We start from the raw sequence: 115343 nt of genomic DNA, 5'->3' as shown, positions 1-115343 counted from the left end.
TAACCCCTTTGAAATTATCGGTGACGGGTCGACGGTGCGTTTTGAAAAAAAAGGCATCATCCGTTTTGATTTGTCCCCGGACAGTCCGATTCGCCGTTTAATTTCTTGGCCGAATCGCTGTACGAATGCTAAAGGACCGGTTATCTTAATTAATGCCCGTTCGGAACAGTCTGTACTTCGTTTGGAATACTATGCCTTCCGCGATGAGGTGGAGACCTATAATATTCCGGAAGTGCCCGTGAAAACCAGCTGGGTTCGTTCCATTGACTTGGCAGCAGCGTTGTTATTGCCGATTGGTGTGTGGATCAGTTTTATCATCCTTCACCACTATTTGCCGGCGGAGACGATTGAATTCTCCTTTTCCACATATTTCCTTATTTCTTTGGGGATTTTGTGTATCAGTTTTATCGTCATGAACATTCCGCGCTATATTTACATGTATTTTGATTCCCGTAAAAAATGGCAAAGTGTCTTTGTCCATAATAATATTAAGATTCAAATGCGTAAATTGCAGCGCCGTATTCAGATTCAACAGGTAGCGCTCAAGGGGAACGGGAAGGAAACCGATGCGGAAAGTCAGGCGAATATTCGCGACTTACTCTTGCAGATTCGTGATAAACGCTTTTTGGCACAGCGTCTTAAAATCGCTGATGAAGACCGCGACCGTAAACAGAAAATTAAGTTTATTATTGCCTATATCGTATGTACCTTGTTGGAATGGATTTTGTTGATTCACTAGGCCGTCGAATTGTGATATATTGAAATAAGAAGATTTACTAAAAAATATAAAGAAAGGGTGCTCTATATGTCGAAAAGAAATATTCAAGAGGAAAATCAAGATAAAATTATTATTACATCAAAAACATCTGAAGATTTGGCTAAAAGAATGAAAGCTTTATCGGCAGAAATTCTTAAACGAAACCAAAATTTGTATAAAAGATTGGAAAATAGATGAATAAGATTATACATTTATTAATCGATGATATTATACAGTTTCATAAGGATTTAGAAGCATCTTCCGTTATGAAATCGGGAATCCATTATTTAAACTTATTGGAATCGGCGGTTAATACCCCGTTTCAAACATTTGGTGGAGAAGACTTATATCCTACAACTTATGATAAAGCAGCACAACTTTGTTATGGTTTAGCTAAAAACCATGCTTTTACTGATGGAAATAAGCGAATAGCATTTCACTCTATGCAAATATATCTAGCGTTAGAAGAAATTAATTTAACTTATACCGATGATGAAGCTGAGGCATTAATTATTGGTGTTGCTGATAATTCTGTATCAGTAGACATGCTAAAAGAGTGGCTCATTCAACATTCAGCTTAATATTTATGTAAATAAAGAAATATTATAAAAATATTTGGAACCTCCTTGTCGATATATTTTAAATTGAATGTATTTCAATAAGGAGGTGTTTTTATGGAAGAAATTCTAACAGCGACGGCTAATTACGGATTCCCCATGGTGGTTGCGGCGTATTTATTGATACGTCTGGAACACAAAATGGATTCACTGAGTGCGTCGATTAATGAATTGGTTTTTACCTTAAAAACCTATGACCATAAATAAAAAAATACGTACAGAAGTAAGAAGAACACGTTGCAGCGAATAGGCACTGTAGCGTGTTCTTTTATATATTTACAAATTGATTTCGCAGAGTGAGATTACTATATAAAAAATAGACACTAAAAGTACCTGTAAATAGAATACTCTTTAGTGTCTAAAGTAAATTATAGGGTTTGATGTTTATCGTTGCTGCTCGTGATTCAGTGGACTTGCCACTCTCGTTCGTTGCGGGCGGGCTACTCGTTTCTGCGGCCAGATAGCCGGTAAGCCGTATTTGTTCGGTTTTGACGAACCGGGGATGACGAGTAGGATTAAGTTTACAATCCAAATGAGTACTGCGAAGGCGGCACTGGTAGATTTAATCGGCAAGTACGGGTAGGTAAAAGCGATGAATATACACCATAAAATACCTATAACGCCGTGGAATGAAAAGTCTTGGAAGCGCCTTGCATAGAGTACGAAATAGAAGGACAAGAGGACCGAGTGGCCCAAAAAACTTAATATACGGACACCCCAATAGGCAATGAGGATAACTACACTATCCATCATTGTGGCAATCATGGTGTTGAACAGTCCGACTACGATGGTCATGCCGATGAGGCCGATTAAGAATTGTAATCGGTTCAAGCGCCCTTGCAGATATAATATTTTTATTTGCTTGACATAACCCCAACGGGTAATGGTAAAGGCGATAAGCCCCATTACAAACGCCTGGCCTATGTTAAATAGAATATCCATAAAATCTTCCTTTACTAGTAATAGAACTTCATTATTATATCATATTTAAATATTTGACGCCATATAGGGCGTTTTTTTAACAAATTGCATAATAATAAGTTAAAAAATATGTAAAGAATGGGAAAAGTTCTTCACCGTAAATAGTAAGGGGAAACGATTAAAATTAAGTTAAAAGGGGATACATAAAAAGACGCAACAGGGAGAAACTGCTGCGCCTTTTAGAGAGAAAGGATTAATGAGATGTATATCCAAGAGGTAATGGTGTGTAGGACATTACCTCTGAGGACATCGTGTTAATAATTTAACATTAATTTTTTATAAGAATGATGTATGCCATACTAGCGAATTATGTTACGAAGGCCTTTTACAAGGAAGAGGGCCACTACGATACCGATACCGCTGGTTAAGAAGGAAGCCGGTAAATTACCTACGGCTACCATAAAGCTGTCCAATACGTATGCCCAAGCTACCAAATAGCCAAGGGCTGTCCAAACGGCACCGACCAGCATGGCGCTCAAAAGACGGGCAAAGGTTGCTTCCCGAGCTTTTAACGGATTAGGACGAAAACCGACAATCATGTAGCCTACAACGAGGCCGGAAATACCCTTGATTACGATGGAGAACAGGGTATACGCTGAATGGCCCATGACTAAGTCGAATAGACCTGAGCCGATGGCACCGGCAAGTCCGCCGTAGAGTCCGCCAAAGAGGGCTGAAATAGTAAACAGCGCAGCGGAACCGAGGTGAACCATGCCGCCACCGGGTAATGGAATAAGAAACGTGGTAGCTAAGGCACAGATGGCGGATAGCATACCGATATAAATAATATCTCGAACTGTTAAATTCACAACAAAGACCTCCCAAGACAGTCCCTTTAGTGACTGTCTATTTTTTATTTCAAATTTATTTAATTAACGCGGTCAAACGTCCCAAGAGGCGTTCAAACAACAAGCCGTCACGCATGGAGCCGATGGTTTCGTGCGTATATTTTACGGCATCGGTGGTAAAGTTGGCGGCGATTTCGGCACTCTTTAAGGTGTCGTAGCCCTGCATCAAAGCGCCGGTTAAGACAGCGGTGAAAATGTCGCCCGTGCCGTGAGCTTTTACCGGTACAAGGCTGGTGCTTACCAATTGTAATTCATCGGTTTCGCCGTCGTAAACAGCTACGATGGCTTCTGTCTGATGAGGTACACCGGACATGATGACATGACGGGGACCTAATTCGTGAAGTTCTTTACAAAGCTGACGAATTTTAGCTTCATCCACTGTTTCCGGTTCATATTTATGACCCAAGAGGAAGCTTGCTTCCGTGTAATTTGGTTTAATAATATCCGCATGAGCAATGAGTTTGCGCATTTCCTGTACCATCGTGTCGTTATAAACGGAGTATAATTTGCCGTCATCCGCCATGGCCGGATCGACGATGATTGGTTTATCTTGGCCAAAGCGTTCAATCGCTTCGATTACGATGTGGATTTGTTCCGGGGAAGCGAGGAAACCGCTCTGAATGGCATCAAAGGTGATGCCGTTTTTTTCCCAGCAATCCATGAACGGACGAAGATGTTCGGAGAAGTCGACCATTTCATAGTTTGGGTATTCCAAGTGGTTGCACAGTAAAGCCGTTGGGAACGGTACCGCTTGGGAGCCGAAGGCGCTGAGGAGCGGCATGGCTACCGTAAGGGAACAACGACCAATGGAGCTCATATCTTGAATGGAAAGGACTACCGGAACTGGATTCATAAACATACCTCTTTTCTAAAAATAGGCTTACCAAAGGGCAAGCACGTTTGATTTCGTTTGTATGAATAACATTTTAAAAAAATATGTGTCATATGTAAATATACAGAATTTATATTTTTGATAGGACAGATGGAAAGATGTATACAGAACACATGTACTAAATTGAGAATTACTGCATCGCAAATGACCACGACTCGTGTATAATATATATATAAAAATTATCAACTAAGGAGTGTGATGATTGGTGGGTACCTATTTATTTAAACGTCTCATCGGAGCCGTGGTTGTTATGTGGGCCATAATTACGATTACCTTTATGCTCATGCATGCCATCCCGGGCGGACCGTTTACGGAAGAAAAGAAATTGCCGCCTCAGATTAAGGCGACCATTGAAGCAACCTATCATTTGAATGATCCGGTTTGGGTTCAGTACACAGATTATATGAAGCATGTGGTGCAGTTTGATTTGGGACCGTCCTATAAGTACTTGGGCCGTTCCGTCAATGATATTATTGGCGAGTCGTTCCCCGTGTCGGCACAGCTGGGCCTTGGCGCCTTGGTGTTTGCCGTAATTGGCGGCGTGGCGGCCGGTATCGGCAGTGCGTTGAAGCCGAACACATGGCTGGACTATATCATAACCTTCGGATCTACCTTGGGAATTTCCGTGCCTACCTTTATCATCGGGGCACTTCTGGTATATTGGTTGGGCTTTGTGTGGCCGATTTTTCCGGTGGCGCTGTGGAAGGGACCGGCCTATATGGTGTTGCCGATTTTGACCTTGGGGGCACAGCCGATGGCGTTTATTGCCCGACTTACCCGCTCCACCATGCTCGACGTCATGCAGCAGGAGTACATTAAAACGGCACGGGCCAAAGGCTTAGCCAATTGGGATGTTATTATGAAACATGCCATAGGAAATGCTATCTTACCTGTTTTGACTTATTTGGGGCCGCTGGCGGCGGCGCTGCTTACGGGTAGTTTTATCGTAGAAACAATTTTCGCCATTCCGGGGCTTGGGAAGTATTTCGTAACATCCATCTATAATCGCGACTATACGGTTATTTTAGGGGTTACCATTTTCTACAGTGCTCTCGTAGTAGGTTTTAACCTGTTGGTGGATTTATTGTATCCATTCGTAGATCCGCGCGTTACTATGGAAGAGGAGGATGAGTCATGAAGCTGACCGACGATTTCTTGCCGTTGCGTGCTCATGGCACGACGGCCGATGTGACCGCCGAAGTGGTGTATCGTCCGCGTCCCAATGCGTGGCATCGCTTAAAAGAAAATAAATTGGCTCTCTTTGGGCTGTTCATTATTATATGCATGTTGTTACTGGCTATCGTAGGGCCGTGGTTATCGCCGTATACCTATGCGGATCAGAATCTGGCGGAAGCCAATCAGGCACCGTCAGCGGCGCATTGGTTCGGTACCGATACGCTGGGCCGTGATTTATATGTGCGCGTTGTGTATGGCGCTCGTATTTCCTTGGCTGTCGGTTTTGTGGCAGCCGCTATTAACCTCGCTATCGGCGTTATTTACGGCGGCGTAGCGGGCTTCTTCGGCGGCAAAGTAGACAGACTCATGATGAGTTTTGTAGATATTTTGTACGGTATTCCGCTGTTATTATATGTAATTTTGCTCATGGTGGTCTTATCGCCGGGTTTAACCTCCATATTTATCGCCCTTGGTATCGCGTATTGGCTCACTATGGCGCGTATTGTGCGCAGCCGCATTGTGACGCTAAAGAATGAAGAATATGTGCTCGCAGCGCGTTCTATGGGCGTGCCGGCGTCGCGTATTTTATTCCGTCATATGTTGCCGAACTGTGTGGGACCGATCATCATTACTATGACCTTGGCCATTCCGGAAGCCATTTTTACGGAAGCCTTTTTAAGCTTTATCGGTCTCGGTGTCAGTGCCCCTATGGCGAGCTGGGGGGTGCTTGCGGCGGAAGGGATTAACTCCATTCGTTCCTATCCGTTCCAATTGGTGGCGCCGGCCTTGGCCATTGCCATTACCATGCTTGGCTTTACATTCTTTGGGGACGGCCTTCGTAATGCCTTGGATCCGAAAGGAGAGGTGAAACGATGAGTTTAGTTACTATGGAAAATTTACGCGTAACCTTTCATACCTTTGCCGGTGATGTAGAGGTTGTACGCGATGTATCGCTTAAGTTAGAGGCCGGGGAAGTGCTGGGCATCGTAGGTGAATCGGGGTGCGGTAAGTCTGTTACGGTACAGGCTTTAATGGGCTTATTGCCGCGAGATATTACTACGGTGAAGGCCGAGGCGCTTCAAGTGGCCGATACGGATTGTAAAGATTTCGGTGAAGCGTCATGGCGCCATTTGCGTGGCTCTTCTGTAGCTATGGTGTTTCAAGATCCTATGACGGCGCTGAATCCTATTTTATCTGTCGGCACGCAGCTGATTGAATCTATTAAGTTACGGGCCAAACGAAGCGGGGAAACTTTGGGCGATGTGAAGGCGGAAGCGGCAGCATTACTCCAAAAAGTAGGCATTTCCGATCCGGACCGCCGTTTAGCACAGTATCCCCATGAACTTAGTGGCGGCATGCGGCAACGTGTGGTCATTGCCATGGCCTTAGCGGGCAAGCCGCGCCTATTACTGGCCGATGAGCCGACGACGGCCCTCGATGTGACGACGGAGGCACAAATTTTATTGCTTCTAAAAGAGTTAATAAAAACGGAACACATGGGGCTTATTATTATTTCCCATAATTTGCGGGTCATTGCTCAAATGTGTGACCGTATGGCCGTTATGTATGCCGGTCAGATTGTGGAAGAAGGTACAGTGGAAGCTTTATTGGGAAATCCGCGTCATCCGTATTTACAAGGCCTTTTACAATCACTGCCGACTATGGCCACGACTAAATTGCAGGCTATCGGCGGTCAGCCGCCGGATTTATACAGTTTGCCGATGGGGTGTTCTTTCCATCCCCGTTGTCCTAAAGCAATGCGAATTTGCGCCCGGGAAATGCCACGATTGGAAAATAATTTACGCTGTTGGCTGGCTAAGGCTAAAATTACGCCGTGTCCTACGGTGTCGGGCGAATTACTGGAGAAATGTGATGCTTATTGTAATCGCTTAGCCGCTGCGAATGATGCCGAAGGGCAATCAGTTGAGGGCGAGCCGGCGACTGCAACGGCGCCTCTTGGGGCGACAAATAATACCAACGCAGAAGGGACGGTGAAGTCATGAATATTTGGGAAACCCATGATTTAACGAAGCATTTTACCGTTCGACGCGGTTTTTTAAAACAAAATAGTCAATTGGTGCGCGCGTTGGAAGGTGTGTCGCTGTCACAGGCTGAAGGCGAAACATTAGGCCTGGTAGGGGAATCGGGCTGCGGTAAATCCACTTTCGGGCGTACGCTCATGGGCCTCTATCCGAAAACATCGGGCCGCATTGTTGTGGCGGGCCGTGAAATTGAGAGTCCCGCCGATCAAGAACATGTATTGCAGCATATTCAAATGGTGTTCCAGGATCCCTATGCGTCCTTGAATCCGCGTATGACGGTGCGGCAAAGCCTCTTGGAACCGTTAACGGTGCGGACTACCGGTCATGTGTCGCTCAGTGAAGCCGACAAATTAGCGAAAGTGGATGCCGTCTTGGAACAGGTGGGACTCACAAAGGCGCAGGGCGAACGATATCCGCACGAATTCAGTGGCGGCCAGCGTCAGCGTATCGGCATCGGTCGAGCCCTTATCAGTGAGCCGCAGTGTATAATCTGCGATGAACCGATTTCCGCCTTGGACGTGTCTATTCAGGTACAAATTGTGTCGCTTCTGGAGCACTTGCAGGCGGAGCGCCGTATCAGTTACGTATTCATTTCCCATGATTTGAACATGGTTCGTTATATCAGTCAGCGGATTGCGGTTATGTATTTGGGCGCTGTGGTGGAAGAAGGGCCGACGAAGGCCGTTTATGAAAACCCGCTCCACCCGTATACACAGGCCTTGATTCAGTTAAATGCGCCGTTGGCGCCGCATATGAGTATCGGACCGGTGCTGGCCGGTGAAGTACCGAGCCCGCTGGCTAATATTACAGGCTGTCCTTTTGCATCGCGTTGCCCGGAAGTGACAAGTCAATGCAAGGAAGCCAAACCGCCGCTCGTTATGCGTGAAGGGCGCAAGGTAGCCTGTTGGCGGCGTTAGGAGGTTTTTAGTATGGAAAAAATTCTTGCCGGCAAAGGGCTTGGCATAGAGTTGGATGAATTAATTCAGGACATGGCACCGGACGGGGAAATTTCCTATTTGGTGGCCCGTCTTGATGATGAAAAAGATATGGCTGAAATTGCCGGTCGCGGTATTACGATGGTTCATGCCAGCGCCAGTATGATTAAAGTGCTTATTATGGCCGCTTTGTTTAAAAAAGTGGCAGACGGCGATTTAGCTTTGGATATGACCATGAGTCTTAAAGAGTCGCCACGCGTTTTGGGTGGCGGGGCCCTGCAGGAACTCGATTTAAACCATCGTTTTTCCTATTTGGAACTGTGCCGACTCATGATGGTACTTAGCGATAATTGGGCGACCAATTTGTTGATTAAAAAACTCGGCATGGCGACGGTTAACGAATTCGCTGAGTCTATAGGCCTACAGGCTACGCGTCTTAAGCGCTATATGATGGACAGCAAGGCACGAGCGGAGGGCCGTGAAAATGTTATGACCGTCTTGGACCTCATGACTTTATATGAGTACATTTACGTTCAGCGTGAATCGGGGCCTTTAGGTCACGAAATGTGGCAACTACTGGGCCGTCAGCAGTTTCGCGATAAGCTGCCGTTTTACTGGGGAGAAGACGTGGTGTTTCACCATAAAACGGGCGTTCTCGACGATGTGGAACATGATGGCGGTTTGTTGCCCCTCGTTAAAGGTACCTTCGGTATCATTGTGTTTATTTCGAAGGTGCCCAACACGGAAGGCATACTGTTGGGGGCACGAATGGGCCGCTGTATTAAAGAGTTTTTAGAAAATAAATTGCCTTAATCGGCACATAAGGAGTCGCGTATGAAACGATATGTGATGTACAGTGTATTGCTTATACTAATAATGGGGCTGGTACTCATGACGGGGTGCAGTCGCAGCGGCGAGGCGATTCCGCCGGACACCTTGCGCTATGCCTTGGAGCAGGAACCGTCCACTTTGGACCCGGCTAAATCGTCAACCTTGCCGGAGTCTTCCGTGGAGCTGGCCGTGTTTGAAGGCCTTACCCGATTAAATGCTAAAGATGTACCGGAACCGGCGGTGGCCAAGTCGTGGACAATTTCACCGGATGGGTTGACCTATATTTTCTATCTTCGTCCCGAAGCTACCTGGTCCGATGGCAAGCCCGTAACGGCTCATGATTTTGAGTATGCGTGGAAACGGGCGTTAAATCCCGAAGTAGCGGCTAACAATGCGTTTATGCTCTATGTTTTGAAAAACGGCGAAGCTTATAATACGGAAAAAGCGAAGGCCGAAGATGTAGGCGTTAAGGCTGTTGACGATCATACCTTGTTGGTGACCTTGGAATCGCCGACACCGTATTTCTTGGGGTTGACGGCTTTTCACGCGTACTATCCGGTACGTGAAGACATCGTATCGCAGGCACCTGATACTTGGGCTACGTCGGCGGCTACGCTTATCGGCAACGGACCGTTTAAACTGGTGAAATGGCAACACAGTGCAGAATTGCAGTTTGTTAAAAACGATAAATATTGGGATGCTGCTTCCGTTAAGTTAAAAGGCATGGAATGGCCTATCAGTGAATCTCAAAGCACACGTCTTACCCTTGCTGAAGGGGGCGCTGTAGATATCATGGTAGAGCCGCCCGTGGCCGACCAGGAGCGTTTGACGAAGCTGGGCCTTTTCAAAGTGGCGCCATCCTTGGGGACCTATTATTATGTGTTTAATGTAACGGCCCCGCCGTTTGATAATCCATTGGTGCGCAAAGCGTTTTCCATGGTTATCGACCGTAAGGTTATAGTTGATACCATAGTTCATGGCGGCAAAACGCCGGCTTACGCTTTTGTGCCACCGGGACTGACTGATGAAGCGACGAATCAGGATTTTAGAGCCGAAGGGGGCAATTTGGTGGCCTATAATGTGGCGGAAGCGAAGAAACTTTTGGCCGAAGCCGGTTACGGACCGAATAAACCGTTGCCGCCGGTGACGATTTTGTATAATACCAATGAAATGCATAAGGCCATTGCCGAAGCGGTACAGGCCATTTGGAAGAATGAATTGGGGGCTACCGTAGAACTTCAGAATCAGGAAACGAAGGTATTCATGGCGAACCGTGAAGAAGGGCATTATCAGGTGGCGCGGGCGTCGTGGATTGGTGACTATGCGGATCCGCAGACGTTCCTCGATGTGTTCTATGATTCCGCCAATGATGCGCAATATCACAGTGAAGCGTATAATGCTTTGATAGAACGAATTCATAACACGACGGATGTGAAACTGCGTAACGAACTTATGCATGAAGCGGAAGCTATGATTTTTGATGACACTGTGGTTATGCCGATTTACTTCACTACCACACCGTATGTGGCGCGTGATACGGTGGACGGCTATTACTGGTCAAGTTTGGGTACCATAGAGTTTAAGCACGCCTTTCGTAAATAAGTGAAAGTGTATAGATAACGAGTATAGCCAATGAGTACATTGGCTATATTCAATGAGTAGTGGATAGGAGAAGTAGTGATGGATTGGATTTTGCCAAAACGGTTACAACCGGGCATGACATTGGCCTTTACGGCGCCGGCCTCGGCAACGGAAGAAAATCTGGACGCGTTGAAGGCTTTGGTTGAAGCCAGGGGGTATAAGGCTGTATTCGGGGCGTCCTGTTATCGTCACGGTCTCTATGGCGGTACGCCGGAGGAACAGGCCGCGGAATTTAATACCTTTATGACGGACTCCGATTGTGATGCGGTAATTGCCTTGCGTGGCGGTTACGGCACAGTGCGTTATTTGGATTTATTGGATTATGAAGGCATTCGCAAGGGGCAAAAGCCTTTTGTGGGGTATAGCGATTGTACGGCGTTACATACGGCCATCGGTCGCTACAGCCGTTTGGTCACCTATCACGGACCGATGGGCGTAGATTGGTTAAAACCGGGGCGTGAAAACGATGTAGCTCACTTATTTGATTTGCTTGAGGGTAAAACTTCCGTAATCGAGCCTTTATTGGCGCCGCCACGGGGCTTTATCGGTGCCAATATGGAAGAAGGCAGGCTCATGGGTGGTAATTTAGCCATTCTTTGCAGCTTAGGCGGTACTCCTTATGCACCGGCCCTTGAAGATTGGGACGATGCCATTTTACTGTTGGAGGATATTGGTGAACCGCCTTATAAAATAGATAGAATGCTCCAGCAATTGCGCCGTCAAGGCGTTCTGAGTCGCGTTAAAGGGGTGGCTCTCGGTACGTTTACAAACTGTGAAGACGAAGACGAGCCGGATTATGAAATCGGCGCTCATGTATTGGATTACATGATGGCTGAACGATCGCAAGATGCACCGGAACCTTTTGTCTGCTATGTACCAACCGGTCACGGCACGCCTCATCAGGCTTTGCCGCTGGGAAGCTATGTAAGTTTCAGAGCTATTTCCAATACATTGGTGCTGTTTCCTTATTGTGAGGGGCATTCGTTTGTAAAGGATCCGATGACGGAGCCAACCGACTCTGTTGATGCATTGTCGGAGGGGAATCCTATTGCCAATTTAACGGAGGGGAACCATATTGCTGATTCAAAGGTTGCTAACGCTGTGGCGGAGCTGCCTAATGATGGTTCTTTGGCAGCTCGTGAAGCTTGCCTTCACGAAGCCATTCAGAACATAGAGCAGGCGCTTATCGATTTGTCCGCTTATTTACATGCCAATCCCGAAGTAGGTCTTACGGAACATAAAGCGGTGGCTGCTATTACGAAGTTTTTGGCTGACCGGAATTTCAGAGTAAAGACGGACGTCAGTGACGGCCGCATTCCGGAGCTTGCCACATCCCTTAAAGCGGATAAAGGGAATTCGGACAGTGCCTATAAAATGGCTTTTCTCGGTGAATATGATGCCTTGCCGGGGCTTGGTCACGGCTGCGGTCATAATTTGATTGCGGCCATGAGCATCGGGGCGGCCATCGGTTTTGCGGCGGCTGTACCGGAAGCATTGACCACCTTCTTCGGTTGTCCCGCCGAAGAGACCGTAGGGGGCAAAGTCTTTATGGCCGATGCAGGCGTATTTAACGGCTATGCCGGTGCTTTGTTGACACATCCGGCGGATGTAAATGAGCTGGGCGGTTCTTCTTTGGCCAGTCACCCGTTGGAAGTGAAATTTATCGGTCGTTCCGCTCATGTGGCGGATTTAGAAGACAGGGGTATTAATGCCTTGGATTGTGCGGTTGCTTTATATGCTGCGGTGAATGAGCTAAAAGCGCAGTGGGGCGATGAAGTGGTTATCGGTCAAATCTTCACCGAAGCGGGTGAAGCGCCGAACATGATTCCCGCTGAAGCTGTATTACACATGACCGTCAGAGCCCATACGGTGGAGTTTTTAGAAGAGATTGTTTTGCCAACCGTAAAAGCTAAGGCCCTTGAAATTGCCAAAGCGAAAGGTGCCGAAGTTAAGCTTCGCCACTATGAACCGCTGTTTAAAGACTTGCGCGAAGACCGAACTTGGCGTGATTTAGCGCAACAGGTCATGACGGAGTGGGGCGCCACACCGACGATGCTTCCCAATGATGTGGCGGAAGGAAGCACCGACATGGGCAATGTGTCCCATGTGGCACCGACGGTACAATTGACTTTGGCCATCGGTGAAAACATGGGTCTTCATACACCGGAATTTGCGGCCCGCGCCGGTTCACCGGAGGGGCTCGCTATGATTCAAAAAGGGGCGCATATTATGGCGCTTACCGCACTACGCCATTGGTGGCAGTATGGTCGCGATTTTGACAGAGCTGTAAAAAAAGGGTAAAATATATATGGTTAAATTAAGCCGTCTTTTTAGAGACGGCTTTTACATTAGATGAGCGGTTGGGAGATGACTGATGAGTGTACTAACGGTGTCACATGTGACGCATGGCTTCGGCGCCCGTCAAATTTTGGATGATGCGTCGTTTCGACTATTAAAAGGTGAACATGTTGGCTTAATCGGCGCTAATGGCGAAGGTAAGTCTACGTTTTTAAATATTATAACCGGTAAAATTTTGCCTGATGAAGGCACGGTGCAATGGTCCAATAAGGGTACCGTAGGTTATTTGGATCAGCATAGCGTATTGGCCGAAGGGCAGACTATACGCGACGTGCTACGCGATGCGTTCAGCGATTTATTTGAATTGGATAAAGAGTTACAGGCCGCTTACATGGAGATGACGGACTGTGACGAAGCGCGCATGAATGAGCTCTTGGAGAAAACCGGTGAGTGGCAGGAAGAGTTGGAGCACCGCGGTTTTTACGAAATCGATGCCACCATCGAGCGCACGGCGCAGGGCCTCGGGCTTGTAGACATCGGTCTCGACCGTCTCGTTAACGAATTGAGCGGCGGTCAGCGTACGAAGGTATTATTGACGAAGCTCTTATTGCAAAAACCGACCATATTGCTCTTGGATGAACCGACCAACTATTTGGACGTGGAGCATATTGAGTGGCTTAAGAATTATTTGCAAAATTATGAAAACGCCTTTATCCTCATCTCTCATGATATGGAGTTCTTAAATTCCGTAGTCAATGTGATTTATCACATCGAACAGGCGCAGTTGACGCGTTATACGGGGAACTACGAACAGTTCCTTGCAGCTTATGAAGTGCAGCGTGCGCAAGCGGTGAAAGCCTATGAGCGGCAGCAACAGGAAATTGCCCGCATGGAAGACTTCATTCAGCGTAATAAGGCTCGCGTGGCGACGCGCGGCATGGCCAATTCCAGGGCTAAGCGCTTAGAGAAAATGGAGATTTTGGACAAACCGAAGGTTCATTTGGAAGTGTCCTTTGGTTTTAAAGAAGGCCGTACGCCTAGCCGCTTCGTAGTAAGCGCCAAAGATTTGGTGCTTGGTTATGATTCGGCCTTGACTAAACCGGTGGATGTGGTGCTTGAACGAAACCAGAAAATTGCCGTACGCGGTGTGAATGGTCTCGGCAAAACAACGCTTCTCAAAACATTGTTGGGGTTAATCAAACCCTTTGCCGGTGAGGTGGAACGAGGCGACTTTTTACAAGTGGGCTATTTTGAACAGGAAGACAGTGCTCATAATGATATGACAGCACTTGATTATATTTGGAATGCATATCCGGCCATGACGAATGCGGAAGTACGGGCAGCATTGGCTCGTTGCGGGCTAACCAACGAGCACATTACAAGTCAGATGCGCGTCTTGTCGGGCGGTGAAAATGCAAAAGTACGACTCTGCAAATTGATGCAGGAGCCGTACAATGTGTTGGTTTTGGACGAACCGACGAATCATTTGGACGTAGCCGCCAAGGAAGAATTGGCCGATGCGTTACGTCGTTTTAAAGGAACGATTTTGGTAGTCAGCCATGAGCCGGAGTTTTATCGCTCTTGGATTACCGATGAGTGGAACGTGGAATCGTGGACGACTAAAATCGTATAGGAGGTCTTGTCATGAAAGAACAGGCCAGCGAGGGTGTTGCACAGTTTTTAACAGCCTTGGGCATTGATTTAAAAGCGGCTGATATGGAGAAAACGCCGCAACGGGTGGCCGGTTTATATGAAGAGTTGTTTGCCGGCATGAATAAGTCCAGCGCTGAGATTTGGGGCGATATTTTCCCTACCGAGTACAAAGGCTTGGTAGCGGTAACGAATATTCCTTTCTATTCTGTATGTGAACATCATTTGATGCCTTTTTTCGGCACTGCCGATATTATTTACCAACCGAAGGATGGTCGTGTAGCAGGGCTCAGTAAGCTCAGTGATTTGGTGAACTTGTTTGCCCATCGGCCGCAGCTCCAGGAGCGCATGACTCGTGAGATTGCGACGGCTTTGGAGACGGATTTGGAAGCGGAAGGCGTGATGGTACGCATTAAAGCAACACATTTGTGTATGCTTATTAAAGGCGAGTTGCAACAAGGAACGGCCGTTGTAACCATGGAATGTCGCGGCGTGTTAAGCCGGACGGGACAGCTTCGGGAAGAAGCTTTGACTATTTTAGGAGGTTCAACGGATGTTCAAACGACGCAGTTATAAATGGGACGACGGTAGAACGTTGGTGCTCAATAACAGTACCTTGATTATGGGAATTTTAAACGGAACCCCCGATTCATTCTCCGACGGTGGCAAATATAATACACCGACAGCGGCTATCGCGCATGCTCGTGAAATGGAAATGCAGGGCGCCGATTTAATCGACCTTGGCGTAGAATCGACCCGTTCCGGTCATACGCATATTTCGGTGGCAGAAGAAATCAGCCGTATGGAGGCGCTCTTGGGTCCTGTATTGGAAGCCACCAAGGTGCCGATTTCCATTGATACCTATCGGGCGGAAACGGCGGATTATGCACTGTCCCATGGGGCTCATATCCTCAACGATATTTGGGGTCTTCGTTACGACCCCGATATTGCGGCCGTAGCGGCTAAACACAAGGTGCCGGTTATCATCATGCACAACCAGAACGATACGAATTACGGCGATATCATCGAAGACATGAAAGCCTTTTTCTTTGCGTCTGTGGACATTGCCTTAAAAGAAGGAATTTTACCGCAGAACATTTGGCTTGATCCGGGAATCGGCATTTTTTGCAAAACGGGCGAGCAGAATATTGAGGTTATGCAGCGTCTCGGCGAATTGACGGCCTATGAATACCCTGTTTTGTTGGCGCCGAGTCGTAAGCGTTTTATCGGGGCCATGCTCAATGATTGCCCGCCGGATCAACGTGACGAGGGCACTGTGGCCGCTTGTATTACGGGCTTAATTCAGGGGATAGATATGGTGCGCGTGCACAATGTAGATATGCACAAAAAAGCATTGACCGTAGCGGATGCCTTGCTGAGAGGAGAGTTCTAATGGATAAGATTGTTTTAAAAAATATGGGCTTTTTCGGGTATCATGGGAACTTGGAATCGGAAAACAGTCAGGGCCAGCGTTTTTTTGTGGATGTAACGATTTTAATCGATTTGACTAAAGCCGGTCAGTCCGACGATTTGGCGGATTCCATTAATTATGTAGAGGTATATAATACGGTGGAACGTGTCGTGACGGGGGAACCGCAGAAATTATTGGAAAAAGTGGGTACTTTGATTGCCGATGAATTATGGAATAATTATCGCGGCATTATCGGTCTCGCTGTGGCCATTCGTAAACCGGCCGTGCCGATTCCGGGCATGCTGGATTATGCGGAAATTACCATTACGCGAGGTCAAATGTAGGTGAGACTTTTTGATGAAATATATCTATTATCTCAGTTTGGGATCTAATTTAGGTGACCGTGAGCAATATTTGGCCAATGCCATTGAGGGTTTGCGGCGTCATGAAAATATTGAGTCGGTGACGCCATCCAAATGGCTGGAAACGGCGCCTTGGGGTAACACGAATCAGGGGCCGTTTTTAAACGGAGCCTGTAAAGTTGTGACTACTTTGGTGCCGGAAGCCATGCTGCAGGTGATGCAGGCGCTTGAAAAAGCGGCCGGCCGAGAACGATTGGTTCATTGGGGGCCCCGTACACTTGATCTCGATATCGTGTGGGCTGAAAAAGAAGACGGACGCCTCATAGAGGTGCAAAGTGAAACACTGACGATTCCTCATCCTTATTTGTGGGACAGGGCGTTTGTTTTAGTGCCGCTCAGTGAATTGTATCCCAACTTTATTTTTCAGGGGCAGGCTATTGGGGACAGAATAAAAGAATTGGACGAAGCATAATTGTAAGGAATATGGGCATACTCAAGCGGTGAAATCACTAGACCACGGCAGCGAATAAATGGGTAAATTTATTTGGCTGACATGAAGGTAATGATTCATTGATGAGTTTCGATATTGATGTTATAATAGGCTCATTCAAGCAGTACGTGACGATGAGGACTAGAATATGGCAGAGGAGATAAAAAAAGGCCCTCGTGCGGGCCATAGGGAACGACCGAAACGTAATAAAATTATAATGTGGGCACAAATCATTATACTTGCGTTGGGTCTTATCTTTATTTTGCGCACGATGTATGATATTTATGTTATCAAACAACAGCAGCATCAGTTACAACTTCAAATCGAAGAATTGAAGAAGAGCAATGAAGCACTGGAACAGGATAAACAGCGTCTTCAGGATCCAAAAGAGATTGAAGGAGTAGCACGGGATGAATTGGGTTTGGTAAAACCGGGCGAAGTACCGTATGTGAAATAGGAAACTGAAAAATCGGTACGCGAGCAGTGTATTTACGGCATTTTTACGGGGCTATAATTTATTCTTATGTAAGTTGTACATTCGTTAAATATCAGTTGACAAGGTTTTTCAAAGCCCTATATAATTAAACTAGTGTGCATGTATTACGGCACAACGTTTTTAGTAATTTTAGGAGGACATTGGGTTAGCATGGCCATTGAAGTAGGTAGTGTTCTTGAAGGCACTGTTACGGGGATCACGAAATTTGGTGCGTTTGTGGACTTAGGTAACAAACAAACGGGTTTGGTGCACATTTCAGAAGTTGCGAATGAATATGTGGAAAATATTTCGGATTTTATTAAAGAAGCAGACACAGTTAAGGTTAAAGTTTTGAGTGTGGATGAAAAAGGTAAGATTAGCTTATCGATTAAGCAAACATTACCTAAACCGGAAGCTGCGCCAAGAGCGCCAAAGACTGAGAATCGTGAACCTAGAGAACGCGAGTTCCGCCCACGCCAGCATGACGGGCATGCTCGCAGTGCTCACGATGGTAATCGCCGTAATTCTTTTGAACGCAAAAGCGGCGGTATGTCCTTTGAAGATAAAATGAGTCGTTTCTTAAAAGACAGCGAAGAACGATTGACGGATTTAAAACGAAATACCGAATCCAAACGTGGCGGTCGTGGAGGTCGCAGAGATTAAACAGTGAGATGATGCGAAGCTTCGCATCATCTTTTTATTTATAGCCGGTTGGCATTATATTTTAATTGTGATTGTGATTTTAATTGTGATTGTGATTGTGATTGTGATTGTGATTGATGATTGATGATTGACTTATAGTTCCGGTATATTTTGGAGGAAAACTATGGCAGATACAACAGTAAAAGCGGCAATCGTTGATTTAGGCTCCAATTCGTTACGTTTGTTGCTCGGCACCTATGACGGTAAAGAGTGGCACAATGAGCCGAAACGCCTTTGGACTACGCGCCTCGGTAAAAGAGCGGCAGATGGTCAATTGACCGAAGAGGCTATGACGCGTAGTTTGGATGCGTTAAAAGAAATCCAAGGGCTAATCGGAAGTTATGGCGCTACTCGTGTAGTAGGGGTGGCCACCAGTGCCGTGCGTGAAGCTTCTAACGGTGAGGCATTCATGGCAGAGGCGGTTAAAGTTTGTCCGATGGAGCCGAATGTGATTACCGGTGAAGAAGAGGCGGCTCTCGGATTTGCCGGCGCTATAAGCTCATTCCCCGGTGATGAACGCCATTTCGGTTTAATCGATATCGGCGGGGGCAGTACGGAAATCGCGCTCGGTACAGCCGAAGGGGCCTACTGGAATCGTTCTTACCCGATTGGAGCGGTACGTCTCAAAGAACGTTCCGATGAAGGTCCTCAGGAAGTGTGGCAGGAGACGCGGCCTTGGTTTGATCCGTTGCCAATCGAAGGACCTTTTGGCGAGTTCATTGCTGTAGGCGGCACGGCTACGACCTTGGCGGCTATGCATCTTAAAATGACGGAATATAATCCGGGCCTCATTCAGGGGCATCAGTTGACGCGTGCCGTTATTGAAGGCATGATTTTGGAACTTCGTTATATGACGCCGGAAGAGCGGGTACAGGTACCGGGCTTACCGGCTACCAGAGCGGATATTATTGTGGCCGGCGCCGAAATTTTAACATCCTTCATGGATTGGCACGAAATTCCTCATGTTATCGTGAGTGAACGAGACGGCATGGAAGGAATGCAACAACATTTGGTGAAATAAATATATAGTGCTGAAAAGATAGTGAGAAGGGAGGTGGACACATGGTTAACATTGAAAAGAAGGAGCTTATTATTGCATCCTTTGAAAATAAAGTAGCAGCCTTTGCCCAAAAGCATGGTACGGTGCCACCAGACAGTAAAGTACTGGTAGCTTGTTCCGGCGGGCCCGATTCGATGGCGCTTTTGCATTGGCTTATGGCTACTAAAGGTGAGGGCACTGAGGCGGCTCTCGCAATCGGTGTGGCCTGTGTAGACCATTCCTTGCGAGTTGAAAGTAAAGCCGAGCTGGCTATGGTAGCGCATTATGCGAAGGCCCATGACTTACCGTTCTATCCCCTCACTATTGATGCAGTCGCGGCGGCCGAGCAATCCGGTGAATCTGTCGAAACGACCGGTCGCCGTTTGCGCTATGAGTTTTTCAGAAGCATTTGCCAAGCTGAAGGTTACGATTATATTGCCACGGCTCATCATGAAAACGACCAGGCGGAAACTATTTTGGCTCATCTCATTCGCGGCAGCGGTACGGCCGGGCTCACCGGCATGCAAGTAATCGCGGACGATCTTTGGCGCCCCTTCTTAGGCGTTACGAAAGAAGAGATTTTAGCGTATGTGAAGGCATTGGTGTTGCCCTTTGCTCACGACAAGACAAATGACGAGCCTATTTATATGCGCAACCGTTTGAGACTGGAAGTGCTGCCTTTATTAAAAGAGTTTAATCCTAATATTGTGGCAACATTGGCTCGGTTAGGTGAGCATATGGGGCAGGATGAGGCTTTTTTGACCGCTGAAGCAAAGCGAAAATTTAACGAATTGTGCATTGTGTGTACCAAAAAAGAATCGGGCACGCCGTATATAGAGTTAAAGCGAAATGAAGTGGCCGCTTTGCCGGATGCTTTATTTTATCGTTTGTGGCGATATGTGTTTGGTCTTTTTGACATAAAAAATACTTTCTCCGGTGCTCATGTAGCCGAACTCAGACAAGTGGTAAAGGGCAAAAAAAGAAAACAATTTATGTGTTCACAGGTGAAGGTTGCGGCGCAATATGATATAATACAAATTGGACGTTTAGTAGCATTTGATTTGAAAATGACTCAATATCGCATAAGGGAATTACGAGCACTTACATGGGCAGGGCCGGCGGTGGAGCCGATGCCTTTAAAAAACGGAGAGAATCTGTTAATTCCGCGCCGATTGGCAGCTAAGGGCCCTGAAATTCGACAGCGTAAGGCCGGTGACCGTATAGTGTTGACGCGTCGCGACGGTCGTATATGGGGCCATAAAAAGCTGAAAGACTGGCTCATAGATCGTAAAGTGCCGACTGAGGAGCGGGATGCTTTATGGTTTGTATGCGGTGATAAGGTAGTTTTTTCAAAAGTGCAGCCGAAGACGACCACAATTGTGTGGGATGAGCAAACGAGTGAATATTGGGCTTGTTCTATCGAGGAGGAAAAGTAAATGTTAGATTCCATTAAGGAAGTATTAATCACTGAAGAAGCCTTGCGGGAACGGGTTGCCGAACTGGGCAAACAGATTTCTGCTGATTATAAAGGCGAGGACGTAGTTCTCGTGTGCGTATTAAAAGGGGCCGTAGTATTCTTTGCCGATTTGGCACGTGCCATTGAAGGCAATGTAGCATTAGATTTTATCTCTTGCTCCAGCTATGGCAACAGCACCGTAAGCAGCGGTGTAGTGCGCATTATGAAAGACTTGGACAAACCGGTAGAAGGCAAGCATGTCATTGTTGTTGAAGATATTGTAGATACAGGCAATACACTTCACTATTTATTGGAAAACTTAAAATCCCGTAACGCTAAAAGCGTTCGTTTGGTAGCGTTACTGAACAAACCGGATCGCCGCACGGTAGACGTGCACGTAGATTATCAGGGCTTTGTGATTCCTGATTATTTCGTAGTCGGTTACGGCTTGGATTACGCTGAAAGATTCCGTAATTTGCCATATATCGGCGTACTTAAAGAAGAAGTATACACATCAAAATAAATATAGACAATAATCAATATAAATTACAAATGCATTGTATGTTAACCTAAAATATGGTAATATGTTTATCAGAATATATTTTTTCGATATAGTGATGATAAATAAATCATATTGAGACATTTTGAAAGGGGTAATAGATTGGGTCGTTTTATGAAAAATGCACTGTTGTACATTTTGATTATTGTGGCAGCGGCTACAGTTATCAATTCGTTTTCCAGTACAAATACGGCAAAGTCAGAGATTAGTTACACCAGCTTTTTACAGTATGTAACGCAGAAGAAAGTAGACAGTATTACCATTACGGATAACCATGCCATTGTTGGTAAGCTTAAGAACGGTACGGAGTTCAGTACCTATGCTCCGACTGATCCTACTTTAATGAATCAGCTGACTACAAATGAAGTACAAATCACTGCAAAACCACCGGAACAACCTTCCTGGTGGATGGGCTTATTGAGCTCTGTATTGCCAATCTTCTTGTTGATTGGTGTTTGGTTCTTTATCATGCAGCAGACGCAGGGCAGTGGCGGTCGCGTTATGAACTTTGGCAAAAGTCGTGCTAAAATGCAGGGCGAAGGCAAGGTTAACGTAACCTTCAAAGATGTAGCCGGTGCGGATGAAGCTAAACAGGAATTGGAAGAAGTTGTAGAATTCTTGCGCAATCCGGGCAAATTTAATGCTATCGGCGCGAAAATCCCTAAAGGTGTTCTTTTATTCGGACCTCCGGGCACAGGTAAAACTTTATTGGCTCGTGCCGTAGCCGGGGAAGCGGGCGTACCGTTCTTCAGCATCAGTGGTTCCGACTTCGTAGAGATGTTCGTTGGTGTCGGTGCCTCTCGTGTACGTGACCTTTTCGGACAAGCTAAGAAGAATGCGCCTTGTATCATTTTCATCGACGAAATTGATGCGGTAGGTCGTCAACGTGGTGCCGGTCTCGGCGGCGGTCATGATGAACGTGAACAGACGTTGAACCAGTTACTCGTTGAAATGGACGGTTTCGGTGCTAACGAAGGTATTATTACCATTGCCGCTACCAACCGACCTGATATCTTGGATCCGGCTTTACTTCGTCCGGGTCGTTTCGACCGTCAGGTAACCGTAGATAAACCTGATTTACGCGGTCGTGAAGCTATCTTAAAAGTACATGCTCGCAACAAACCGTTGGCAGAGGATGTGGATTTACGCACAATTGCCAAAAAGACTCCGGGCTTTACCGGTGCCGATTTGAGCAACTTGTTGAATGAAGCTGCTTTGTTGGCTGCTCGTCAGAATCGTAAACAAGTTACTATGGCCGATTTGGAAGAAGCCAGTGAAAAAGTAAGTTACGGTCCGGAACGTCGCAGTCATGTAGTAAGCGACAAAGAACGTCGTTTGACGGCATATCATGAATCCGGTCATGCCATCGTGGCTCATTTGTTGCCTGATGCCGATCCGGTTCACAAAGTAACAATTATTCCGCGCGGTCGTGCCGGCGGTTACACCATGATGTTACCTGTGGAAGAACAGAATTATATGACAAAATCCCAGATGCTCGCACGTATCCGTGTAGCCTTGGGCGGTCGTTGTGCGGAAGCACTCGTATTGAAAGAAATCAGTAGCGGTGCGTCCGGCGATTTACAGCAAGTTACCAACATCGTTCGTCATATGATTACGCGCCTCGGTATGAGTGATGAATTGGGACCACTCGTATTCGGCGAACATCAGGAACAGGTGTTCTTAGGCCGCAGCCTTGGCCATGAACGCAACTATGGTGAAGCGGTAGCCGAAAAAATTGATGCGGAAATGCATAAAATTGTTTCGGAAGCCTATAATGACGTAATGCAGTTGTTATCCGATAATATCGAGTTCTTGCACAATATGGCGAATGTGCTCTTGGAAGAAGAAACAATTGACCATACTCAAATCGAGAACTTGTATAAATACGGAACTATTACGGACCCAAATACAGTGGAAGTAAATGGCGCTAAGAGTGCCTTGGAAGCAGCGGGAATTATCGTTCCTGATGCTATTGCCACCGAATCTGAAGGGGCAAATTCCGGTACAACTAACGGCGACACATCTGACACAAACAAATAATAATCGGTATACACCGATTGGCATAGGGCCGCCGGTAAGGCGGCCCTTTTTCATAAAGGAGGCATCAATTAGGATGAGAGATGCAATATTAGAGCTGCTTCGTGAGAATAAAGGTGAATTTGTATCAGGCCAACGCATGTCGGAACGGTGCAAAGTTTCGCGTACGGCTATTTGGAAACATATTGAAGCTTTGCGTAAAAAAGGGTATACTATTGAATCATTCACTAAAAAAGGTTATCGCTTGGTGGATGAGCCCGATTTAATGAGTCCCCTTGAAATGGAATCGGTTTTGACGACAAAAACATTCGGACGCAATTATCACTATGTACCAAGTCTTGAATCCAGTAACGCAGCAGCCCGTCAATTGGCCACGGAAGGTGCGCCGGAGGGCACTGTAGTAGTAGCGGAAGAACAGGTAGCCGGTCGCGGTCGTCTAAATCGCGGATGGTTTTCACCATATGGCAAAGGCCTTTGGTTCAGTATCGTATTGCGCCCTTCTTTCTTGCCGATTGAAGCTCCAAAATGTACGCTCATGGCGGCGGTGGCGCTCATTAAAGCATTCCGCCGTTTAGGCCTCAATACAGCAGGGATTAAATGGCCGAATGATATTTTGGTAAACGGCCGTAAATTAGTGGGTATTTTAACTGAAATGAACGGTACCATGGAAGCCATCTCGTATATTGTCATGGGTATCGGCATTAATACGGGCAGTACACAGGATGAATTGCCTGAATTTATTAAAGATGTAGCGACATCGTTTGCCATGGAAGGCGTTGAAGTTGATCGCCGACAGGCATTAAATATTATTTTACAAGAGATGGAAATGCAGTATAATAAAGTGTTGGCTGAAGGGTTTGACAGCACTTTGGCAGAATGGAAGGAATTCAGTATTACTTTGGGGCAGGACGTAGAAGTACGTGCTCCGGGCAATACGTATGAAGGTAAAGCCATCGACCTTGATCGCGATGGCAATCTTATGATAGAACGTGCTGATGGCTCCGTAGAACGAGTGGTGGCCGGTGACGTGTCCATACGACCAGCACATAAAGTAGGAGGCTGACATAAACATGTTATTAGTGGTTGATGTAGGTAACACCAATATTGTACTCGGCGTATATAAAAAGAAAGAATTGGTCGGTCATTGGCGAATTTCCACGGACCGCGTCCGTACGACCGACGAATATGGCGTATTGTTGATGAACTTGTTTTTTCACGATCGCCAAGTCAATATCAACGACATTGAGGCAATTATTATTTCATCGGTAGTTCCACCGTTGATGCCTACATTGGAGCGCGTTTGCCTGCGCTATTTTAATGTTAAACCGATTATTGTAGGGCCCGGCACCAAAACCGGCATGGCCATTAAATACGATAATCCCCGCGAAGTGGGGGCAGACCGCATTGTTAATGCTGTGTCGGCTTATGAAAAGTACGGCGGTCCGTTAATCGTTATCGATTTTGGTACGGCCACAACTTATTGCGCCATTTTGGCAAACGGCGATTATATCGGCGGTGCTATCTCACCGGGCGTGCAGATTTCGGCGGAAGCCCTCTTCCAGCGTGCCGCTAAATTGCCTCGTATTGAAGTGAAAAATCCGGGTCAGGTTATTTGTAAAAGCACGGTAACCTCCATGCAATCCGGTGTTCTCTTCGGTTATGTGGGTCAGGTGGAAGGCATCGTGGCGCGCATGAAAAAAGAAATGCCGGAAGGTGTAAAGGTCATTGCCACCGGCGGTTTGGCTCATTTAATCGATGCGGAAACGGACGTTATCGATTATATCGAGCCTATGTTGACCCTAGAAGGATTACGATTGTTGTATGAACGAAATAAATAATTCGACCTGGTATATCGGCAATGTGCCGATTACCGGTCGGGCTGTGCTGGCTCCCATGGCGGGGGTCAGCGATATTGCGTATCGGCTCCTTGCAAAAGAGCACGGCGCCGCTTTGGTGTGCACCGAAATGGTGAGCGCCATGGGCATTAAATACGAAAATGAGCATACGAAAGATTTACTCTTTATGGAGGATGTGGAACATCCCGTATCGATGCAAATTTTCGGCTCCGACCCGGAAGCGATTGCTTTGGCGTCGCAAGTGGTGGAGCGCGCTGGTGCCGATATTGTGGATATCAATATGGGCTGTCCGGTTAAAAAAGTAGTATCATCCGGCGACGGTTCAGCTCTTATGAAAACACCGGATTTGGCAGCCCGTGTGGCGGAAGCCGCCGTTAAGGCTGTTTCGGTGCCTGTGACTGTTAAGATGCGTCTCGGTTGGGATGATACATCCAAGAATGTACTCGATTTTGCAAAGCGTATTGAATCGGTTGGCGTTGCCGCCGTAGCTGTTCACGGCCGTACGCGGGAGCAGATGTACATGGGGCATGCCGATTGGTCCTATATTAAAGAAGTAAAAGAGGCGTTGCAGATTCCCGTAATGGGGAACGGTGACGTGGTGGATGCTTTATCCGCTAAAGCGCTACTTGATGAAACAGGTTGCGACGCGGTACTCATCGGTCGCGGTGCCCAGGGGAACCCATGGATTTTTAACGAAGTGAATCAGTATTTGGCTAACGGTACTTTGTTGCCGAAACCAACAGCTCATGAACGTTTGAACATGTTATTGCGTCATTTTGAACTCTTGTGTAAATACAAGGGCACGGCTCTTGGTGTCCGTGAAATTCGTACCCATGCAGGCTGGTATATTAAAGGCCTGCCGGAGTCGGCTAAATGGCGTAATCGAATCAATACATTATATACGGAAGCAGCCTTTAAAGAGGCCATTGCCACGTATGCTGCCGAATTGACAAGGCAGTAAAATTGCACTGTAGTAAAATTGACAATGCAGTAAAATTATTGTTATAATATTACGTAAATTACGTAAAAAGCGTAAAAATATGTGATGTAAAGCAAAGGTGTCAGTGTATGACACTTTTTCTTTATAGCTAAACAACTATTGGAAGAGGAGTCCTATTATGGCAGAAGTTAAAGAAACACTGTTAACCGCAGAAGGTCTTAAGAAACTTGAAGAAGAATTAGCTCATTACAAATCTGTTCGTCGTATTGAAGTAGCACAGCGTATTAAAACAGCTATCGAATATGGCGACATCAGTGAAAACTCTGAATATGATGATGCAAAAAATGAACAGGCTTTTATCGAAGGTCATATCATTGAATTAGAAAATAAAATCAACACGGCTAAAATTATTGACGAAAAAACTCGCAAAAACGTAGTATCCGTGGGCAGTAAAGTTAAATTATTAGACGAAGAATTTAACGAAGAATTGGATTATGTAATTGTAGGTTCCTCCGAAGCGGATCCTTTCAACAATCGTATTTCCAATGAATCGCCGGTAGGCAGCGCTATTCTCGGTAAGAAAAAAGGTGCTACCGTTGAAGTAAATACACCGGATGGTGTAGCGACTTTCAAAATTTTAGCAATCAGCTAATACGGCAGTAGCCAGCTAATAAGGTGGCAGCCAATAAAATATACCAAAAATGGGCTCAAAACTGTTATACTATAAGTAATACCGTATTTGAGCAGATGAAGTTAGGAGGCCATGTAAGTGAGCGAAGAAAAAGCGACTACAGTACAAGAACAACAGCAGGAATTAAATGATCAAATGTTAATTCGTCGCGATAAGCTTGCGCAATACGAGGCAGACGGAGTGTATCCTTTTGGCCAGCGTTTTGTAGTACAGCAGCATGCGGCAACAATAAAAGACAACTTCCGTGATTTTGAAGATCAGCCGGTAACCGTAGCCGGTCGTCTTATGACGATTCGATCCCACGGTAAAACGGCGTTTGCCAATATTCGTGATTTAACCGGTGATATTCAGATCTACTTGCGTAAAGATATTTTAGGTGAAGATGTTTATAAACATGTGAAAATGCTCGACATGGGCGATATCGTAGGTATCGAAGGCCATGTATTCCGCACACACATGGGCGAAATCACCATTAAAGTTAACAAACTTACATTGCTTTCCAAATCTTTGCGTCCGTTACCTGAAAAATGGCATGGCTTAAAAGATACGGAACTTCGCTATCGTCAACGCTATGTGGATTTGATTGTAAATCCGGAAGTGCGCGATACTTTTATTAAACGCACCCAAATCGTGGCTAAAATGCGCCAGTACATGAACGCTCATCAGTTCATGGAAGTGGAAACACCAATGCTCCACGCTATTCCGGGTGGTGCGGCGGCGCGTCCGTTCATTACCCATCACAATGCGCTTGATATCGACATTTACATGCGTATTTCCCCTGAATTGCACTTAAAACGCCTTATCGTAGGCGGTTTGGAACGCGTATTCGAAATTAACCGTTCCTTCCGTAACGAAGGTATCGACAATCGCCATAACCCTGAATTCACCATGATGGAATCTTACCAGGCTTACGGCAACTTCGAAGATGCCATTATGTTGACTGAAAACATCGTGGCTTACTGTGCACAGGAAGTTCTCGGTACAACTAAAATCAACTACCAGGGCACTGAAATTGATTTGACGCCGCCTTGGAACCGTATTACGATGCAGGAAGGCATCAAGAAGTACACCGGTGAAGACTTTGACGCCGTTGAAACCTTGGAAGAAGCGCGCGCTATTGCGGACCGCTTGAATGTAGAATACACGGACCGCGACGGTATCGGCAAGATCATCAATCTTTGCTTCGAAGACTATGTAGAAGAAAACTTGATTGAGCCAACCATCGTTTACGGTCATCCTTTGGAAATTTCTCCATTGGCTAAACAGAACCGTGAAAAACCATTGACTACCGAACGTTTCGAAGCCTTCGTATACGGTCGTGAATTGGCAAACGGTTATTCCGAGTTGAACGACCCAATCGATCAGCGTCAACGTTTTGAAAAACAGTTACAGGAACGTGCCGCCGGTGACGATGAAGCTCACCGTATGGATGAAGACTTCGTAACTGCTTTGGAATACGGTTTACCGCCAACAGCCGGCCTCGGTATCGGTATCGACCGTCTCGTTATGTTCTTAACTGATTCCGCTTCTATCCGTGACGTATTGTTATTCCCACTTATGAAACCGGAAACGGAAGCTAAAGCTGTTGAAGCTGAAGAAGCTGACAAAGCTGAATAAGTAAGATATAATTTTATACTGAAACACTGTATGGTGGTCACGTAATATGCGTGGCCACTTTTTTTCATGGCAAAAACTATTCAGATGTGGTATGATTAAGTGTAATTAATAATACATTGTGCCATTGGGCACGCATTTTAAGTAAGAGGTTATGGATATGTTAGATTTACGTTTCGTAAGAGAAAATCTGGAAGCAGTACAGCAAAACTTGGACAATCGCCATACTACCGGCGATTTGGAAAACTTTGCCAAATTGTATGATTTGCGCAAGGATTTAATTCAAGAAGTAGAACAATTAAAAGCACAGCGCAACTCAGTAACCGCAGAAATCAGCGCGTTAAAACGCAATAAAGAAAATGCGGACGATAAAATTGCGGAAATGCAGAAAGTGGGCGACAAAATTGCTGAGCTTGACGGCAAAATTCGTGAAACTGAATCTTCACTCCAAAACATTGCCCTCATGTTGCCAAATATGTGCGATGCCTCCGTACCGGTAGGGGAAGATGAAAATGACAACCCTGAAATGCGTCGTTGGGGCAAACCTCGTGAATTCGATTTCCCTATCCAGGCTCACTGGGATTTAGGCGAAAGCCTCGATATTTTAGACTGGGAACGTGCCGCTAAAGAAAGTGGTGCCCGTTTCACATTCTACAAAGGCCTCGGTGCTCGTTTGGAACGTGCTTTAATCAACTTCATGCTCGACCTTCATACGGAACAGCAGGGTTACACTGAAATGATGACACCGTACATGGTAACACGTCAGACTTTGACTAACACCGGGCAATTACCTAAGTTCGCTGAAGATATGTATAAAGTAGAAAATACGGAATACTTCCTCATTCCGACCGCTGAAGTTACCCTTACTAACTTCCATGCGGGCGAAATTTTGAGCATCGATGAATTGCCTAAATACTACACGGCCTTCACTGCTTGTTTCCGTGCGGAAGCCGGTTCGGCCGGTCGCGATACACGCGGTCTCATTCGTCAGCATCAGTTCAACAAAGTTGAAATGGTAAAATTCGCTACCCCTGAAACATCTTATCAGGAACTCGAATCCTTGACGGATAATGCGGAAGAAGTATTGCGTTTATTGGAATTACCGCATCGCGTAATCACCCTTTGCACCGGTGATATCGGCTTCGGTTCCGCTAAAACCTATGACGTAGAAGTTTGGATGCCGGCTCAGGATTGCTACCGTGAAATTTCGTCCTGCTCCAACATGACCGATTTCCAAGCACGCCGCGGTAACATCAAATTCCGTCGTGATGCGAAGAGCAAACCTGAATTCGTTCATACTTTAAACGGTTCCGGTTTGGCTGTAGGTCGTACCGTAGCTGCTATTTTGGAAAACTTCCAAGAAGCTGACGGCTCCGTTCGCATTCCTAAAGTTTTACAGCCATATATGGGTGGCGCAGAAGTAATTAAACCTGTAAAATAGAAGTATAAGGCATAAGGTCTGACGTACGTCAGACCTTCACCTATGCAATTTCGGAAACCGCCGATGTAGTTGCAACGACTTGTTTCGGCTAAACTGAGGCAAATCTTCCGGAGTGTATATAATTCAACGGTCTACAGTGTTTTTAAAAAGGAGTTCCTATGAAAATTTTTATTGATACTGCCAATTTTGATGAAATTAAAGCCGCTTATGAAATGGGCTTCGTTGCCGGTGTAACGACTAACCCTTCTTTGATTGTTAAAGAAAAACGCGATCTTAAAGAAGTAATCAAACAGATTGCCGAACTCGTTGACGGCCCTGTAAGTGCTGAAGTTATTGCTACCGAAGCACCTGAAATGGTTAAAGAAGCTCATGAGCTCGTAAAATTGGGCAAAAACGTTGTCATCAAAGTTCCTATGACGGAAGAAGGTCTCAAAGCCGTTTCCATTCTTTCTAAAGAAGGCATCAAAACCAACGTTACTTTGATCTTCTCCGCTAACCAGGCTCTCTTGGCCGCTCGTGCCGGTGCTACCTTCGTTAGTCCTTTCGTAGGCCGTATCGATGATATGAGCATGGATGGCATTACTTTGATTGAAGATATTGCCGAAATCTTTATTATGCATGACATTAAGGCTGAAATTATTGCCGCCTCCGTTCGTACACCAATGCATATGACGCAGTGTGCGAAAGCGGGCGCTCATATTGCCACGGTGCCATACAAGGTGTTAACTGCCTCGATGAAACATCCTTTAACGGATGCAGGTCTTGCCAGATTCTTAGCAGATTGGGAAGCAGCCAACAAATAATTAAGGAATCGTGTTGCCCTGCTACGTAAGAGGGCATTTTAAGGAGGTAAAAACTGTGGATAGAACATTAGCTTTGGAATTTGTACGTGTAACGGAAGCGGCAGCGCTTCGCAGTGGTCGTTTGCTTGGTCGCGGTGAGAAAGACGGCGCCGATCAACTCGCTGTAGATGCTATGCGTCAAACCTTTGATACAGTACCTATTTCGGGTACCGTTGTTATCGGGGAAGGGGAAATCGATGAAGCCCCTATGCTTTACATCGGTGAAGAAGTGGGTGCCGGCGGTGAAGCTGTGGACATCGCGGTGGATCCGATTGAAGGTACGAATCTGATTGCTAAAGGTCAAAATGGTGCTATCGCAGTATTGGCCATCGCTCCTAAAGGCGGTTTGTTGCATGCTCCTGATATGTACATGCAGAAACTTTGCGTAGGTCCTCGTGCCAAAGGCGTTATCGATTTGAATGCCAGTGTTACTGAAAACTTGCGCCGTGTGGCTGAAAAAATGGAACGCGGTATCGATGATATGACCATCGTTATGCTTGATCGTCCGCGTCATGAAGCGATTATGCGCGAAGCTCGTGAAGCGGGTGCCCGTATTCGTTTAATCACCGACGGTGACGTAAATCCGGCTATGGAATGTGGTCTTGAAGGTTCCGGTATTCACATGGTTATCGGTACCGGCGGGGCTCCGGAAGGCGTTTTGGCAGCGGCTGCTTTAAAATGTACAGGCGGCGATATGCAAGCGCGCTTGTTGCCTGAAAATGACGAAGAAGTTCGTCGTTGTCATGCTATGGGCATTACCGATTTAAATAAAGTATTGACTATTGATGACCTCGTACATGGGGAAGATGTAATTTTCTCCGCAACGGCTATTACGGAAGGCAATATCTTATCCGGTATTAAATACTTTGCCGGCGGTGCTCGTACGGAATCCGTTGTAATGCGTTATAAGACAGGAACGGTTCGCTTTGTTGATACTATTCATCGTTTGGACCGCAAGTTAAAATCTATGAAAGCAAAATAAGCGGTAATCTGCATGTAACGGTTAATTGCTATAAAGTGCTCAGTTACCATAAAGCGGGCAGTTTCAATAAAACGCTTAATGGCATAATTAGAAAAAGTATAATAAAACGGCTCTATATCGTAAGATATGGAGCCGTCTTTTTCTGTTTTACTATAGATTTGACCGAATTTTCTTCATTTTGCTAGACGTGAATCAAACGGTGCATTTTGGCTTGAAATAATTGCCTTAAATAGGCAATCCGTGCCGGTCGGGTACTTGATGAACCGCCTGTTTTAAAGTATACTATAAGGTAGAATTTAAAGAAGAACTATAAGACTATAGAATAATAGAGTGCATTAAAGACTATAGATTAATAGATTGCATTATGGGAGGAAGTATTGTTGGAAAAGCTCGTCATTAACGGTGGTAAACCGTTGAATGGTCGCGTTCGTGTAAGTAGCGCAAAAAATGCGGTGTTGCCGATTATTGCGGCCACCATGTTGGCATCGACGCCAAGTCGATTAGTAGAAGTGCCTCATTTGGAGGATGTACATACGATTTGTGAGGTAATTTCAGCATTAGGCGTTAAAGTTACCAAGGATGAAGCTAATCAGGAAATCCGGTTTGATGCTTCGGAAATTACGGCTACAGAAGCTCCCTATGAATTAGTTCGTCGCATGCGTGCGTCGTTTTTAGTTATGGGACCTTTATTGGCACGCCGTCGTGAAGCCCGTATTTCTTTACCCGGTGGTTGTGCCATCGGCTCGCGTCCTATTGATTTACACTTAAAAGCGTTTGAAGCTTTAGGTGCCACTATCGAAATGGGGGACGGTTATGTATTGGCATCCGCTCCGGAAGGCCTTAAAGGTAATCAGATTTATCTCGACTTCCCAAGCGTTGGCGCTACGGAAAACGTAATTATGGCGGCTTCCATGGCGGAAGGTAAAACGATTATCGAAAACGCTGCGGAAGAACCTGAAATTGTAGATTTAGTAACTTACTTAAATAGTATGGGAGCCGATATTCGCGGCGCCGGCACGAATGTAATTCGTATCCAAGGCGTTAAAGAATTAAAAGGCGCTACTCATACGGTAATTCCTGACCGTATCGAAGCTGGTACGTATCTCATCGCAGCGGCCATGGCCGGCGGTGACGTGTATGTTGAAAATGCTTTATCCGAGCATTTAAAACCGGTTGTGGCGAAATTGAAAGAAGCCGGCGTAACCGTGCAGGAAGATGTGGACGGTATTCGCGTTATTTCCGACGGCAATGTAAAAGCCGTAGATATTAAGACATTACCATACCCGGGCTTCCCGACGGATATGCAGGCTCAATTCATGGCCTTTACGACCATTGCCAAGGGAACCAGTACGGTTATGGAAACGGTTTTTGAAAACCGCTTTATGCATGTCGATGAATTGAAGAAAATGGGTGCTCAGATTCGCATTGAAGAGCGTCGTGCTATTGTTGACGGTGTACCTAAATTGAAGGGCACCGAAGTACGGGCTACCGATTTGCGTGCCGGAGCTGCTTTAGTGTGTGCCGGATTGGCGGCGGAAGGTGTTACGAAAGTAACCCAGCTGTCGCATATTGACCGAGGTTATGACAACTTGGTAGGCAAATTAAAAGGGTTAGGTGCTGACATTGTTCGGGTGGACGAGTAAGAAAAAGGTAAGCCGTGCCGAAGTTTTACAAAAGCGTGAAGAGCGACGCAAACGAAGCACGCAACCCATTGCGACGACCACGCCTAAAACAGTAGCCAAGAAAGCAGATAAATGGGTATCTCCTTTTGAAAAATTGGCGCTGTGGTGGGCCTATGACGTAGGCATTGACTTGGGCACGACGAATGTATTGATTTACATTAAAGGCAAAGGCGTTGTGCTTGATGAACCGGCCTATGTAGCTTGGAATATTCACACTCATGAAGTGGTGGCTGTCGGTGAAGACGCGCGCATTATGCTGGGGCGCACGCCGGCGGATATTGAAGTCATTCGCCCCCTTCAGGACGGTGTTATTAATAACTATGACATGACGGAGTTCATGCTTCGTTACTATATTAAGAGCGTGTTACCGGCCTCGACTTTATTCAAACCGCGCATCGTTATATGCGTGCCGTCCGGCATTACGCCGGTTGAAAAGAGGGCTGTTATCGAAGCGGTACTTCAAACGGGTGCCCGTAAGACGGTGCTCATCGAAGAGCCGTTGGCGGTCGCTTTGGGGACGGGCCTTGATAAAGCAGCGTCTGCCGGAGCTATTGTGGTTGACGTAGGCGGCGGCACTACGGATATTGCGGTGCTTTGCACCACCGGTGTCGTAGTGAGTAAGTCTTTGCGCATGGGCGGTGATAAGTTTGATGAAGCCATTATCAGCTATATCAAACGACGTCGTAAGCTATTAATCGGTCGGCGTACGGCAGAAGAAGTAAAAATTGCTGTCGGTACGGTGGATCGTAAAGCGCCGGTAGAAGAAATAACCGTGCGCGGTCGCGATATTGTGAGCGGCTTGCCGCAGGCTATTAAAGTAAGTTCCAAGGAAGTGCAGATGGCATTGGAAAAACCGGTGAATGTTATCTTGGAAGGTATCAAAGATATTTTGGAAAAAACGCCACCTGAGTTGGTAGCGGAAATCTGTGATCATGGTATCATTCTAACCGGAGGCGGAGCGTTAATCAGCGGTTTTGACCGCCTTATTACGCGGGCTATCGGGGTAGCGGCCTATTTGGTGGACAATCCTCGTTATTCGGTTATCGTCGGAACCGGTCGTGCTTTGCGTGAAATGGATCGCTTGCAGGACAGTTTGGAAGAATTGCAGTAGGCCCAATAGCCCGTCTTGTTTCAACAAACCGGACCGGATATGGTGAAGCGTAGTTATATTGGCTTAAGCAATTTGGTCATTGAATAATAAATACAAAGAAGATTGTGAGCGGCAAGGTCGCTTGCAATCTTTTTTATTTTCACATAATATTTCAAGTAGTTAGCGGGTATATATGTTATAATAGATAAAATGGTACTAAAATGACGATAATAGTTTATAGATTTTTTCAAAGGAGGGAACTATGAAAGCCTGTAAGAAGAAGCTTAGTGCAGTCTTAATGGCAGGGATAATGAGTTGGCTCGTAGGCGGCGCTGCGGATGCGGCGGATTTGACAGCCGTACGTGCTACCAATGAAGTGGGGCACACCCGCATTGTCCTTGACATGAAGGGATTACCGGATGGCTGGAGTTCTATTTATAATGAAAAAGCACAGCAGGTACGAATCCATTTTGCCGGTACTGCGAATCGCACGAGTGGTCCGGTTCAGTATAACAATCGCAATAGCGGTGTTTTGCAAGGCGTAGGCTTGGCGAGCACAGATACAGGCCTCGACTTATCGCTCAGTGTAAATCAGCCGATTCGCTACCACATGTTTACTTTGCAAAATCCGGACCGCATAGTATTGGATTTGTTTAATAATTATGATCAGCGAACTACAAAGCCCTTGAAGGACGGTGTGGTATATACTAAATGGGATACCAGTACCGATACGGGGCGCGTAAAAGTAGATGCCCTTATGGTGGCGCCCACAGAGCCGGCCGTGATTAAAGCGGACGGCGATAAGGCGGAGACCTTGGCTGAGGTGACGCCGACCGGTGCCATTTCGGTGGGGCTTGTCAATGCGGCTGATGTCGCGGCCGGGCTCAACGGTGAAGGGCTAGCGGAAGGAACGGTACAGCTTGCTTCCGGTGAAAAAATCCCCGTTGTACCGGGCTATCAAATTACGCCGGTAGGGGTACTTCGTTATATTCCTAATCAGGGGTATACGATTAGTGTGGAAACGCCTAAATTGCAATTGAAAGAAGGGGACAAAATTTATATCGTAAGCGGTGTTAATCGCACGCGCGGTGCGGATGAGCTCATCGCCTATAATGCGGCTTACGGCTCATCGACGCACACCAATGTGTACGGCAAAGAGGTTACGTTACGGCGCAATGTGGTTATAGCTAAAGGTACGAACGACTCTAAATTGGCTGATGCCGATATCGTGTTGTCGGCTCACGGTGCCATGGTGCCGGTGATTGATGCATTACGCATCGGCGATATTGTGAACTTACAAGTGGTTCCTACGATTGTTAAAATCAGTGCGGCCGGTACGACTTTGGCTCAAAGTAAGCGAATCGTGTTGGCTAATGGTATGGTGACGGATTTTGACGACGACAATTATCGTGGTCATACCTTATTAGGGGTGCGACCTGACGGTACATTGATTGTCCTTTTGGCATCCGGCAATTATCGGGCGTCTACCGGTATAACCTTGGAACAGGGCGGACGTATGCTGTCAGAGTTTGGGGCGGTTACGGGCATTGATGCGGGTTACCAGCGGGATAATGATTTATATGCCAATGGTACCTACCTCCATCGCGATGAGACAAGTTTTGGCACGGCGCGCTATGGGGAAATCATAATTTTCCCTTAATGGCTCGTTGCCTCTGATGTGAACTTTTAATGATTAAAGGCGGATTTAGTAATAAATTTGCTTATCTGTGATATAATATATGTAGACGTTAGTCAAAGGAGGATTTACGTATGAAAAAATATATGAAATTTTTAGTAATGGCTGCCGTTGGCGTTAGCCTGGCGACCGGCTTTGTTTTCACGGCCTCCGCAGCCAATGTCAACCAGGAATCCGTATTAACCGGTCAGGTTGTATCGGTTGTACCGGTAGGTACAGTTGTTAAAGAAGGGGACGTATTGGTAACAGTACAATCCTTAACAGGCCCAATGCCGGCAGCTCGTTCCACTGTTAACGGTGTAGTAACGAATGTAACGGTTAAAAACGGCGACCAAGTAAACCGCGCACAAGTTGTAGCTGTGGTTGACGGTAAATAAACCAAAGCAATTCCGCTGAAGTATTCAGTTAAAACAGTTGACATATAGTTTTAGAGAGGAGCTATGAATGAAGCCATTTCGTTCATCACGCCGGTATATGAAAGGTGTACTGGCGCTTTTCTTTTGTTGCACTGTAGCCGCTTCGGCACAGGCAGTTGACTTTCTGCCCGTAACCGATGTGCGTACAGGCATGGAAGGACACGTTGATACAGTAGTAACGGGAGATGATATCTCCAGTTTTAATATGAAAGTTTTAGGCGTCATGAAAGACCGTGGCCCGTCGGGCGATTTAATTTTAGCTAAATTTTCCGGCCCCGTTATTGATGAAACGGGCGGCATCGTGCACGGTATGAGTGGCAGTCCCGCGTATATTGATGGCAAGCTGGTAGGAGCCGTTGCCTACGGTTGGGGCTTTGCGGATGGCACTATCGGTATGATTACGCCAATCGAAGATATGGTTAAGCTTTGGAATATTCCCTATGAAAAAAACTTAGCCAATCCTTGGCGCGACAGCCAGTTGATTCCCCTTGGTACACCGCTTATGGCCTATGGTTTCGATCCGTCGGCTCTTAAGTTTATGAAGGAAAAGTTGCCGGAATATGAGTACAGCACTTATGATACGGCAGCGGCCGACGGTGATGATATGGCTAAACCGCTTAAAGCGGGCGGTTCCGTAGCGGCTTTGCTCGTTGACGGTGATTTGAAACTGGGCGCAATCGGTACGGTAACCTATGTAGATCAGGATAAAGTTGTAGCATTCGGTCATCCGTTTTTAAAACGCGGCTCCGTAGGCTACTTCATGCATAATGCGTCTATTTTTACGGTTGTAAAAAGCTTGGATTCCGGCTTTAAGCTCGGTTCCATGGGCGCTGAAGTAGGGACTGTAACGGAAGACCGCGGTGCCGGTATTGCCGGTACATCGGGCAAGATTACGAGCGGTATTCCTATGGCGATTACTGTGCGCGATCTCGATATGAACCGGACTCGCGAAGCGGGCGTTAAAGTAGTGGAAGCCGATGAATTGACACCGACGTTAAGCACGACGGCGGTTTATAATTTTATCAGTAAAACATTGGACCGCAATGGCGAAGGTACTTCCACCTTAACCCTTAAAATCCAACCGCGTGAAATTAATATCCCGCCGTTGGAACGGACAAATATGTTTTATTCCAATGATTCCATCGGCATCAAGAGTGTTGATGAATTTTACAATATTATCGACGTGCTCATGAATAACCGTTTTATCAATTATGAAATTGCGGGGATTCAGGTGGATGCATCCTTAACGAAGGAAAAGAAAACCGCCGTAATCGGTGATGCCACGTTATCACCGGCTGTAGCATCGCCGGGGGATACGGTGGTAATTAATGTGAAATTACAACCGTTCCGTGAAGAACCGGTAACGAAGGAAATCTTCTTCACCGTGCCGAAGGATCAGCCGTATGGCGAAGTAACTTTGGAAGTTCGCGGTGGCGGCGTGGTACCATTGCCATATCTTTTGGAAAAACAAAAGTACAATTTAACCGATGAAATTATTCGTCGTTTGAAAACGTATAAAGATTTTGACGAGTTTTACAAAGAACTGCGCAATACGGATACGAATAATCAGATTGTGGTCGAAATCTTGGAAGATGGCGTCAGCATGGTAGAAGACGGTGAAAAAGCCGATACGAAAGGCGCTAAAATTGATGTAGCCGATGAGACTAAAATTCCGGGCGCTGTACCGAAAGGCAAAGCGAAGGAAAACATTCCGGGCATTGACGATAAAGATGACAAAGAACCGTATAAGGCTAAAATCGATACGGAATATGTTATCCGCGGTGACGGTCAATTCGTATTGAAAGTTATGTCGCCGGCTGATCGTGATAAAGAAAAGGCTCGACTTGCTCGTGAAAACGCGAAAAAGTTGAAGGAAGCGGCTAAAAAGGCTGATGAGTCTTCGACTAAAACGGCTCAAAACGAAGCGGATGTTAATACGGTAAAAAAAGCACCGGATGCTTCAACGAATACACCTGATGGTGAATCGAATGAATCTACTGAAACTGTAAGTCAATAAGATTAAACTGAATAGTACGCAATGAAGGCGATGGACAGTGGTGTTCATCGCCTTTTTACATTGCCGGACCATAGTTTAAGGGAAAATACAACTTTTTTCAAAAAGATTGTAAAATTTAGATATATTCATCGTTGGTACTGATGACAATGGCTAAAGTTTTGTGATAAAATGAGGGGTAGTAATCATACTCAATTATAAGCAGATATGATGAGCTTCAATAGATGTGATGTAAGAGGAGGAGAACTTTTGCAGTGGTTAGAAGCGCTTGGCCGTGAAGTGATACGTTGGTTGGCACGTTGCGGTGAAGCTGTAATATTAATCGGGCAAACCATTAAACAATTATCAAAGGCCAATTGGCGCCATGTTATATTTCAAATGGCTCATTTGGGCGTAGATTCGTTGCCGATTATCAGTTTAACTTTATTGTTTGCCGGGGCTGTAATGACCTTGCAAATTGCCGATATTTTGATTCGTTACGGTGCACAAGGTACGGTTGGCGGCATCATGGCCATTGCCATGGGGCGTGAATTGGGACCGGTACTGGTAGGCGTCGTGTTATCGGGGCGCGTCGGTGCAGCGATTACGGCTGAGATTGGTACCATGAAGGTAACCGAGCAAATCGATGCCCTCAAAGTAATGGCCGTTAATCCTATCGGCTACCTCGTGGTGCCTCGTGTGATTGCGTGCATGATTATGGTGCCGATTCTGGCGTTTTACGGTGTTATTATCGGTATCGGCGGCGGCTACGTGGTAGCGACGCTGTTTAAAGGTATGGCGGGCATGACCTATACCGATTCCATTCAACTTTTTGCCGTTACCAGTGATTTAACTTACGGTTTAATCAAAGCCAGTGTGTTTGGCGCCGTAATTGCTCTTGTTGGTTCATACAAGGGCATGTATACTAAAATGGGGGCCGAAGCGGTAGGTAATGCAACTACCAGCTCCGTGGTAACCAGTATTATTTTAGTATTCGTATTAAATTATTTCTTATCCATGGCGTTATTCTAGTTATTATTTTGATACGCCGGTTGATTTTAGTATTATTTTCATGAAAAATATTGCTACGCTACCTAAAAGGCGGGCGTTTTATCATTGAATTTTGAAACAGATATTTTATAATTATAGTAGTAACTGTAGGTTCGCTTAAAATTGGGCTTATAGTTTGAGATTAATTGAGGCCGGAGATTCATGATTGAATTACAGGATGTGGTCGTTGCCTATGGCGATAGAGTTATCCTCGACCATGTAGATTTGACAATAGAAGATGGGGAAACCTTGGTTGTTCTGGGCGGCAGTGGCGCCGGTAAAAGTACGATTCTGCGTCTCATAATCGGCTTGCAACGACCGAACAGCGGACGTATTCTGGTGGACGGCGTCGATGTAGTCGGCTTAAGCGAAGACGAATTTAACAAAGTTCGTGAAAAAATGGGTATGGTGTTCCAATACTCGGCGCTTTTCGACTCCATGACAGTGGCTGAAAATGTAGCTTTCGGGCTAAGACAGCATACGGAATTAACCAATACTCAAATTAAGGAAATTGTGCAGGAAAAATTGGATTTGGTGGAGCTGCCTAATACGGGCGACTACATGCCGAATGAATTGTCCGGGGGCATGAAGAAACGTATCAGTTTGGCCCGGGCCATTGCTTTAAATCCTCGCATTATTTTATATGATGAACCGACGTCGGGACTTGATCCTATAACATCGGGGACAATCAGTAAACTTATTCGGAGCATGCAAAAGCATCTTCACTGCACTTCGATTGTAGTAACTCATGATATGCAATCGGCTTTTTATGTGGCCAATCGCATTGCCTTATTGGATAAGGGCAAGTTTATAGAAGTTTCGAGTCCGACTGAATTTAGGAAATCTAAAAACAAGTTGGTTCAGCAGTTTATACATGGCGGCGATATTATGGAAGACGCCGGTGAGGGGGAGAAAACAGATGAAGTTTAATACAGAGGCTAAGGTGGGCTTGTTTACCATTATCGGCCTTTGCTTATTTGCGGCGGCGATCATTTTTGTCGGTCGTTTGGAATTATTTGAACCGCCGCGGATGCATATTACCGGCGATTTTCAGTCGGTTACGGGCCTTAAGACCGGTAACCAGGTTAAATATTCCGGCGTTACGGTGGGCCGGGTGAGTTCTATGGAAGTTACCGCCAAAGGGGTAACGCTTACCATGGATATTGATAAAGATACGGAAATCCCGATTGACTCCGAGTTTGCCTTGGCCAATGATGGTATTTTGGGCGATAAATTCATTCAAATTACGCCGGGACGATCCCAAGTCTTTTTAAAAGACGGTGACATGATTCGCGGTGACGGTCATAGCGATATTGATAAAACTATGCAGCAAGCTACCATATTGATGGAAGAAGCCAATAAAACCTTGGGCTCCATTAACAATATTATCGGCGATGCGCAGACCCAGACATCACTTCGCAATGCCCTTCGCTCTACGGAAATCATCGCCAATAATACGGCGGAACTTACGGCTCGTTTTAATCAAATGGCTCTGGATAATCAGGGTAACATTAATGAAATTACAGCCAACATGACTGATATTACACGTAATATGACGGCGATTACGGGTCAGCTTGATACATCCTTACAAAATTTGGATGGCGACGGCCAGGCCTCTCGCGATATGCGTACTATTTTAGATAATTTGAAAACAACAACTGACAGCTTGAATTCCATGGCCGCTTCTATGCAGGGCATCGTAACGGACCCGCAGAGCAGTCAGGATATTAAGGAAACTTTGCATAATACGGCGCAGTTGACTACTAAGTTAAATCGTCTCACCGGTGGCGACGTAGATAGTCGTGAATCCGGAAAAAAGTACCCTTTTAAGGCAAGCGCCAATATGGAGCTCTTATATAATACAACGAAGAATAAATATAATCCGAATGCGGATTTTCGTTTGCAATTCGGTCAAAATTTATTCACCTTGGGAGCGAATAATATTGGTGATGGCAGCCGCTTGGAACTTACGTATGGTAAATATGTGGCGGATCAATTCTCGGTTCGCGGTGGTATATTTGACGGCGACGTAGGTGTCGGTGTCGATTACGGCATGGGCGGTCCGTTTACAATATCCGCGGCCGTTATGGATTTAAATGATGTGCGCTATCGGATTCGCAGTGAAGTGAGATTGTTTGATGATGTATATGCCATCGCTCAATTCATTCGTCCGTTTAGTGAAGAAAATGGTGGTAATTTCTACGGCATTCGATATGTCTTTTAATTTTGGGAGGTAATACCATGTTAAATAAAAAAGCTCTTTCTTTAGCCATTGCAATGTCTTTGACAGCAACCGGCGTATTGGCCGCCGGTTCTAATGATGATGCTAAAATTGCCAAATATCAGCAGGCAGCATTAGTGATTACACAGCAAACTTTGGCAGATAGAATCGTTAAAGACGAAGTGGTAGGCGACAAAGTGTCCTTAACATTACCTCATACGGTGGAATTGGCTTTGGCTAATAACCGTGATGTAAGACAATCCGAATGGCAGTATGAAGCAGCTCGTGCTCAGGTAAGCGTAGCGGCAGCGGCTAAAAACCCAACCGTAAGTTATGCCTATAGTGGCGGTCGCGGTAGCAGCACGACTCAGACAGGTGGTACCGCTATTGCTGATTCTGCCAGCAATACATTCCGTTTAGCCGTACCTATTTATACAGGCGGTAAAGCGGAAGCGGCTATTGAATCGGCTCGTTATTCCCGTGAAGGTTATAATGCAGCCTTGGAAGCCGCTCGTCAAACAGCCAAATTGAACGCAGCCAGCAATTATTATTCTTTGATTCAGGCCCGCAATAAGGTGGATATTGCCCAACAATCGGTTCGCGATTATGAAGGTCATTTAACAAATGTAAATCAGCAATATAATGTAGGTATCGTGGCCAAATCCGATGTATTGGCATCCAAAACATCATTGGCCAATGCTCAGACTTCCCTGGTAGAAGCACAAAATGCGGCTAATTTGGCGGAAGCAACCCTTAATAACTCTATCGGCTTACCGGTTAATACGAGCGTAGAAACGGCGGATAATTCACTCGGTTATACACCGTATCCCGTAACTTTGGCCGATGCCCAGGCGTATGCACTCTTGCATCGTGCGGAACTCGTTCAGAGCACCATGGCGGTAAAAGCGGCAGAAGAAGCGATTAAATCAGCTAAATCCGGTTATTTACCGACTTTGAGTGCTACTGCTTCGCAGGCTTGGAGCGGTGATGACTGGGGCGGTACGTCCAATGATAATTGGTCTATCGGTGCTGCTGTATCTTGGAGCCTCTGGGATGGCGGTGCTACCAGCGAAAGTATTAAAGTGCAGGAAGCTAATTTAGAACGCTATAAAGAAGCTAATTACCAGGTTATGGACAGCATTAATTTGGCTGTTCGTAAGGCTTATTTAAATATGAAATCCGCTGAACAGACAATCGACAGCACGCGTGTGGCCGTAGAACAAGGTCAGGAAAACTTCCGTATTGCCTCCTTGCGTTATCGTGCCGGCGTTGGTACCAACCTTGATGTACTTGATGCGGAAACAGAATTGGAAACAGCTCGTAACAATTATGTAGATGCTTTATTTAACTACAATATTGCTGTTGCTACTTTGGAAAACGCTATGGGCGTGCCTTTGGAAACTCCAATCGGTGGTGCGGCAGCACTCGTTAATGAAGCCAATCCGACTCAGGCTTTGAATACTTTAGTTGCGGACCAAGCGGCTAAAACGAATAAATAATAAATCCTTGTAAGTGTGTGATGTGAATTAAATTTGTTTGTAAGCTACTGTTTTGTGCGAGGAGTTTTAAATGAAAAAGGGACAGCGTAAATGGCTTGCCGGTGCGGTTGTGTTGGCCGTAGCCTTTGGCGGAGCACAACTATTGCGCCCTGTTGGGGAGCAGATAGTGGGACCTATCGTACAAGAACAATTGAATACAGCAATTAATGGGCAGGCGGATTATTCATCCTTTAACATCGGGTGGGATGGTACCGTTCATATTGGCGACTTGTCAATTAAGGACACTGAAGGCAAAGTAGTGGCCGATGTGCCGAGTACGGAAGTGTCGCTGGATATGTTGGAAGCGGTAAAATTGCCGTTTGGTCAGTCGGCTCCGCTTCGACTGATAAAATCGGTTACTCTTAATAACCCAACCGTGCATGCCGTAGAGAAGGCAGACCGTTCGTGGAACATTACGTCCCTCATCAAAAAGAGTGACAGTGAAGAACCGCTGCAGTTTAGAGGCAATGTCATAATCAATGACGGCATAGCTAGTCTTGATTGGCTAAACGGTCGCCACACAGCGGTTGAAGCTATTAACGGGGCCGTTAAGTTTGCAGACTATCCTAAGTTGGACGGCGCTTTGTCGGCTAATGTGGATAAGCAGGCTGTAACGCTTAAGGGATCCTATACTAATGATGATTCTGCTGACTTTACCCTTTTTGTTAAAGCAGACAGCTTGCGTTTAGATTATGTGAATGACTTGATTCTGAGCGATATTAATGCCAAAGTGATTGGCGGTACTGCTAAGAATATAGCGTTAACCGTCAGTCGCAATGACAATCAATTTGATTTTGAAGGGGCCGTGGATATTAATAATTTGGCGGCCGATTATCAGAATGATTCTATAAGTCCTAAGCCGTATGAAATTCGCCAAGGAGCTGCTCATGTTACCTTTAACGGCACAGATATTATGGTTGCGGATGGTCGTGTGGCCATTAACGATCAGCAATTCTTTGCTCACGGCAATGTTGACATTACCGACTTGGCGGAACCAAACTTTAACCTTACTTTGCGTGGTCAGGATATTCAAATTGAGTCTTTGATTGATAAGGGCATTACCGGTTCAATAGGCACGGTTGCTCATGTGTATGGCACAGCGACGGCACCGATTGTAAATGCTACGGTTGAAGCATCTAATGTCAATTACGAAGGCTATATTTTAGAAAAAGGCTTGGCAACCTTAGCGTATCAGAATGACATTGTCGATATATCCGATATTCGACTTAGTTTAAATGGCGGTGAGGCCGGTGGTCGCGGTACTTTTAATACGAAAACGCAAGAGTACGAGGCATCACTGGAAGGTACCGATATTCCGTTGGCCTTAGTCGGTCAGGCTGTGGATCAGCCGTTATTCGGTACTGTTAACGGTAAAGCTTATGTTAAGGGTATCGGTACGGATTCCTTACCGGCTATTACGGCTACTTTTGAAGGTAACGGTATTGGCTATGATTCGATTGCGACCGATTCTTTATCCGGTCAAATTGCCGGCGCCAATGGCAATTATTTTATTAACTATCTCAACGGGACAATCGGTTCCGGATCTTTTAGCGCCTATGGCAATGTAAGTCAGGATGCCCTCGACATAGCTTTCGATGCCAAAGATGTTCCGCTTAATTTGTTTAGTGATTATGCTAAACAGGAACTTGACGGTAAAGCTACCGTTACCGGTCGTGTGACGGGACCAATGGATAATCCGAATGTTATGGCTATTGTCGCATCCGACGGTGGTCATGTAGGTCGGATTCGTTTCGATAACGCCTATGCGGAAGCAACTGTAAGTAATAAATTGGTAACGGTTAACAATGGTTTTATCCAAGACGGTCACGGTTATTACAGCTTAAACGGTACTATTGATATGGGACCGTCGAAGGCTTTACAGCTACAGGCGAATGCCAATACGGTTCGTATTGAAAATATAGCCGGCATGGTTGACCCTGACTTACAGGTTACCGGTTGGCTTGATGTGCGTACAGACATAGGCGGTACTTTAGATAATCCTCAAATTCGGGGTTTTGTCCATGCCTGGGACGGTTCGGTACAGGGCAAATTATACAGTGATGTTCGTTTCGGGTTCCGTTACGCTAATGACTTCCTCGGCGTTCGTGATTTGGTAGCGCAGGCCTATGGGGCTACTTTTTATGCTGCCGGTCGTTATCAAAACGGCGGCTTAGACTTTAAGTTCTTTGGCGATACGATTTATTTACGACCATGGCTTAAAGACTATGCCGATGTGGAAGGCTATATGACGCTTGAAGGGACGCTCACCGGTACGATTGATAAGCCGATTGTACAAGGACGATTAGGTTCCAATGATGTAGTCGTTAATGACATGGCTTTGAAAAATATCTCCGGTAATGTATATGCAGACCCGACGGTAGTTCATTTGCAAAATGTGTCCTTTGAAGAAGGGGAACATGGTAAATTCAACATCGATGGCGGCATGACATTAAACGGCGAGCAACGATTATTCGGCTATGCCACCATCAGTAATGGTGAGTTGGTTAATTTCATGAAACTGGCCAAACTTGATGTGCCTGAATCGGATGGACATATTAACGGTCGTCTCGATTTAGGTGGTACACTTAAGAATCCGGATCTCCGCTTAATCGGCACTATCGATGATATCGTTATGGGCGGTAAGCCATGGGGCACTGCCAATGTGGACGTGGCTTTGCAAAACCGCAAACTAACGATTCATAAAGGAGAGTTACCAATCGGCGACGGTATGTTGGCCGCTTTGGGTACGGCTGATTTGGATGGTCAAAGTGACATTCAGATTGCGGCCAATAATGTAGCTATCGACTCCTTAATGCCGCTGTTTAAAACGTCTGTTCCGGCCTCCGGCAATATTCATTTAATTGCCAATGTGACCGGCGAAACGTTAAATCCGCATGTTGAATTATCCACAGAGTTGACAAATGCCAGTCTTAACGGCGTACAAATCGATCGCCTCTACGCCATGGCGACGATGGAGGACAAAGTTATTCATCTGCAGCAATTGGTAGGTCAACGAGGTGAGTATAAAGCGAAACTTCGCGGTGATGTACCGTTAGCCGCTTTTTATAAATCCGGTTATTTGCCACCGGGCGATAAATCGGCTATGGATTTGACCTTTGATGTAAATGAAGCGGATCTTGGCGTATTACCGCTTTTATTCCCGGCTGTTACGGAGGGGACGGGGCCGTTAAAAGGTGCCCTTCATATTACCGGTACCTATGATCAACCAATGGTTAACGGCACTCTTAGTGTGGACCATGGTTTGGTACATTTTAAAGATGTTAAAAAAGATTTATCTGATATATCGGCGCAACTTATTTTTAAAGGGCAAAAAGCCGAGTTAATCGGCGGTGCGTCCATGGGTAAAGGCAATGCGGGCCTTTCCGGTGAATTCAGCTGGAATGGTACAACCTTGACGAATTACGCCGGTGTTATCCAAATGAACGACCTTGAAGTGGAACATGAATTCTTCAAAGGACCGTTGAACGGTGAAGTTGGCGTTATGCTCAAAGACGGTTTACCGACGGTGGTAGGTCATCTCGATCTGGAAAATGATACCATGACGATTCCGTTATCCCTCACCAGTGAGGAAGGCGGTTCTCCGATAGGTCTTGATTTCACTGTGAATGTGGGCAAAAAAGTGCGCCTCTACAGCGGTGGTCTTTATGACTTCACCCTCGGCGGTGGGGCTCATATCGGCGGTACTACGACGGATCCGTTTATTGACGGCGAATTTCATGTCGTAGAAGGTAATTTGAAGTATCTTAACAATACGTTTAAGATTACGGAAGGTAAAACCGATTTTATACGCGGGTCCTTCTTGCCGATTTTAAGTGTCAAAGCGGAATCGCGGGTTCGTTCCTACCGTGTATATCTTGAAGTAAACGGTCCGGTGGAACAGATGGATTTAAAATTGACATCCGATCCGCATCTGGAACAACGTCAAATTGTATCGCTCTTAACATTCGGTTACAGCTCCGGCAATGACAGCAGTGTATCGTCCGATGATGTAAACGCCTTGTTTGCAGCCGGTGTACGGTCTGCTTTAATGGGTTATATTGAAGGAGCCTTCAAGGATACCTTAGGCCTGGATTTGATCAATATTACTACGGGCTCGTTGGATCCGAATGAACCGGTAAATGAAGATACAAACAGTTACTATAATATTGAAATCGGCAAATATTTATTGCCGGACTTAATGGTAACCTTTAGTACGGGTATTAATAATGATACCCAAGCTTATGGGATTATGTATGATATTAACAGCCACTATAGCGTTAACGGGTGGATGAACAGTAATGGCCATTCATACTTTGGCGGTCAGTGGACCACTCAGTTTTAATTAAGAAAGGAGGGTCGGCGTGCTTGACTCATATTTAGCGGAATTAGAGAAAATTAAATTATTGTCGCCTGAAGAAGAGCGTGCTTTATGGCAGGCATACAAAGAGCATGATGATGAGTCGGCACGTACGGCCCTTATTGAACATTATCAGCCCCTTGTTTTCCGTGAAGCCATGGCGTATTATCGCGTTGTACCGGATGTGATGGACTGTGTCCAGGAAGGTACGGTAGGCCTCATTGAAGCAGTGGAACGTTTTGATTATGCGAAGGGGGTAGCCTTTTCGTTATATGCGGTCCATCGCGTACGCGGGCGTATCTTGGATTACCTTCGTAAAGAAGGTAAGGGCGGCACCGTGTTAGCCGGTTCTGCCGATGATGATGAATATTGGTGGGAACAGCTTCCTGATGAAGGGCCGTCCATTGAATCGGCGGTAGAAACGAAAGCCTTTCAGCAGGTAGTGGTGGAAGCATTGGAACGTTTGCCGGGCAAAGAACGGCATGTCATGGAGCAAGTGTATTTGGCGGATCGTTCCATTGCGTCTGTAGCCGGTGAATTGGATACGAGCAACAGCTATATCCATCGTTTGCATCGCCAGGGCATTAAGCGCTTGCGGGGGATGCTCAGTCGTACGCGAAAATTCTGGAATGATTAATAAGTTCAATTAAAATTGCATTCAGAGATGAAGGTTGTAATCTGTTGCAGCAAGGTCACACAATGGCCAAGCTGAACGGGTTGCAACCTTTTTTGTTTTGAAAAGCTTTTGTTCCCAGCCTCTTATTTTGTTCTGGACGCTACTCATATTTTTCACCATCTAATCGATTTATTTTTGAATTGTAAGCTATCATTTCGGACGTTATAGATTTTTGTTCATTGGTTTTCTATACGAATCGTTTAAAATATAAGGACTGATTCCGGTAAAAAGGGCGAAGATTGCAATAAATTGTTAATAAATAAGCGTAAATATGATATAATAATTTCGATTAATGTGATATAAATGGTTCACAAAATCATCCTTTCTTACGAATATAAATGTATGAAAGGAGGCCGTTATGAATAAGACTGGCGACAATATGGAGAAACGAATCCGCTCCGTTAAGACTTGGCTGGATAAAGCTGAGCAGGCTTATGCGGATGATTCTGCCACTAAAGGTCAATTACAATTGATGCTGGCTCAGGCGGAGATGCAACATCTTAACGAAAAACGAGCACCCGCTTTATGGCAACGCTTAGGTTATTGGTCCATTGCCGTAGGTTTGGCTTTGCTGGTGGGCGGCGGTTATTATGCGTGGCAACATCAAGGTGATGTCAAAAATACAGCACCGGTGATGGAAGAGCAGAGCCAACCGATGTCTGAAACGCCTCATAGCAATATGCCGGCCGTTTCACAAACCCCGACAAATTCTGTTGATGCACCTAATAGCACAACGAATACAACGGGCGGCACAGTCAATGCTTCAGCTGAAACAGCTACTGCTGATACGAATCAAAATGTGGAAGCGGTAACGACACAAGCGGACAATGCTGTGGCAACACCACAAGCTACGGAAGAAGCTGTTCAGACGGCAACACCTGAATCACAAACTAGCGAATCAGTAGCGGCACCGGTAATCAGTACAACTCAGATTCAAGAAGCCGTACGTGAAGGGGGACGAAGTCTGCGCGGACAAGAACAATAGAGAATCAGGATGTATAAGCTGACCATAGTTCAGTGAAAATAATGGAATGAGAACATTAAAAACATTAAAGGTATTAATAAAGCATTAAAAGCAATGTGTTTATAAATATGAAGGCATTATTTTAGGAGGATGTAGTAAATGATGAATAAGAGAGCCTATAAAAACATGTTGGCTGTAGCAGTGGTAGCCGCGTTGAGCGGTACTACCGTATGGGCTGCGGATGAAACGAGTACAGCAACTACGCAGAATTCAACTGCCGCAGTTACAGCGGTAAGTGCTCAAGACCAAGCGGCCCAAGACGCTATTACAGCGGCTCGTGGCGGGATTGAAGAAGCACAGAAATCTGACGAACAAGAAGCCAAACGTATCGAGTTGGACAATTCATCGTTAGCTACTACCGATTCAGCGGTTTTGACCGTTGCCAAAGGTGAAGGCGCCCGTTTAGAAGAACAACAGGCGGCCGGCGTACAGACGGCTATTACCACCCCGGATGCACGCTATTTCTCCAGTGTTACGGATGAACAATTACAGCCATATGAAGGCAAAGTAATGACCGGTTTTTCCATTGAAGGCTTACCGGCTGAAGTACAGGATGAATACATGGCCTTGTTAAAGAGCCATATCGGTGATACTTTAACGCCGGCGGCTATTAAAGCGGATATTTCCGCGTTAGGTTCCAGCGGCTATTTATCTGAAATCAATCCGGTAATCACCGTTGTGCCGGAAGGTGTTAAAGTTGCTTACAAAGTAACGGTTAACCCGGTTGTAAAATCCGTACAGTTCGAAGGCAATACTGTTTACAGCAATGAAATGCTTGTTAACTATTTGAACGTACAACCGAATACCGTTCTTAATACGGTTCAAGTAGGCGAACGTATCCAAGGTATCAACGCCGCTTATAACCGTGACGGTTATATTTTGGCTCGTGTTAACGATATGGCCGTTGACCAAGACGGTGTCCTTCATATTTCCATTACAGAAGGTATCGTAGAAGATATCGTGCCACATGGTAATAAAAAGACTAAAGATTATGTAATTCTTCGTGAATTCAACCAGAAAAAAGGCCAACCATTCAATAAATTCCTCGTTCGTCGTTCTGTTGAAAAAGTATACAACTTAGGTTACTTCGATGACGTTAACGTACGTTTGTTGGAAGGTTCCACACCTGACAAAGTAGTCATCGAAATCGACGTATTGGAACATAAAACAGGTACCATTACCTTAGGTGCCGGTTACTCTGATTCCGACGGTTTCGTTGGTATCGTAGAAGTTGGGGAAGATAACTTGCGCGGTACCGGTGACAAGATTAAAGTTCACTGGGAGTTCGGCGGTACGGCCGGTTATAAAAACTACTCCGTATCCTACTTGCGTCCTTGGATTGACAGCAAGGGTACATCCCTCGGCTTAACTATTTTCGACCGTGAAGATACGTATACCGACTATAACTCGGACGGGGATGAAATTTCTCAATATGTAAAAACGCAGAAAGGGATTAACGTGTCCTTAGGTCGTCAGACCGGCGAATATACCCGTGACTATGTAACCTTGGAAACCCGTAAAGACGGCTGGAAGTTTGACGAAGATGAAAACAGCGGTTACAACTATGCTGAAGGTGCCGGTGAAGGTTCTGATCCGGCAAAATACGGTAGTTATACATGGAATAATGAAAAATATGACTTCAAAGGTGATAACTACATCGAAAACAACTTCGGTCGTACCAACAGCGTATCTTGGCAGAAAGTTTACGACTCCCGTGATAACATTTACGATCCTAAACGCGGTAAACGTGTATCCGCTACCGTTCAATGGGCAGGCCACGGCTTAGGCGGTGACTTCGATTACTATAAATTCACCGGTGAATATCGTAACTACAAAGCTATCGGTAACAATCAGGTAATCGCTTTCCGTGCTCGCTTAGGTTGGGCACAGGGTGATGTACCGTACAGCGCTCTCTACACCTTAGGTGGTGCCGATACGTTGCGTGGTTTTGAAGACGATCAGTTCCGCGGTAAGAAAATGTACAATGCTACCTTGGAATACCGTGTACCCATCTTCAATAAAGTAACGGGTGTACTCTTCACCGATATGGGTGATGCATGGGATGCACCGCACGTAACTTGGTACGATGATGATAAATCCTTCAATATCTCCGTCGGTGCCGGTGTTCGTATTTCCACACCAATCGGACCTATCCGTCTTGACTATGGTGTAAGCAAAGATGACAACAAATTCCACTTCAGCTTTGGTGGACAGTTCTAATTATGAAACAATGGGGCTTACGCGTCACCGCCGCTCTCTGTATGATGGCGTCGGTGACGACAGTTGCTCAGGCTGAGCCCATTGAGTCGGTAACGGTGAGTCTTTCCGGTAGTCGGCAACCGTTGCCGGCCGTTTTGGCTAAACGTATGACCGCCGCCGTGCAAACAGCGGCCGATAAGTTGTATGTAGGGACCGATACGGAAGCATTGGCAGCCGGGCAAGCGACATATCAGAAAGTAACAACCGATATTATCGATCGAATTTTATACGGTTATACGGTGGAGTCCTTGACGATTACACCGGGGGTGAACAGTCAACTTGACGTGCGCCTCAGACCGTATGGGCAGACCATTCAAGCCGTAGCTGTTACGGTGGATTACGGTAATTTAACCCCGCTTGCTCAAGAGTGGGTAGCTCGCGATATTTCCTTTGTGGAGCCGCGGATTGAACAAATCCTTTTGGGGGCGCCGCTCGACTCATTAGATTGGGCCACGGCGGTCACCAGTCAGCTGGTTCGCAATGAATTGGAAGGGGCGTTACCGGAATTTATTCCGCAAGTTGAAATCATACCGGGCGCCAAGACGAAGGTTAAAGTTTATTTAATTCCCCAAGGGGCGGTGGTCCGTCACAGCAGTACGGAAATTGCTTCAAACACATTGCCAAGTACGGTTTTCTATGCGACTAAACGCTATTATGATGAGTATTTAGTCGGCTTAGAAGGCGTGCCGGTATCATTCATTGCTCGTCATGAAAGCGATTTGCTGGGAGTTATCCAACAAGGCCTCGACAATAGCAAGGCCAGTCAGCGTTTCGGTATTTCCATGAAGCCGTCGTTGCAGTTGGGGACTGATTTACTCCTCAAGATTCAAGTCGATTCATCGCGCTATATTGTACGTGCTGAAGGATACTTGGATATGGGGACGGAAACGGATCACAATGTAGGTATTAAGTTATTTACCGGCATTAAGCAAGGCAAGGGAGATTGGTATTTGGAAACAAATTTCTTCCCCGATGATTATAAATGGGCGTTTTATCCGTCCTATGCGTATCACTTTACGCAAGATACTACCTTGGCTTACCAATATAACTTGTCCGATAAATATAGTCGTGTGTGGCTCCGCCAGGATATCGGCAGTCGTTGGCATGTGAGAGCTCAGCGAGATTTTGAAATCAAGCGTAATGAGTTCGGTTTAGCCTATGATTTGAATAATTATTTGACCTTGGAATACGTGGTCAATGATGACGATAATTGGTTACGCCTGATCGGCTATATTTAATGTTAAAATAAGAATCTTGACATATAAAGTTTAAGTCGATTATGCATAGATTTTTTCAAAAAAGAAAGAAGGTATATTACCTATGATGCGGTTAATTAATAACCAAAAGAACAAGAAGTTTGTATCCTTATTTGTTGCCGTTATATTCCTCTTAGGTATCGGCGCCATCGCGTACACACAAATGGCTACGCCAACCATTGCATCCGATGCGGACAGCAACATTGGCGTTATCGATACGACTAAAGTATTGAATGCCGCTTCACCGGCAGTCATTGAAGCCAATAAAGAATTGGATGATTATAAGAAACAGTTAAGCGATGAATTTAATACTAAATCCGCTAATATGGACGATAACCAAAAAGCAGCACTTGCTTCTGAATACCAAGGCAAAGTTCAGGATAAAATGATGGAAATCCAGAAGAAAATTCAGAGTCAGGTAAGTGATGCGTCCAAAGCTGTTGCCGATGCTAAAGGTTTATCCATTGTTATGGATAAACGTACTGTTTTATACGGCGGTGTAGATATTACCGACCAGGTACAGCGTAAATTGAGCGGTAACTCTGATGCTACCGATTCAAGCAGCCAGAAATAATCGGACAGATGATTCGTTTGTTGAATAGAGAGGAGGCGGTACAATGAAGCCGCAGTATCGTTGGATTTCTGTTGTTGTCGTTGTAATTGCCGCCTTACTCGCGGGCTTGTTTATTCATAATCGTTTGGATGATAAAAAAACGACTTCAACTCCTAATATGCCGAAAATCGGCATTGTTAAAATGGAAAAGGTCATCAAATTTAACCCATCCTATGATGAATATACGCAAGCTAAAAAAGAATTAGATGATTTGCAGGCTCAATATAAAAATGAGCAGCAAAGCTTAACGCAAAAATCGCAGCAACAGTCTTTAGCACTTCAGGCCTTAGGCTCCGACAAGGAAATCACCGATTTACTGAATACGGAATTAATTACTAAGGTAAAAGCTAAAGAACAGGAACTGAATGTAGCTTATCAAAAACAGCGTATCGCTTTAATCAATAAGTATCGCGGTGAAGTTAAAACGGAAATGACCGAAGCGGATTTACGAATTGTTAATTTGCAATTGGAATTAAGTGCCAATACGGCACCTATAGCAGTAACGGAAGAACAAAAAACGGCTATTGAAGCTGAACGGGCTGCCAAAGAGAAAGAGTTACAAGAACTCTTGGCATCGCGCAGTCAATCCGTACAGGGGAATTTGCAAGATTTAGAGCAGAAGGTCGATGCCGAGTTGGCACCGATTCGTGCGTCCGGTCAAAAAGAACTGGATGACTATGCGGCTAATCTTCAAAAAGAATTACTCGCCCGTCGTGATATAATGGTAAAAGCTAAAGCGGAATCTATTATGGCAACCAATAATCTGCCAAATCCGGTAGAGTGGAATACGGCCTGGGATTCACGCATGAAAGCAAAACAAAGTGAAGTAGAAGCCCTTCATGACGCCATTTTGGAAGATGTACGCATGCGCGCCATGGTGGTGGCAAAGGAAAAGAACCTCGATTTAATAGTTATTGATGAAGTTTCAAATGTTAATGCAACTGATGTGACCGATGCTATTATTGCATCCTATTCGGTTGCTCAATAAAAGGAGTTTTTTACAATGAATAAGAATGTAAAACGTATTTTGGCCGGTTTAACTATGATGGTATCCGTAGGCTTAGTTGCCGGTTGCGGTACTACTGAACAGGTTGGTTATGTAGATATGCAAAAAATCATGACTGACAGCCAAAAAGGTCAGGATACGAATAATAAATTACAGGCTAAATTTACTGAAATTAATGCTCGTTTAGCTCAGGATCAAAGTGCCGGTCAAGATGCCAACACTATGATGCAGAATCAACAGAAAGCTCAGCAGGAATTCCAGGCTTATCAGCAGGCTATGATTAATGATTTCCGCAACGCTGTAGATACGAATGTACAGGCTATTGCGAAAGAAAAAAATATTACTGCCGTAGTTGAAAAGAATGCTTTAATCAGCGGTGGCGTTGATTTGACTGAAGAAGTATTGAACAAAATGGGTAAAGCGGCTAATGCAAGCGATGCCAATGCCAATCAGGCAGCGAGTGGTGACGCTAACGCACAGAGCACAGCAACATCCGGCAGCACTGAAAGTAACAAATAATAACGATTAATTCGATCAGCGAGAGGAGACTTTCACGGTGAAGTATACAGTTGAGGAACTGGCAAAGAGTGTAGAAGGTAAAGTAGTAGGTGACGGCAGCGTTGAGATTACGGAAACCCGTGGTCTCGATCAAGCGGCACCGCAGGCAATTTCATTTGCCATAGGCGAATATTGTGAACATGTAGGGCAAAGCAAAGCAGGCGCTGTCATTGTAGAAGCACCGTTGGCCGATGTGAGCATTCCTCAAATTGTAGTTCATAATGCTAAGGCCGCTTTTGCACAGATTTTACAGATTTTCCATCCGCCGGTAGTATTTCCTACCGGTATTCATGAAACAGCGATTATCGGCAACAATGTAACATTAGGCAAGAATGTTACGGTAGGACCATACTGCATTATTTATGATAATGCGGTTATCGGTGACAATGTAGTATTACATCCTTATGTTTACGTAGGTCATAATGTACGCATTGGCGACGACTCTACTTTATACAGCGGTGCCATTGTTCATGAAAATTGTATTTTAGGTAAACGCGTAATTCTTAGAGCTAAAGCCGTTATTGGCGGTGAAGGCTTCGGTTTTGCTACCGAAGCGGGGAAACATACGCATATCCCGCAAGTTGGCAATGTAATCCTTGAAGATGATGTGGAAGTAGGCTCTTGTTCCTGTATTGATAATGCAACTATGGGTTCCACCTTGGTAAGAAGAGGCACTAAGATTGACAATTTGGTGCATTTAGGGCACAATGTTGAAATCGGTGAAGATTGCTTCCTCATTGCGCAGGTTGGGATTGCAGGCAGTACTAAATGCGGCAATCATGTAATTTTTGCCGGTCAGACCGGTTGTACCGGTCACATCACCATCGGTGACAATGTTACCTTTGCAGGGAAGACAGGCATTGTCGGTAATGTTTCGGCCAATGGGACCTATGCCGGCTATCCGCATCGACCTCATAAGGAATGGCTTAAATTGGCTGCTTATGAAAATCGTTTGCCGGATATGGCCAAAACAATTAAGCGTTTAGAAAAAGAACTGGCTGCCTTAAAAGAAGAATTGGCGGCGAAATAGGAGAGTATATGTATAGGTTTATGAAGCTCTTTAGTGCTTTTATCTGTATGATGCCTCATAGTATACAATATGGTATCGGCTATTTGCTGGGCGAGATTTTTTGGCTGTTTTTACCGCCGAAACGCCGCAAATTGGCTATAGGGCAGATTTTATTCTGCAATATTACAGACGATCCTAAAGAAGCAAGACGAATAGCTAAAAAGAGTACAACCCGCTTCGGACGTATGATTATCGATGTATTGCGTTATCCGGAAATTAAGGATGGCAAATATAAAGAAATGTTCGAATGGGTTGACCGTGAATATTTGGATGATGCCCAAGAAGGCGGTAAGGGAGCTGTGCTCATGGCGATTCACAGCAGCAACTGGGAACTTCTGGGCGGTATTTTAGCATCCGAAGGCTATCCGTTAATATCGGTTGCCATGAGACAAAATGGGGACGCCGATAAATTTATCAATGAATATAGAGCGCTCATGCATCAGCATGTGACGTATAAAACCGGTGTACGCGAAATGATCAGAGAGCTTCAAAAAGGCTCTATGATTGGTCTTATTATGGACCAGGATCCGGCTGCCCAAGGGCAATTGGTGCCGTTCTTCGGCTATGAAACCTTGACCCCGGTAGGACCGGCCGTAATGGGTCGTATGCAAGATGTTCCGATTATACCGGTAACCATTCGCTACGATGAATTTGAAGAAAAATACATCGTTACCGCCCATCCGCCGTTCTATGCGGAGCATACGGATGACAAAAAACGAGACACCGCAGTTACGTTGACTCGTTTAAATGAATGGATTGAAGACTATATCAGACGCTATCCGGAAGACTGGTTCTGGCTTCACAATCGTTGGAAGTGGACACGCCGTTATTATGCAGGTAAAATGGAAGTACCACCGGATCCAATGAAGGACTGAGACCATACTTGCCATGTCTTTTGAGAATAGTATATAATAAAAGACAGTGTATTGAAGAGTGACCTTTCGCAATGTATGTGCAATCGAATAGTAGGGTCACTCTTATCGTTCCCAGGTTATGACAAGGAAAGGAGGAGTCTGATGGTACTTAAGCAAAAGACCCTCGTTAAAGAAATTGCCTATGAAGGCACAGGACTCCATAGCGGTCTGCCGGTGACCATGACATTACGTCCGGCAACAGCTGATACAGGGATTGTGTTTGTGCGCACTGATTTACCGGGGAATCCTTCAGTTAAAGCAACTCCGGCCAATGTTACCAATACAAACCGGGCTACCACCTTGGAATCGGGTGAAGCCAAAGTATTTACGGTAGAACATTTATTGGGGGCTTTTTATGGATTGGGCATAGATAATTGCTATGTAGAATTGAATTCGCCGGAACCACCGATTGGTGACGGCAGTGCAGCTGTGTTTGTAGATTTGATGCAAACCGCAGGGGTTAAAGAATTGGCTGCGGAGCGTAAGGTATATGCAGTAAAACAGGCTCATACTGTATATGACGGCGATCGTTATATTTTAATCGTACCTTATGATGGTTTACGTGTAACTTTTACTTCGGTCAACAATCATCCGCTACTGGGGACACAACAGGTGGATATTGACATAAATTCTGACGTGTTTGTCAGTGAAATCTCACCGGCGCGAACTATCGGTTTTATGAGTGAATTAAAACAGTTGCAAGCAATGGGACTCGCTAAGGGCGGCAATGTGGATAATGTTTTGGTTTATGATGATACCAAATGTTTATCGGTGCCGCGTTTTGATGATGAATTGGTTCGACACAAAATATTGGACATTCTTGGGGATTTATTCCTCCTCGGACCGATTAAGGGACATATTATTGCGTTGAAGTCCAGTCATGAATTGAATTCCCGTTTGGCCCGTGAAATTTTGCAAGAAATGAAGGAGGATTAAGATGATTCTTACAGTTGAAGACATTATGGAAATTTTACCGCATCGATACCCACTATTATTGGTTGATCGTATTATTGAATTGGAACCTATGAAGCGTGCCGTAGGCATTAAAAATGCTACAATGAATGAATTGTTCTTCCAAGGTCATTTCCCGGGAAACCCGGTAATGCCCGGCGTATTGTTAACGGAAGCGATCGCTCAAGTTGGCGGCATTGCCCTTCTGTATCCGGAAGAAAACCGTGGTCTTACACCTATGTTTACAGGCATTGATAAAGTACGTTTCCGTCATCCTGTAAAACCGGGCGACCAAGTTCGCATGGAAGCGGATGTTGTAAAAATTAAAGGCATGATGGGTAAGGTAGAAGGCAGAGCCTACGTTGGCGATAAATTGGTAGCCAGTGGCGAGTACATGTTTGCACTTGTAAAGAAGTAAAACTTTAAAAACTCGAGATAAAATGTGATAAAAGCATATTTTCTCATAATTATTATAAAATTTCTCTGTTCCTGATTGTAAAACTTTCTAAAATGAAAGTTCACTAATTTAAGTTTATTACGATTATGTTATTAATAAAGCAACATTTAGCGTAATAGTCGCAATCTCAACAGAGCAAGGAGTGACATAGATGATAGTAGTAGGCATGGAGAATGCTACCTCTAATATACATAGCACCGCGGTGGTACATCCGGACGCTAAGATTGGCCAAGGGGTAATTATCGGCCCCGGTGCCGTAATCGGTGAAAATGTATCCATCGGAGACGGAACCAAAATCGGTGCCAATGTAGTCGTAGGCGGTTGGACTACCATTGGACAACGTTGTGAACTTTACCCGGGGTCGGCTGTAGGGTTAGAACCTCAAGATCTAAAGTTTAAAGGTGAAAAGAGCTTTTGCAATATTGGTGATGAAACAGTCATTCGTGAATGCGTTACCATCAGTCGTGCTACCGGTGAAGGTGAAGAAACTCGCATAGGCAATAACTGCCTATTCCAGGCATGCACTCATGTTGCCCATAACTGCATCGTAGGCAACAATGTAATTATGAGTAACTGTGCCGGTCTCGCCGGTCATGTTATCGTCGAAGATCGAGTAGTTATCGGCGGTATTGCGGGCATTCATCAGTTTGTAAAAATCGGTCGTAACGCCATGGTCGGCGGTATGGCTAAAGTAGTGCAGGATATTCCGCCTTACGTAATTGCCGACGGCCAGCCGGCTCGTGTAATCGGCCTTAATTCCGTAGGTTTATCCCGTGCCGGAATTTCTGAAGAAGTACGCCATGATTTGAAACAGGCATTCCGCATCATTTATCGCTCCGGTTTTAGCTTATCCAGAGCGATTGAAGAAATGGAAATGCAATTAAACTCTTCCGTAGAAATTGAGAACTTATTGCGTTTCTTGCGCAATGCAGACCGTGGCATTATGCGTCTTCGCCGCGATTAAAAAGTAAGAGTCTTGCCTTGACGGGTCAAAAGAGTGGTTTGACCCTGAAAGGGAAGGCTCTTTTTGTTCAAAAATGAGGTAAAATTTGATATAATATTATATATTATGTCTTTAAATACAAAGAACTGGGAGGAAACGATGGCAAAAGTCGGATTACTGGCCGGCGTAGGTAAATTGCCGGTGGAATTTTTACGAGCAGCGCAATCGGAAGGCTATGAAGTAGTCGTTATTGCTGTTATTCCCGACACGGAACCTGAGCTAAAAGCGGAAGCTGATGCATTCTATGAAATCAATGTGGCAAAGATAGATAAAATTTTTAAAACACTTCATAAAGAAGGCATCACGGAAGTGACCATGCTCGGCAAAGTAACCAAAGAGATTTTATTTAAAGGGTTGGTTATGCCTGATTTGCGGACCATTAAGTTACTCACTAAACTTCGCAATCGCAAGGATGACACGATTATGCTGACTATCGTGGAGGAACTGGCTAAAGAAGGTATTCAGGTGGTGGACCAAACCGTTTATATGAAACCTCTTATGCCTAAGGCGGGTGTCTTGACGAAGGCTAAACCGTCCAAAGAACAAATGGCCGATATCCTCTTCGGTTTTGATGTGGCCAAACAAATGGGCGGACTCGACATCGGTCAAACCGTTGTGGTCAAAGATATGGCTGTTATGGCCATTGAAGCGATTGAAGGGACCGATGCATGCATTAAGCGCGGCGGTGCTTTAGGGCGTGGCAATGCGGTTGTGGTTAAAACAGCCAAACCACGACAGGATGTGCGTTTTGACGTGCCCGCTGTGGGTCTTACAACGATTCAATCTATGCTGGATAGTGATTGCAAAATTCTTGCTATGGAAGCGGAGCGCACTATCTTTGTAGAGCAGGCCGAAGTTATTAAATTGGCTAACGAAAAAGGCCTTATTATCTGTGCCGTTGACGGTCCGGAAGAAGAATAATTCTGATAAAGAATGGGTTGCATTTCATAGGGCAAAAGCCTTTGAAGTGCATTTTGATAAAGCGTAATTACTATCTTGGAGGTTCTGATGAAAGTCATGTTTTCCGCCGGAGAAGCATCGGGCGATACGCATGCGGCCAGTGTTGCCGGCGCGTTAAAAACCTTATATCCCGAGGTAACCATGCTTGGCATGGGCGGTTCGCGCATGGCTGCTGCGGGCGTTAATATTGTGTACGATATTAAACAGCTCGGCTACATCGGCATCGTGGAAATTGTTAAGGCATTGCCTTCTTTTTTCAAACTGAGAGCCTATTTAAAAGATATTATGATGCGGGAAAAGCCGGATGTTTTGGTTTGTGTCGATTATCCCGGCTTTAATATGAAACTGGCTAAAGTCGCTCATGACCTGGGGATTCCCGTTGTCTATTATATTGCCCCTACTATATGGGCCTGGCATCGCAGTCGCGGCAAGGATATTGCCAAGACGGTGACCAAAGTGGCGTCCATATTTCCTTTTGAAGCGGCGGCGTATCGTGAATTCGGCGTAGATGTGGAATTTGTGGGCAATCCGTTGGTGGATATTGTGAAACCGACTATGACGAAGGCTGAAGCGATGACCTGTTTCCATATGGATCCTGACACTAAGCGGGTGTTGCTCATGCCCGGAAGCCGTAAGCAGGAAGTGTTGGGACTCCTCGACCGTATGCTTAAAGGGGCGGAAATTGTCATGCAAAAACATAGCAATTTGGCTTTTTACTTGCCGCGAGCGCATACGATTGATAAAGAAGAATTAGAAGCTATTGTTACTAACTATAAGGTGCCCGTTACAATTACAGAAGACCATACCTATGATTTAATGCAAAGCTGTGATGTGTGTCTCGCTGCATCAGGAACGGCCACGCTGGAGACTGCGTTGATGGGTTTACCCACAATTTTATTGTACCGTCTGTCGCCGGTTACCTTTATGTTAGGCAAACTATTGGTGAATTTAACCCATGTGGGCTTGCCGAATATTGTGGCGGGGCGCGAAGTGATTCCCGAATTATTGCAAGGGCAGGTAACTCCTGTGAATATTGCTAAGGAATTGACCTCTTTATTGGAGGATTCAGTTAGACGAAATACCATGATTGATGATTTGCATGCCGTTAAAGAAGCCTTAGGCGGTGAAGGTGCGGTTAAGCGTGTAGCTCAAGTGGTAGCTAATGTGGCCGGCGCTGCTAACAGCTCAAATTACGGCGACACTGACAGTGCCAATATTAGCGCACCCGACGGCGATATTGACCATGCGAAGGTCAGTGTCGATGAGAGTACCCCTGGTGATGCAAATTAATGGTTCCGGAGGATATGAATGGGAAGTTATAAACGATTATTAGTATATATTAAACCGTATATCGGACGTTTGATTTTCGGTTTAATTTGTATGATTATAGCGGCAGCCGCTTATTTAGTGGTGCCTTGGCTCATCAAAAATGTAGTGGATGATGTGCTGCAGGCGAAAGATATGCAGATGTTAAATCTCATCGTGGTTGCCATTTTGTTGGTCTTTCTGGTGCGCGGTTTTGCCACTTACGGTCAGACCTATACCATGAGTTATGTAGGACAACGAGTTATCATCGATATTCGTGAAGCCTTGTTTAAAAAGTTACAGAGCCTCGATCAGGCTTATTTTGATCGCCGTAAAACGGGCGTAGTCATGAGTAATTTAACCAATGACGTTGGTGCTTTGCAGACGGCCATCGTCGATAATTTGATTTCTTTCATCACGGAAGGGGTTACCTTAATCGGGTCCTTGGTTTCTATGATTCTTATAGATTGGAAGTTAACCTTGGTAACCTTCATTATCGTACCGGTCGTGCTTGGCCTTATCAATGTTTTCGGTAAGCGCCTTCGCTTGGCCGGTCATGATGTGCAGGGCCGTATTGCGGATATTACATCCCTTTTGCAGGAAGTCATTTCCGGTATTCGCGTAGTTCGCTCCTTTGCTCGTGAAGATTATGAAGTCGTGCGTTTTGAGAAGGAAAATAAGCGTAACTTTTTGGCCGCTATGAAAGCCACTAAGTTATCCGCCTTATTGAGCCCGCTCGTTGAATTTTCCGCTGCCATTGCGGTAACGGTCATTCTCTGGTATGGCGGTTATAATGTAGTAACAGGCGCTATTTCCGCCGGTTCGTTAATCGCTTTCTTAATCTACGCGATTAACTTGTCGAATCCGGTAAAACGTCTCAGCCAAGTATACGGCAATATTCAAAAAGCCATGGCTGCAGGCGACCGTGTTTTCGAAATTTTGGACACCGAGCCACAGGTTAAGGAAAAGCCGAATGCGATTGCCTTACCGGAACTCGCCGGTCAAGTTGAATTTGACCACGTGTCATTCTCTTATGACGGTGAAAAACCGGCTTTAACGGATGTATCCATCACCGTACCGGCCGGTCGTGTTGTTGCCATTGTAGGCCCATCCGGCGCCGGCAAGACGACCATTGCCAATTTGTTGCCGCGTTTTTATGATGTAACCGCGGGGGCACTTCGCATTGACGGTGTGGATGTGCGCGACGTAACCTTTAACTCCTTGCGTGAACAGGTAGGCTTGGTGCCGCAGGAAACGATGTTATTTAACGCCACAATTCGCGATAATATCTTATACGGTCGTTTAGACGGTACGGAAGAGGAAGTGTATGCCGCAGCGAAAGCGGCTAACGCCCTCGAATTTATCGAAAAATTACCGCACGGTTTTGACACTTTGGTAGGGGAGCGGGGCAGCTCCTTATCCGGCGGTCAGCGTCAACGAATTGCCATTGCCCGAGCTATTTTGAAAAATCCGAAAATCTTGATTTTGGACGAAGCTACATCTGCTCTTGATACGGAAAGTGAAAAAATCGTGCAGGAAGCGTTGGAACGATTGATGAAAGGCCGTACGGCGTTCGTTATTGCTCATCGTCTCAGCACCATCAAGAATGCGGATCAGATTATTGTATTGCGTCAGGGACATATTGAAGAAGTGGGAACCCATGAAGAGCTCCTCGCTCAAAATGGTCTCTATCAACATTTATATTCCGTGCAATTTGCAAGTAAAGGACAGTAAGGATGTATTGGGTATACAACGTATTACTAATTATATATTGGATTGGTTTGATACCGGTCATCCTCTATCGACTGGCGTTTGAAGAAGGTTTCTATGAGCGTATTCGGCAGAGTGCCGGTTTTATGCCCGATTCATTGATGCGCAAAATCGAAGGCCGTCGTGCTATTTGGGTGCATGCCGCATCGGTAGGTGAAATTGTGGCAACCAGTCCCATTGTAAAAGATATTAAAAAGAAATTTCCGGAAGCAGTCGTAGTCGTATCGGTGGTTACCGCCACCGGCCATGCTATGGCACATCGCATCATTCCGGAAGCGGAAGGGATTATTTTCTTTCCGCTGGATTTGCCGTTTTTGACGCGTCGTATTTTGGATATCATTAAACCGATTACGATTTTACTCGTAGAAACGGAAATCTGGCCGAACTTCTTGCGCATTGCGGAAGATGAAAAAATTCCAGTTATGATGGTAAACGGTCGCATCAGCGATCGCAGTATGAAGCGGTACTGGATGATTCGTTCCTTTACGAAAGAAATGCTGGCGTCCATTCAATACTTCTGCATGCAGTCTAAATTGGATGCGGAATATATCGAATATCTCGGCGCCGCCAAAGATCGCATTACCGTAACCGGTAATACGAAGTACGACCAGACATATGCTCAGGTGACAGACGAAGAGAAAAAGAACCTCCAAGATGAATTCGGCTTTGGCCGTAACCATCCGATTATCGTAGCCGGCAGTACGCATCGCGGTGAGGAAGATGCTGTTTTGACGGCCTTTAATGAGATTTTAAAGGTATATCCGGAAGCTCGTTTACTCATTGCGCCTCGTGAAATTATGCGCGGCAATGACGTCAAAAGTTTAGCTGAAAAGTATGGTCTCAAGGCGATTTGTCGCAGTGTCATGACCGGACCGGTTCATGAGAAAACGCCGGTGGTGGTACTCGATACAATCGGTGAATTGGGTAGGCTTTACAGCTTAGGTGATATTATATTTGTAGGCGGTTCCTTAGTTCGCACCGGGGGTCATAACATTTTAGAACCGGCGGCTCACGGCAAACCGATTTTGGTAGGGCCGCATATGTTTAACTTTAAAGAAATTTACTCACTCTTAAGCTCAAGAGATGCATGTCTTATGGTTAAAGATGGCAAAGAATTGACCGATACGATGCTCGAACTTTGCCGCCATAAGGAACGTCGCGAAGCGATGGGGCGGAACTGTTTGGAGATTGTTTATGAAAACCGCGGTGCCACCCAGCGCAATACGGAAGAGTTACGTAAATTATTTGAAAACTATCACATCATTCCGTAACTTGGACTAAATTGTAAAGTTACGGCAAAGGAGGTAAGAGCTCATGAAAGGGGAACAACTGTTTAAAAAGTTGGTGAGCGGTCGGGCAAAAGGGCCGTTGGCAGACGTTGCCAGAGGCGGCCTCGGTTTGTTAAGTATGGTATATGCGCAAGGGGCGACCTATCGCAATCAGAAATTTGATAAGCTCCAAGGCGTTACCAGGGCTAGCGTGCCGGTAATCAGCGTTGGCAATATTACGGCCGGCGGTACCGGTAAGACACCGATGGTGCGCTATATTTGCCAATATTTAGAATCGCTTAATATGGCACCGGCTGTACTGAGTCGAGGCTATCGGGCCGAGGATAATCAGGATACAATCATTGTATCGCGCTGCGGTCGCTTGGAAGTTACCCCTGCCGTGAGTGGTGATGAAGCTTGGCTCTTAGGTAAAGGGCTGGGACATACCAGTGTGGTTATCGGTCGTGAGCGTGCAGCGTCTGCCCAAGTAGCGACAGCAACGCTCGGTAGTGATATACTTGTATTAGATGATGGTTTTCAGCATCGCAAGTTGGCTCGTGATTTAGATATCGTGCTCATTGATGCGGCTAATCCGTTCGGCTATGACCACGTATTACCGCGCGGTCTTTTACGGGAACCGTTGGACGGTTTGCGTCGTGCCGATGTATTCGTTTTGACTAAGACGGATCAGGTACCGGCAGATATTCTATTCGGTATTAAACATCGCCTCGGGCAGTTGGCACCGAACATTCCGATTGTTGAAACCATTCATAAGCCGTTGGGCATGCAAACTTTGGATTCTTGGGAGCGCAATGAAGAAGCGCAAGCTTCACTCGTAGTGTCTCACAAGTTTTTAACGGTGAGCGGTATCGGTCGGCCCGAATCATTTCAGCACACTGTAAACAGTCTTGGCTATGAAGTCATTGACAGTTTGGACTTTGGCGATCATCATGAATATACTACCGATGATGTGGTTAAAATGTGGTGTACCGCTTTTGCCAAAGGTGCTACAGCCATTGTGACGACCGAAAAAGATGCGGTTAAATTAAGTCAAATGCAAGCCGTACATGATTTGAAGATACCTGTATATGTAATCCCTATCGGTATTGAATTTATCAAAGGGGAAGAAGAGTTTAAGGCCTGTATTAAAGGCGTAGGAAAGAAGGATACTTTATGAAAATAGCTTGTGTCATTCCCGCACGATATGCGTCGACCCGTTTACCCGGTAAGCCATTGGCGGATATTGCGGGCAAACCGATGATTCAGCGCGTCTATGAGCAAGTATCGAAGGCTGCAGTGCCTGATGAAGTCATTGTGGCTACGGACGATCAGCGTGTATTTGATGCTGTTGCGGGCTTTGGCGGCACGGCTATTATGACGAAGGCCAATCATTTGACCGGTACCGATCGCTTGGCGGAAGTGGCTGAAGCGAGACCCGATATTGATGTAATTATCAATGTTCAGGGCGATGAACCTTTGATTGCGCCGGATTTAATCGATAGTTTGGGCGATTTATTCCGTCATGACGGTGAGTTTAAAATGGCGACCGTAGGCGCTCCTTTAGGGGAAGCAGAATATAATGAGCCGTCAGCCGTAAAGGTTATTTGTAATTTAAAAGGCCAGGCTATGTATTTTTCCCGCTCGTTGATTCCTTACCCGCGCAATGCGTTTGTGAATGCACCGTTAAAGCATATCGGCATTTATGCGTATACCCGAGATTTTCTCCTGGAATTCGCGAAGATGGAGCCAACGCCTGCAGAACTTACAGAGTCATTGGAGCAACTGCGTGCTTTAGAAAATGGCATTGCTATTCAAGTTATAAAAACCGAGGCTCGTTTTATCGGTGTCGATACGCCGGAAGATTTGGCTGCTGTTAATGAAATTTTTAAAAAACAGGGCTTGTAAGAGCAAATATATCGGTTTTTCCATAAAAATTTTAAATTTGAAGTGTATTATATAAGGAGATATTCATGAAAGAAGTTAAAGTAGGCAACTTAACCCTTGGTGGTGGTAAAGGTCTTTTCCTAATGGCCGGTCCTTGTGTAATTGAAGATCCGGAACGCACGCTCAATATTGGTCGTCGTGCCAAAGAAATCTGTGAACGCGTAGGCATTCCTTATATCTTTAAGGCTTCCTTCGATAAAGCCAATCGTTCCAGCTTTAATTCTTTCCGCGGACCCGGTCTTGTAGAAGGTCTTAAAATTTTAGCTCATATTAAAAAAGAATTACAGGTTCCGGTTATCAGCGATATCCATTCCATTGAACAGATTGAACCGGCCGCTGAAGTACTCGACGTATTGCAGATTCCGGCGTTCTTATGCCGTCAGACCGATCTCGTATACGGCGCGGCTAAAACCGGTAAAGCTATCAGCATCAAAAAAGGTCAGTTCTTGGCGCCTAAGGATATGAGCAATGTTGTTAAAAAAGTAGAAGAAGCAGGTAATCCTAACTTGTTCTTAACGGAACGCGGTGCCAGCTTTGGTTACAATAACTTGGTAGTGGATATGCGCTCCTTCCCAATCATGCGCAGCTTCGGTTATCCGGTAGTTTTCGATGCTACGCACAGCGTGCAGTTACCGGGCGGTGCGGGCACCAGTTCCTCCGGTCAGCGTGAGTTCGTGCCTAACTTGGCGAGAGCCGCTGCCGGCGCCGGCGTTGACGGTTTCTTCATGGAAGTTCATGATAATCCGGAAGAGGCTTTGTCCGATGGCCCTAACATGGTTCGTTTGGACGATTTGGAAGCAATGTTACGTGATTTAGTAGCCATTGACAAAATTGTTAAAGGCTAATTGAAGAATACGAATAGAGGGGATGGAACATCCATGAACGTTTTGGAGCAAGCGGCTCAAGTGCTTCATGAAGAAGCTCAAGCCATTGAAAAATTAATCACAACTTTAGACGGTAATTTCATCGATGCGGTGAATATGATTTTAAATTCCCATGGTCGCGTGGTTTGTACGGGTATGGGTAAATCCGGTCACATTGCCCGTAAAGTAGCGGCTACTTTGGCCTCTACGGGCACGCCGGCGTTATTTTTACATCCCGGTGAAGGTGTGCACGGAGACCTTGGTATGGTTACGTCGGAAGACATCGTGCTGGCCTTTTCCAATAGCGGTGAAACCGGTGAAGTGATTAGTTTATTGCCTTCATTACGTCGTATCGGGGCGAAGTTAATCAGTGTAGTAGGGAAACATAATTCGACCTTAGCCAAGAATTCGGATATCGTATTGTTGGTTGAAGTAGAAAAAGAAGCTTGCCCTTTGGGGTTGGCACCGACTACCAGTACGACGGTAGCCCTCGCTTTAGGCGACGCCTTGGCGGTATGTTTGTTGGATCGTCATAAATTTACACCGGAAAACTTTGCCATTTTCCATCCGGGCGGATCTTTGGGACGCAAATTACTCTTAACGGTTGAAAATATTATGCACAGCGGTGAAGATAATCCGGTGGTTCATAAAGGGGCCAGTGTGCGCGATGCTTTATTCGTAATGACGGAAAAAGGTCTTGGCGCTACCAATGTGGTCGATGAAGAAGGTCACTTAATCGGTCTCGTTACGGACGGCGACATTCGACGTGGTCTCGATGCGGGCAGTAATTTCTTGGAATGGCCCGTAGAAGACATGATGACGGCCATGCCGCGCACGATTACGAAAGATAAACTGGCTGCCGAAGCACTCCATTTGATGGAAAAAAATCAACCGCGCCCAATCACGGTGTTGCCGGTAGTTAATGATAAGAAAGAATGTTTGGGAATTGTACATATTACAGACTTATTGCGTCGAGGTATTGTATAATGAAAGTGCGCTGTTTGATCTTAGATGTGGACGGCGTCATGACCGAAGGCGGTATCATTTATACCGCCACCGGTGATGAAATAAAAGTGTTCAATGCACAGGACGGACTGGGCCTTGCCTTAGCCCGTCGCGGCGGCTTGAAGTTGGCCGTTATTACGGGGCGCTACTCCAAGATGGTAGAGCGCCGCACTGAAGAATTAAAGTTCGATTTTGTTCGTATGGCCTGCCATAATAAGACGGCGGCCATTAAAGAACTGGCCGAAGGGTTAGGTATCTCTACGGCTGAAATGGCCTATATGGGCGATGATTTAAATGATTTGGGAGCTCTTACCACGGTAGGGTATCCCATGGCACCGGCTAACGGTGTAGCGGAAGTAAAAGCGATTGCTAAGTTTACGGCTTCTAAAGCGGGCGGTCATGGGGCCATTCGTGAAGCCATTGAGCATATTTTTAAAGAATCAGGTCGTTGGGACGAATTGGTTGAAGATTATAAGAATGAAATATATAGTCAAGGTCAATAGCGAAAGGAGGTACGTACGGTATGTCAAATGAATGGCAATATAAACTGTTAAAAGGCTTAAGCGCATTGACTTGTAAGTTGTCGTATCGCACGATACTTTGTATAGGGGCAGGCTTAGGCCCTTTATACTCGCTGTTTGCTAAAAAACAAATTAAACGTGGCATTTATAATGTCATGAAGGGCATGAATGTTTCAGAAAAAGAAGCGGAACAAATTCTCTGTGAATTATTTAAGAATTTGGGCCGTTCCGCACTGGAAATTTTATATATGCCAAACTTAACGAAGGAATTTATTGCCGAGCATGTAGAAATGCACGGTATGGAATATTTAGATAAAGCATTGGCCGAGAAACGAGGCGTTGTTATTTTGACGGCCCATGTAGGCAACTGGGAATGGATGGGCGCAGCGTTGGCTGCCAGCGGTTATCCGTCCACAACCATTGTTAAGAAACAGCCAAATGCACAAGTTACACGATTGCTTAATGAATATCGTGAAATGGTAGGGCTTGAAGTATTTGCTCGCGGCGGTTCCGAAATGATTCGTGCCGTAAAAGCGATGAAACAAAAGAAACTCTTAGGTTTCTTGGCGGACCAGGATGGTTATATTCAGGGATTACCGGTTGAATTTTTGGGACAGGAATCATCGGCTGTAACAGGTCCGGCAACCTTTGCCCAGAAATTTAAAGCCCCCGTAGTACCTGTATTTACGCACCGTAAGCCGGATGGGGTAGGCCATGTAGTGGAAATACTGCCGCCGCTTTACTATGAAGATACGGGGAATGAAGAAGAAGATATTTACCGCTTGACGGAAGCCACCGTACGGGTTACGGAAGATTTTATCAGACAGCATCCTACCGAATGGTTATGGTTCCAGCATCGTTGGAATACTAAACTAAATGAAATAGTGGATATTGAGGCAAAACTGAAGGTGAGGGACGCAGTTCATGCTAAAAAATAAGAAGACGATTTTAGTCATAGCCATCGTACTTGCACTGGTAGGGGTGTTTATCTGGATATTACTAAGCGGTGAGGCGGAAACGAAAACGGATCCGACGCAACCGACGGGGAATCTAGTGACATTTGACGGATCGACCATCACAGAAGAACAAAACGGTAAAACTGCTTGGTCCGTTTCGGCGGAACAGATTAAAGTGAATCCGAAGACTAAGGAGATTTACCTGACAAATATGAAGGGAACATTTTATGATGGTGATAAAACACTCGTTGTAACGGCACCGCGCGGTTACATGTCGGGGGACCATAATAAAATGCAATTGGCCGGTGGTGTAAAGGGTACTAATGGTGCCGATGTGGAACTTACTACCGAATCTATTTCCTTTGATAATAAAACGAAGAAATTGACTTCTGAAACACCGTTTACATTCTCTAACAGCGATGCTGTAGTGACCGGTGATCAATTGGAAGCCGATACGGTATTGAATAAAGTCATGGCCAAGGGTCATGCTAAATTAGTTAAGAAGTGATGGGAGGATTTGACAGATGAAATTGTCAAAAATAATGGCGGTTACTGCACTTGTGGCAGGCCTTGCGGTACCGGTTTGGGCGGCTCAGTCCAATTTGTCCATTACCGCCGATACCTTGGAATATGACGGTAACAGCGGTATTGCCAGAGCCAATGGCAATGTGGTAATTATCAATGAAGACAAGACGATGACCGGTAAAACCGGCTGGTATAATACAAAAACACAGGAAGCTGATTTGTCCGGCGGTGTCAGCATGATTGGTTCGGATACATCCTTATCCGCGCAGACGCTTCACAGTACCAATAATGAACAGCTTCAGGCAACCGGTAATGTTCGTTTGCAAAAAGAAAATAAACAAGTTTTCGGTGATACCGTAACATACAATACTAAAACGGAATACGGTACATCCCGCGGCAATGCTAAACTCGTTATGGATGATGCCGTATTGACCGGTGATTATGTACAAGGATGGCTCAATGAAATTCGTGCCACTGCACAAGGAAATGTAACCTTGCACAGTGCTAAGCACAATTTGGATGCCAGTGCAGATAATGCCGTGTACACCCAGACGCCCGGTCAGGATGATGGGGTAGCGTATTTAACCGGTAATGCTCACGCCGTACAAAACGGTAATGTGCTTAATGCGCCGGAATTAAAATTAGAAATGAAAGATAATTCGGTACAAACTGTAGGTGGACGTAGTACGTTGATCATCACGCCGCAGCAGTAAGGAGTAACTTGAATGTTTATTGAAACCCGAGATTTAGTAAAAACATATAAAGGGCGCAATGTTGTAGATGGTGTCAGTGTTCGTGTCGAAGAAGGCGAAGTGGTGGGCTTATTGGGGCCTAACGGGGCCGGTAAGACAACCACCTTCTACATGATTGTTGGCATTGAAAAACCAAATAGCGGTACAATTACTATCGGTGAGAAAGACATTACCAGAATGCCTATGTATAAAAGAGCCGATCAGGGCATCGGTTACTTGCCGCAGGAAGCTTCTGTATTTCGGTCACTCTCCGTGGAAGACAATATCCGCGCCATGTTGGAAACAACGACTAAATCGAAGGCGGAGATTGAGGAAACGGTAGAAGCGTTATTGCAGGAATTCCATATTGAACATGTGCGCCAACGCACGGGGATGCAATTATCCGGGGGTGAACGACGCCGTGTGGAAATTGCCCGTTGTATCGCCTTGGCACCGCGGTTTATTTTGTTGGATGAACCGTTTGCCGGGGTCGATCCTATTGCCGTAGCCGACATTCAATCTATCATTCGCCATCTAAAAGCACGCGGTATCGGCGTCTTAATTACGGACCATAATGTGCGTGAAACTTTAGGTATCGTTGACCGTGCTTATATTTTGAGCAATGGTAAAATCCTCTTGGAAGGTTCCGCTGATGAAGTGGCCAACAGTCCGGTGGCTCGTAAGCATTATTTAGGCGATAGTTTTAATATGTAGGGGCTGGTGATATACAAACATGCGAATATTAGATAAATATATTTTAAAAAGTTTTATAGGCCCCTTTCTTTTCGGTATTTTTGCCTTTACCAGTATTTTCGTAGGGACCGGTACTTTATTCCGTATCGCTCAATATATTACGGAATACGGGGCGTCCTTATGGTCGGTAACCAGGGCCTTTATTTTAGCCTTGCCGAGCATTGTGGTACTTACATTCCCGATGGCCGTACTTTTGGCATCGCTGTTGGCTTTTGGCCGTTTGAGCGGTACCAGTGAGATTATCGTAATGCGTGCCGGCGGCATGAGTTTCTTGCGCTTGGCCATGCCGGTGTATATTGCGGCATTCTTCATTTCTATCGGCGCTATTGCGTTCAATGAATATGTAGTACCGGCCGCTAACCATGCGTATCAAAACATTATTCGTAATGAAATTAAGAAGCAGGCGGAGCCGCCGGCTCAGGAGCATATTGTTTTGAAAACTATGGAAGGGGACAATATCAGTACCCTCATGTATGCGAAGCGTTATGATTCGACAACCAAACTCATTAACGGTGTTACGGCTCAGCTTTTTACCAATGGCGAAGTAACCCAGATTGAACATGCCGATACGGCAACCTGGAACGGTACGTATTGGGTAATGCACAACGGTGTTATCTATGACTTGGCGGCCGACGGCAATGGTGTAGAACGTACGATGCGATTTAAAGACCAGATATTGCCAATCGCTAAAGATCCGGACCAGATTTCACAGGAACAACGCGATCCTGACGAAATGACGATTAAAGAACTGCGTCAACAAATTAAGGCCTTAAATGCGAGCTATGTAACGGCTACCAAGTGGGAAATGGAAATGTATCAACGTTTTACCATTCCTATTGCCAGCTTCGTATTTGCCTTGGTAGGGGCGCCGTTGGGCCTTCAAAAACAGCGTTCCAGCTCGTCCATCGGGTTTGGTCTCAGCGTCATCATTATCTTCGTGTATTACGGGGTAATGACCTTTACCGGTGCGCTTGGTAAAGGGGGAGCGCTGCCACCGCTTGTAGCGGCTGCTATCCCTGATACTTTGGGGATTATCGCCGGTTTGTGGTTGAACTGGAAAGTATCTAAATAAAAGAAAAACGAAAACAGAAGGCATCTATTACAATAGATTCAGAAAGTTTTCCAATAAAATGTTGGATATAGATATAATGACCTTGGTATTTGTTTTGCCAAGGTCATTTTTTTCATGAAGTTTACTTTTTCTTTTCTTGAAAATAGAGTACAATAGAAACGGAAACTATATATTTCAGTTTTCAATTAGCAGAGTTAATAAGACGATAAAAAACCTCGCGCCTTGGCATAAAGGTTTATTATAAGTCTCTCGCATAAATGTTTTAGTGATAAATTGGTAAATTTGATTATAAGAGGAAAGGAGTGCGCTCGACATGTTGGTCGGTTTAAATATTATTTTAATTATTGCTATCATGGGCGGCGCCATTGCTTTCATTGGCGATAAATTAGGTACTAAAATCGGTAAGCGACGTATGTCCATTTTTGGCCTCAGGCCAAAACATACATCCATTATTATGACAATTGTTACGGGGATTTTAATTTCCGCCTTTACCTTAGGGGTGCTGGCCATTGCGTCGGAAAATGTTCGTATCGCTCTTTTTGGTATGGAGCAGTTGCGAGCTGAAATGGATCAGTTGAATAGCGATGTAGCGGCTAAGAATCAAGAGTTGGAAGCGGGCAAAAAAGAATTAAGCGAAAAGACTGTCGCTTTAAATACGATGCGTAAAGATGTGCAAGCAACACAGGAGGAATTGGAGGAAGCTCGCGCTGCTCGTAATGCTATGAGTGAAGAGCTTGTTTCCGTTCAAGAAGCGTACCGTCAGGCTGATGCACGCTTGGCTCAATCGGCCAAAGATATTCAAACATTGGAAAATACCAGAACCGAATTGGAACAACATATTGAAGATTTACGGGTAACTACGAAACGGTTGGAAGAAGGGATTACCCATGTTCGTGAAGGCACCGTGCTTTTCCGTGTCGGTGAAGTATTAAGTGGGGCCTTGGTTCGTCCGGGCTTAACCGAAGATGAAAGCGCCAAGGCGATTACGAGCATTTTGAATGACACCAACGGTTTGATTTTACGCCGTCTCGGAATTGATGAAAACCGTGCCGTTATTTATGTAAGTCGCAACAATTTGGAAGAAGTAGCTAAACAGGTGGCCAGCGCTACGGAACCGATGACGATTCGCGTGACCGCAGCGGCCAATATTATTTACGGCGAAGCCGCTTTGGCTGAAATTCATGCGTATCCGTATCAGAAAATATACGATAAGGGCGATGTAATTTGGTCCGCTGAAGTTGAAGGGGGCGACAATGCGCAGTTTGCCGTATTATCTTTCTTAAAAGACGTGAATGCCCAGGCAAAGTCTAAAGGCATTTTGCCGGATCCGATTTCCGGCGACGTAGGCTCTTTACCGGGTGATGAATTATTTGATACCATTCGTCAATTGAGCCGCTTGAGTGGTCCTGTTCGCATCAGAGCTATTGTAAATGAAGATACTTATACGACCGGTCCGGTTCAGATTGAATTGCGCCTTGATCCGGTGCGCACCAATACTTCTGGATCGTAAGTTTTAGCGTGATGATTTAATATCGATGAAATAGTCATGACGATTAAATTGCGGTAATTTGAGATTCAATGATTTTAATTATGTGAAAAAAGCATAGGTTATATAAGATTTAGTAACTAAGCCTTGTTACTTATATGGTATAATAAAACATATCGAAAAGATTCGTTTGAAAAGCAAATTGTAAATTCACCTGTTGCAGCTATGTTTGTAGGGCATGTAGGCTGAGTATTGCTTATAAACTGAGGTATCGATTTGATTACTATGCCGGAACAGATAGAATGCTGCCGATAGCTTAGCTACCGACAGCATTTTTTGTGAAAATTTTTAGGTAATAGGGTAGGGATATGTTCGATGGTTGTGCCAAATAGTTGGCACGAGTATAGTAAAGGAGGCTGGGGATGCAATTAGACACAGATGCTTTGTATAAAGCGGCTAATGTAGACGCCAAGGCGCCTTTACTGTTGGCGGTGGATCCGGGACGCGAGAAAAGTGGCGTTGCGGTCATGACGAAAGCAACCGCTACATTGGTATATAAAGCAATTGTTCCGACTGCGGAGCTTGAAACATCACTCACATCCGTTCTTACACAGTTTAAAGCGATTAATGAATTAATTTGCGGTAATGGGACGAATCATAAATTTGTATTTCACATATTGGAAACCTTAGGCAAAACACAAGATTTACCGGTAGCACTCGCTGAAGAAGCACATACTACGGAAGTGGCGCGTAAACGTTATTTTGAGTTTCATCCGCCTACCGGTTTGAAACGATTGGTGCCGAAAGGCATGCTGTATCCACCGGTGCCGGTTGATGATTTTACGGCGTGGATAATCGGTGAACAATATATTTTGGGCAAGAAAGAAAGGGGATAGACAATGGCAGCAGCTAAACGTTCACAAAAATTAACATGGAAGGATCATGCAATTCGTTACTTTTGGATGATTGTAGGGTCTTTGATTTATACCTTCGGTTTGGATGTATTTCTCGTACCGAACAGCATCATCGACGGTGGTGTAGTCGGTATTTCTTTGATGGCAACGGAACTTACGGGCATATCTTTCAGTGTTTTCGTAGTTATTCTTAATTTACCGTTCCTTTATATAGGCTATCGCCTTATCGGGCGCAGTTTTACCATTGCCACCTTATTCTCGGTAATGTGCATTTCTGTTTTTTCCGTATTCATGCATGATGTACCACCGGTGACCATCGACCCGTTCCTGGCTTCGATTTTTGGCGGGATTATCCTTGGTCTGGGTGTTGGCATGATTATTCGTAACGGCGGTTCTTTGGATGGCAGTGAAATTGTGGCTATTATTTTTGACAAAAAGAGCAGCTTCTCCGTTGGCGAAATCGTTATGTTTTTAAACTTATTCATTTTGGGGGCAGCAGGCTTCGTATATAGCTGGAACAGTGCTATGTATTCCCTTATTGCGTACTTTATTGCGTATAAGATGATTGATATTACCATCACCGGTCTTGAAGAATCCAAGGGCGTTATGATTATTACGGATTATCCGGATGAAATCAGTGAAGTGCTTACGAAACGACTCGGTCGTGGCGTAACCGTTCTTTTTGGTGAAGGTGGCTATTCAAAACAACCGAAAAAAGTGCTATACTCAGTAGTGACGCGTTTGGAAATCACCAAGTTGAAAGACGTGGTATATGAAAATGACGAAAATGCGTTTATTACTATTTCTGACGTGCATGATGTATTTGGCGGTCAGTTCGGGAAGAAGACGATTCACTAAATAGCAGCACGGTTCTTTGAAGAAAGGAGTCCGGTTTTAGCAACAATGGTTGAGTCTTGGTAAGAAACTTTCAACATAGAGGTTGACAGTTTTAAGCAATATGGCTTGACAGTAGGGTGTTGTAACGAAGCCGGAAGGTTGTATGGCAGAAGAAAAGTCAATTGGAAAACAGATTATACATGAAATCGGTGAGTGGTTATATGCGATTATTATTGCCCTCGCTATTGCGATTGTAGTTCATTTGTTCTTGGGGCAGATTACTCGTGTATCTGGTGAATCCATGGAAGATACACTGCATAACGGTGATTTTCTGGTTGTATCTAAATTAGATCATATTCAAGGCAATATGCCGCAATACGGCGATATTGTTATCATCGACAGCCGTGTTAATCGTGATCGTACCTGGAAAGATGATGTGGCTGATGTTGTATCGAACTACGTTTCTATTTTCAGTAAAGATGCGGAACGCCATGATGCTTGGGTAAAACGTGTGATTGGCTTGCCGGGCGATACGTTAGAGTTTAAAGATGGCCATGTATGGCGCAATGGCAAGGAATTGGAAGAACCATATACGAAAGAACCGACTATGCAATATAGCCAAACGGCACCGGTCGTTGTACCGGAAGGTCATGTCTTCGTAATGGGGGATAATCGCAATCATTCCAGCGACAGCCGCTTTATCGGCCCTGTGCCTATTAAAAATGTAATCGGTCATGTGGTATATGATTTAAGCTTTTAATTTGAATTGAAAGTTTAACGTGGAGTCGATTACATAACAGATTTTGCAGAAAGTCAGTTGAACTCTGCTTCGGCGGGGTTCAACTTTTTATTTTAAACTTTGTTTATTTGCCAAGGGCCTTGAAATTTAGTAAAATAAAGTCGCAATTAAGGAAACGGAGGCGGCCTATGTTATTGTCAGTAGTAGTGCCCGTATATAATGAAGAGGCAAATATAAAAAAATTCTACAGCTCGGTCAAAAAAGTGCTGAACACGCTACCTTACGACCAGGAAATTATCTTCGTCGATGATGGTTCGTCCGATGATTCGGCGACTATGCTCAGCCATATTGCGGCTGAGGATAAAGATGTTAAGGTGTTGTTGTTGGCCCGTAATTTCGGCCATCAATTGGCGCTGACCTGCGGACTTGATTATTCCACCGGTGATGCGGTCATTACTATGGATGGTGATATGCAGCATCCGCCGGAATTGATTCCGGAATTAGTTCGACTTTGGGAAGAAGGCCACGATGTAGTGCGCACCATTCGTGATTCCACGGAAGATGCGGGCTGGGCTAAATCTTTCACATCAAAATATTATTACAAATTAATGAACATAATGGCCAATGTGCCAATCGTAGAAGGGGGCTCCGATTTCCGTTTGATGAATCGTCGCGCCTTGGATACCTTGCTGCGTTTCCGTGAGCACGGTCGCTTTTTGCGTGGCATCGTTGGTGCTATCGGTTATAATCAAGCGGAAATCCACTTTGTGGCGCCACCGCGTTTTGCCGGCAAATCCAAGTTCAGTGTGCGCAAAATGTTGCACTTTGCCTTGGACGGCATTGCGGCTTTCTCAAAAGTACCGCTAAGGGCCGCTTTTTATATCGGTCTGATTTGCGGCTTATTGAGCTTGCTCATGATTTTGCATATTCTATATGTGCATTTCTTCACCGACTCCGCTGTGAGCGGCTGGGCTACTTTGGGCGTTGCTATTTTCTTCTTAGGTGGTGTGCAACTCGTCGGTATCGGTATTATCGGTGAATATGTGGGACGTGTGTTTGAAGAAGTTAAGCACCGACCGTTATATTGGATACGCGGCGGTTATAATATTGACGAAGCCAATCAATCGCAAGGGCATAATAATGCACCAAAACGAGGTTTATAATACAGTAAGTGGAAGCGTATAATACAGTAAAATGAAGCTGATAATACGCCTAAGCGAAGTGTAATGAGTAAATAATATAGCTGTCTAAGGCTAGTTAATAGTCATCTGCAAACTATTTGTGGTATAATTATAAGAAGACAGTTTTGACGTAAGGAGAACCTGTTGAAGTATGGGTACTCAGAGACTAGTTTGAGGATAGTACTATGAAATCAATTAAAAGAAAAGTCGCCATCACAGCGGCAGTAATGTTAATGGTCAGCACGCAATTTGTCAGTGCGGCCGGGTATACGTATGGCGCTAAAGGCGGCGACATTTCGGCTATTCAGAAGAAGTTGATTGCAGCCGGATATAATGCACGACTCAATGGCGAGTATGATGCCAATACCAAATGGGCAGTACGCCTATATCAAAAAGATAACAATTTACCGGTGAACGGTGTTTTAGATGCTGTTACTTATAAGAAATTAATGGGTAAAGAGCTTGATGAACATGTGGTAGCCGGTTTGGGCCGTATGTCTGATGATAAGATTGCCGCTGAAATGGCGGCCGGTCGTAAAGCTACGGTTCAGAAAAAGACTGCAGCAGCAACCGATACAACGGCTGCCAAAACGACTAAAAAGACTAAGGTAAAAAATAACAAGTCAAATAAAAACGGCGATGCGAAAGTACAAGCGGTAGCCAAGAAAAATACCGCTACGATAAAGTCAAAGACACCGACAAACGGTATTCTCGATCCAATCGCTCCGGACTTTATTTTTACTAAAACCGGTAAAGTATCAAAGTCTATCAGTGAAATTATTACTGAAGCGGAACGTTATCGCGGTGTGCCGTATGTATTCGGCGGCGCTACCCCGCAGGGCTTTGACTGCTCCGGCTATGTGCGCTATGTATTTGCCAAATCAGGGATTGATTTGCCGCGCAGTGCGGATGAACAATATTTGGTAGGCCAGAAAATCGGGAAGCATAATTTGCAGCCCGGTGATTTAGTGTTTTTCCAAACCTATGAAGAGGGCGTATCCCATTCGGGGATTTATATCGGCGACGGTAAATTTATCAGTGCCACTTCCAGTAGTGGCGTAGCCATAGCCAGTGTTAATGACAGTTATTGGGGCGAGCGTTATATCGGTGCCAAACGCGTAATGTAAATGAACAACATTACATTATGTGAATGCGAAATATTGCATTATGTCAAATTAAGATATTTTGAAGAGGAGGCCCATGCCTCCTCTTTTAGCCTATAAAGTGAGGTTTTGCGGATGGGAGAAATTACTGTCGCTAAGGTACAGTTTAATTATGAGCAGGACACAGTAATCAGTGAAGTGTCGCTGACGATTCCGGAAGGGGATTTTACGGTTATCGTAGGTCCTAACGGGGCGGGGAAGACAACCTTTTTACGCCTCATTGCGGGGCTTTTAAAACCGGCAAGCGGTCAAATTACGATTGACGGTTATTCGGTAAGCGAGGCACAACAAAAAGGTCTCCTTCATTTGGTGCCGCAGATTTATAACAAAAATGCCGCTCAGTTTCCGGCTACTTGCGGTGAAATTGTGGAGTTGGGTTTACGTATTCGCGGTATGGGCCGCGCGGAACGGAAGGCCAAAGCTCATGAAGCCTTGGCTCAAGTGGGGATGGCTGAATTTACCCATCGCCGCATCGGTGATTTGAGCGGTGGCCAACAGCAGCGCGTCATGATTGCTCAGGCCTTGGCGCGAAATCCGAAATACTTGCTTTTGGATGAACCGACCAGCGGTATTGATTTTCAAGTGAGTGCTCATATTTTTCAGCTCTTGCGCAGTTTATGTGACAAGGGTATGACGATTATTATGGTTACCCATGATATTGAGGATGCCTGTAAGGAAGCTGACCAGGTAATTTGTATCGACCGTCACGTTTGTTATAACGGCGACAGCCAAGGATTTTTGAAAAGCCATAAGAATACGCCGCTCGCATGGCATATAGGAGGTTAACGTGGATATATTTACCTATGAATTTATGCAACGAGCCTTTATGGCCGGTTTAATTGTAGCCTTAATGTGTCCTTTAATCGGCACCTTTATCGTTATTAAACGACAATCGCTCTTAAGTGAAGGGCTCGGCCACGTAGCCTTTGCGGGCGTTACAGGGGCTTCGTTATTATCCATTTATCCGCCTTTGGGCGCCGCTATATTAACAGTGCTTACGGCTATCGGTATTGAGTTGGTGCGCCGTCGTCAGAACCAATATACCGACATGATTTTGGCCTTATTCTTTTACACCGGCTTGGCCTTGGCCGTAATCTTTGCGACTATGACTAAAATGCCGAGTACGGGCCTTTTGAACTTTCTGTTCGGCAGTATTTTGACCGTAACGGATACGGATATTATGACAATTGCCGGGGTGGCCGTCGTTGTGGCTCTGACCGTATATTTTATGTATTCGAAATTATTATTTACCGCTTTTGACGAACAGATTGCCGTGACTGCGGGGATTGCCGTTGGGCGCATCAATATGCTCTTCGCTATTTTGACCGCCTTAGTAGTGGTTATGGGGATGACCATTGTCGGGATTTTGCTTATCGGGGCACTCATGATTGTACCGGTAGCGGCTGCCCATTTATGGCGTCGTGGTTTTGGCCAAACGCTCATAATCAGTGAAATTTATTCATTAGCCAGCGTCAGCCTTGGACTTTTGGGGGCTTTTGAATATGATTTGGCACCGGGCGGGACCATCGTGCTGGTGGCAATTCTGGGCTACGCCTTAACTTTTGCCGTTACGGTGGCGCGCGACCGAAAATAGGCATAACTAAAAAATAGACAAACATAGACAATAAGGCTTATAATAAAGAGAATTCATATTTATTTAGGAGGCTGAAACTCATGAAGGGTAATGAGCTGCGTCAGGCTTATTTAAAATTTTTTGAAAGCAAACAACATTTAATCTTAGACAGTTTTTCCTTAATTCCGGAAAACGATCCTTCGTTGTTATTAATCGGCGCCGGCATGGCACCGTTAAAACCGTTCTTTACGGGTAAATTGGTACCGCCTCGTACGCGTGTCACCACATGCCAGAAATGTATTCGTACCGGCGATATTGAAAACGTAGGCCGCACGGCGCGTCATCATACTTTTTTTGAAATGCTCGGCAACTTCTCGTTCGGCGATTATTTCAAAAAAGACGCCATTCATTGGGCTTGGGAATTTTTGACCGAAGTTATTAAACTCGACAAAAATCGTTTATATGTAACCGTATATCCTGATGATCAGGAAGCTTACGATATTTGGCATAAAGAAGTAGGTATGCCGGAAGACCACATTACCCGCTTGGAAGATAACTTCTGGGAAATCGGGGAAGGTCCTTGCGGTCCGGACAGCGAAATTTTCTACGACCTCGGCGAATCTCGCGGTTGCGGTGAACCGGATTGTGCACCGGGCTGTGATTGCGATCGTTATCTTGAAATTTGGAACCTCGTGTTCACTCAATTTAACCGTACCGCTGACGGTGAATATGTACCGCTTGAAAAGAAAAATATTGATACCGGTGCCGGTCTCGAACGTTTGGCATCCGTATTACAGAATAAAGAAAGCAACTTTGAAACGGATTTAATTTTCCCAATCATTGAAAAAGCGGCTGAAATGGCTAAGGTAACCTATCACACCGACGCCAATACGGACGTATCCCTCAAAGTTATCGGCGACCATGCGCGCGCCATTACCGTACTCATCAGCGACGGCGTTTTACCGTCCAATGAAGGTCGCGGTTATGTATTGCGCCGTATTTTGCGCCGTGCCGTACGTCACGGTCGTTTACTCGGTATCGAAGGTCGTTTCTTGACCGATTTGGTGGACGTGGTTATCGACATTTTAGGCTCCGGCGTACCGGGTCTTATTGAAAAACACGACTTCATCAAACGCGTTGTAGCCAATGAAGAAGATCGTTTCAACCAGACTTTGGCACAAGGCCTCGATATGCTCGGTGCTTTGATTAACGAATTAAAAGAAGCTAAAGCTACGGAAGTTCCCGGTGCCGAAGTATTCAAATTATATGATACGTACGGATTCCCTTGGGAACTTACGGAAGAAATTGCCGGCGAAGCAGGCCTTACCATCGATATGGCCGGTTTTGAAAGTGCTATGGCGGAACAGCGTGCTCGTGCCCGTGCGGCTCGTGAAGACGTAGATGCCAAAGTGGCTACTCCGGACATTACCTTCCTTCGCGATGAAAAGTTGACCGATGATGAATCCGCTACTTCCTCTGAAGTCCTTATGCTTGGTGAAGGCGCTACTCGCCTTGACAGTGCGTCGGACGGCATGGAAGTCACTCTCATCGTACGCACTACGCCGTTCCACGCTGAAGGGGGCGGTCAGTTAGGCGATACAGGCTTTATCGTAGGCCCTATGGGTAAAATGGAAGTTCATACGACCAAGAAATTACCGGAAGGCACAACCTACCATGTAGGTACCATTGTGGAAGGTAATTTGCAGGTAGGCGATACGGTTCAGTTCGAAGTGGACACCACTCGTCGCCTTGCCATGGCTCGTAACCACACGGCTACCCATTTATTGCATGCCGCTTTGAAACAAGTATTGGGCAATCACGTAAATCAGGCCGGTTCCTTAGTTATGCCGGATCGTTTGCGCTTTGACTTTACTCATTTCTCTCCGGTAACAGCTGAAGAATTGCAACAAATTACTGATTTGGTAAACGGTGAAATCTTAAAAGCCGTGAGCTTGAACATCCAAGAAATGTCCATGGACGAAGCTAAAAAATTAGGCGCTATGGCACTCTTCGGTGAAAAATATGGTGACCGCGTACGCGTAGTTACCGTACCTGATTTCAGTATCGAACTCTGCGGTGGTTCCCATGTTGTGAACACCGCTGTAATCGGCACATTCCGTATCTTGTCGGAAGGCGGTATCGGCTCCGGTGTACGTCGTATCGAAGCGGTAACCGGCGAAGCAGCGTTGCAGTTAGCTCAAAAAGAACAGGCTGAACTTCGCGAAGTGGCAACGCTTCTTAAAACGAAACCGGAAGATATCGTAGCCCGTGCACAGCAGCTCGTGGAAGAAACGAAGCAATTGGAACACGAATTGGCAGCAGCTCGTAAAGAATTGATGTCCGGCGGTCTTGATGCGGTATTGAACACCGCTTTTGATGCCGGTGAATTCAAAGCCGTAGTAGCCGATGTAAAAGCAGCCGATATGGATGAACTTCGCAGCACGGCCGATATGGTTCGCGATAAAATCGGTTCCGGTATCGTTTTATTGGGGATGGCTGGTGACGACAAAGTTAACTTTGTCTGCATGGCTACCAAAGATGCCGTTAAAGCCGGGTTCCACGCCGGTAACATCGTTAAAGCAACGGCTCAGGCAGCCGGCGGTAACGGCGGCGGACGCCCTGATATGGCACAAGCGGGCGGTAAAAATCCAAGTGCCTTACAAAATGCTTTAGAAAAAGGTAAAGAAACTATCCTTTCTATGGTAAAATAGAAGTATGCCAGATTAATAGTCTGTCGGTGAGGGCTTAGCCAATCGGTTAAGCCGAATCACTCTATAAAGGAGGCTTTAGCATGAGTGTATCAGATGAAACTATGATGTTTCAGAAAGTAAATGATGTTCCTTCCGCCAGTGAAGTGTTACGTGATGTATATCACGCTTTGCAGGAAAAGGGATATAACCCGGTGGAACAAATAGTAGGTTTTCTTATCTCCGGCGAGCCTACCTACATTACCAGCTACAACAATGCGCGCAGCATGATTCGTCGCTTGGATCGTGATGAGCTCATCGAAGAATTGGTTAATGAGTATGTAAAGGCTAAGAAACTATAATGCGAATTATGTCGTTGGATGTGGGCAGTCGTACTATCGGCGTCGCGTGTAGTGACGCTTTGTACATGACGGCTCAAGGTATCGAAACAATACGGCGCACTTCCTTAGAACGGGATTTCTCGCGATTACAGGAACTGATTACGGAGTATGAAGTAGAAGAAATCGTGGTGGGCATGCCCAAGAATATGAACGGCACTAAGGGCGATCGTGCGCTAAAAACGGAAGAGTTTGTCGCTAAAATGCAGGAAGTCATCGATGTACCTGTTAAGTTTTGGGATGAACGACTCTCTACCGTTATGGCCGAACGTTCCTTGATTGCGGCCGATGTGAGTCGTAAGAAACGCAAGGATGTTATTGATAAAATGGCGGCGGTTGTTATTTTACAAGGTTATTTAGACAGTCGTAGTAATTTAATCAAATAAGGAGGATACCATGGCAGATTTAGATTATGAAGGCGAAGTGACGGTTGTTACATTTACAGACGATGAAGGGCATGAAACGCATTACGAAGAAGATATGGTCATCAACTATGACGGTAAACGTTTTGCCGTATTAGTTTCATTGCCACCGGAAGACTGTGAACCGGGGTGCAAATGCCACGAAGAACCGGAAGCTATCATTTCCCGTATCGATACGGAAGATGGTGAAGACGTCTATGTAGATCCGACCGAAGAAGAATTCGAAGCGGTTCTTGCTATTTATGAAGACGATTTTGTTGAAGAATAATCGGGTATAGGTTAAAAGGGAAAGAGGGGCCACGCCCCTCTTTCGTATGTTTATAATCATTTTTGACAGCATGTTTCATAAGGAGTTTTTAATGTATGGATAGACGTGTGAAGTGGATTGGAATTGGCGTCATCGGCGTTGTTCTGATTCTTTGCATCGCCATGATTACTATGTATTTAAAACCGAATTCTGTGGCCGGTACGCCGCAGGATGTAGTATTTACTGTTGATAAAGATCAAACGGGCGCCGAAATCGGTGATATGCTTTATGAGAAAGGTATCATCAGTTCGCCAACTACCTTTCGTTTGGCACTTAGGTTGACCGGTTCTATGGATAAATTGCAGCAAGGGTACTATCAGATTCCTCAAAACGCCAGCTTGCGTCAGGTAATCGCCTTATTGCAAAAGGGTAAATTGCAAGAAATTAAAGTCATCATTCCGGAAGGCTATACGATTCAGCAAATTGCCGATGAATTAGAAAAAGACGGCCTGGGCCCGAAAGAAGCTTTTTTAGAAAAAGCCAAGACCTATGTACCGTATCAATATATGTACGGACCGGCGAAAGTCGACTACCGTGTTGAAGGCTTCTTATTCCCAAGTACCTATGAAATTCCCGTAGGCAGCACGCCGGAAGAAATTTTAAAACGCATGGCCGGCGAAATGAATAAGCAATTGACGCCGGAAATTCGTGCTCAAATTGAAGCTAAGCATATGACGATTTTTGAATTCATCACCTTGGCCTCTTTGGTAGAAAAAGAAGCACTCTTTGATGAAGATCGTCCGATTATTGCGGCCGTATTCCTTAAACGTTTGCAAATCGGTATGCCCCTGCAATCCTGTGCCAGCATTCAGTATATTTTAGGTTACCCTAAGCCTCATATATCGATTGAAGATACAAAGTTACCGAGTCCGTATAATACGTACATGCACGTAGGCTTACCGCCGGGACCGATTGCCAATCCGGGCATGAAATCCATGGAAGCGGTACTCAATGCGCCAAGTACGGATTATCTCTTCTTTGTAGCGGATAAAGAAGGTCATCACCACTTTACTAAAACATACGAAGAACATATGAAAGTGGTAGAATCAATTTATGGGGAATAGTGGTGTGAGCTATGCAATTAAAGGAAATTTTGAATGAGCAACGCATTTATGCGATACTCAATAAAGTGCCGATTTTACGCGAATCGGAAGTCCATTTATTTGAAGAATTAATCGGTTTGTACGAGCCGTCGCGGGTTCTCGAAGTGGGGACCGCCATCGGTTATTCGACACTTCTTTTGGCAAAACATGCGGCTAAAGATGCGGAGATTGTGTCCATTGAATTGGACGAACAACGACATAATATGGCTAAGCAATATATCGGTCAGTCCGAGTACAAGGATAACATCACTTTGCATTTGGGAGATGCCAACGAAGTACTGACTAAGCTGGAAGGCACGTTTGACTTGGTATTTCTGGATGGGCCGAAAGGTCAATACGGTAAGCAACTGGAGCTCATAGAGTCTCATTTGGCGCCGGGGGCCGTTGTTTTGGCGGATAATGTCCTCTTCAGAGGCTATGTGCGGGGCGATAAGGAAGCACCGCACCGTTATAAAACGATTGTTAAACGATTACGTGAATATTTGGACATGGTTGAAGATAAATCGAAATTTAATACTACCATTTATCCTTTAGGTGATGGTATGAGCGTTAGTATATGGAAAGGTAATAAGTAATACATGAACAGACATATTGAAGTATTGTCGCCGGCCGGCAATATGGATAAATTAAAAATGGCCATTCGTTATGGCGCGGATGCTGTGTATTGTGCGGGCCAATCTTTTGGTTTGCGTGCCAGCAGCTCCAACTTCAGCAATGAAGAATTAAAAGAAGCAGTGGAATTTGTTCATAGTCATGGTAAAAAAATCTATGTAACTTGTAACATTATTCCCCACAATGAAGACTTGGTAGGCCTTGAAGACTACTTGAAATTCTTGGAATCCATCAAAGTAGATGCCATTATCGTAGCCGATTTGGGTATTTTCTTATTGGCAAAACGGGTGGCTCCTAATTTGGAACGCCATGTAAGTACACAGGCCAATACGACGAACTATTTGACTACCGAGTTTTGGAAAGAACAGGGCGCTACTCGTGTTGTGGTGGCTCGTGAAGTAAGTATTGCGGACATCAAGACTATGAAAGAAGCCGCTGACATTGAAATCGAAGCGTTCGTTCACGGTGCTATGTGTATTTCGTACTCCGGTCGTTGCCTCTTGAGTAACTATTTTACAACTCGCGATGCTAACCGCGGACAGTGTACGCAGGCTTGCCGTTGGAAATACTCCTTGGTGGAAGAAAACCGTCCCGGCGAATACTATCCGATTGAAGAAGACCAGCACGGTACTTATATTTTCAACTCCAAAGACCTTTGCTTATTGAAATATATCCCTGATTTGGTAGAAGCGGGCGTTGACAGTCTTAAAATCGAAGGCCGCATGAAGAGCGTTCACTATGCGGCGACGGTAACTAAAGTATATCGTGAAGCGGTGGATAGCTACTTGGCAGATCCTGAGCACTACGAAGTGAAACCGGAATGGATTGAAGAATTGGAAAAAATCTCTCACCGTCCGTATACGGAAGGTTTCTCCGTGGAAAAACCGGATGAAACGGCTCAGAACTACGGCCAGTCCAGCAATACGCAGACTCATGACTTCATCGGTCTTGTAGAAGGCTACAATGTGGAAGAAGGTTATGCATACTTAGAACAACGCAATAACTTCAAAGTGGGCGACGAAGTGGAATTTTGCCAACCTCATGGTGAACTCGTACATCATGTGATTACGAAGATGACCGATGAAGAGGGGAACGAAATCACCGTAGCGCCGCATCCGCAGATGAAAGTGCGTCTTTATATCGATACGCCGCTGGAAGAATATGCCATGATGCGTCGTCGCTGTAAGGTGAAAGCATAATGGAAGATTCCTATGTATATTTCAAAATTTCACCGAACCACACCAATTATGTAAATCGCATTTTGGAAGGCTATGAGTATTTGGGCGTCATGACGACCGTTAATCGCGCAGAAGGTCTTTGTATGGTACGAAGCACACCTGATACGGCACCGTTGGTGCGTGAAATTTTGAGCAGTTTACCTATTGAATTAGCTTTAGTAGATGCTATTTAAGCTTACCACTACTATAAAGTTTGTAGGTTCTATCGAGTCATATGACTAAAGTTATACAGTGAAAACTATAAAAGCTCCTATGGCCAACGGCTGTAGGGGCTTTTTAGAAGTATAAGCAATCAGAAAAATTTAATGGTGTAAAATTAAATTTTTGAAAATTATTATAAATTGTACACAATTAGTATTGACATTAACCCGGATATGGTGTAAAGTTAATACATCAAATGAAACAGGTAGAGCGAAGGATATGATATTTAATCCACTGTGTTCCAGAGAGAGACGGCTAGGCTGTGACCGTCTTACACAAGATCATCTATTACCCCCTTCAAACCGATTGGCTGAACTAAGTAAGCTAATCCGCGAGTATGCGTTATCGACAATAAAGTGAGTTATCCGAGTGGATGACTAACTAGGGTGGAACCACGAGACCTTCGTCCCTTGTCGGGATAGAGGTCTCTTTTTTATTATGCGTGCAGCTGTAGCGTGTCCCGCCGGTATAGCTGATTTCTTAGGAGGAATAACCATGAGTGAAGTAAAAATTATTTTACCTGACAACAGTGAACGCGCTTATGCAGCGGGCACTACTTTAGGCGAAGCTGTTAAACAACTGTCCAATAGCTTGGCTAAAAAAGTTTTGGCAGCCGACGTAGACGGTGAATTAACCGATTTGCGTGAAGAAGTAAAGGACGGCTCCAAAGTAAGCTTCTTGACTTTTAACGAACAGGGCGGTAAAGACACTTTGCGTCACAGCGCCTCTCATATTATGGCTCAGGCTATCAAACGCCTTTGGCCGGATGCTCAATTAGCCATCGGACCGGCTATTGAAAACGGTTTCTATTACGATATCGACATGGAACATGTATTGGTTCCTGAAGATTTGGCTAAAATCGAAGCGGAAATGCATAAAATCGTAAAAGCAAACTTCCCAATCGAAAAAGAAGTTCTTTCTCGCGATGAAGCGCTTAAATTCTTTAAAGAAAAACATGAAAACTATAAAGTGGAATTGATTGAAGATTTACCGGCTGACGCTGAGATTTCCACTTACCGTCAAGGCGAATTCGTTGACCTTTGTGCCGGTCCGCACGTAGCTTCTACCGGCAAAGTAAAAGCTTTCAAATTGCAGAGCTTGGCCGGTGCTTACTGGCGCGGCGACGAAAAGAACAAAATGCTCCAACGTATTTACGGTACTGCTTTTGAAAAGAAAGAAGAACTCGACGAATACTTACATCTTCTTGAAGAAGCAGCTCGTCGCGATCACCGTAAATTGGGCAAAGAATTGGGCTTATTCGTACTCAAAGAACAGGGCCCCGGCTTCCCATTCTTCTTACCGAAAGGTATGGCTCTTCGCAACGAATTGGAAAACTTCTGGCGTGAAGTTCACCATGATTTCGACTACGAAGAAATTCGTACCCCAATCATCTTGAACCGCCAACTTTGGGAACAATCCGGTCACTGGTTCCATTATCGTGAAAACATGTACACTACTGTAATTGATGATGAAGATTATGCAATCAAACCAATGAACTGCCCGGGCAGCATCTTGGTATATCAGAACGATTTGCATTCCTACCGTGATTTCCCAATGCGTATGGCTGAACTCGGTCTCGTTCATCGTCATGAATTATCCGGTGCGTTACACGGCTTGTTCCGCGTTCGCAGCTTTACTCAGGATGATGCCCATGTATTCATGTTGCCATCTCAGATTAAAGCTGAATTAATTAAAGTTATTGAATTGTTCGACCGCATTTACAGCCAGTTCGGTTTAACTTATCGCGTAGAATTGAGTACTAAACCTGATAACGCAATGGGTGATGATGCTATTTGGGAATCTGCAACTAATGCACTTCGCGAAGCTATCGAAGAAAAACAAATCCCTTACCAGATTAACGAAGGTGACGGTGCGTTCTACGGTCCTAAATTAGACTTCCATATTCGCGACTCCATCGGTCGTACTTGGCAGTGCGGTACTATCCAGTTGGATATGAACTTGCCTGAACGTTTCCATATGGAATATGTCGGTGAAGACGGTCAGAAACATCAGCCTATCATGATTCACCGTGCTTGCTTCGGCTCCATGGAACGTTTCATCGGTATCCTCATCGAACACTATGCCGGTGCATTCCCAACTTGGTTGGCTCCGGTACAGGTTAAGATTTTACCTATCAGTGAAAAACACGTTGAATATGCTGAAAAATTACGTAAAGCCTTCAAGAAAGCTTATGTTCGTGTTGAACTTGATGATCGTAACGAAAAAATCGGTTACAAGATTCGTCAGGCTCAGATGGAAAAAGTACCTTACATGCTCGTAGTAGGGGATAAAGAAGAACAAGAAGGCACTGTAGCAGTTCGTAGCCGTGTTGAAGGTGAAAAAGGTTCCGTTAAATGGGAAGACTTCTTGGCTGATATCTTAGAAGAAGTAAAAGAACGTAAATAAGAGTTCTTTGATTAAGCGTTCCTAAAACGGCCGCACTAAAGTATGGTGCGATTTAATATTGTAGCATAACTGTGGCTAATCAAGTTTAAAATTTAAATAAAGAGCTTGCTCAACAATTAGTTAGCGATTAATAATTTCTTAGAAATGTATTCAATCGAAACCTTTTGGAGAGCAAGCTCTTTTTATATTTGTATTGCATATTTACAAATTGATTTCCTTCCGATATAATCATTTTAATAAATGATGAAACAAATGTGAACTGCATGCTGTTTTTTTAGTATGACTATATTCTTAAATCAATTAAGGAGTATTTGTATGAAACATGCTTATGTTATATTGACAGCAATGAACGAAAATAAATTGAAAGAGTATAGAATGAAGGTATTCTTACGTCTATTGCATAAGTTTATGTAGTGGACCGAGGAGGGCCTTCTTTTTTTGTTGCCCATACGATTTTTATGATTAAGAGCTTATTTGCTTTCAAATTATGGACTTAACCATAAACGCTATCGCGGCTGTGATAGCTCCATATCTATCCATAGTTAAAGAAGGAATCAATGTTGTGATTGTGAAAATTTTAATGAGCTGGGAGTAATTATGGAAAAGCTGATGTAGGTATTGCCGTAAGGAATGCAGTATTAAGGTCGATAGAGGTGAAGGTATTTATATAGATAGGGGTTAAATATGAAGCAATTCCAATTAATGAGGAGAATAACGAATAAGAGCGTGATAAGAAAAAATGAAAATAATAAAAGACTGGATTGAAAAAAATGCTCAAAAAGAGGCACCATCTATTAGAATTCTTTTTGCTTGTATCTGCTTTATAGTTGGTGGAGTCTTTTTTATAGTGTATTGCCTTATAGATATTTTATTTCGGGAAAATAGATATCCTGATAGAGATGAAATTATTGTAATTTCTGCTCTTAGTGTATCAGTAATAATTTGCTATATAGTGGTAAAAGTGCATATTCGAGTTTACAAGCAAATTGCTAATGAGACGATAGGACAATATGGACTTATAGAGTTGCCAAGATGGCGACAGTATATTGAATTTGTTCGTCGGGCTATGGATATACATCAAGAACCTCCAAATAGAGAAATGTACCCGAAGGAATATATAACTTTTATGTGGAAACGATGGCTAGCTCGCTGCATTTATGGTGTTTTTTCAGTTGGTACGATATCATTACTGGTATATCATTGGGAAGATATTGATGCAGAAATTATTAGTACAATTATTGGCTTAATTATGTGGGCTATTGCACTTAGACGGTGGTTGTAATTTACGGGCGATATAGTTTTATTGCTAGCGGCTAAAGATATACAATTATTGGTAGGTACTAATTCAGGGAAAACTGAAAAAATATTATGAAAGAGCGAAGGTTTAATATGATAAATTACCAACCTATAGACTGGGGCAATGAGTGGAAATTATTTGTCTATAATTTTAAAGTATTTTGGTCAGGGCTTAGGCGACCTTTATTAGGACAACGAATTAATAAGGATACTTATAGATTTTTAGTATTTTTTTCTTTTCTGTTATTACCATCGAGTATTATTTTTTTTATTCCCTTTACATATTTTGAAATATTAGCTAGAGGTGACAGTATTTATTGTATATATATTATACATATGATAGTTCGTGTATTTTTTCAGCCTCTACTGTTAGGTAGAAGATTACAAGATTGGGGTATACCTAAATCTATAGTCTTGCTAATTTTAAGTGGCTGTATCTGGGGAACCTATGAGATGGGATATACTATGACCTTTGATATCAATCATCCTTTTATTGATCTGTCCAGCACGAAAGAAACAATTCTTGACCTACCTCAATACGTGGATTGGATGAGTTGTTTAGTTTTAGTAGCTATTTTTATACCAGATAATAAAAAGTTCAATCGATTTGGAGACTTTCCTAAGCAAGGAGTTATATTTTTTAGGTGGCGATTCAATGAATGGAAAACGGTTATTTATATAAGTCCTTTAAAATTCATTCAAAGTGGATTACTATTTTTAAAAAAATCGTTGAATTTTAGTGGCCGCACTTCTGCTGAGGAATTAGGTGGATTTGGTGGCTTTATAATAGCAATTCAGTGGTTTGTATCTGCAATGTGGTATGGTGGACAGTATGCAAATACTAATACTTTCGTAACAGTTTGTGAATGGTTACACATAATTTTTTTTATTCCCTCGGTTAGCTTATTTACACGACGGCTACACGATTGTTACTGTAGTGCGTTTTGGATTCCCTTTATGTATATTCCCATTACCAATCTTTTTGTATATGCTGTTCTAATATTTGGGAAATCATGGAAAATAGAGGATTTTGAGCTTAACGAGAATACGCTTGTGGGAAATATGAAAAATTAGGATGGATTGTAAATTAAAAAATAGCGGCTTTATGATATTTAGACCAATTAGTCATTTCGATTCTAGTCTTGTAAAAGATATAAATACAACATCTTTTTTATCTCAAAAAATTCACTTTATTAGATAAAAGGAGTATTTTGAATGATATTTACATTTAAAGATATACTAACGCCTGATGAGATATTAAGGTTAAGGTTCCTTAATAAGAAAATTTTAGATAGAATCTATTATTTTGATTATGTAAAGATGATAAATGATGACAGAGTTTTTGCAAGATCTTTATTTTTAGAATGTGATAAAAATATAATTATTATAGGAGCAGAGGAAAGTTGGAGAGCCGACGGTGAGGATTTTCAACGATTAAGAGTTGATAATATTAGTGATATTGATAATGTAAAAGAATATGTAAAAACTTTTTTTCCGAATACCGTTTCTAGAAAAAAAGAATTAGCTTTAAAATGTATAGAAATGGAAGTTAGAATTGATCGTGTTATTTGGAATAGAGAGCACTTCAAATATAGAAATCAAGATAATTATTGGAAAAGAGAATGGGATAATATGATTGTACTTTTTCTTGAGAATAATAAACAAATAATATTAGAATGTGTAACTGATTGTTTAGCGCCATGCATAGTTCTTTACAATTATTCCGATTTAAATTCTTACTTAAAAAAATATAATGAGCTGGATAGGCTAATCGGTAATTGGAATCCGGAAGATACTTATACTGCTGATATATTAGAATATAATCGATGTTTGTTAGAATAATGTGGTCTTAAATAGTAATATGAACCGGAATCTTTATGGGATACAAATAGATACTATAATTTATTAGGAGGTAAGCATGAGGAAAACTTTTTTAATAATAGTATCTATATTAGGGTTATGTATAGCTACTCTTATTTTTGTATATTCAATAGTTTGGCTAGCATTTGATGAATTTTTTGAAAGACCTGACAATATTAGATATACTGCAGTGGCATCACAAACTTCATGTATATTGTATTTTTCATAATTCTCTATAGAAATGAAAGTTTTTTATTGATATAATATGAAAATATAAAATTTATAGGTAGAGGAGTGAGTCACTTGGAGAAAGAGCAAACCCTCAATAGGGGGCTTAAGAACCGCCATGTGCAGTTAATTGCCATCGGAGGTGCTATCGGGACGGGCCTGTTTTTAGGATCGGGTCATTCCATAGCCTTGACGGGGCCGGCTATTTTATTTGCCTACATCATTACCGGTATCATTTGTTTTTTGATGATGCGAGCCCTTGGAGAGTTACTCTTATCAAACACGGAGTATCATACTTTTATTGAATTCGTGCAAGACTATATGGGTGAAAAAACCGCCTTTGTTACCGGTTGGACGTATTGGTTCTGTTGGATCTCCGTAGCCATGGCCGATATTACGGCCGTAGGGATTTACGTTAAGTATTGGTTTCCGTCCATTGAAGCATGGATACCAAGTCTCGTAACGCTGATTATTTTACTGCTTATGAATCTTGTGACGGTAAAATTATTCGGTGAAATGGAGTTCTGGTTTGCCTGTATTAAAGTAGTAGCTATTATAGCGCTGATTGTGCTGGGGCTGTATTTTATTCTTACGGGTCAGCCTACTTCAGCCGGTGTTGCCAGCTTCAGTAATTTATGGAGTCACGGAGGCTGGTTTCCGAAAGGGATGGACGGGTTTATCCAATCCTTCCAAATGGTTGTGTTTGCCTTTGCCGGTATTGAGCTCGTAGGTCTAACGGCCGGTGAAACGGAAAATCCGGAGAAGGTTATTCCGAAATCTATTAACAGCATTCCGGTGCGCATCATTTTATTCTATGTAGGTGCGCTCGGTGTTATTATGAGTATTTTCCCGTGGGATTCCGTAAATCCCGATCGCAGCCCGTTTGTTGAGGTTTTCCTGGCCGTCGGTATCGTCGGGGCTGCATCCATGGTTAACTTTGTAGTACTCACATCGGCAGCATCGGCCTGCAATAGTGGCGTGTTCAGTACGAGTCGCTTGCTCTATTCGTTGGCCAAACGCAATCATGCACCGGGGATTCTTGAAATTTTGACGAGTAAACAGGTGCCGGCTAACGCTTTGTTTTTATCGGTACTCGTAATTTGCCTCGTTGTGGCCTTGCAATATGTGGTGGCGGAAGGGGTATTCGTTATTATTTCCAGTGTGTCCACGTTCTGTTTCCTCTATATTTGGGGGATTATCACTATTTGTCACATGAAGTTTATTCGCAAGCGTCCTGATTTGGCGGCGAAAAGCGTATTTAAAATGCCGTTATTCCCATTCTTGAACTACTTGGTATTGGCGTTCTTTGCCTTCGTTATTGTTACCTTGGCCTTTAATCCGGCCACGAGAGTTGCACTCTTTGTAACGCCGGTATGGTTCATCATGTTGCTTTTGATTTATCAGTTGAAAAAGGAAATTGCATAATATCTGAGCAAAGATGAATTGCGAAAACGAACTGGTGATATATAGCAGAGAAAATATAATCCGGAAAATATAATACGTTAAGATACTCTATAGGGGTATAAAAAAGAGTTCATTAGGTCATATGACCCGATGAACTCTTTAGGTTGCTTGCGTTATGCTGTTAGTTGCTTTTTAGAATTATAAAGCTTTGTCAAAAACAGCTTTAATTAAGCGTTTAGTTTCGTCGTAAGATTCGCCCGGTTGAGCTTCATACTGTTTATCCAAGTCGAACCAAAGATTTGGATAGTATTCGTACGGATGAGTTTTGAATAATTCGTGAGCATCCTGATCTTCTACCCAATTAATTTTAATATCTTTGTATTGTGGATTTTCAGCTTTTAATTCGTCGATGGCTTTGAATGCGTTTTTGCAATAAGGGCAACCATTTAAATGGAATCCTAAAATTTCTTTCATAGTTATCTGTCCTTTTCGTATTAATAATAGAAACAAAAAAGGGAGTGGTTATCGTACCACTACCCTTAGTGTATCACAAAATCATACAATATTCAATTTTATAAATATAGAAATATCAAGAATTATAGGATTTACAATTACATAATCTCTTGATAGAAATCTATAATTACATTATCCCTAAATAGTATCTTTTAATAGAGTCCTACGATTACATCGTTCCTTGGTAGAATTCCAAGAATTGCTTGCTTACCAAAGAAGGCGTATGGCCTTTGACTACGATAAAGCTCTTGTGAAAACCGGTGGACAACTCGGGTAACCGAATGCGCGACATTTTGCGACCATGTACTTTTTCTTGTGAATCCATGGGAATAATGGCGACCGATCGGCCAAGCTGCGCCCATTCGATGGCGGAGCTCTTGGTAGTCGTTACAGAGACAACGTTTAAGTTGTTAAAGAGGCGACTCGCACTTTGCATAAGCATGCGCACCGATCCGCCGGATAGGCTGAGGGGGCAACGGGCGATTTCCTCCCACGTGAGGCTGTCTTTTTCCTGACTGCTCCAGAATACGTCATTCCGAAATACGGCATAGAGTGACTCCGGCTGGGTAAAAAGAATATCGAAGCGGCTGGTGTCCACCATTTGGGAATTGCAAAGACCGATTTCGGTGCGTCCGTTTAATAATGATTCCGTAACATCGCTCATGAGACCTTCGTAAATTTCGTAGTGCACGGAAGGATATTTTTGTGAAAAAGCATGTAAATATTGCTGTATCAGCCCCGTTGAGCGCGAGGCGGATGAGCTGATGCGGAGTGTCCCTTCCACCGCAGAGTTTAAGCGTTTTACATCTTCGTAGGTCGCCTCTTCAATCGCACATAATTGTTGGGCTTTTTCATAGAAAATGCGACCTGCTTCGGTGAGACGAAAATTACCCCCTCGTTGACCGCGTTTTATATGCAGGAGGGGCGTACCGAATTCGGCTTCCAAATATTTAAGCTGTTTGCTCAGGGCCGGTTGTGTGATGTGTAAGATGTTGGCTGCCTGAGTCATATTGCCTGTTTGTACCAAGATAATGAAGTTGTAATAATATGATGTGTCCATGAGAATCCTCCCTTTGTTTTAGTCGGATTGTCATGACATGTAGTTTTGGGCGTACTACTTTACTATATGTTTACTTTATATTGTACTATGGTACGAGAGTTTTGTCAGTACCCCATGGGGTATAAACGAATCGCAGATTAATCGTTGTAGGGGAGGGCTACCATTTTTTCTTCCAACGGCTCCCACGTCTGTTGACCGTTAGTTAGGTTAGTCATGGTAGTTGCCAACGTATTTATATCAGCCGGATCCACATAGATTAAAAGGCGTACCTGTTCGGCAAATTCTGACTCGTAGTGATAGCCCTGCTCTTGTAAAAACCGTTCGATAGCGCCGTAATAGCTGTAATCGATGGTAAGGGCTACAATTTGGCGCGGTGCGTAGAGTGTTTTCGGTGCATCGTGAATGACTTCCGCCGCACTGTGGGAATAGGCTCTGATGAGTCCGCCGGCGCCCAGTTTGATACCGCCGAAATAGCGGGTGACTACAATTAAGGTATTGGTGATGCCCGTCTTTTTCAAAACTTCCAGCATCGGTTTACCCGCCGTGCCGGACGGTTCACCATTATCTGAGGAGCGTTGTTGTTCTTGGCCGGGGCCTAAGGCGTAAGCCGTACAATTATGCGTGGCGTCCCAAAACTCCTTGTTGATGCGGGCGATACCGGCCTGCGCTTCTTCTTCCGTTTCGCAGGGAATCGCGGTGGCGATAAAGCGGGATTTTTCTACAATATATTCAATACGATGCTCTTTGGCAACCGTAATATAGGATTTCATATATACCCCCCTGTAAAAATGTTTTTAATTTTGGATGATAGTATTTATCAAATCGGAAATTTTAAATGCGAATAATGGCCTAAAGACCATGTATAAAGCTAAGTATAGCTACTGTGTTTTATGTATTTTATGATACGTAATTTTTTACAATTGCACAATACCCCCTTGTTGACCTTTTGGGGGTGAAGGTATAACATAATATACAGATGAGATACCCCATAGGGGTATCGAGAAGGAGATGAAAATCCCCGATGCTTTTCGTTTTTACAGCAGTTTTAAGCTGTTGTTAAGATAGAGTAAGGAGGAAGTAAGATGCTTACAGATATGGAAACAGAGAAATTAACTCGTCGCCTGCGCCGTATCAAAGGTCAGGTAGAAGGCATCGAAAAGATGATTGACGATCATCGTTATTGTGTAGAAGTGTTACAGCAAATAGGTGCCGTAAGAGCGGCTTTATATCAAGTTGGCCTTCTAATGTTAGAAAGTCATTCTCGCTCATGCGTAGTGGATGCCATTAAAAGCGGCAAGGAAGATGATGCCATTACGGAATTGATGGGTGTTTATAAATCACTCCATAAGTAATAAATTCATTAATTGACACTAAGTTGTGTATCATTTATTGAAATAAACAATGCGTTATGATTCGTTTGAATTAGCGAAATTAATTGCAATACAGTAGAGTTAAAAGGATGTGTTATATATGAGTCAAAAAAGTAATGAATTCGACATCACCGGCATGCACTGTGCCGCCTGTGTCGGTCGTGTTGAAAAAGTCGTCAGTCGCATGGATGGCGTAGCTGATGTAAAGGTTAACCTCTTAACCCGTAAAGGCAGTGTTACCTATACGGATGACAGCAAGGTAACCCCTGATGACGTAATTAAAGCTATTACGGGTATCGGTTTTGGTGCTACCCTCGCTGAAGAAGGGGTTCAGAAACTTGAAAAAGTTAATTACAAAGCTCAATTATATCGTATGATTATTGCTGCCGTTATGGCTATTCCGATGATGGTCAGCATGATGGGTAACCATTTATTCGGCTGGCCTATGTTGCCTCATTGGGTAGAATTGGTATTGGCTACGGTTGCTCAGTTCGGTCCGGGCCTCGTGTTCTACCAAGGTGCTTGGAGCGCTATTAAGAGCGGTTCCTTGACCATGGATGTATTGGTTGCGTTAGGTACTTCGGTAGCTTACTTATTTAGTATTTACAATATGTATGTAGGCAGCCACGACATGTATTTTGAAACGTCCGCATGGCTCATTACCTTCATCTTATTAGGTAAGGTCCTTGAAGAAGTAGCCAAAGGTCGTACGTCCGAAGCGCTTGAAAAATTGATGGGCTTAACACCAAGTATTTCTCACGTGCAGCGTGACGGTCAGTGGGTAGATATTCCAACTGCCGAAGTTCAGGTTGGCGATATTCTTCAAGTTCGTGCCGGTGAAAAAGTTCCGGTTGACGGTGTTGTGATTGAAGGTCAATCGGCGGTTAACGAATCCATGTTGACCGGGGAAAGTTTGCCGGTTGAAAAATCCGTAGACAGCAAGGTTATCGGTGCTACCGTTAACGAAACCGGTGTTTTCACCATGCGCGCCGAAAAAATCGGTTCCGACACTATGTTGTCGCAGATTATTAAAGTTGTAGAAGCTGCGCAAACCTCCAAAGCGTCCATTCAGCGTGTAGCCGATGTGGTTGCTGCTTATTTCGTACCGACCGTTATTGCCCTAGCCGTATTAACATCTCTCGTATGGTATTTCGGTTTTGATTCAACTTGGGGCGTAGCTCTCATGCACGGTACGGCCGTATTGGTTATCGCCTGTCCTTGTGCCTTAGGTTTAGCGACCCCAACCTCTATCATGGTAGGCTCCGGTTTGGGTGCTGAACACGGTATTTTGATTAAGAGTGCCGAATTCCTTGAACGAGCCGGCAAATTAAATGCCATCGTATTGGATAAAACCGGTACTATCACTAAAGGTACCTTGATGGTAAGTAAAACTGTTAACTTCGCCGGTGATGAAAAAGTAAACACCGGTATTATGACCGCTATCGAAAGTTTGACAACTCACCCAATCGCCAAAGCTATGGCAGCGTATGGTACTACTGAATTGGGTAACGGTGTATTACCGAATGTTACCGGTTTTAAAGAAGTGCCCGGTCATGGTCTTGAAGCTGTCGTAGCTAATCAGATGGTTCAATTAGGTCACAGCCGCTGGATGCAGTCCTTAGGGTATATGAATGAAACGATTGAAAAAGCCGTTCTCGCCGAAGAAGAACGAGGCGCTTCCGTATCGCTCTTAGCCGTTGGCGGTGAAATCAGAGCTTTATGGGCTGTAGAAGATGAAGTTCGTCCGGAAGTACCGGAAGTGATTAAGACATTACAGAACCGCGGCATTGAAGTTTGGATGCTTACCGGTGATAATCGTCGTACCGCTCAATACATAGCCGACAAAGTGGGGATTACCCATGTTATGGCGGAAGTGTTGCCTCAGGATAAAGCCGGTAAGATTGATGAATTGCGTAAATCCGGTAAAGTTGTGGGCATGGTTGGTGACGGTATCAATGACGCACCGGCCTTGACTTTGGCTGATATCGGTTTTGCCATCGGTAACGGTACGGATATTGCCGTTGAAGCGGCCGACATCGTACTTGTTCGTAATGATTTGAACACCTTGGTTCAGGCCGTAACCTTAAGCCGTAAGACAATGACGAATATTCGTCAGAACCTCTTCTGGGCGCTTATTTTTAACAGTCTAGGTATTCCATTGGCTGCCATCGGTATGTTAACACCAATCGTAGCCGGTACGGCCATGGCTTTCAGTTCCGTTACGGTTGTTACGAATGCGCTTCGCTTGAAACGAGCTAAACTTGACTGATAATCGGTAGCACTGATTTAGGCGGTTCAAAGTAAGGCGCAGTAAAAAGCAAAATTAAATAAGACAAGTTAAAGTGAATTCCGTAAATCGAGGTTAATCTTAATTAACCTCGATTTTTCATTATTGGTTAACTTTGTATTTTTGTATTCAGTTAACATAAAAGAAGATAACAAGTCTGAAACAACGGCATTTATCAATATAGATTAAGGTTCTACTTAATTAAAGACTTTATTACTTTTCGTAATAACAGATATAAAAAGAGGCAATTTTACTAAATGGAGAGGGAGGTATATACTATCTGTAGAGAACGAAGCTGGGGGACTGAAGCGAGCAGTTTTTCAGTCGATTTTCTAATCTCCGTATTAGCGAGCGCTGCAAACTGTACGCTAATAGAGATAAAAATTCAATATTCACTACCGAGAAAGAAAAGCACCACGATGAAGCGAGCATCGTGGTGTTTTTCTGTTTATTTCACTTGTTAAGGAAAAAACCTTGACAGGGCATATTAACTCTGTTAGAATAACGTGTAAAGTTTTTTAGCTTGACACCGTGAAGGAGTGAGTTGACATGGAAGAAAGAGTTTTGATTAGCTTGCTGTTAGACTTCTATGGCGCTCTTTTGACGGAGCGTCAGCGCCAATGTTTGGTTCTGCATCATGAAGATGACATGTCTTTGGCGGAGATTGCCGAGGAAATGGGCGTATCGCGCCAGGCTGTATATGACAATATGCAAAGGGCCAGACAATTATTGGAAATGTATGAAAGCAAGTTGCACTTGGTGGCTCAGTATGAAGAGCGAGAACGTTTGATGAGCGCCATGCGTAGTGAATTAGACAGATTGAAAGCAAGTGTGGGCCGGGATGAGTTCCGCACTTCCACCAATATATTATATCAATTAGTTGCACAGATGGAGGGGTAGGATGGCTTTTGAGAATTTAACCCAAAAACTGGAAGAGGCTTTGAAATCCCTAAAAGGTAAAGGCAAAATTGAAGAAGATGATCTGAAGCAAGCCCTGCGTCAAGTGCGCTTAGCCATGATTGAAGCGGACGTAAACTTAGGCGTTGTTAAAGATTTTATCAATAACATTAAAGAAAAAGCCATCGGCCAGGAAATCTACGGGAACTTGAATCCGGTACAGACGGTTATTAAAATCGTTAAAGACGAATTAACCGACCTGTTGGGTGGCGTACAGAGTGGGATTACCATTTCCTCCAAACCGCCGACAGTAATTATGCTGGTTGGTTTGCAAGGGGCCGGTAAAACGACAACGGCCGGTAAATTAGCCGTTTACTTACGTAAGAAAGGTAAGCATCCAATGTTGGTAGCTGCCGACGTATATCGTCCGGCCGCTATTAAGCAGTTGCAGGTGGTTGGTAAACAGATAGATATTCCCGTGTTTGCCGATGAAACGCCGGGTGCCAATCCTGTAAATATTGCTCGTGACGCCATCGCGGCGAGCACATCCATGCTTAAAGATGTAGTAATCATCGATACGGCCGGTCGTTTGGCCATTGACGAAGTCCTCATGACGGAATTAGTCAACATCAAACAGTCCGTACGACCTCATGAAATTCTCCTCGTTGTGGATGCCATGATCGGTCAGGATGCGGTACAGACGGCGAAGACGTTTAACGAGCGCCTCGGTATCGATGGCGTAGTTATGACTAAGCTTGATGGTGACGCCAAAGGCGGGGCCGCCTTATCCATTAAATCCGTAACCGGTCGCCCTATTAAATTTATGGGTACCAGTGAAAAGATGGATGGTCTCGAAGAATTCAGGCCGGAAGGCATGGCTTCTCGAATCCTCGACCTCGGTGACTTGGGGGCTTTGATTGATAGAACCAAGGAACTGGTAAATGAGGAAGAAGCGAAAGAATTGGCCGATAAAATGCGGCGTAACGAATTCACGCTTGATGATTTCTTGAAGCAAATGAACCAAGTTCGCAAAATGGGTAAATTCCAAGATTTATTGGGATTGATTCCCGGCATGGGCAAAGTTAAAGATCAATTAAAAGATATAGATTTAGATAGTAAAGAAATTCGTCGTATTGAAGCGATTATCCAATCGATGACGCCTCAAGAAAAGACGAATCCTAAAATATTGAACGGCTCTCGCCGTAAACGCATCGCTATGGGCTCCGGCACTCGTGTGCAGGATGTAAACCGTTTAATCAAGCAGTTTGAAGAAGCTCAGAAGATGATGAAAAAAATGGGATCTATGCGTAAAGGTAAAAAAGGTATGTTACCTAAACTGCCAAACTTACCGTTTATGGGTTGATCATAGAAGATATTCTTACAAGGAGGTGAAATATACATGTTAAAAATTCGTTTAACTCGCTTGGGCGCTAAAAAAGCTCCATTCTATCGTATCGTTGTAGCCGATTCCCGTGCTCCTCGTGAAGGTCGTCCGGTAGACACTATCGGTCAGTACGACGCTACTAAGTCCCCGGCTGTTATCAACATTGATGAAGAAAAAGCTTTGACTTGGTTAGGTAATGGTGCACAACCAACCGACACTGTTCGTTCCCTTTTCAAACAGCACGGTGTTATGCAGAAATTTGCTGATGCTAAGAAGTAATTCATAGAGAGGCATACTGTGATGAAAGAATTAATTACATCAATTGCGAAGTCATTGGTTAAGCAGCCTGAAGCCGTTTCTGTTACCGTGACCGTAAAAGGTGATGTGGAAGTCTATGAAGTTCACGTGGCACCGGAAGACATGGGTAAGGTTATTGGAAAGCAGGGCAGAATTGCTAAAGCAATCCGAGCTGTCGCAAAAGCAGCAGCTATTAAAGAAAACAAAAAAATATCCGTTGATATTGTCTAAAGGGTGAGAAAACATGGAAGAAATGACAGTACGTGTTCCTGTAGCTATCAAATCGAAAGTTACAGAAGGGCTCAAAGCTAAGCTTATTGCCGATCTTCAGCAGCGTTTGGATCTTGTTGAACAGGACTTACAGCAAATCGAATTCCAAGCTAAACGTTTACTCAGTGAACAAGCTAAAATCGATGCGCAAGGTCTTATTCAATTACGTCAGCAGATTGAAGAAGAAAAGCAAAAACGTTTAAACTTTAAGGCGGACGTAGCAGCCAAATTAAAGGATGCGGAAAAGCTTGAACTTGGTTCTGAAATTAGTCAGGGCACTATGGAACAGACCATTACGGTTAAAGTTGGGGATGACCTCGACGCTTTAATGGGTTCTGAAATTTTGCTCGAAGACGGCAAAATTGTCGCTTTCCGTAAATAATGGATCGGAATGAGCTGATTACCATAGGCGTTATTGTTGCCCCGCACGGTGTGCGGGGTGATCTTCGTATAATGCCGCAGACCGATTTTCCCGATCGGTTTTTGACGATGGATGCCTGCTACATTGATGGTAAAGAATACCACATCACATCCGCTCGTTATCATAAACAATTTATTTTGGCGACTTTTAAAGAAGTGCCGGATCGTAATGCTGCCGAATTGATGGCTCGCAAGGAAATTCAAGTTCCTCGCGACCAGTTGGTGGAATTGCCGGAAGGCCGTTACTACATTTTTGATATCATCGGTTTAACCGTGGAAGATACAAAGGGCCATGTACTGGGTACCGTGTCTGATGTATTGCAACCGGGCGCCAATGATGTGTATGTAGTCAAACAGGAAGGTCAGCCTGATTTATTATTACCTGTGTTGGAACATGTAATTTTAGATATTGATGTTGAAGGCGGTAAGATTATTGCCGATCCGCCGGAATGGATTTAATAGAGCAGCCGAGACTTAGGTGAAAGGCCTTTAGGCCGGAAAGGATAATGTGATACTATGAGAATTGACATTATTTCTTTATTCCCTGAGTTCTTTGCTGCTTTTTTTGACCATTCTATTATTAAGCGAGCTATGACTGCCGAGCGCCTTACTATGGAAGTAACGAATCCCCGTGATTTTGCTCACAATAAGCATAATCAAGTGGATGATACACCCTATGGGGGCGGGGCCGGGATGCTCATGATGGCGCCACCCATTTTTGAAGCTGTGGAGCATGTATTGGCAAAAACAGCGGAACAGGTTGATGCACCAGAATCAGCTGAAGCGAACGAACCTGCTCCAGAGCTGCGAAAACGGGTCATTTTCTTAGGTCCTACGGGCAGTACTTTTAATCAGGCCAAGGCACGAGAATTGGCGACTTACGACCAGTTGGTGCTTATTTGCGGTCATTATGAAGGCGTCGATTATCGCGTGGAAGAGCATTTAATCGATGAAACGATTTCCATCGGTGACTTTGTGCTTACCGGCGGTGAACTGCCGGCCATGGTTGTGGCTGATGCGGTTGCGCGCATGATTCCGGGCGTTCTGGGGGCTGCTTCGGGGGCGATTGAAGATTCCTTCTACAGGCCTATTTTGGAAGGGCCGCAGTACACCAAACCACCGGTTTTTCGAGACTGGGAGGTTCCGGAAGTATTGCGCAGCGGTCATCACAAAAACATAGCCACATGGCGCTTACAGCAGGCCTTATTGCGTACTCGCCGTTTGCGTCCGGATTTATTGGAACGCGAACTTACAGATGATGAAAAACGGGCCATTAAAGAATTGGAAAAACAAGGTCTATGGAAACCATAAACAGGTGGAAATTTCATAGGCCTTTTTTGTATAATGTATGTAATGATAGTTTGACGGACGGCAGGCTTTAAAGGCGCTTACAGCTAAGCCGACTTGATTTACCTGTTTGCCCGAAGTTTACGTTTTTAGAAATGAGGGACTGCTATGAAACCACGCATTGCAATTACGGCCGATACTTATATGGATGCTACGAACAGCACCAATTTACAACGAGCACCGTATGTATCTCGTGAGCTGGTAGAAGTGCTCAGTGCATTGGGATGTATTCCGTTTATTTTACCGGATGTACCGAATGCCATCGGCGAAGACTATTTTGAATTATATGATGGTCTTATTGTTCATGGCGGCCCCGATGTAGATCCTCATTTATTCGGTGAAGAACCGCGTCGTGAAATCGGTATGGTGAATTATAAACGGGATGTGTTTGAGCGTGAATTGATTCAGGCTACCGTTAAGGTGCGTAAACCTATCTTGGGTATCTGTAAAGGGGCACAAATCATCAACGTAGCATTAGGCGGTGATTTGTATCAGGACATCAAAACGCAGTGCCCGAATTCGTATATTAAGCATTCCCAAAAAGCGCCCGGCGGCTATCCTACTCACAGTATAACCGTGGCCAAGGACAGCTTTTTACATGCTGTGTTAGGGTTAAATACTTTGGTCAATTCCCGCCATCATCAGGCGATTCGTGAGGTTGCTCCTTCATTGAAAGTAACGGCTACCAGTCTCGACGGCATTGTGGAAGGCATTGAAAACAATGATGCGTCCGTAGTGGGCGTACAGTGGCATCCTGAAAATATGTGGCGTGAACACGAAGATATGTATGCTCTTTTTGAAGCGTTTGTGTCAAAAGTTAAGGAACGCATGTAATACAGGAAAACTTACTTCTAATCATAACGGACTTATTTTAATAATAGCGGGCTTGAACGATAGTGAAGATGACTCATAGACTGTGATTAATTCGCTAATCTGTTTGGTCTATAGTTCTATAAATGCTATAATAAAAAGATAAATAGTTTTAGAAGGAGATTATTATGCGAATTATAGGTATAGACCCGGGCACCGCTATTTGCGGTTATGGCATTATCGACGTGGACGGCAGTCGGTTGCAACCCGTTGCTTACGGCTGTATTACAACCACGCCGCAGGACACGGATGCCATGCGGCTTGAAATATTATTCAATGATTTAAGTGATATTTTGGAAGAATACCGGCCCGATAAATTTGGCGTAGAACAATTGTTTTTTAATCGCAATGTAACGACTGCCATTGCCGTAGGACAGGCGAGGGGCGTCATTTTGTTGGCCGCCAGCCAACGGCGCATCCCTATTTATGAGTATACGCCGCTACAGGTTAAGCAGGCCGTAGTAGGCTATGGTCGTGCAACTAAAGAGCAGGTTATTTATATGACTATGAATATGCTCGGAATTCGTGAGAAAATTAAGCCCGATGATACGGCCGATGCCTTGGCCATTGCCATTTGTACTGCTCACAGCTCCCATGGCGATGACTTACGGCGCCGTTTGCAGTTATAGATTTTGTAGGAGGCAGTAGTTCATGATAGGTTTTCTTCGTGGTATCATTAATCAGATTTTTCAAGGCTCCTGTTTTATTGATGTGCATGGTGTAGGTTATCGCGTATATATTTCCGGAACCACCCGCGATGCGTTAATAGAAGGACAAGAAGCATTATTATATACCCATATGAGTGTTCGCGAAGATGCGATTCAGCTCTATGGATTTGCTACACAAGACGAATATGATCTTTTTACTTTGCTGATTTCCGTATCCGGTATCGGGCCAAAAGTGGGGCTCGGTATTTTGTCCGGGCTGTCCGTGGATGGTATCAAAGTGGCCATTATGAATGGCGAATTGGGAACACTTACGAAGCTTCCCGGTATCGGTAAAAAATCGGCCGAGCGTTTGGTGCTCGAATTAAAAGATAAAATCGGTAAATTTACGACGGCACCGGCCCCTCAGGCGGCTCTTGATACGGCGGTACATGTTGCGCAAACCGGCATTGCCGGTGAGGCGGCGGACGCATTAATGGCCTTGGGCTATCGGGAATCGGAATTTGTTGATATACTCACTCAATTGGATAATGGTGAGCGAGATGTGGCGACATTGATACGCGACGTATTATCTGAATTGGGAAAGGGTAGGTAGTCATGAAAGAAGAAATACGTGTGGTTGACAGTCAAAGCCGCGTGGTGGGTAAAGAAGAACAAAGTGGCGACACTTGGCAGTTCTCTTTGCGACCGCGCTATTTGCACGAATACATCGGCCAAACGGATGTAAAAAATAATTTAAAAGTATATATTCAAGCGGCGAAAGAACGTAAAGAAGCGCTTGACCATGTTTTGCTATACGGACCGCCGGGGCTTGGAAAAACTACCTTGGCCGGCATTATTGCTAATGAAATGGGCGTAAACTTCCGCATTACATCCGGACCGGCCATTGAACGTTCCGGCGATTTGGCGGCGCTCCTCAGTAATTTACAGGACCATGATGTATTATTCATCGATGAAATACATCGTTTATCCCGTACGGTAGAAGAAGTGTTGTATTCTGCTATGGAAGATTATTCTTTGGATATTATAGTCGGGAAGGGACCGAGCGCTCGTTCGGTGCGCATCGATTTAAGACCGTTTACCTTAGTCGGCGCTACCACTAAGGCTGGTGCTCTTTCGGGACCGTTACGTGATCGTTTCGGTATTATCAATCATTTGGAATATTACAAGCAGGATGAGTTGGAATTCATCGTAAAACGGGCGGCGGAAGTATTGAATACAAAGATTACCGATACCGGAGCCGCTGAAATTGCCCGTCGTTCCCGGGGAACCCCGCGTATTGCGAACCGCTTGTTGAAGCGCGTCCGCGATGTGGCGCAAGTACTGGGTGACGGTGAAATTACCAATATCATTGCCGATGATGCCTTGCAGCGTTTAGACATTGACCAATTGGGACTCGATCGGGTAGACCGGGTAATTTTAAAAACAATTATTGAGAAATTTAACGGTGGCCCTGTCGGCATCGATACGATTGCGGCGGCTACCAGTGAAGAGCGCGATACCATCGAAGATGTGTATGAACCGTATTTGATGCAATTGGGCTTTTTGATTCGCACTAGTCGTGGGCGTATGGCGACGCAGTTGGCTTACGACCATTTGGGTATTACGAATCCGAATGTTAATGCATCTAGTCAGGGGGATTTATGAGATTGAGAGCAGTAAATCGTGTAATTTTGGCAGCCGTTTTAAGCTGTTTGATGACATCGGTTGTGCCCGTTTGGGGGGCCAGTGTGACGGTCACTAAAGAAGGGTCTGAGTCGACAACGACGACTACGACGATTAAAACACCGGTAAAAGAAACTAAATCGACGACAACGGTGGTAACGAAGGCGAATAAAGATACCCATACGGTAACTACGACGAAAACTACCACGATTACTACGAAGTCGGAAAGTAAGAGTGCTGCAAAAGCTACTGATACAAAAAACAGTGCTACCGCTTCAAACTCTAAGTTTACGAAAGTGCCGGCCTTTAATACGCCACAGCAAGCTAATATTCCGGCCATTCGCGTTTTATTGGCGACGCGCAGCAGTACTTGGCCCGTAGCCGGTAGCGGCCAGTTGGCAGTGTATACGAGTAATAAATCACCATTTGCCAAGTTTGCCGCTACGGACACAGTAACAATCGGCGTTAAAAATAATAAAGTGACGGTAAACGGCAAAACTGTAGACGGTTCTGCCTATATTAAATCGTGGCAAGGCAATGTAGAAGGCACTATTTTGCTGGATAGTAAACCGTATCGCGGCGCCATTAAAATTGTGCCCACTTCGTCAGGCGGCATGATGCTCATTAATGAAGTTTCTATTGAAGAGTATTTGTATGGCGTGGTACCGGCAGAAGTATCGCCAAGCTGGCCTCAAGAAGCTTTGAAAGCACAGGCCGTCGCAGCGCGCACCTATGCTTTATACAATATGAAACAAAGTGCTGCCAAAGCTTACGATGTGCAGCCGACCACGAATCATCAGGTCTATAACGGTCAGGCAGCGGAATTTAACAGCACTACGAAAGCCGTGGATGATACCAAAGGCATGGTGGTGCAGTATAAAGGACAGCCTATTGAAGCCTTGTTCCACTCCAATGCGGGTGGTTACACGGAAAACAGTGAAAACGTGTGGGGCAGTAATGTGCCGTATTTGCGCGGCGTTAAGGATTATGCCGATTACAAGCAAAGCGGCGACAGCTTTGCCTGGACCGTTAAACTTACGCGGGCCGAAATGGAAGCGAAGTTGCGTGTAGCCGGTAAAGATGTGGGCACCCTTAAAGAAATTAAACTCAGTACCTTGCGCCAGCGTCCTATGAAGTTTAAAGATCGCGGCGTGTCCGGTCGAGTTATGACGGCGGATTTTGTAGGTAATAAAAAGACGCTTACTTTGACGGGCGAGACGATTATGAAAATATTCGGCTTGAAATCCACCTTGTTTGATTTCTACGTAAACGTGAAAGTGCCGTCTACGGCGGATAGTTTTAAAAATCCAAAAGCTTATCACACGTTTAAAAAGGCAACTGATACCGTTTCGATTCGCGGTTATGGCTGGGGCCATGGTTTAGGCCTGTCCCAGTGGGGGGCAGCGGCTATGGCGGCGAAAGCACCTACGTCGGCTAAGGATTATTACAAAACGATTTTAACGCACTATTATACGGGTGTGACCATAGATAAAGCGTATTAATTTATCTCGCATAGGTATGCATAGCTAAGCCTGATAGATGGGAAATATGCGTAATCTCAAAAAACGTATTAACTACAGTTTGAAAGAAGGAAGTTTTACCATGAAGGTAACAGATTTTGATTATGAATTGCAGGAAGAACTGATTGCTCAGCATCCGGTGGAACCGCGTGATACATCGCGTCTTATGCTCCTTGATAAGGTGACCGGTGAAGTGGCTCACAAGGATCATTTTTATGACATCATTGATGAATTATCCGACAATGATGTGTTGGTCTTTAACGATACGAAGGTAATTCCCGCTCGTTTATACGGTCATCGCCGGGGCAGTGGCGGCAAAGTAGAAGTATTGCTCCTCACGCCTTGTGGTGAAAATAAATGGGAATGCTTGGTCAAACCGGGTAAAAAATGCCCGATTGGTCAGGAATTGGTATTCGATGACCGCTTGACCGGTAAAGTATTGGATAAAACAAGCTTTGGCGGTCGTATCATTGAATTTACGGCACAGGGTGTTTTCGACGATATCATTCAGGAAATCGGCGAAATGCCGTTGCCGCCATATATCCACGAAAAATTAGAAGATAAAGACCGTTATCAGACGGTGTATGCTCGTGAAAAAGGGTCGGCCGCCGCACCTACGGCGGGGCTTCATTTTACGCCGGAATTATTGGAACGCTTAAAAGCCAAAGGCGTTACTTTGGCCTTTGTAACCCTTCACGTAGGGCTTGGTACGTTCCGTCCCGTATCGGAAGAAACGATTGAAGACCATGAAATGCACAGTGAATACTATGTGGTAACGGCGGAAACGGCGAAAATTATTAACGACGCCAAAGCGGCCGGTAAGCGTATCGTAGCTGTAGGTACTACTTCGGTGCGCACCTTGGAATCGGCCACGAAGGATGGCGTTCTTCAGGCCGGTCACGATTGGACGCAGATTTTTATCTATCCCGGTTATGAATATAAGATGGTTGATGCGCTTATAACGAATTTTCATCTTCCTCAATCAACGTTACTCATGCTCATCAGTGCGTTGGCGGGCAGAGAGCATTGCTTAGCTGCTTATAAAGAAGCGGTTAAGGAACGGTATCGCTTCTTCAGCTTTGGCGACGCCATGTTTATTCGCTAACAGATTGGCGACACAACATACTTCGCTTCATTGTTAACAGTCAAGCAACGCGATGTTATGTTTATTCGTTAAATATTTTGTGCTATAATATGTACTTGACAGGTTGCAACTAGATAGGAGGATATGCTTGGTTATTACCTATGAATTACAAAAAGAATGTCCCCATACCGGTGCACGGGCGGGGCTTTTACATACGCCGCACGGTACATTTAAAACACCTATGTTTATGCCGGTAGGCACACAGGCAACGGTTAAAACCATGTCGCCGGAAGAATTAAAAGAGATGGGCGCTCAGATTATTTTGAGCAATACTTATCACTTGTTCTTGCGTCCCGGTCCGGACCTTGTAGAAGAGGCGGGCGGTTTACATCGCTTTATGAATTGGGATGGCGGTATCCTGACCGACAGTGGCGGGTTCCAGGTATTCAGTCTCGGTGATTTGCGCAAAATTACCGAAGAAGGGGTAGCCTTCCGTTCCCACATCGATGGTTCCAAGAAGTTTTTATCACCTGAAATTGCTACTAAAGTACAGGAGCAATTAGGTGCCGATATAGCTATGGCTTTTGATGAATGTATTCCGTATCCGGCTGATTATGCTTATGCGGACCGTTCTACGGCACGTACCACTCGTTGGGCGGAACGTTGCCGCAAGGCTCACACATCACCGACTCAAGGCATGTTCGGTATCGTTCAGGGCGGTATGTATAAAGATTTACGAACCCGTAGTGCCAAAGAATTGGTGGCTATGGACTTTGACGGTTACAGCATCGGCGGTTTATCCGTTGGGGAACCGCATGATTTGATGTACGATATCTTGGATCACACAACGCCATTATTACCGACTAATAAGGCTCGTTATTTGATGGGCGTTGGCACACCGGACTGTTTGGTGGAAGGTGTGGCTCGCGGGGTAGACATGTTTGACTGCGTATTCCCGACGCGTGTGGCGCGTAACGGTATGGCCATGACTCATAATGGCCGTGTAGTTATTAAAAACGCTACGTACGCTCATGATTGGGGTCCGTTGGAAGAAGGCTGTCAGTGCTATACTTGCCGCAATTATTCTCGTGCCTATATTCGACATTTATACAAGGCGGAAGAAATTTTGGCTTTCCGTTTGGTGTCGTATCATAATTTGTATTTCTTATTGAATTTCATGCGTCAAATGCGCGCCGCTATTTTGGAAGACCGATTCCCGGCTTTTCGTGATGAATTTTGGGCCGGTTATAAAAAATAGGGGACACTAGACGTTGAAAGATATATATGTTTTTTTGGAGGTGAACAGACAGTGGCAGATTTAGAACAGTTATTTCAAGCCGGTTGGCCGATATTATTAATGGTTGTAATTTTCTATTTCCTTTTATATCGTCCACAGAAAAAGCAACAGAAAGCTCGTAACGAACTTTTGAACAGTTTGAAAAAAGGTCAGAAAATTGTGACTATCGGTGGTATTTACGGTACAATCAATGCTTTGACTGACGATGCAATTATGCTTCAAATCGCTGAAAAAGTTGAAATCAAATTAGCTCGTTCCAGCGTAGCTCATGTGCTTGGCAAAGATGACAAATAATATGGATAAGCATACAATGCGCCTTGCTTTTAAAGCAAGGCGCCAAGCCATGTCTGACAGTGAATGCAAAACGCGGGCCGAGGCACTGTGCAAACACATTATGGAATCAGCTGAATATAAAAAGGCTCACTCCATAATGGCCTATTTGGCCATGCCGAAAGAGGCTAATCTCGATGCTCTGGTTACACAGGCTTTGGCAGAGGGCAAAGCGGTCTTTGTGCCGGTTTGCGTATCTAAAACCGAAATGATTGCAGCCCGGTTAACACGTCTTGATGATGTGAAAACAGGCGTCCTTCATATACGCATTCCTAATGAACCTTATGAAACGGCGGCGCCTAATGAACTGGATTTAATTTTAGTTCCCGGAGTAGCTTTTGATACCAAAGGTGGCCGTATGGGGATGGGGGCCGGTTATTATGACCGATTTTTGGCTAAAGTCCCTAAAGAACGCTTAATCGGCGTTGCATGGGACATCCAAGTTGTATCCGATGAGATTCCTATGGAAGCGCATGATAAACGCCTCGCCGGGTTAATTACGGACGAGCGCGTTTTAACATTTAAATAATTATGTATCTTAATTATGTGAAATCATTTTACACTGCTATTACGTTTCAATTTATTGGCGCAATAGTGGCTGCCCTGGCGATTTAAGGAGGGGGAATTTTTTTGAACGGTAAGGCACTGGCAAAATTTCTTGCAGTTATTGCCTTGATCTTTGCAGCCTTTATTTATTTTATTGGGCCTTTGGCACAATCGATTAAACAAGGTCTGGACTTACAAGGTGGTACACACATCGTTCTGGAAGCAGAAGATGCGGGCGAGAACAAAGTAACTGATGATGCGGTAGAACGAGCCAGACAGATTCTTGAACGTCGTATCAACGAAATGGGTTTGGCTGAACCATTAATTCAGCGTGAAGGTAAGAAACGTATCATTATCGAATTACCGGGTGTTAAAGATCCGGACCAAGCCATTAAAACCATTGGTAAAACAGCGGTTATGGAATTTAAGGATGAAAATGGCACAGTTCATTTAACCGGTAATGATTTAAAAGATGCGAAAGAACAAATCGGTCAGAATAAGCAATTCATGGTAGCTATTGAGTTTACCGATGAAGGGGCTAAGAAATTCGCTGATTTGACAACTATGAATGTGGGTCGTCACATCGGGATTTATCTTGATGGAGAACAATTAACAAACCCTGTAGTTAACGAACCGATTACGGGCGGTAAAGCCGTAATCACCGGTAGTAGGACCTTAGATGAAGCTAAAAACCTTGCGATTTTGCTTCGTTCCGGTGCGTTGCCTGTAAAAGTTAATGTATTGGAAGTTCGTACCGTAGGTCCGACACTTGGTCAGGACTCCAAAGATAAGTCGGTAACAGCCTTTGCCGTAGGTATCGGTCTTATCGTAGCGTTTATGTTGGTATTGTACCGTGTCTCCGGTTTCGTAGCGACTACAGCGCTTCTCATTTACGTATTATTATTGTTGGCCGTATTGCATTTCTTGCAGGCTACCTTAACACTGCCGGGGATCGCCGGTATTATTCTCTCCATGGGCGTCGCGGTGGATGCGAATATCCTGATTTTCGAACGCTTTAAAGAAGAAGTTCAGGTTGGTAAAACCTTGCGCATGTCTATGGAATCCGGTTTCCGGCGTGCCCTTGCAACTATCGTGGATGCGAACATGTCCGTTATGATTACGGCAGCCATCTTGTTTGTGCTTGGTTCCGGTCCGGTGCGCGGTTTCGCTATCACCCTCGGTCTCGGTGTTGCTATCAGTATGGTTACGGCCGTATTTGTAAGCCGTTATTTATTGCGGATGTTGATCGAATGTAATTTGACGAATCATCCATTCTGGTATGGTGCTAATGTGTCGCCAACCGCGACCATGGAGCTTTACAAGAAAGGAGGCAAAAAATAATGCGTTTTGACGTTATTAAACACCATCGTTGGTGGTTCACGTTGTCTTCTCTCTTGGTTATTGCCAGTCTTGTGTCTATCTTCGTACGCGGCTTTAACTTCGGTATCGACTATACCGGTGGTACCATTGTAGAAGTAGTATTTAATCAGCCTGTACAGGTTGCGCAAGTTCGTGAAGATTTGAAACAGTTCAATTTGGAAAATGCTATCATTCAGTTATCCGGTGAAAGCAATGAAACATCCGGTAAGGACGTTATCATTCGTACCCGTAACCTCGATGCGAATGAAAGCGCAGCCGTTGTGGAAAGCTTAAATAAAAATGTAGGTCAAAATGAAGTAAAACGTGTGGAATCCGTAGGGGCCGTAATCGGTTCGGAAGTTACGGAACATGCGCTTATTAACTTGGCCATTGCTTTCTTAGTATTGGCAGCGTATATTTCCTTCCGTTTCGAATACCGTATCGCGTTTTCGTCATTAGCCGCTATTTTCCATGACCTTATCATGGTACTTGGCGTATTCTCCTTCTTCCAGTTGGAAATCGATGCGTCCTTCTTGGCCGCTATTTTGACGGTAATCGGTTATTCCATGAATGAATCGGTAGTTATCTTCGACCGTATTCGTGAAAACACGCATACCCATAAACGTTCTGATACATTTGCCGATTTGGCGAATGCAAGTATTGCGCAAAGTATTCACCGCAGTTGCTATACTTTGACAACAGTATTGTTTGCTTGTTGCTCACTCTACTTCTTCGGTGGCGATACAACTAAAAACTTCGCTCTCTGTATGATTGTCGGTTTCGTAAGTGGTGCGTACTCTTCCATTTGCGTAGCTACTTCTATTTGGGCTATTTGGAAGAGCAGCAACAAAAAAGATATGCGTAATGCCGTTAAAGCTAATTAATGGTAATACATAAAATTAGTGTGGCTATATAATGCGAACGGTAGTATAATCGTATAAGTAATATAATTAACACAGTAGTCTTTCGAGGCTACTGTGTTTTATTGTACGCCGAATAGGCATGACAAAACCCCCAGTTAAACTGGGGGTCGGTAAAAA

The 115343-nt window shown here is 44.6% G+C and carries 113 protein-coding genes (1 of these 113 running past the window's edge); 107 read left to right on the top strand and 6 right to left on the bottom strand.

Translation table 11 applies throughout. The annotated features are described in order from the left end of the window. From MXE28_RS02260 to MXE28_RS02245, 4 genes are all read left to right on the top strand, one after another. Nucleotides 1–739: the 3' portion of a hypothetical protein gene (locus tag MXE28_RS02260; RefSeq protein ID WP_021841282.1), read on the top strand. It extends 452 nt beyond the left edge of the window; only the last 739 of its 1191 coding nucleotides appear in the window; its start codon lies off the left edge, out of view; it ends in the stop codon at nucleotides 737–739. A gap of 66 nt (nucleotides 740–805) precedes the next feature. Next, nucleotides 806–955, top strand: coding sequence for a hypothetical protein (locus tag MXE28_RS02255; protein ID WP_021841283.1), 150 nt, complete (start codon nucleotides 806–808; stop codon nucleotides 953–955). Then, on the top strand, nucleotides 952–1338 hold the full coding sequence (locus MXE28_RS02250; protein ID WP_021841284.1) for a type II toxin-antitoxin system death-on-curing family toxin: 387 nt from the start codon (nucleotides 952–954) through the stop codon (nucleotides 1336–1338). The genes MXE28_RS02255 and MXE28_RS02250 overlap by 4 nt, the downstream gene beginning before the upstream one ends. A 93-nt stretch (nucleotides 1339–1431) precedes the next feature. Beyond that, the gene (locus MXE28_RS02245; RefSeq protein WP_021841285.1) at nucleotides 1432–1581 is read left to right on the top strand and encodes a YvrJ family protein; all 150 of its coding nucleotides are present in this window, start codon (nucleotides 1432–1434) and stop codon (nucleotides 1579–1581) included. 177 nt (nucleotides 1582–1758) lie between these two features. On the opposite strand, the gene MXE28_RS02240 is transcribed toward MXE28_RS02245, so the two are convergent. The 3 genes from MXE28_RS02240 to MXE28_RS02230 form a co-directional block, all read right to left on the bottom strand. Further along, nucleotides 1759–2316, bottom strand: coding sequence for a DUF805 domain-containing protein (locus tag MXE28_RS02240; RefSeq protein ID WP_156705201.1), 558 nt, complete (start codon nucleotides 2314–2316; stop codon nucleotides 1759–1761). A 338-nt stretch (nucleotides 2317–2654) separates the two neighbouring features. After that, nucleotides 2655–3164 (bottom strand): ECF transporter S component, encoded by a 510-nt coding sequence (locus MXE28_RS02235; protein ID WP_021840837.1) that lies wholly within the window; start codon nucleotides 3162–3164, stop codon nucleotides 2655–2657. Between the two features lie 55 nt (nucleotides 3165–3219). Then, complete coding sequence (locus tag MXE28_RS02230; protein WP_021840838.1) at nucleotides 3220–4056, bottom strand: pyridoxamine kinase; 837 nt, start codon at nucleotides 4054–4056, stop codon at nucleotides 3220–3222. Nucleotides 4057–4300: 244 nt separating this feature from the next. Here MXE28_RS02230 and MXE28_RS02225 point away from each other — a divergent pair, with 244 nt between their 5' ends. From MXE28_RS02225 to MXE28_RS01815, 83 genes are all read left to right on the top strand, one after another. Then, nucleotides 4301–5233 carry an ABC transporter permease gene (locus tag MXE28_RS02225; protein ID WP_156705223.1) on the top strand — a complete coding sequence of 311 codons (933 nt, stop codon included), beginning with the start codon at nucleotides 4301–4303 and terminating at the stop codon, nucleotides 5231–5233. After that, on the top strand, nucleotides 5230–6147 hold the full coding sequence (locus MXE28_RS02220) for an ABC transporter permease (RefSeq protein ID WP_156705203.1): 918 nt from the start codon (nucleotides 5230–5232) through the stop codon (nucleotides 6145–6147). The genes MXE28_RS02225 and MXE28_RS02220 overlap by 4 nt, the downstream gene beginning before the upstream one ends. Further along, entirely contained in the window at nucleotides 6144–7274 is a 1131-nt protein-coding gene (locus MXE28_RS02215) for an ABC transporter ATP-binding protein (RefSeq protein ID WP_021840841.1), read from the top strand. Before MXE28_RS02220 ends, MXE28_RS02215 begins: the two co-directional genes overlap by 4 nt. Then, the gene (locus MXE28_RS02210; RefSeq protein WP_021840842.1) at nucleotides 7271–8230 is read left to right on the top strand and encodes an oligopeptide/dipeptide ABC transporter ATP-binding protein; all 960 of its coding nucleotides are present in this window, start codon (nucleotides 7271–7273) and stop codon (nucleotides 8228–8230) included. Before MXE28_RS02215 ends, MXE28_RS02210 begins: the two co-directional genes overlap by 4 nt. 12 nt (nucleotides 8231–8242) lie before the next feature. After that, nucleotides 8243–9061 carry a serine hydrolase gene (locus tag MXE28_RS02205; RefSeq protein ID WP_021840843.1) on the top strand — a complete coding sequence of 273 codons (819 nt, stop codon included), beginning with the start codon at nucleotides 8243–8245 and terminating at the stop codon, nucleotides 9059–9061. 63 nt (nucleotides 9062–9124) lie between these two features. After that, nucleotides 9125–10681 (top strand): peptide ABC transporter substrate-binding protein, encoded by a 1557-nt coding sequence (locus MXE28_RS02200; protein ID WP_247239756.1) that lies wholly within the window; start codon nucleotides 9125–9127, stop codon nucleotides 10679–10681. Between the two features lie 78 nt (nucleotides 10682–10759). Beyond that, a complete protein-coding gene (locus MXE28_RS02195; protein ID WP_247239754.1) occupies nucleotides 10760–13021 on the top strand; it encodes an LD-carboxypeptidase in 2262 nt (753 codons plus the stop codon). Nucleotides 13022–13094: 73 nt separating this feature from the next. Beyond that, on the top strand, nucleotides 13095–14651 hold the full coding sequence (locus MXE28_RS02190) for an ABC-F family ATP-binding cassette domain-containing protein (protein WP_021840846.1): 1557 nt from the start codon (nucleotides 13095–13097) through the stop codon (nucleotides 14649–14651). Between the two features lie 11 nt (nucleotides 14652–14662). Further along, on the top strand, nucleotides 14663–15244 hold the full coding sequence (gene folE / locus MXE28_RS02185) for a GTP cyclohydrolase I (protein ID WP_127058425.1): 582 nt from the start codon (nucleotides 14663–14665) through the stop codon (nucleotides 15242–15244). Next, the gene (gene folP / locus MXE28_RS02180; RefSeq protein WP_247239753.1) at nucleotides 15222–16061 is read left to right on the top strand and encodes a dihydropteroate synthase; all 840 of its coding nucleotides are present in this window, start codon (nucleotides 15222–15224) and stop codon (nucleotides 16059–16061) included. The genes folE and folP overlap by 23 nt, the downstream gene beginning before the upstream one ends. Beyond that, nucleotides 16061–16423 (top strand): dihydroneopterin aldolase, encoded by a 363-nt coding sequence (gene folB, locus MXE28_RS02175; RefSeq protein WP_021840849.1) that lies wholly within the window; start codon nucleotides 16061–16063, stop codon nucleotides 16421–16423. Before folP ends, folB begins: the two co-directional genes overlap by 1 nt. Nucleotides 16424–16436: 13 nt before the next feature. After that, on the top strand, nucleotides 16437–16913 hold the full coding sequence (gene folK / locus MXE28_RS02170) for a 2-amino-4-hydroxy-6-hydroxymethyldihydropteridine diphosphokinase (RefSeq protein WP_021840850.1): 477 nt from the start codon (nucleotides 16437–16439) through the stop codon (nucleotides 16911–16913). 166 nt (nucleotides 16914–17079) lie between these two features. Then, nucleotides 17080–17388 (top strand): septum formation initiator family protein, encoded by a 309-nt coding sequence (locus MXE28_RS02165; protein WP_021840851.1) that lies wholly within the window; start codon nucleotides 17080–17082, stop codon nucleotides 17386–17388. Between the two features lie 189 nt (nucleotides 17389–17577). Beyond that, nucleotides 17578–18069, top strand: a complete 492-nt coding sequence (locus MXE28_RS02160) for a S1 domain-containing RNA-binding protein (protein ID WP_127058429.1) — start codon at nucleotides 17578–17580, stop codon at nucleotides 18067–18069. Between the two features lie 163 nt (nucleotides 18070–18232). Continuing rightward, a complete protein-coding gene (locus tag MXE28_RS02155) occupies nucleotides 18233–19129 on the top strand; it encodes a phosphatase (protein WP_247239752.1) in 897 nt (298 codons plus the stop codon). A gap of 41 nt (nucleotides 19130–19170) precedes the next feature. Next, the gene (gene tilS / locus MXE28_RS02150) at nucleotides 19171–20583 is read left to right on the top strand and encodes a tRNA lysidine(34) synthetase TilS (RefSeq protein WP_021840854.1); all 1413 of its coding nucleotides are present in this window, start codon (nucleotides 19171–19173) and stop codon (nucleotides 20581–20583) included. Continuing rightward, nucleotides 20584–21126 carry a hypoxanthine phosphoribosyltransferase gene (gene hpt, locus MXE28_RS02145; protein WP_021840855.1) on the top strand — a complete coding sequence of 181 codons (543 nt, stop codon included), beginning with the start codon at nucleotides 20584–20586 and terminating at the stop codon, nucleotides 21124–21126. Nucleotides 21127–21264: 138 nt separating this feature from the next. Beyond that, complete coding sequence (gene ftsH, locus MXE28_RS02140; protein WP_226974624.1) at nucleotides 21265–23202, top strand: ATP-dependent zinc metalloprotease FtsH; 1938 nt, start codon at nucleotides 21265–21267, stop codon at nucleotides 23200–23202. A 73-nt stretch (nucleotides 23203–23275) separates the two neighbouring features. Further along, the gene (locus MXE28_RS02135; RefSeq protein WP_021840857.1) at nucleotides 23276–24262 is read left to right on the top strand and encodes a biotin--[acetyl-CoA-carboxylase] ligase; all 987 of its coding nucleotides are present in this window, start codon (nucleotides 23276–23278) and stop codon (nucleotides 24260–24262) included. Nucleotides 24263–24269: 7 nt separating this feature from the next. Continuing rightward, entirely contained in the window at nucleotides 24270–25037 is a 768-nt protein-coding gene (locus MXE28_RS02130; protein WP_021840858.1) for a type III pantothenate kinase, read from the top strand. After that, nucleotides 25021–26016: a tRNA dihydrouridine synthase DusB gene (gene dusB / locus MXE28_RS02125; protein ID WP_021840859.1), complete on the top strand. Its 996-nt coding sequence runs from the start codon at nucleotides 25021–25023 to the stop codon at nucleotides 26014–26016. Before MXE28_RS02130 ends, dusB begins: the two co-directional genes overlap by 17 nt. 157 nt (nucleotides 26017–26173) lie before the next feature. Beyond that, nucleotides 26174–26647 (top strand): transcription elongation factor GreA, encoded by a 474-nt coding sequence (gene greA / locus MXE28_RS02120; protein ID WP_021840860.1) that lies wholly within the window; start codon nucleotides 26174–26176, stop codon nucleotides 26645–26647. Nucleotides 26648–26764: 117 nt separating this feature from the next. After that, nucleotides 26765–28303 carry a lysine--tRNA ligase gene (lysS, locus tag MXE28_RS02115; protein WP_127058435.1) on the top strand — a complete coding sequence of 513 codons (1539 nt, stop codon included), beginning with the start codon at nucleotides 26765–26767 and terminating at the stop codon, nucleotides 28301–28303. Nucleotides 28304–28460: 157 nt separating this feature from the next. Beyond that, nucleotides 28461–29741, top strand: coding sequence for a serine--tRNA ligase (serS, locus tag MXE28_RS02110; protein WP_021840862.1), 1281 nt, complete (start codon nucleotides 28461–28463; stop codon nucleotides 29739–29741). A 158-nt stretch (nucleotides 29742–29899) separates the two neighbouring features. Next, a complete protein-coding gene (gene fsa / locus MXE28_RS02105; protein WP_021840863.1) occupies nucleotides 29900–30544 on the top strand; it encodes a fructose-6-phosphate aldolase in 645 nt (214 codons plus the stop codon). Nucleotides 30545–30599: 55 nt separating this feature from the next. Then, entirely contained in the window at nucleotides 30600–31565 is a 966-nt protein-coding gene (gene glpX / locus MXE28_RS02100; RefSeq protein ID WP_021840864.1) for a class II fructose-bisphosphatase, read from the top strand. A gap of 380 nt (nucleotides 31566–31945) precedes the next feature. Continuing rightward, nucleotides 31946–33208 carry a UDP-N-acetylglucosamine 1-carboxyvinyltransferase gene (gene murA / locus MXE28_RS02095; RefSeq protein WP_127058437.1) on the top strand — a complete coding sequence of 421 codons (1263 nt, stop codon included), beginning with the start codon at nucleotides 31946–31948 and terminating at the stop codon, nucleotides 33206–33208. Further along, on the top strand, nucleotides 33180–34358 hold the full coding sequence (locus MXE28_RS02090; protein WP_348644751.1) for a rod shape-determining protein: 1179 nt from the start codon (nucleotides 33180–33182) through the stop codon (nucleotides 34356–34358). Before murA ends, MXE28_RS02090 begins: the two co-directional genes overlap by 29 nt. 241 nt (nucleotides 34359–34599) lie before the next feature. Continuing rightward, entirely contained in the window at nucleotides 34600–35997 is a 1398-nt protein-coding gene (locus tag MXE28_RS02085) for an AMIN domain-containing protein (RefSeq protein WP_226974216.1), read from the top strand. Nucleotides 35998–36107: 110 nt separating this feature from the next. Further along, nucleotides 36108–36410 carry a hypothetical protein gene (locus tag MXE28_RS02080; RefSeq protein ID WP_021840868.1) on the top strand — a complete coding sequence of 101 codons (303 nt, stop codon included), beginning with the start codon at nucleotides 36108–36110 and terminating at the stop codon, nucleotides 36408–36410. A gap of 67 nt (nucleotides 36411–36477) precedes the next feature. Further along, a complete protein-coding gene (locus MXE28_RS02075) occupies nucleotides 36478–38466 on the top strand; it encodes a SpoIVB peptidase S55 domain-containing protein (RefSeq protein WP_247239751.1) in 1989 nt (662 codons plus the stop codon). A 246-nt stretch (nucleotides 38467–38712) separates the two neighbouring features. Next, nucleotides 38713–39474, top strand: a complete 762-nt coding sequence (locus MXE28_RS02070) for an ABC transporter permease (protein ID WP_247239750.1) — start codon at nucleotides 38713–38715, stop codon at nucleotides 39472–39474. A 180-nt stretch (nucleotides 39475–39654) separates the two neighbouring features. Beyond that, entirely contained in the window at nucleotides 39655–40422 is a 768-nt protein-coding gene (locus MXE28_RS02065; protein ID WP_021840871.1) for an ABC transporter ATP-binding protein, read from the top strand. Continuing rightward, on the top strand, nucleotides 40412–41716 hold the full coding sequence (locus tag MXE28_RS02060; protein ID WP_021840872.1) for an MlaD family protein: 1305 nt from the start codon (nucleotides 40412–40414) through the stop codon (nucleotides 41714–41716). The genes MXE28_RS02065 and MXE28_RS02060 overlap by 11 nt, the downstream gene beginning before the upstream one ends. Before the next feature lie 17 nt (nucleotides 41717–41733). Beyond that, a complete protein-coding gene (locus MXE28_RS02055) occupies nucleotides 41734–43212 on the top strand; it encodes a TolC family protein (RefSeq protein WP_247239749.1) in 1479 nt (492 codons plus the stop codon). A gap of 70 nt (nucleotides 43213–43282) precedes the next feature. Further along, nucleotides 43283–47593, top strand: coding sequence for a translocation/assembly module TamB domain-containing protein (locus tag MXE28_RS02050; protein ID WP_247239748.1), 4311 nt, complete (start codon nucleotides 43283–43285; stop codon nucleotides 47591–47593). 19 nt (nucleotides 47594–47612) lie between these two features. Then, the gene (locus MXE28_RS02045; protein ID WP_021840875.1) at nucleotides 47613–48245 is read left to right on the top strand and encodes a sigma-70 family RNA polymerase sigma factor; all 633 of its coding nucleotides are present in this window, start codon (nucleotides 47613–47615) and stop codon (nucleotides 48243–48245) included. A 397-nt stretch (nucleotides 48246–48642) separates the two neighbouring features. Then, entirely contained in the window at nucleotides 48643–49269 is a 627-nt protein-coding gene (locus tag MXE28_RS02040; RefSeq protein ID WP_021840876.1) for a hypothetical protein, read from the top strand. A gap of 138 nt (nucleotides 49270–49407) precedes the next feature. Next, nucleotides 49408–51528 carry a BamA/TamA family outer membrane protein gene (locus MXE28_RS02035; RefSeq protein ID WP_226974214.1) on the top strand — a complete coding sequence of 707 codons (2121 nt, stop codon included), beginning with the start codon at nucleotides 49408–49410 and terminating at the stop codon, nucleotides 51526–51528. A 2-nt stretch (nucleotides 51529–51530) separates the two neighbouring features. Next, on the top strand, nucleotides 51531–52805 hold the full coding sequence (locus MXE28_RS02030) for a hypothetical protein (RefSeq protein ID WP_226974213.1): 1275 nt from the start codon (nucleotides 51531–51533) through the stop codon (nucleotides 52803–52805). A gap of 82 nt (nucleotides 52806–52887) precedes the next feature. Then, nucleotides 52888–53397 carry an OmpH family outer membrane protein gene (locus MXE28_RS02025; RefSeq protein WP_226974212.1) on the top strand — a complete coding sequence of 170 codons (510 nt, stop codon included), beginning with the start codon at nucleotides 52888–52890 and terminating at the stop codon, nucleotides 53395–53397. A gap of 43 nt (nucleotides 53398–53440) precedes the next feature. Further along, nucleotides 53441–54424, top strand: a complete 984-nt coding sequence (locus MXE28_RS02020) for a hypothetical protein (RefSeq protein ID WP_021840880.1) — start codon at nucleotides 53441–53443, stop codon at nucleotides 54422–54424. Between the two features lie 15 nt (nucleotides 54425–54439). Next, complete coding sequence (locus MXE28_RS02015) at nucleotides 54440–54961, top strand: OmpH family outer membrane protein (RefSeq protein ID WP_021840881.1); 522 nt, start codon at nucleotides 54440–54442, stop codon at nucleotides 54959–54961. 37 nt (nucleotides 54962–54998) lie between these two features. Then, the gene (gene lpxD / locus MXE28_RS02010; protein WP_021840882.1) at nucleotides 54999–56030 is read left to right on the top strand and encodes a UDP-3-O-(3-hydroxymyristoyl)glucosamine N-acyltransferase; all 1032 of its coding nucleotides are present in this window, start codon (nucleotides 54999–55001) and stop codon (nucleotides 56028–56030) included. Nucleotides 56031–56038: 8 nt separating this feature from the next. Next, nucleotides 56039–56944, top strand: a complete 906-nt coding sequence (locus tag MXE28_RS02005) for a lipid A biosynthesis (KDO)2-(lauroyl)-lipid IVA acyltransferase (RefSeq protein ID WP_021840883.1) — start codon at nucleotides 56039–56041, stop codon at nucleotides 56942–56944. Between the two features lie 141 nt (nucleotides 56945–57085). After that, nucleotides 57086–57919 (top strand): UDP-3-O-acyl-N-acetylglucosamine deacetylase, encoded by an 834-nt coding sequence (lpxC, locus tag MXE28_RS02000; protein ID WP_247239747.1) that lies wholly within the window; start codon nucleotides 57086–57088, stop codon nucleotides 57917–57919. A 1-nt stretch (nucleotide 57920) separates the two neighbouring features. Then, nucleotides 57921–58352 (top strand): 3-hydroxyacyl-ACP dehydratase FabZ, encoded by a 432-nt coding sequence (gene fabZ / locus MXE28_RS01995; RefSeq protein ID WP_021840885.1) that lies wholly within the window; start codon nucleotides 57921–57923, stop codon nucleotides 58350–58352. Nucleotides 58353–58542: 190 nt separating this feature from the next. Then, on the top strand, nucleotides 58543–59355 hold the full coding sequence (gene lpxA, locus MXE28_RS01990) for an acyl-ACP--UDP-N-acetylglucosamine O-acyltransferase (protein ID WP_021840886.1): 813 nt from the start codon (nucleotides 58543–58545) through the stop codon (nucleotides 59353–59355). A 138-nt stretch (nucleotides 59356–59493) separates the two neighbouring features. Continuing rightward, the gene (lpxI, locus tag MXE28_RS01985) at nucleotides 59494–60315 is read left to right on the top strand and encodes a UDP-2,3-diacylglucosamine diphosphatase LpxI (protein ID WP_156704199.1); all 822 of its coding nucleotides are present in this window, start codon (nucleotides 59494–59496) and stop codon (nucleotides 60313–60315) included. An 87-nt stretch (nucleotides 60316–60402) separates the two neighbouring features. Further along, nucleotides 60403–61644: a lipid-A-disaccharide synthase gene (gene lpxB / locus MXE28_RS01980; protein ID WP_226974211.1), complete on the top strand. Its 1242-nt coding sequence runs from the start codon at nucleotides 60403–60405 to the stop codon at nucleotides 61642–61644. Between the two features lie 18 nt (nucleotides 61645–61662). Then, a complete protein-coding gene (gene msbA / locus MXE28_RS01975) occupies nucleotides 61663–63393 on the top strand; it encodes a lipid A export permease/ATP-binding protein MsbA (protein ID WP_247239746.1) in 1731 nt (576 codons plus the stop codon). Nucleotides 63394–63395: 2 nt separating this feature from the next. After that, nucleotides 63396–64700 carry a 3-deoxy-D-manno-octulosonic acid transferase gene (locus MXE28_RS01970; RefSeq protein ID WP_156704195.1) on the top strand — a complete coding sequence of 435 codons (1305 nt, stop codon included), beginning with the start codon at nucleotides 63396–63398 and terminating at the stop codon, nucleotides 64698–64700. A 43-nt stretch (nucleotides 64701–64743) separates the two neighbouring features. Beyond that, nucleotides 64744–65874 carry a tetraacyldisaccharide 4'-kinase gene (gene lpxK / locus MXE28_RS01965; protein WP_226974209.1) on the top strand — a complete coding sequence of 377 codons (1131 nt, stop codon included), beginning with the start codon at nucleotides 64744–64746 and terminating at the stop codon, nucleotides 65872–65874. Next, on the top strand, nucleotides 65871–66602 hold the full coding sequence (gene kdsB, locus MXE28_RS01960; RefSeq protein ID WP_226974208.1) for a 3-deoxy-manno-octulosonate cytidylyltransferase: 732 nt from the start codon (nucleotides 65871–65873) through the stop codon (nucleotides 66600–66602). The genes lpxK and kdsB overlap by 4 nt, the downstream gene beginning before the upstream one ends. A 65-nt stretch (nucleotides 66603–66667) precedes the next feature. Continuing rightward, on the top strand, nucleotides 66668–67486 hold the full coding sequence (gene kdsA / locus MXE28_RS01955) for a 3-deoxy-8-phosphooctulonate synthase (protein WP_021840893.1): 819 nt from the start codon (nucleotides 66668–66670) through the stop codon (nucleotides 67484–67486). Nucleotides 67487–67519: 33 nt separating this feature from the next. Then, nucleotides 67520–68491, top strand: a complete 972-nt coding sequence (locus tag MXE28_RS01950; RefSeq protein WP_021840894.1) for a KpsF/GutQ family sugar-phosphate isomerase — start codon at nucleotides 67520–67522, stop codon at nucleotides 68489–68491. Next, nucleotides 68491–69012 (top strand): HAD-IIIA family hydrolase, encoded by a 522-nt coding sequence (locus tag MXE28_RS01945; protein WP_021840895.1) that lies wholly within the window; start codon nucleotides 68491–68493, stop codon nucleotides 69010–69012. Before MXE28_RS01950 ends, MXE28_RS01945 begins: the two co-directional genes overlap by 1 nt. A 20-nt stretch (nucleotides 69013–69032) precedes the next feature. Then, on the top strand, nucleotides 69033–69968 hold the full coding sequence (locus tag MXE28_RS01940) for a lysophospholipid acyltransferase family protein (RefSeq protein WP_156704189.1): 936 nt from the start codon (nucleotides 69033–69035) through the stop codon (nucleotides 69966–69968). Continuing rightward, nucleotides 69955–70494, top strand: a complete 540-nt coding sequence (lptC, locus tag MXE28_RS01935) for an LPS export ABC transporter periplasmic protein LptC (protein ID WP_021840897.1) — start codon at nucleotides 69955–69957, stop codon at nucleotides 70492–70494. Before MXE28_RS01940 ends, lptC begins: the two co-directional genes overlap by 14 nt. 16 nt (nucleotides 70495–70510) lie before the next feature. After that, nucleotides 70511–71224, top strand: a complete 714-nt coding sequence (locus MXE28_RS01930; protein WP_021840898.1) for an LptA/OstA family protein — start codon at nucleotides 70511–70513, stop codon at nucleotides 71222–71224. Between the two features lie 12 nt (nucleotides 71225–71236). Further along, a complete protein-coding gene (gene lptB, locus MXE28_RS01925) occupies nucleotides 71237–71956 on the top strand; it encodes an LPS export ABC transporter ATP-binding protein (RefSeq protein ID WP_021840899.1) in 720 nt (239 codons plus the stop codon). 19 nt (nucleotides 71957–71975) lie between these two features. Then, nucleotides 71976–73067, top strand: coding sequence for an LptF/LptG family permease (locus MXE28_RS01920; protein ID WP_127058465.1), 1092 nt, complete (start codon nucleotides 71976–71978; stop codon nucleotides 73065–73067). A 313-nt stretch (nucleotides 73068–73380) separates the two neighbouring features. After that, nucleotides 73381–74577: a DUF3084 domain-containing protein gene (locus MXE28_RS01915; protein WP_156704185.1), complete on the top strand. Its 1197-nt coding sequence runs from the start codon at nucleotides 73381–73383 to the stop codon at nucleotides 74575–74577. Between the two features lie 398 nt (nucleotides 74578–74975). After that, nucleotides 74976–75449: a hypothetical protein gene (locus MXE28_RS01910; RefSeq protein WP_156704183.1), complete on the top strand. Its 474-nt coding sequence runs from the start codon at nucleotides 74976–74978 to the stop codon at nucleotides 75447–75449. Between the two features lie 66 nt (nucleotides 75450–75515). Continuing rightward, nucleotides 75516–76325, top strand: a complete 810-nt coding sequence (locus MXE28_RS01905) for a YitT family protein (protein WP_156704221.1) — start codon at nucleotides 75516–75518, stop codon at nucleotides 76323–76325. Nucleotides 76326–76467: 142 nt separating this feature from the next. Further along, a complete protein-coding gene (gene lepB, locus MXE28_RS01900) occupies nucleotides 76468–77064 on the top strand; it encodes a signal peptidase I (protein ID WP_127058468.1) in 597 nt (198 codons plus the stop codon). Between the two features lie 167 nt (nucleotides 77065–77231). Further along, on the top strand, nucleotides 77232–78206 hold the full coding sequence (locus tag MXE28_RS01895) for a glycosyltransferase family 2 protein (protein WP_021840905.1): 975 nt from the start codon (nucleotides 77232–77234) through the stop codon (nucleotides 78204–78206). 203 nt (nucleotides 78207–78409) lie between these two features. Beyond that, entirely contained in the window at nucleotides 78410–79351 is a 942-nt protein-coding gene (locus MXE28_RS01890) for an NlpC/P60 family protein (protein ID WP_021840906.1), read from the top strand. A 111-nt stretch (nucleotides 79352–79462) separates the two neighbouring features. Continuing rightward, a complete protein-coding gene (locus MXE28_RS01885; RefSeq protein WP_021840907.1) occupies nucleotides 79463–80173 on the top strand; it encodes a metal ABC transporter ATP-binding protein in 711 nt (236 codons plus the stop codon). 1 nt (nucleotide 80174) lies between these two features. Then, entirely contained in the window at nucleotides 80175–80981 is an 807-nt protein-coding gene (locus tag MXE28_RS01880; RefSeq protein ID WP_156704181.1) for a metal ABC transporter permease, read from the top strand. Between the two features lie 80 nt (nucleotides 80982–81061). Next, on the top strand, nucleotides 81062–83671 hold the full coding sequence (alaS, locus tag MXE28_RS01875) for an alanine--tRNA ligase (protein WP_156704179.1): 2610 nt from the start codon (nucleotides 81062–81064) through the stop codon (nucleotides 83669–83671). An 80-nt stretch (nucleotides 83672–83751) separates the two neighbouring features. Then, a complete protein-coding gene (locus MXE28_RS01870) occupies nucleotides 83752–84009 on the top strand; it encodes an IreB family regulatory phosphoprotein (protein WP_021840910.1) in 258 nt (85 codons plus the stop codon). Then, nucleotides 84009–84431, top strand: coding sequence for a Holliday junction resolvase RuvX (ruvX, locus tag MXE28_RS01865; RefSeq protein WP_127058473.1), 423 nt, complete (start codon nucleotides 84009–84011; stop codon nucleotides 84429–84431). The genes MXE28_RS01870 and ruvX overlap by 1 nt, the downstream gene beginning before the upstream one ends. A 10-nt stretch (nucleotides 84432–84441) precedes the next feature. Next, the gene (locus MXE28_RS01860; RefSeq protein ID WP_021840912.1) at nucleotides 84442–84735 is read left to right on the top strand and encodes a DUF1292 domain-containing protein; all 294 of its coding nucleotides are present in this window, start codon (nucleotides 84442–84444) and stop codon (nucleotides 84733–84735) included. A gap of 95 nt (nucleotides 84736–84830) precedes the next feature. Beyond that, on the top strand, nucleotides 84831–85838 hold the full coding sequence (mltG, locus tag MXE28_RS01855) for an endolytic transglycosylase MltG (RefSeq protein WP_156704177.1): 1008 nt from the start codon (nucleotides 84831–84833) through the stop codon (nucleotides 85836–85838). Nucleotides 85839–85849: 11 nt separating this feature from the next. Further along, nucleotides 85850–86452: an O-methyltransferase gene (locus MXE28_RS01850; RefSeq protein ID WP_021840914.1), complete on the top strand. Its 603-nt coding sequence runs from the start codon at nucleotides 85850–85852 to the stop codon at nucleotides 86450–86452. A gap of 3 nt (nucleotides 86453–86455) precedes the next feature. After that, a complete protein-coding gene (locus MXE28_RS01845) occupies nucleotides 86456–87688 on the top strand; it encodes a U32 family peptidase (protein ID WP_021840915.1) in 1233 nt (410 codons plus the stop codon). Further along, complete coding sequence (locus MXE28_RS01840) at nucleotides 87688–87900, top strand: DUF4911 domain-containing protein (RefSeq protein ID WP_021840916.1); 213 nt, start codon at nucleotides 87688–87690, stop codon at nucleotides 87898–87900. Before MXE28_RS01845 ends, MXE28_RS01840 begins: the two co-directional genes overlap by 1 nt. A 523-nt stretch (nucleotides 87901–88423) precedes the next feature. After that, complete coding sequence (gene thrS, locus MXE28_RS01835; protein WP_021840917.1) at nucleotides 88424–90334, top strand: threonine--tRNA ligase; 1911 nt, start codon at nucleotides 88424–88426, stop codon at nucleotides 90332–90334. Nucleotides 90335–91073: 739 nt separating this feature from the next. After that, the gene (locus tag MXE28_RS01830; protein ID WP_021840919.1) at nucleotides 91074–91616 is read left to right on the top strand and encodes a hypothetical protein; all 543 of its coding nucleotides are present in this window, start codon (nucleotides 91074–91076) and stop codon (nucleotides 91614–91616) included. Between the two features lie 107 nt (nucleotides 91617–91723). Beyond that, nucleotides 91724–92704, top strand: a complete 981-nt coding sequence (locus MXE28_RS01825; protein ID WP_021840920.1) for a DUF805 domain-containing protein — start codon at nucleotides 91724–91726, stop codon at nucleotides 92702–92704. A gap of 141 nt (nucleotides 92705–92845) precedes the next feature. Beyond that, on the top strand, nucleotides 92846–93472 hold the full coding sequence (locus MXE28_RS01820; RefSeq protein WP_021840921.1) for a hypothetical protein: 627 nt from the start codon (nucleotides 92846–92848) through the stop codon (nucleotides 93470–93472). A gap of 321 nt (nucleotides 93473–93793) precedes the next feature. Continuing rightward, nucleotides 93794–95143, top strand: coding sequence for an amino acid permease (locus MXE28_RS01815; RefSeq protein WP_021840922.1), 1350 nt, complete (start codon nucleotides 93794–93796; stop codon nucleotides 95141–95143). Nucleotides 95144–95320: 177 nt separating this feature from the next. Here the strand turns inward: MXE28_RS01815 and MXE28_RS01810 are convergent, their stop codons facing one another. The 3 genes from MXE28_RS01810 to MXE28_RS01800 form a co-directional block, all read right to left on the bottom strand. After that, nucleotides 95321–95596: a thioredoxin gene (locus MXE28_RS01810; protein ID WP_021840923.1), complete on the bottom strand. Its 276-nt coding sequence runs from the start codon at nucleotides 95594–95596 to the stop codon at nucleotides 95321–95323. 208 nt (nucleotides 95597–95804) lie between these two features. Then, a complete protein-coding gene (locus MXE28_RS01805) occupies nucleotides 95805–96695 on the bottom strand; it encodes a LysR family transcriptional regulator (protein WP_247239745.1) in 891 nt (296 codons plus the stop codon). Nucleotides 96696–96832: 137 nt separating this feature from the next. Further along, entirely contained in the window at nucleotides 96833–97465 is a 633-nt protein-coding gene (locus tag MXE28_RS01800; protein WP_021840925.1) for a YigZ family protein, read from the bottom strand. A gap of 312 nt (nucleotides 97466–97777) precedes the next feature. Here MXE28_RS01800 and MXE28_RS01795 point away from each other — a divergent pair, with 312 nt between their 5' ends. The 20 genes from MXE28_RS01795 to secF all read left to right on the top strand — a co-directional run bounded on the left by MXE28_RS01795 (nucleotide 97778) and on the right by secF (nucleotide 115187). Next, the gene (locus tag MXE28_RS01795; RefSeq protein ID WP_021840926.1) at nucleotides 97778–98047 is read left to right on the top strand and encodes a metal-sensitive transcriptional regulator; all 270 of its coding nucleotides are present in this window, start codon (nucleotides 97778–97780) and stop codon (nucleotides 98045–98047) included. 118 nt (nucleotides 98048–98165) lie between these two features. After that, complete coding sequence (locus tag MXE28_RS01790) at nucleotides 98166–100334, top strand: heavy metal translocating P-type ATPase (RefSeq protein WP_247239744.1); 2169 nt, start codon at nucleotides 98166–98168, stop codon at nucleotides 100332–100334. Between the two features lie 567 nt (nucleotides 100335–100901). After that, on the top strand, nucleotides 100902–101252 hold the full coding sequence (locus tag MXE28_RS01785) for a putative DNA-binding protein (RefSeq protein WP_021840928.1): 351 nt from the start codon (nucleotides 100902–100904) through the stop codon (nucleotides 101250–101252). A 1-nt stretch (nucleotide 101253) separates the two neighbouring features. Beyond that, nucleotides 101254–102612: a signal recognition particle protein gene (gene ffh, locus MXE28_RS01780; protein ID WP_021840929.1), complete on the top strand. Its 1359-nt coding sequence runs from the start codon at nucleotides 101254–101256 to the stop codon at nucleotides 102610–102612. A 36-nt stretch (nucleotides 102613–102648) separates the two neighbouring features. After that, entirely contained in the window at nucleotides 102649–102912 is a 264-nt protein-coding gene (gene rpsP / locus MXE28_RS01775) for a 30S ribosomal protein S16 (protein ID WP_021840930.1), read from the top strand. 21 nt (nucleotides 102913–102933) lie between these two features. Then, nucleotides 102934–103161, top strand: coding sequence for a KH domain-containing protein (locus tag MXE28_RS01770; RefSeq protein WP_247239743.1), 228 nt, complete (start codon nucleotides 102934–102936; stop codon nucleotides 103159–103161). Nucleotides 103162–103174: 13 nt separating this feature from the next. Next, a complete protein-coding gene (locus MXE28_RS01765) occupies nucleotides 103175–103582 on the top strand; it encodes a YlqD family protein (protein ID WP_021840931.1) in 408 nt (135 codons plus the stop codon). After that, a complete protein-coding gene (gene rimM, locus MXE28_RS01760) occupies nucleotides 103582–104079 on the top strand; it encodes a ribosome maturation factor RimM (protein WP_021840932.1) in 498 nt (165 codons plus the stop codon). The genes MXE28_RS01765 and rimM overlap by 1 nt, the downstream gene beginning before the upstream one ends. Before the next feature lie 57 nt (nucleotides 104080–104136). Then, nucleotides 104137–104931 (top strand): tRNA (guanosine(37)-N1)-methyltransferase TrmD, encoded by a 795-nt coding sequence (gene trmD / locus MXE28_RS01755; protein WP_021840933.1) that lies wholly within the window; start codon nucleotides 104137–104139, stop codon nucleotides 104929–104931. 144 nt (nucleotides 104932–105075) lie between these two features. Next, nucleotides 105076–105801, top strand: a complete 726-nt coding sequence (locus tag MXE28_RS01750; RefSeq protein WP_021840934.1) for a type 1 glutamine amidotransferase — start codon at nucleotides 105076–105078, stop codon at nucleotides 105799–105801. 164 nt (nucleotides 105802–105965) lie between these two features. Continuing rightward, nucleotides 105966–106466 carry a crossover junction endodeoxyribonuclease RuvC gene (gene ruvC / locus MXE28_RS01745; RefSeq protein WP_021840935.1) on the top strand — a complete coding sequence of 167 codons (501 nt, stop codon included), beginning with the start codon at nucleotides 105966–105968 and terminating at the stop codon, nucleotides 106464–106466. 22 nt (nucleotides 106467–106488) lie between these two features. Continuing rightward, complete coding sequence (ruvA, locus tag MXE28_RS01740) at nucleotides 106489–107097, top strand: Holliday junction branch migration protein RuvA (protein WP_021840936.1); 609 nt, start codon at nucleotides 106489–106491, stop codon at nucleotides 107095–107097. Between the two features lie 2 nt (nucleotides 107098–107099). Beyond that, nucleotides 107100–108149, top strand: a complete 1050-nt coding sequence (gene ruvB, locus MXE28_RS01735; protein WP_021840937.1) for a Holliday junction branch migration DNA helicase RuvB — start codon at nucleotides 107100–107102, stop codon at nucleotides 108147–108149. Further along, nucleotides 108146–109669: a SpoIID/LytB domain-containing protein gene (locus tag MXE28_RS01730; RefSeq protein WP_226974203.1), complete on the top strand. Its 1524-nt coding sequence runs from the start codon at nucleotides 108146–108148 to the stop codon at nucleotides 109667–109669. The genes ruvB and MXE28_RS01730 overlap by 4 nt, the downstream gene beginning before the upstream one ends. A gap of 100 nt (nucleotides 109670–109769) precedes the next feature. Next, nucleotides 109770–110792: a tRNA preQ1(34) S-adenosylmethionine ribosyltransferase-isomerase QueA gene (gene queA, locus MXE28_RS01725; protein WP_226974217.1), complete on the top strand. Its 1023-nt coding sequence runs from the start codon at nucleotides 109770–109772 to the stop codon at nucleotides 110790–110792. A gap of 127 nt (nucleotides 110793–110919) precedes the next feature. After that, nucleotides 110920–112029 (top strand): tRNA guanosine(34) transglycosylase Tgt, encoded by a 1110-nt coding sequence (gene tgt, locus MXE28_RS01720; RefSeq protein ID WP_021840940.1) that lies wholly within the window; start codon nucleotides 110920–110922, stop codon nucleotides 112027–112029. Between the two features lie 51 nt (nucleotides 112030–112080). Beyond that, the gene (gene yajC, locus MXE28_RS01715) at nucleotides 112081–112362 is read left to right on the top strand and encodes a preprotein translocase subunit YajC (protein WP_021840941.1); all 282 of its coding nucleotides are present in this window, start codon (nucleotides 112081–112083) and stop codon (nucleotides 112360–112362) included. Between the two features lies 1 nt (nucleotide 112363). Continuing rightward, nucleotides 112364–112927 carry a 5-formyltetrahydrofolate cyclo-ligase gene (locus MXE28_RS01710; protein ID WP_247239742.1) on the top strand — a complete coding sequence of 188 codons (564 nt, stop codon included), beginning with the start codon at nucleotides 112364–112366 and terminating at the stop codon, nucleotides 112925–112927. Between the two features lie 101 nt (nucleotides 112928–113028). Beyond that, a complete protein-coding gene (gene secD / locus MXE28_RS01705; RefSeq protein ID WP_021840943.1) occupies nucleotides 113029–114285 on the top strand; it encodes a protein translocase subunit SecD in 1257 nt (418 codons plus the stop codon). Beyond that, nucleotides 114285–115187 (top strand): protein translocase subunit SecF, encoded by a 903-nt coding sequence (gene secF, locus MXE28_RS01700; RefSeq protein ID WP_021840944.1) that lies wholly within the window; start codon nucleotides 114285–114287, stop codon nucleotides 115185–115187. Before secD ends, secF begins: the two co-directional genes overlap by 1 nt. Nucleotides 115188–115343: the final 156 nt, after the last annotated feature.

This window comes from Veillonella sp. KGMB01456 (genome assembly GCF_023051165.1).
GTDB lineage: Bacteria > Bacillota > Negativicutes > Veillonellales > Veillonellaceae > Veillonella_A.
This window is presented reverse-complemented; position numbering and strand designations above follow the sequence as displayed.

What these genes read in the sequence shown, in the direction of transcription:
- MXE28_RS02255 (WP_021841283.1), top strand. Translation starts at nt 806, where the DNA reads ATGTCGAAAAGAAATATTCAAGAGGAAAATCAAGATAAAATTATTATT.
- MXE28_RS02250 (WP_021841284.1), top strand. Translation starts at nt 952, where the DNA reads ATGAATAAGATTATACATTTATTAATCGATGATATTATACAGTTTCAT.
- MXE28_RS02245 (WP_021841285.1), top strand. Translation starts at nt 1,432, where the DNA reads ATGGAAGAAATTCTAACAGCGACGGCTAATTACGGATTCCCCATGGTG.
- MXE28_RS02240 (WP_156705201.1), bottom strand. Translation starts at nt 2,316, where the DNA reads ATGGATATTCTATTTAACATAGGCCAGGCGTTTGTAATGGGGCTTATC.
- MXE28_RS02230 (WP_021840838.1), bottom strand. Translation starts at nt 4,056, where the DNA reads ATGAATCCAGTTCCGGTAGTCCTTTCCATTCAAGATATGAGCTCCATT.
- MXE28_RS02220 (WP_156705203.1), top strand. Translation starts at nt 5,230, where the DNA reads ATGAAGCTGACCGACGATTTCTTGCCGTTGCGTGCTCATGGCACGACG.
- MXE28_RS02215 (WP_021840841.1), top strand. Translation starts at nt 6,144, where the DNA reads ATGAGTTTAGTTACTATGGAAAATTTACGCGTAACCTTTCATACCTTT.
- MXE28_RS02210 (WP_021840842.1), top strand. Translation starts at nt 7,271, where the DNA reads ATGAATATTTGGGAAACCCATGATTTAACGAAGCATTTTACCGTTCGA.
- MXE28_RS02205 (WP_021840843.1), top strand. Translation starts at nt 8,243, where the DNA reads ATGGAAAAAATTCTTGCCGGCAAAGGGCTTGGCATAGAGTTGGATGAA.
- MXE28_RS02200 (WP_247239756.1), top strand. Translation starts at nt 9,125, where the DNA reads ATGGGGCTGGTACTCATGACGGGGTGCAGTCGCAGCGGCGAGGCGATT.
- MXE28_RS02195 (WP_247239754.1), top strand. Translation starts at nt 10,760, where the DNA reads ATGGATTGGATTTTGCCAAAACGGTTACAACCGGGCATGACATTGGCC.
- MXE28_RS02190 (WP_021840846.1), top strand. Translation starts at nt 13,095, where the DNA reads ATGAGTGTACTAACGGTGTCACATGTGACGCATGGCTTCGGCGCCCGT.
- folE (WP_127058425.1), top strand. Translation starts at nt 14,663, where the DNA reads ATGAAAGAACAGGCCAGCGAGGGTGTTGCACAGTTTTTAACAGCCTTG.
- folP (WP_247239753.1), top strand. Translation starts at nt 15,222, where the DNA reads ATGTTCAAACGACGCAGTTATAAATGGGACGACGGTAGAACGTTGGTG.
- folB (WP_021840849.1), top strand. Translation starts at nt 16,061, where the DNA reads ATGGATAAGATTGTTTTAAAAAATATGGGCTTTTTCGGGTATCATGGG.
- folK (WP_021840850.1), top strand. Translation starts at nt 16,437, where the DNA reads ATGAAATATATCTATTATCTCAGTTTGGGATCTAATTTAGGTGACCGT.
- MXE28_RS02165 (WP_021840851.1), top strand. Translation starts at nt 17,080, where the DNA reads ATGGCAGAGGAGATAAAAAAAGGCCCTCGTGCGGGCCATAGGGAACGA.
- MXE28_RS02160 (WP_127058429.1), top strand. Translation starts at nt 17,578, where the DNA reads ATGGCCATTGAAGTAGGTAGTGTTCTTGAAGGCACTGTTACGGGGATC.
- MXE28_RS02155 (WP_247239752.1), top strand. Translation starts at nt 18,233, where the DNA reads ATGGCAGATACAACAGTAAAAGCGGCAATCGTTGATTTAGGCTCCAAT.
- tilS (WP_021840854.1), top strand. Translation starts at nt 19,171, where the DNA reads ATGGTTAACATTGAAAAGAAGGAGCTTATTATTGCATCCTTTGAAAAT.
- hpt (WP_021840855.1), top strand. Translation starts at nt 20,584, where the DNA reads ATGTTAGATTCCATTAAGGAAGTATTAATCACTGAAGAAGCCTTGCGG.
- MXE28_RS02135 (WP_021840857.1), top strand. Translation starts at nt 23,276, where the DNA reads ATGAGAGATGCAATATTAGAGCTGCTTCGTGAGAATAAAGGTGAATTT.
- MXE28_RS02130 (WP_021840858.1), top strand. Translation starts at nt 24,270, where the DNA reads ATGTTATTAGTGGTTGATGTAGGTAACACCAATATTGTACTCGGCGTA.
- dusB (WP_021840859.1), top strand. Translation starts at nt 25,021, where the DNA reads ATGAACGAAATAAATAATTCGACCTGGTATATCGGCAATGTGCCGATT.
- greA (WP_021840860.1), top strand. Translation starts at nt 26,174, where the DNA reads ATGGCAGAAGTTAAAGAAACACTGTTAACCGCAGAAGGTCTTAAGAAA.
- serS (WP_021840862.1), top strand. Translation starts at nt 28,461, where the DNA reads ATGTTAGATTTACGTTTCGTAAGAGAAAATCTGGAAGCAGTACAGCAA.
- fsa (WP_021840863.1), top strand. Translation starts at nt 29,900, where the DNA reads ATGAAAATTTTTATTGATACTGCCAATTTTGATGAAATTAAAGCCGCT.
- MXE28_RS02085 (WP_226974216.1), top strand. Translation starts at nt 34,600, where the DNA reads ATGAAAGCCTGTAAGAAGAAGCTTAGTGCAGTCTTAATGGCAGGGATA.
- MXE28_RS02080 (WP_021840868.1), top strand. Translation starts at nt 36,108, where the DNA reads ATGAAAAAATATATGAAATTTTTAGTAATGGCTGCCGTTGGCGTTAGC.
- MXE28_RS02075 (WP_247239751.1), top strand. Translation starts at nt 36,478, where the DNA reads ATGAAGCCATTTCGTTCATCACGCCGGTATATGAAAGGTGTACTGGCG.
- MXE28_RS02065 (WP_021840871.1), top strand. Translation starts at nt 39,655, where the DNA reads ATGATTGAATTACAGGATGTGGTCGTTGCCTATGGCGATAGAGTTATC.
- MXE28_RS02060 (WP_021840872.1), top strand. Translation starts at nt 40,412, where the DNA reads ATGAAGTTTAATACAGAGGCTAAGGTGGGCTTGTTTACCATTATCGGC.
- MXE28_RS02055 (WP_247239749.1), top strand. Translation starts at nt 41,734, where the DNA reads ATGTTAAATAAAAAAGCTCTTTCTTTAGCCATTGCAATGTCTTTGACA.
- MXE28_RS02050 (WP_247239748.1), top strand. Translation starts at nt 43,283, where the DNA reads ATGAAAAAGGGACAGCGTAAATGGCTTGCCGGTGCGGTTGTGTTGGCC.
- MXE28_RS02040 (WP_021840876.1), top strand. Translation starts at nt 48,643, where the DNA reads ATGAATAAGACTGGCGACAATATGGAGAAACGAATCCGCTCCGTTAAG.
- MXE28_RS02035 (WP_226974214.1), top strand. Translation starts at nt 49,408, where the DNA reads ATGATGAATAAGAGAGCCTATAAAAACATGTTGGCTGTAGCAGTGGTA.
- MXE28_RS02030 (WP_226974213.1), top strand. Translation starts at nt 51,531, where the DNA reads ATGAAACAATGGGGCTTACGCGTCACCGCCGCTCTCTGTATGATGGCG.
- MXE28_RS02025 (WP_226974212.1), top strand. Translation starts at nt 52,888, where the DNA reads ATGATGCGGTTAATTAATAACCAAAAGAACAAGAAGTTTGTATCCTTA.
- MXE28_RS02020 (WP_021840880.1), top strand. Translation starts at nt 53,441, where the DNA reads ATGAAGCCGCAGTATCGTTGGATTTCTGTTGTTGTCGTTGTAATTGCC.
- MXE28_RS02015 (WP_021840881.1), top strand. Translation starts at nt 54,440, where the DNA reads ATGAATAAGAATGTAAAACGTATTTTGGCCGGTTTAACTATGATGGTA.
- MXE28_RS02005 (WP_021840883.1), top strand. Translation starts at nt 56,039, where the DNA reads ATGTATAGGTTTATGAAGCTCTTTAGTGCTTTTATCTGTATGATGCCT.
- lpxC (WP_247239747.1), top strand. Translation starts at nt 57,086, where the DNA reads ATGGTACTTAAGCAAAAGACCCTCGTTAAAGAAATTGCCTATGAAGGC.
- fabZ (WP_021840885.1), top strand. Translation starts at nt 57,921, where the DNA reads ATGATTCTTACAGTTGAAGACATTATGGAAATTTTACCGCATCGATAC.
- lpxA (WP_021840886.1), top strand. Translation starts at nt 58,543, where the DNA reads ATGATAGTAGTAGGCATGGAGAATGCTACCTCTAATATACATAGCACC.
- lpxI (WP_156704199.1), top strand. Translation starts at nt 59,494, where the DNA reads ATGGCAAAAGTCGGATTACTGGCCGGCGTAGGTAAATTGCCGGTGGAA.
- lpxB (WP_226974211.1), top strand. Translation starts at nt 60,403, where the DNA reads ATGAAAGTCATGTTTTCCGCCGGAGAAGCATCGGGCGATACGCATGCG.
- msbA (WP_247239746.1), top strand. Translation starts at nt 61,663, where the DNA reads ATGGGAAGTTATAAACGATTATTAGTATATATTAAACCGTATATCGGA.
- MXE28_RS01970 (WP_156704195.1), top strand. Translation starts at nt 63,396, where the DNA reads ATGTATTGGGTATACAACGTATTACTAATTATATATTGGATTGGTTTG.
- lpxK (WP_226974209.1), top strand. Translation starts at nt 64,744, where the DNA reads ATGAAAGGGGAACAACTGTTTAAAAAGTTGGTGAGCGGTCGGGCAAAA.
- kdsB (WP_226974208.1), top strand. Translation starts at nt 65,871, where the DNA reads ATGAAAATAGCTTGTGTCATTCCCGCACGATATGCGTCGACCCGTTTA.
- kdsA (WP_021840893.1), top strand. Translation starts at nt 66,668, where the DNA reads ATGAAAGAAGTTAAAGTAGGCAACTTAACCCTTGGTGGTGGTAAAGGT.
- MXE28_RS01950 (WP_021840894.1), top strand. Translation starts at nt 67,520, where the DNA reads ATGAACGTTTTGGAGCAAGCGGCTCAAGTGCTTCATGAAGAAGCTCAA.
- MXE28_RS01945 (WP_021840895.1), top strand. Translation starts at nt 68,491, where the DNA reads ATGAAAGTGCGCTGTTTGATCTTAGATGTGGACGGCGTCATGACCGAA.
- MXE28_RS01940 (WP_156704189.1), top strand. Translation starts at nt 69,033, where the DNA reads ATGTCAAATGAATGGCAATATAAACTGTTAAAAGGCTTAAGCGCATTG.
- lptC (WP_021840897.1), top strand. Translation starts at nt 69,955, where the DNA reads ATGCTAAAAAATAAGAAGACGATTTTAGTCATAGCCATCGTACTTGCA.
- MXE28_RS01930 (WP_021840898.1), top strand. Translation starts at nt 70,511, where the DNA reads ATGAAATTGTCAAAAATAATGGCGGTTACTGCACTTGTGGCAGGCCTT.
- lptB (WP_021840899.1), top strand. Translation starts at nt 71,237, where the DNA reads ATGTTTATTGAAACCCGAGATTTAGTAAAAACATATAAAGGGCGCAAT.
- MXE28_RS01920 (WP_127058465.1), top strand. Translation starts at nt 71,976, where the DNA reads ATGCGAATATTAGATAAATATATTTTAAAAAGTTTTATAGGCCCCTTT.
- MXE28_RS01915 (WP_156704185.1), top strand. Translation starts at nt 73,381, where the DNA reads ATGTTGGTCGGTTTAAATATTATTTTAATTATTGCTATCATGGGCGGC.
- MXE28_RS01910 (WP_156704183.1), top strand. Translation starts at nt 74,976, where the DNA reads ATGCAATTAGACACAGATGCTTTGTATAAAGCGGCTAATGTAGACGCC.
- MXE28_RS01905 (WP_156704221.1), top strand. Translation starts at nt 75,516, where the DNA reads ATGATTGTAGGGTCTTTGATTTATACCTTCGGTTTGGATGTATTTCTC.
- lepB (WP_127058468.1), top strand. Translation starts at nt 76,468, where the DNA reads ATGGCAGAAGAAAAGTCAATTGGAAAACAGATTATACATGAAATCGGT.
- MXE28_RS01895 (WP_021840905.1), top strand. Translation starts at nt 77,232, where the DNA reads ATGTTATTGTCAGTAGTAGTGCCCGTATATAATGAAGAGGCAAATATA.
- MXE28_RS01890 (WP_021840906.1), top strand. Translation starts at nt 78,410, where the DNA reads ATGAAATCAATTAAAAGAAAAGTCGCCATCACAGCGGCAGTAATGTTA.
- MXE28_RS01885 (WP_021840907.1), top strand. Translation starts at nt 79,463, where the DNA reads ATGGGAGAAATTACTGTCGCTAAGGTACAGTTTAATTATGAGCAGGAC.
- alaS (WP_156704179.1), top strand. Translation starts at nt 81,062, where the DNA reads ATGAAGGGTAATGAGCTGCGTCAGGCTTATTTAAAATTTTTTGAAAGC.
- MXE28_RS01870 (WP_021840910.1), top strand. Translation starts at nt 83,752, where the DNA reads ATGAGTGTATCAGATGAAACTATGATGTTTCAGAAAGTAAATGATGTT.
- ruvX (WP_127058473.1), top strand. Translation starts at nt 84,009, where the DNA reads ATGCGAATTATGTCGTTGGATGTGGGCAGTCGTACTATCGGCGTCGCG.
- MXE28_RS01860 (WP_021840912.1), top strand. Translation starts at nt 84,442, where the DNA reads ATGGCAGATTTAGATTATGAAGGCGAAGTGACGGTTGTTACATTTACA.
- mltG (WP_156704177.1), top strand. Translation starts at nt 84,831, where the DNA reads ATGGATAGACGTGTGAAGTGGATTGGAATTGGCGTCATCGGCGTTGTT.
- MXE28_RS01850 (WP_021840914.1), top strand. Translation starts at nt 85,850, where the DNA reads ATGCAATTAAAGGAAATTTTGAATGAGCAACGCATTTATGCGATACTC.
- MXE28_RS01845 (WP_021840915.1), top strand. Translation starts at nt 86,456, where the DNA reads ATGAACAGACATATTGAAGTATTGTCGCCGGCCGGCAATATGGATAAA.
- MXE28_RS01840 (WP_021840916.1), top strand. Translation starts at nt 87,688, where the DNA reads ATGGAAGATTCCTATGTATATTTCAAAATTTCACCGAACCACACCAAT.
- thrS (WP_021840917.1), top strand. Translation starts at nt 88,424, where the DNA reads ATGAGTGAAGTAAAAATTATTTTACCTGACAACAGTGAACGCGCTTAT.
- MXE28_RS01830 (WP_021840919.1), top strand. Translation starts at nt 91,074, where the DNA reads ATGAAAATAATAAAAGACTGGATTGAAAAAAATGCTCAAAAAGAGGCA.
- MXE28_RS01825 (WP_021840920.1), top strand. Translation starts at nt 91,724, where the DNA reads ATGATAAATTACCAACCTATAGACTGGGGCAATGAGTGGAAATTATTT.
- MXE28_RS01820 (WP_021840921.1), top strand. Translation starts at nt 92,846, where the DNA reads ATGATATTTACATTTAAAGATATACTAACGCCTGATGAGATATTAAGG.
- MXE28_RS01810 (WP_021840923.1), bottom strand. Translation starts at nt 95,596, where the DNA reads ATGAAAGAAATTTTAGGATTCCATTTAAATGGTTGCCCTTATTGCAAA.
- MXE28_RS01805 (WP_247239745.1), bottom strand. Translation starts at nt 96,695, where the DNA reads ATGGACACATCATATTATTACAACTTCATTATCTTGGTACAAACAGGC.
- MXE28_RS01800 (WP_021840925.1), bottom strand. Translation starts at nt 97,465, where the DNA reads ATGAAATCCTATATTACGGTTGCCAAAGAGCATCGTATTGAATATATT.
- MXE28_RS01795 (WP_021840926.1), top strand. Translation starts at nt 97,778, where the DNA reads ATGCTTACAGATATGGAAACAGAGAAATTAACTCGTCGCCTGCGCCGT.
- MXE28_RS01790 (WP_247239744.1), top strand. Translation starts at nt 98,166, where the DNA reads ATGAGTCAAAAAAGTAATGAATTCGACATCACCGGCATGCACTGTGCC.
- MXE28_RS01785 (WP_021840928.1), top strand. Translation starts at nt 100,902, where the DNA reads ATGGAAGAAAGAGTTTTGATTAGCTTGCTGTTAGACTTCTATGGCGCT.
- ffh (WP_021840929.1), top strand. Translation starts at nt 101,254, where the DNA reads ATGGCTTTTGAGAATTTAACCCAAAAACTGGAAGAGGCTTTGAAATCC.
- rpsP (WP_021840930.1), top strand. Translation starts at nt 102,649, where the DNA reads ATGTTAAAAATTCGTTTAACTCGCTTGGGCGCTAAAAAAGCTCCATTC.
- MXE28_RS01770 (WP_247239743.1), top strand. Translation starts at nt 102,934, where the DNA reads ATGAAAGAATTAATTACATCAATTGCGAAGTCATTGGTTAAGCAGCCT.
- MXE28_RS01765 (WP_021840931.1), top strand. Translation starts at nt 103,175, where the DNA reads ATGGAAGAAATGACAGTACGTGTTCCTGTAGCTATCAAATCGAAAGTT.
- rimM (WP_021840932.1), top strand. Translation starts at nt 103,582, where the DNA reads ATGGATCGGAATGAGCTGATTACCATAGGCGTTATTGTTGCCCCGCAC.
- trmD (WP_021840933.1), top strand. Translation starts at nt 104,137, where the DNA reads ATGAGAATTGACATTATTTCTTTATTCCCTGAGTTCTTTGCTGCTTTT.
- MXE28_RS01750 (WP_021840934.1), top strand. Translation starts at nt 105,076, where the DNA reads ATGAAACCACGCATTGCAATTACGGCCGATACTTATATGGATGCTACG.
- ruvC (WP_021840935.1), top strand. Translation starts at nt 105,966, where the DNA reads ATGCGAATTATAGGTATAGACCCGGGCACCGCTATTTGCGGTTATGGC.
- ruvA (WP_021840936.1), top strand. Translation starts at nt 106,489, where the DNA reads ATGATAGGTTTTCTTCGTGGTATCATTAATCAGATTTTTCAAGGCTCC.
- ruvB (WP_021840937.1), top strand. Translation starts at nt 107,100, where the DNA reads ATGAAAGAAGAAATACGTGTGGTTGACAGTCAAAGCCGCGTGGTGGGT.
- MXE28_RS01730 (WP_226974203.1), top strand. Translation starts at nt 108,146, where the DNA reads ATGAGATTGAGAGCAGTAAATCGTGTAATTTTGGCAGCCGTTTTAAGC.
- queA (WP_226974217.1), top strand. Translation starts at nt 109,770, where the DNA reads ATGAAGGTAACAGATTTTGATTATGAATTGCAGGAAGAACTGATTGCT.
- MXE28_RS01710 (WP_247239742.1), top strand. Translation starts at nt 112,364, where the DNA reads ATGGATAAGCATACAATGCGCCTTGCTTTTAAAGCAAGGCGCCAAGCC.
- secF (WP_021840944.1), top strand. Translation starts at nt 114,285, where the DNA reads ATGCGTTTTGACGTTATTAAACACCATCGTTGGTGGTTCACGTTGTCT.